The following is a 115,343-nucleotide window of genomic DNA, read 5'->3' as shown; positions in this document are numbered from 1 at the left end:
ACGCTTAAAAGCAGAAACATCAGTACCAGGTACACCTGTACACTTATCCCTTGATAATACAGGTAAATACTTGTTTGTGCCTTCCTATCATCAACACAATTTATCTGTGTTATCGATGAATCAAGATGGTGTACCGAGTCAAGTGATCCAAGTGATTGAAGGCTTGCGTAACCCTCATTCATCTCATGTCGATGCAGATAATCAGCAACTTTGGGTGCCTTGTTTAGGGGAAGATCATATCCGCTTGTTTGATCTGAATGAGAAAGGGTATTTAACGGAAGCAACAGCTGACCAAATAACAACCGCGCCAAATTCAGGCCCTCGCCATTTGGCATTCCATCCAACGGAGAAAGTTATTTACTGTGTAAATGAACTGGATTCAACCATTGGTGTTTATCGTAAGTTCACCCGTTATCGTACAATGCAAACATTGGCAAACTACCCTGCAGGCAATGAAAGCCAACGTTGGGCTGCCGATATTCATGTGACGCCAAATGGTCGCCATTTATATGTCAGTGAGCGTTCAGAAAGCTACATTAGCCACTATATTATTTCTGATGATGGCTGCGAACTCACGTTAGAGGCGCGTTACCCAACCGAGGTACACCCAAGGGGCTTTAATATCGATGCAACTGGGCGTTTTTTAATCTCCAGCGGGCAAAAATCCGACCATATTTCAGTGTCAGAGATTGACGGGATTACTGGAAAGTTAACAGAGGTGGGGCGTTATTCTGTAGGTAAAGGCCCTATGTGGGTACTGTCTTTCATCCTTTAATCTCCGTCATACTTCGAGTTATAGCTGTGTTGGCTTCACGCGGGTACCCTAGTCACATACTTATGTATACTCCTAGGGATACCCTTGTTTGCCGCCTTGCTATAACTCAAATTATTTAGGAGATTATCTGTTTAAAAATCTGTTTAAAAATCTGTTTAAAAATCTGTTTAAAAATCTGTTTAAAAATCTGTTTAAAAATCTGTTTAAAAATCTGTTTAAAAACAAAGTATTAAGTTTATTTTATTGATTGCCCTAAGACTTTGGCCATAGTATCGATGACCTTAGTGAGTTGCTCAGGGGTGATGATATACGGTGGCATAATATAAATTAATTTGCCAAATGGGCGTACCCATACGCCATTTTCCACAAACACCTTTTGTAAAGCGGCGGTATTTACAGGCTGCTTCATTTCAATCACGCCAATAGCGCCAAGTATACGCACATCTGCAACAGCAGAGTGTGAGGCTAAGGGCAGCAGTTCGGTTTTGAGTTGTTGTTCAATATTGGCAATCGTTTGTTGCCAAGGGCTATTAAGCAACAGAGTTAGACTTGCATCGGCGACAGCACAGGCTAGGGGGTTACCCATAAAGGTCGGGCCATGCATAAAACAACCCGCTTCACCGTTGCTAATCGTTTCTGCGACGTGGCGTGTTGTGAGCGTCGCTGAAAGCGTCATATAACCGCCTGTTAATGCTTTACCTAAGCACATAATATCTGGTGATATATTGGCGTGATGACAGGCAAACAGTTTTCCTGTACGCCCAAAACCTGTAGCGATTTCATCTGCAATGAGCAAGATCCCATATTCATTACATAACTGGCGTACACCTTTCAAATACTCAGGGTGATAGATACGCATTCCCCCCGCGCCTTGTACGATCGGCTCTAAGATGATCGCTGCAATTTCACGATGATTTTTAGTTAATTCACGAATTAAAGGCTCAAGATCACTTGGCTCCCATTCATCATAAAAACCACATTGTGGGGCATCCACAAAGATATGCGGTGGTAAATAGCCTTTATACAGACCATGCATGGAGTTATCTGGGTCACAGACCGCCATCGCACCAAAGGTATCCCCATGATATCCATGGCGTAATGTTAAAATTCGTTGACGTTTTTCACCTCTAGCTTGCCAATATTGCAGCGCCATTTTAAGCGCGACTTCGACGGCAACAGATCCTGAATCGGCCAAAAATACACACTCCAGTGGATCAGGAGTCATGGCGACTAACTGCCTGCATAAATTCACTGCGGGTGGGTGGGTTATTCCGCCGAACATCACATGAGACATCTGATTTAATTGGCTTATGACTGCTTGGTTGAGTTCAGGATGGTTATAGCCATGAATCGCTGACCACCACGAGGCCATCCCGTCAATCAATTTTTTTCCATCTGCCATTTCGAGCTCAACCCCGTGTGCTGCAACGATTGGATAGGCTGGGATAGGGTGACTCATTGAGGTATAAGGGTGCCAAATGTGTTGGCTATCAAAAGCAATATCGTGACTATTCATCATTAACCCATTGTAAACTTTTTTAGATCATTTTAGTTGACATGATAACCACAATATTTAAACTGGCAACAATTTTTTCAACTGGAGTGTCTCCATGAATACATTAAAACAGTGGACAATAAAACAAGCTAATGAACTGTTTTCAATGCCTTTTTTTGAGTTGTTATTTCAGGCGCAACAAACACATCGCCAACATTTTGACCCACAGCAAGTACAAGTCAGTACCTTGTTGTCTATTAAAACAGGCGCATGTCCCGAAGATTGCAAATATTGTGCGCAGAGCGCTCGCTATAAAACAGGTTTAGAAACAGAACGTTTGATGGAAGTTCAGCAAGTGCTTGAATCAGCAAAAAAAGCTAAGCAGGCCGGGTCTACGCGTTTTTGTATGGGGGCCGCGTGGCGCAATCCAAAAGAGCGTGATATGCCTTATCTTGAAATGATGGTGAAAGAGGTGAAATCCCTAGGGATGGAAACCTGCATGACTTTAGGGATGATTGATAACTCCCAAGCCCAGCGCCTCGCTGAGGCGGGTTTAGACTATTACAATCATAACCTTGATACATCCCCTGAATATTACGGCAATATTATCACGACGAGAACATACCAAGACCGTTTGGATACTTTGGGCAATGTTCGAAATGCAGGGATAAAAGTGTGCTCAGGCGGTATTTTAGGCTTAGGTGAAAAAGTTAGCGACCGTGCCGCTTTGCTGGTGCAATTAGCCAATTTACCAAAACCACCAGAAAGCGTACCAATTAATATGCTAATGAAAGTGGAAGGCACGCCAATGGCAGACAATGAAGATGTCGATGCCTTTGATTTTATTCGTACTATTGCAGTGGCTCGTATCATGATGCCGACGTCATATGTACGTTTATCGGCAGGTCGCGAGTATATGAATGAGCAAACTCAAGCGCTCTGTTTTATGGCTGGGGCAAACTCAGTTTTCTATGGCTGTAAGTTACTCACCACACCTAATCCAGATGAAAACAAAGATTTAGCACTGTTTAGGAAACTGGATATTAACCCAGAGCGTATTGATACGGATGAAGGGGATAACCAGCAAGCTGCGAAATTGGCAGAAACATTGTTAACCGCTGATAACGCAAAGTTTTATAATGCAGCAGTATGATGAGCTGGCAAACTTTCCTACAAGATCAGATCGAACAGCGCAAACGTGCCTCGATCTGGCGTCAACGTCAATGTATTGAAAGATCTGATGGTAGAGAGCTATATCAAAATGGCGAAAAATACCTAAATTTTTCGTCTAATGACTATTTAGGGTTATCTCACCATCCTGAGATTATTGCTGCATGGCAACGTGGTGCAGATATCTATGGAATTGGGAGTGGCGGTTCAGGGCATATTACTGGGTATACCCAAGCGCATGTTGCACTTGAAAGTGAACTGGCACAGTGGTTGGGTTACTCAAAAGCACTGTTGTTTATTTCCGGTTTTGCAGCAAACCATGCGGTGATTACGGCGTTAATGACAGCAAATGACCGCATATTAGCCGATAAACTCAGCCATGCATCTATTATAGAAGCCTCAATACATTCAGGGGCTCAATTAAGACGCTTTTACCATAACAATACATCCTCTCTTGAAAATTTAATTAATAAGCCAGCTTCAGGGAAAACCCTTGTGATTAGCGAGGGGGTTTTTAGTATGGATGGGGATAGCGCCCCACTGAATACCTTGCAGGATATTGCAAAAAAACACAGTGCGTGGCTAATGGTTGATGATGCTCATGGTATTGGTGTTTGCGGCTTTCAAGGGAGAGGGAGTTGTTCGGCTTATGGCATTAAACCTGAAATTTTGGTGGTGACATTTGGTAAAGCGTTTGGTTTAAGCGGAGCTGCCGTGCTTTGTGATGACCAAACCGCGGATTTCTTGGTTCAATCAGCACGCCATTTAATTTACAGCACGTCTATGCCACCCGCGCAGGCGGTTGCATTATTAGAAGCGGTTAAACAGATTAAGTTGGCAGATAAACTGCGTGAAACTCTTCAGCAGAATATTGAATACTTAAGGAAAAATGCCAACTTTAAACAAATGAAATTTGCTGACTCAACCACAGCCATCCAACCTTTAATCATTGGTGATAATGAGACATGCCAACGTGCTGCAGCATTTTTACGCCAAAAAGGGATTTGGGTTCAAGGGATCCGCCCACCAACAGTTCCGCCAGGCAGTGCAAGGTTGAGGATCACGTTGAGTGCAGTACATCAACAAAACGATCTTGATAAATTATTGGAGGCTTTAGATGACTTCGATCATTTGTCATGACAAACAAAAAATTGCGGCGGCATTTGGCCGAGCAGCGACAAGATACGATGCTATCGCTAACTATCAGCAGACAGCAGGAGAGCAACTGCTCAATAAATTGAAATCGACCCTCGTTGCAGCGCAGGTTAACATGCCTTTACGGGTATTAGATGCGGGTTGTGGTACGGGTTTTTTTAGTCAAAAGCTGAAACATCAAGGCCATACAGTCACTGCACTGGACTTATCTTCTGGCATGTTAGATGTCGCCAAAAGTAAGAATGCAGCAGATGAATATTTGTGTGCTGATATAGAGTCGATCCCGACTCATTCAGCGCAGTTTGATGTGGTTTTTTCCAATTTATCCATTCAATGGTGTGAAAACTTACATGGTGCATTGAGTGAGCTATACAGAGTAACAAAGCGTGGTGGTGTGATTGTTTTTACGACGCTCGCAGAGCATTCGCTTAATGAATTATCCAAAGCTTGGCAGCTGCTTGATGAATATTCTCATGTGAACACCTTTTTGAGCCCACAAGCTATCACCTCGAGCTGCCAAACATGGCGCCATGAGCTGTCTTTTCAAAAAGATACGCTGTATTTCCCTGATTTAATTAGTCTATTGAATTCACTTAAAGGGATTGGAGCGACCTATTTGACCGAGGGACGCCAAACAGGGCTAATGACTCGTAAGCGCCTTCAGCAGTTAGCTTTAGCTTATCCGATGGCTCATCAAGGGCTACCGTTAACTTATCAAACCGTATTTGGAGTCATCTATCGTGACTAAAACTTATTTTGTAACAGGAACGGACACTGAAGTTGGAAAAACCGTGGCAAGTTGCGCTTTATTGCAAGCCGCTAATGCTCAAAAGTTTAACACTGTCGGTTATAAACCTGTTGCCTCAGGGAGTGAACAAACACCAGAAGGGCTGCGCAATAACGATGCTTTATTATTACAAGCGAATAGCCGAGTGAAATTGCCGTATTCATCAGTCAACCCCATTGTTTTTGAAGCCCCTACTTCACCGCATATCATCAGTGAAAAAGTGGGAGAGCCTATTGATTTTTCGGTTATTAATCAAGGGTTGTTAGAGGTTCAGAAAAAAGGGGATTGGGTGTTGGTTGAAGGGGCTGGCGGGTGGTATACCCCATTATCCACTGAAAAAACCTACGCAGATTGGGTTATTGAACAGCAACTTCCTGTTATTTTAGTGGTGGGCGTGAAATTGGGTTGCATTAATCACGCATTATTAACGTTAGAGGCGATTAATACCGCTGGTTTATCTGTGGTCGGCTGGATTGCCAATGAAATTGAACCCGCGGGTATTTATCAGGCTGAATATCTTGCAACACTCAAACGCATGATTAACTCACCTTGTTTAGGGATCTTACCTTATCAGCCCCAACTTAATGAATCCACGTTAGGTCAATATTTGGATCTTACGTTATTGTGAAATAAATAAAGGGCTTAATATTATTGTTTTAGGCCCATTTCCCCCTCTAATAAATGATCAATTGTTAAATGCTTTGTTGATCTTGTTTAACGTTCTTAACCTATTTTTTGTCAAGTTTTACCGTAGAAATAGTCTGATGATCGAACTAAAACAGATAAAATCTCTTTTTTTAAACGGATACTACGTAAAAATTTTTTCATATAACTGCCATCGTTTTGTCATTTATTCAATGTTTAACAAATTTTACTCATGACGAGAAAGCATGAGCCCTAAGGGCTTCAAGAGTTATCCACCATTTCTGTGGATAACCTTGTGTATTAACATTATAAAACAACTTCTATGCTAGGCGGCAAGCGGCTTTGCCTTTATTTGATGTGATTCTGGACTTTGAGATAATTTTATTTAAATACAATAGGTTAAATAAAATCAAGACTTCAATCTATATTTGCGATAGGGCGATAAAAACCAATAGCATAAAATATAACGTTTTCCAAAGGTCAAGCATTATTTTGGGGATAACATTTTTATAAACTCATTGGAACGTCGGATAGAGAAAATATTAAATTCAGGACTTGAAGCTGTTTTTTTATCCAGTATTATAGAAAAAGAGACACGTTATGAGGCGGTAATATGAGTAAGGATTTTAAGCTGTATTCTGATTTTCAGCCAGCGGGGGACCAACCTGAAGCAATTCGTCAATTACGCGAAGGGCTGCAAGATGGCTTAGCGCATCAAACGTTATTGGGAGTAACAGGGTCAGGGAAAACCTTTACGATAGCTAATGTTATCGCAAAAGAAAATCGCCCAACCATGTTGATGGCTCATAACAAGACCCTTGCGGCACAACTTTACAGCGAAATGAAAGCTTTCTTCCCAGATAACGCAGTAGAGTACTTTGTTTCTTACTATGATTATTACCAGCCTGAAGCCTATGTGCCTAGCTCTGATACATTTATCGAAAAAGATGCCTCTGTAAACGAACACATTGAGCAAATGCGCTTATCTGCGACTAAGGCCTTACTTGAACGTCGTGATGTCATTGTGGTGGCTTCTGTCTCAGCTATATATGGGTTAGGCGACCCTGATAGCTACTTAAAAATGATGCTGCACCTCACCGATGGCATGATCATTGACCAACGCTCTATTTTAAGGCGTTTAGCTGACCTGCAATACAGTCGTAACGACCAAGCTTTTACCCGTGGTACTTTTCGCGTTCGCGGGGAAGTGATTGATATTTTTCCTGCAGAATCTGACGAATACGCGTTACGTGTCGAGCTGTTTGATGATGAAGTTGAACGTCTATCTCTCTTTGATCCACTGACGGGGCAAATTCAACACCGTGTGCCTCGCTTTACGGTTTACCCAAAAACACATTACGTCACACCAAGAGAACGTATTTTGGAAGCGATGGAGCATATCAAAGAAGAGCTGGTGGATAGGCGAAAAGTGTTGTTAGAAAACCACAAACTGGTGGAAGAACAGCGTATTACTCAGCGTACTCAGTTTGATTTAGAAATGATGAATGAACTGGGTTACTGCTCAGGGATTGAAAACTATTCACGCTATTTATCGGGTCGTGCTCCAGGTGAACCACCTCCGACATTGTTTGATTATTTACCTGCGGATGGCCTACTGGTGGTGGATGAATCTCACGTGACCATTCCTCAAATCGGGGCGATGTACAAAGGTGACCGTTCCCGTAAAGAGACCTTAGTTGAATATGGTTTCCGTTTGCCTTCGGCATTGGATAACCGACCAATGCGTTTTGAAGAGTTTGAAGCTTTAGCACCGCAATCTATCTACGTATCTGCAACTCCTGGCAAATATGAGCTAGAAAAATCAGGCAATGAAGTTATTGAGCAAGTGGTTAGGCCGACAGGCTTACTGGATCCGATTATTGAAGTGCGCCCTGTGAGCACGCAAGTAGATGATTTGTTATCTGAAATTCGTATTCGTGTGCAGAAAAATGAGCGTGTATTAGTCACCACGTTGACCAAACGAATGGCGGAAGATTTAACAGAATATCTGGAAGAACATGGGGAGCGTGTTCGTTACCTTCACTCAGACATTGATACGGTTGAACGGGTAGAAATTATTCGTGACTTACGATTGGGTGAGTTTGATGTGCTTGTTGGTATCAACTTATTAAGGGAAGGCCTCGACATGCCAGAGGTGTCTTTAGTGGCTATTTTAGATGCAGACAAAGAAGGTTTTCTGCGTTCAGAACGTTCTTTGATCCAGACAATAGGCCGTGCAGCACGTAACTTAAACGGTAAAGCGATCCTTTACGGCGACCGAATCACCAATTCGATGGAAAAAGCGATAGCAGAAACCGAACGCCGCCGTGCAAAACAAATGGCATTCAATGAAGAACATGGCATCGTACCGCAAGGGTTAAACAAGAAAATTGGCGATATCCTGCAGATAGGTCATAAAGTTGGCGGGAAAGGCAAAGGGCGCTCAAAAGATAATGCCAAGAGTGAGACATCAATTGATATACAAGGTATGTCGACGAAAGAGTTGGAACGACGTATTTCGCAACTTGAGGCACAAATGTATAAGCACGCACAGGACTTGGAGTTTGAAGCGGCAGCGCGAGTGCGTGATGAGTTGCAAGAGATACGGTCTCAGTTTATCGCCAATTCCTAATCTTCTTTATCTTCTTCATACTTCGCGTTGTGGGGGTGTTGGCTGCGCTCAATCACTCGGGTCACATACTTATGTATGCTCCCCGAGATGCTCTCACTTGCCGCCTACCCACAACGCAAATTATTTTGAAGATAAATTTTCATTTTATTTCATTATGTAGGGGGGTAGGGGAGTAGGGGCAATCACTCGGGTCACATACTTAAGTATGCTCCTTGGGATACTTTCATTTGCCACCTAGCCACAACGCGAATTTTCTACATACTTCACGTTGTGGGGGTGTTGGCTGCGCTCAATCACTCGGGTCACATACTTATGTATGCTCCTTGGGATACTTTCACTTGCCACCTAGCCACAACGCAAATTATTTTGAAGATAAATTTTTATTTTATTTCATTATGTTGGGGAGTAGGGGCAATCACTCGGGTCACGTACTTATGTATGCTCCCCGAGATGCATTCACTTGCAAAAATTGGCTTGAGTAGCATTCCACCTCTGGGAGCCAAAGGTGGGATAAATTAGGAAATTACAATAGCGGGACGGTTTCTTCGATGGCTTGTAGGAGCAGCTTTCTATCGTGGCGATAAGGGATATCATCCGCTTCGAGGACGCGCTGGATAATCTTACGGTCACTGCTAATATCACTGGTTTGTGTGCGTGGCCCAAGGATCAACGCATCAATCTTTTTGCAGCCAATATAGTTTTCCATCATCTGCAATTTCTCAGGTAAAGTCAGATTAGCGGCTGAAGAGCCCACTTCCTTACCTAAATTACCAATATAAATCATTGGGGATTTGCATTCACGCAAGGCAGTGGCAATCTCGTCCAGTAGTAATAATGGCATTAAACTGGTGAAGAAACTACCAGGACCAATGATAATCAAATCCGCTTGGTGAATAGCTTCTAACGCTTCACGTGTGGCCTTAACGCGAGGGTATAGGCGTAACTCTTTCGGAATTTCGCGCAGGGCATCCACATTGACCTCGCCATAGACCTCATTACCCATCTCATCAATCGCCATCAAATCAACAGGGGATTCTGACATTGGAATGAGTTGCGCATCCACTTTGAGCATATTGCGAATTAAATTAATGGCCTCGAGTGGCCTAACACTCAGGTGATCTAATGATTTTAGCATTAGGTTACCTAAGTTGTGGCCAGAGAGTTCTCCATTACCGCCGAAACGGTATTCAAACATTGCTGAAGCAATTGATGGTTCAGTGATTAACTGATTCAAACAGTTCCGCATATCGCCCCAAGCAATCCCGCCTTCGGAACGACGAATTCGACCTGTAGACCCGCCATTATCTGTGGTGGTCACAATTCCAGTTAGGCGAGGGCCTAAAGAGGAAAGGGAAGACATTACGCGACCTAGCCCATGCCCGCCGCCAAGGGCAACAACATGTTTCAGGCTCGCCAGACTACTATTTGGCATAGTGTTCCTATATCAATCAGTCAATATTCGGCAAATAAACAGTCACTACTTAGTGCTTTTTATCTGTGGTTTGCTGTGTTTACAGAGCCGAACGTATCAAAAATGAAATCTAAAATAAATTGGGCGTTAATCTATCATAAAACATCATTGTTCGCTGAGTTACTGTGATAAAAAACAATAAAAGGCAATATTCCAGATTTACCTTAACCTCTTAGCAAAAAAACACCTGAATGTTTCCATTTTGAATATTTACCTATATAGTGTAAATAATTCTCATTTTCATTGTTTGTGTTATGGCTCAATATGTCTGATTCTGAGTTGCAACGCTTGTTTGCACGCCATTCTTCCTCATTATGTCGCTACCTCAACATGTACCTTAAAGACCATAGTTTGAGTATGGATATTGTGCAGGAAAGTTTTGTACGGATGGCTGAACTGATGAAGCACTCAACGATTCAAGATTTTGACGCTTATCTTTATCGGATTGCGAAAAACCTGATGATTGATCACTTTAGGGAACAAAAAGCACGTCCTTCAATGGTTATCAGTGATGAGCAATGGCAAGAAATACCTGCACAAGTAAAAAGCCTTGAAGCAACAGCAATAAGAGAGCAGCAACTTAGCCAGATACAAGCCATTATTCAAACATTGCCCAAGAGAACACAGGCTATTTTTCGTTTGCACCGAGAAGAGGGATTGACTCAAACCGAAGTGGCTCAATTGTTGAATATTTCGCTCAGTACTGTTGAAAAGCATTTAGCCAATGCATTGGCTGTTCTGATTCATCAATGGAAGGATTAATCATGAAATCAACAACATCTCCATCTGAAATCGAAAACACAGCGGCGATGTGGGTCGTCAAGACCACTCAAAGAGAGCTGGATGCACAAGAAAATAGCGAGTTTCAGCATTGGGTGAATGCATCGAAAGAGCATGCCAATGCCTATTATCGTGCAAGGCAAATTTGGGCGTTAACTTCCTATAATCAACAGCCTAGAAAAACAGAGAAACCAATTAAAGCCACAAAAAGTTTTGTGAAAGTTTCCGTCGCAGCCAGTATTTTAGTGTGTGGTTTGGTGACTTTGATTTGGTGGGGTGAAAATCAAGAACAGATTGATTACCAAGCCAGAATTGGTGAAGTTCAACATATCATATTGCCCGATGGCAGCCAAGTCGACCTCGATAGTGGTGCACAATTACAGCTAGCTTTTGACGGGCAATATCGACAAGTCAATTTGCTCCAAGGACGCGCCTATTTCTCTGTTGCACCTATCACTGGTAGTGAACTGCGTCCTTTCCAAGTTAAGGCGAGAAATGGTGTAACTCAAGCGCTGGGAACAGAGTTTGCCATTGATAATGAAGGGGATAATGTTGGTGTAAGTGTCTATCAGCACAGCGTTAAAATATCGCTATTATCAGGACAAGAATTGACGGTAAAAGCAGGCAGCTTTACGCAATACCAGCAGCAAATTTTACCCACAATACCACTTGCCAAACAAGCGTCAGAAGGATGGCGTGAAGGCCAGATTATTTTTCAACAGCAAACGCTTTCTGAGATTACCGCTGAAATTAATCGTTACCATAAAAAGCGAATTATTATTTTAGCTAGCGACAGTAAGGAAAAACTAAGCGGCGTATTGCAAATTAACACACTAGAAAGTGGACTTAAGTACCTTGTGTCATCAAAAGGACTCACGATTTATGAAGTACCATTTTTCACATTAATCTACTGATAGATAAAGAAATTATTATTTTTCACAAGTATTTAAATTATTTTTACGGGTTTCTTTCATTTCTACGTCTTAATCTAAGTGATTATGATTTTTATTACCATTATCATTTTAGGGATGGGAAATGACTCAAAAAAAGCACCAATATAAAACAGCCACACTCTGTGTTTACCTTGTATTAGGAGCACTACCTGCATATTCATTATTTAACATTGCTCATGCCAGTCAATCAATAACTGCAACCCAACAGAAAATTTCATTTTCGATTGGAGCAGGATCGCTTGAGAACGTATTGTTGCAATTTGCCCAACAGGCAAAAGTTGAAATCATTATTAATAGCCAAGAAATGAACGGCTTAAAAAGCCAAGGCATCAAAGGGCAGTTAACCTTGCAAGAAGGATTGCAGCAACTTGTTGGCGAAAATCCAGTTCAGGTCCAAATACACAATAATCGTATTTCTATTCATCGGGTAATTAATTCCTCCACAAGTGAAAACGTCATTAAGTTAGATAATATTACGGTGACAGCAAGCCAAATACAGCAAGGAGATTGGGTCTACAGTAGTCCCTCATCGGTGAGTGTGATTAGTAAAAAACAAATTGAAGACAGGCCACCGAAGCATATTGCTGACGTACTAGAGCTTACCACAGGCGTGTATTCCAGTGTCAGCCAGCAAGACCCGTCGCTATCAGTGAATATTCGTGGGATCCAAGATTATGGGCGTGTGAACATGAATATTGATGGAATGCGGCAAAACTTCCAAAAAAGCGGCCATGGGCAGCGTAACGGCTCAATGTATATTGATTCTGAGTTGCTATCTGGCGTTGAAATTCAAAAAGGAAACAATAGTGGTATGGGGAGTGGGGGAACGCTTGGCGGAGTTGCCACATTTAATACGGTAAATGCATCTGATTTTTTATCGAAAGATAAGACATTTGGTGGAAAATTACATGCCAGTACAGGGACGAATAATACTCATTTTATCGGTAGTAGCGCATTTGCCTTGGGAAATGAAAAGGGGGATTTACTGTTTGCTGCCAGTGAACGCCGCTTAGGTGACTATAAACCAGGGACGCACGGGAGTATTGGCGACATTCGCATCAACAATGATGCAGGGCATTATGACGAATTAGTGCGTGGTTTAAAACATACCCGAATTAACGATAGCAATTACCAGATGACCTCATATTTGGCGAAAGCAGGTTGGAATCTCAGTGAGTCACAACGTTTACAATTCAATTATTTAGAAACCAAAGTGGCGACACCTAATGCAGGTACATTAACTAATTTGGCGCAAACGTGGCCATATAAACTTGGATGGAAAAGCAGTGGGTTTAGTGATGTGACAACCCAGAACTATTCCCTTGATTATACGCAGTTTAGTGGCAGTCCATGGAGTACAGAATTTAAAGGGAAAGTGTATTTTGTTGATACGAAAGATGACACTGAAACTTATTCAACGAGCCAAATTTTTAATAATGGCTATCAGATGGATACTCGGGTTAAAACATTCGGGGTGCAACTCGAAAATCATTCAGAGATTGAATTTAATCATAATAATTTATTAAAAGCGCATTATGGTTTTGAAACTTTCCAAGATAAAGCTAGCAGCACCTCAACACGAGAAGCCGCATCAGGCGTAACACCAGATGGAAAACGTACGTTGAGCTCATTGTTTACTAATTTAACTTACGAATATGACGATTGGTTAACATTGGAAGGGGGAATGCGTTACGACTACTATACCCTCAAAGGGCAAACCAGCATGCGTTATGCCATCTTCCCTTATACAAAGGAAAATCCATGCACAGGTAGACGGTTACGTGATTGCCCAAGCACGCTGTATACAGAACATTGGAATGTTGATAAATCGGAAGGTGCGTTTTCACCTAATGCTCGTCTGGCTATTCGCCCAGGTGTCGAGTGGATGGAGTTCTTTACCAGTTATGGTCGTTCTTGGCGTCCACCTGCGATTACCGAAACACTCACCACTGGCAGCGCTCACAGTTCTTCAACACAGTTTCCTAACCCGTTTTTAAAAGCAGAACGCTCAAATGCGTGGGAAATCGGGGTGAATCTGAATTACCCCCAACTGATGCTTGAAGAGGATCGATTATTGGCTAAAGTGGCTTATTTTGACACGCGGGTTGATAACTATATCAACCTTGCGATTAACCGAACTAAGCCGGGATTGGTTAATCCAAGTATGGGGAATGCTGCGTACAGCAATAACTTAAATACGACACGTTTTAGAGGGTTTGAATACCAACTCAACTATGATGCAGGGTTTGTTTATGCAGATTTAACCTTCACCCATATGATTGGTAAAAACACATTCTGTGCTAACCGTGCGTGGTTAGGTGGCGTCTTGAAATTCCCAGAAGGTATTGGCCCTGGTAATTGGTATGCAGAGCCCGATGAGCAAGCAGACAATTATGTTAACTGCGATAGCGGCTCCATCTTTGGTAGTGCAGCAAATCTGCCAGGTGATAGAGGTTCATTCACACTCGGTGGACGTGCTTTTGATAGAAAACTGGATGGCGGAATGGTTATCCGTTTCACACCAGGTTTCCAAGACTATTCTGCACAAACCAATTACCCTTATTTAGCGGACTGGCCGAAATATACCCTCGTCGATTTATACGCAAGTTATTCAATTACGGATAATTTAATTATTCGCGGTAACGTGGAGAACTTAACCAATCGGGCCTATGTGGTGAGCTACGGGGAAAGCTTAGCGAATACATTAGGTCGTGGAAGGACGATATCTGGCGGGGTTGAGTTCCGTTTCTAAATACGTTCAATTACTTGGGGCAAATGCTTTCGTTTTTGATTGGGATAATGCTTAGCAAAGTATTGAGTGAAAAACACGAAGCGATTGGTAACGATATTTATAACGGAAACAATGAGATGGGGAGCTTGCTCCCCATTTTAGATCTACATCAAGAAATGTTTAATTAAATAATAAGAGATGTTAATCATTTAAAGTGAAATTGTATCTTTGGCTAGGCTCTTTTTAAGAAAATTGTCTATGATAATAAGAACTTCGGAGATTATCGCTAATGTTCCGTAAGTCGTTGTATATTATATTATATATCGAATTCAGGTTCGCTTTTTCATATTCTATACGCTAGAATCCTTACAGAAATTAAGTGAACAGAGTGGTTTGTTTTCGTTATTAAATTAGCGGCTTTGTTCCAAATAAAACTCCTAGCCTTTGCGTCTAAGTTTGTTTTCACAAATATGATGCTCTGGCCGTGGCCTTAGAGTCACCAGGGTGCAAGATAGAAATGTCTGCATCTCCCGTATTTGGAAAGGTGTGATTATGCAGCAACTCGTCGATCAATTTGACCGAAAATTTTACTATCTTCGGCTTTCTATAACAGATGTTTGCAACTTTCGTTGCACATACTGCCTGCCTAATGGTTATCAACCAAGTGGCCGCCATGAATTCCTCACTCTGGATGAAATTCGCCGTGTCAGCAGCGCATTCGCTGAATTAGGCACAGAAAAAGTGCGTATTACAGGCGGTGAACCTACCATGCGCAAAGATTTTAGTGAAATTATTGCCACCATTCATGAAAATGCAGCGATTAAAAAAATCGCAGTTACCACCAATGGTTATCGCATGGCGAGAGACGTTCAATCGTGGAAAGATGCAGGCCTGAATGCAATTAATGTCAGTGTGGATAGCTTAGACCCACGCCAGTTTGCGGCAATCACTGGGCAAGACAAATTCTTCCAAGTGATGAAAGGGATTGATGCTGCCTTTGAGGCTGGCTTTGAAAAAGTGAAAGTCAACGCTGTGTTGATGAAAAATATCAACGACATTGGTCTGAAGTCATTCTTAAATTGGATTAAGCACCGCCCAATTCAACTGCGTTTTATTGAGTTAATGGAAACAGGGGATGGCAGTGATATTTTCCAACGTTTTCATGTTTCTGGCGAAACGATTCGCGACCGTTTAATTGAAGAAGGTTGGTATCGCCTTCCTCGTTCTCGCAATGACGGCCCTGCTCAGGTCTTTAGTCACCCAGATTACCAGGGTGAAATAGGCCTTATCATGCCGTATGAAAAAGACTTTTGTCAAAGCTGCAATCGCCTTCGTGTATCTTCTTTAGGTAATCTCCATTTGTGCCTGTTTGGTGAAAATGGCATTCCTCTACGTGATTTGTTAGGGGATGATAACCAAAATGAAGCGCTAAAAGCGCGGATACAGCGTGGTTTGCATCACAAACGCGAAACGCATTTTCTACATATGGGTGATAGCGGTATTACCCCTAATTTGTCCGTTATTGGCGGTTAATTCTTTTAAGATTTTCAGGAGAAACTATGTCCCAACTGACTCACCTCAATGCGTCGGGCGAGGCGCATATGGTTGATGTTTCAGCTAAAGCTGAAACTGTCCGTGAAGCTCGTGCAGAAGCTTATGTCACCATGAACCCCGAAACCTTAGCCATGATTGTTGATGGCAGTCACCATAAAGGGGATGTGTTTGCAACGGCACGTATTGCGGGCATCCAAGCCGCTAAAAATACATGGCAGTTAATTCCATTATGTCACCCTCTGTTGTTAACTAAAGTGGAGGTTGTTCTTGAAGCAGAACAAGCACATAGCCGTGTTCGCATCGAAACATGCTGCCGTCTAACGGGTAAAACTGGTGTGGAGATGGAAGCACTGACTGCAGCCTCGGTGGCGGCATTGACCATTTACGATATGTGCAAAGCGGTACAAAAAGACATGGTCATCGGCCCTGTTCGTTTGTTAGAAAAAACAGGCGGTAAATCTGGACATTTTAAGGTGGAATGATGATTACAGTATTATTTTTTGCACAAGTTCGCGAATTAGTGGGAACAGATAGACTTGAAATAACGGAAAAATATCAAACAGTTGAGTCTCTACGTCTTGCTTTGTCGCAAAAAGGTGATCGCTGGGCTTTGGCGTTAGAAAGCGGAAAATTACTGGCAGCAGTTAATCAATCATTTGTTTCCCTCGAACATTCACTGGTGGAAGGGGATGAAGTCGCCTTTTTCCCACCAGTAACAGGGGGATAATGATGGAAAATACCCATATTGCCGTCCAAACACACAACTTCAGTGTTGGTGAACAATATCAATGGCTTGCAGAGTGTGATAGCGATGGAGCCGTCGTGACTTTTACAGGTAAAGTTCGTAATCATAACCTTGGTGATACTGTTGCGGCCTTAACGCTTGAGCATTATCCAGGTATGACAGAAAAAGCCTTAGCAAACATTGTAGTAGAAGCAAGAGAACGTTGGCCTTTGCAGCGTGTGAGTGTGATTCATCGCATTGGTACTTTGCAGCTAGGTGAGGAAATTGTGTTTGTTGGGGTGACAAGTGCGCATCGCAACGCAGCATTTCAAGCCGCTGAGTTTATTATGGATTACTTAAAAACCAAAGCACCATTTTGGAAAAAAGAGACGTTGCCAGATAACGAACGCTGGGTTGAAGCGAAAGAAAGTGACGAAACGTCCGCAAGCCGCTGGTAATCGCACTTTTTCCTCCGAAAAATACGAATTTGCCGAATGGTAATGTCATAATAATGTGTTAGACTTTGGTTAATTTTCTCCGATTGCAGTATTTTTACTGTGTCGATTTTTATTTTAGCAAAAGGGTAACCATCATGGGTCAGTTTGATCAACGTAATGATTCTCTTGTCCAGAGGGCCGAAACTGGCGTTCAGGCATTTATGTCGCAAGTCTATGGTTGGATGACCGTCGGTTTGCTGTTGACAGCATTTGTAGCTTGGTATTCAGTCAGCAGTGGCTTGTATTACACCATTGCGACTAACAAAATTTTATTCTTCGGAATGATCATTGCTGAACTAGGTTTAGTGATGGGTATTTCCTTCTTACTGCAAAGAATTAGCGGAATGATGGCGACGGGCATGTTTATGCTCTATTCATTGTTAACGGGCTTAACTATTTCTGTCATTCTTGCCGCGTATACTGGTGAATCTGTCGCAGGTACCTTTGTTATCACTGCGGTCATGTTTGGTGCATTAAGCTTCTATGGCTACACCACTAAGCGTAGCTTAACAGGAATGGGTAACTTCCTGTTTATGGCGCTGATTGGTATCGTTGTGGCTTCCTTAGTTAACATCTGGCTACAAAGCTCAATGATGTACTGGGTGATCACTTACGGTGGTGTGTTACTGTTTGCTGCGTTAACGGCTTATGACACTCAAAAGCTGAAAGAAATGGGTGCTCAAATTAATGAAGATGACAGAGAAACAATGCGTAAATACTCCATTATGGGGGCGCTGTCTCTGTACTTAGACTTCATCAACTTGTTCCTAATGTTACTGCGTATCTTCGGTGACCGTCGCTAACAGCGAGTGAAACATTCATCACTAGAATGTTTTAGTGAATAAAATTCAAAACCCTTGTTACTTCGGTAGCAAGGGTTTTTTCATAGTAATCGTACTAAAAAATATAATTTTCTTATTATTTGAATGCCAAGCCTGAGTTTAATTAGGCAGCCAAATCGACAGATATTCATCATGGCATTAGGCAATTTTCTTTCTAAAGAGATAATACGCCGCAGAACTGGTGATAATAGCAATAATCAGCAATGGCCATAAACTTTGGAAAACCACTGAAAAATCTGCGTCTTTAAGGTAGATTTGTTTAGTGATTTCAGTGAAATGACGAATTGGGTTAACCCAAGTGATATCTTGTAGCCAAACGGGCATGTTCTCGACTGGGGATATATAACCAGAAAGCAGTACGGCAGGCATCATAAAGACAAACACCCCAATGAAGGCTTGTTGCTGCGTTGAGCACAGCGCTGAAATTAACAAGCCAAAACCCACTAGCGATAGACCATAAAATATCATAGTGGCGTAGAACAGCAGCAGTGAACCTGCAAATGGAATCTGATAACAAAAAATCCCGATAACTAACACAAGGCTTGCTTGGGCTGTCGCCACAATTAATGCAGGCACAGCCTTACCAATAAAAATCTGCCATGTTGTTAATGGGGAAACCAGGAGTTGATCTAGCGTCCCTTGCTCCCGTTCTCGCGCAATGGAAAGGGAGGTCACAATCAGCACGCCAATCGTGGTAATCAGCGCCACCAAAGAGGGCACAATAAACCACTTATAATCTAAGTTTGGGTTGTACCAATTACGAATAACCAACTCACTATTATTGGGTTTGATTTGGTTTTGTGTTAACTCTTGTTGATATTGCATCACAATCTGTTCGACATAATTTGCCGCAATTTGTGAACTGTTTGAGTTGCGACCATCAAGTAACAGCAGCATATTAGCAGGAGTATGTGAGGCGATATCTGCGCTAAAGTTTTGGCTAAAACGAACGGCTAACAGTGCTTTACGGTTATCGAGTGTGTCGCGAACTTCATGTTCACTTTTGACGAGCAACACGTGGGAAAATGCACTGGCTTTGGCTAACCGCTGGGTAAGTTCAACAGAATGTTTGCCGCCATCTTGGTCAAAAATTGCAATGGTGGTATTTGTGACTTCTAGTGTTGCCGCAAGTGGGAACAAAATCATTTGGAAAATCACAGGTAAAATCAAAATAATTCGAGTTTGAGGCTCTTGTAATAATGATTGTAACTCTTTCATAACTAAGGTGTATAAGCGATAAAGCATAGTGCACCTCAATCCAGTCGACGGCGAGTTTTCAGCGCCGTTAGGCCAATAAATAAGATTGCTGATGCAACCAATAATAAGAAATCGGTCAGTAACACCCAGTAAATATCCCCTGTAAGGAACAACGTTTGCAAGCTGCTGACAAAGTAACGTGCGGGGATAAAATAAGTTACCCACTGAATGATGGCTGGCATGCTATCAATCTCAAAAATAAATCCAGACAGCATAATTGCAGGTAAAAATGCGGCATTTAATGCTACCATTGCTGCATTAAATTGGTTGCGGGTAATGGTGGATATTAATAGCCCCATGCCAAGGGCCGTAGCAAGATATAGGCTCGTGATAACAAACAGCACCAATAATGACCCGCGGTATGGTACGCCCAGAACAAAGGTTGTAACGAGCATGCAAAGTACCATTACAAAAGAGCCAAGAACTTGGTAAGGTAATAATTTTGAGAGTAATAATTCAGTGCGAGTGATTTGGGTTGAAAGTAAGGCTTCCATTGTGCCGCGTTCCCACTCCCTGGCAATAACCAGTGATGTTAAAATTGCGCCAACCACAGTGATAATAATGCTAATTGCTCCTGGAATAATAAAATGTTGGCTTATTGCTGCCTCATTAAACCAGTAACGCATATTGAGCTCGATTAATGGCGAAACTGTGTTTGCCCGGTTTTCACTTTGTTGCTGCTGCCATATTTGCCAGACACCTTTGGTGTAGGCTTGAACAAAGTTTGCGGTGTTTGGTTCGCTCCCATCGGTAATAATTTGTATCGCTGCATGTCCTTCAGGTTGCAGCAATTGTGCTGAAAAATTCACTGAGATCACGATAATTCCACGAATTTCACCTGCTTGCATTTTGTCGATTAACGCTTTTCGGTTATCACTGATAGTGGCGTCAACAAAAGGAGAGCCCGTAAAGGTATCAACGAGCTCTCGTGCAGGCTGGCTTTGTTGCTCCATTAAAATGCCAAGACGCAATTTACTTGAGTCTAAGTTAATGCCGTAACCAAAAATAAATAGCAGCATCAATGGGATAAGTACTGCAATTAGAGCACTACTGGGGTCGCGTACTATTTGCTTGGTTTCTTTCCAGCACAAGGCTTTTAGCCGACGCCATGAAAAAGAAGAGGCGGCATGATTCATTTAGCCTCCTGTTGTTTGTCGTAATTCATTATAAGTTCGATAAATGCATCTTCCATGGAGGGGTCTGGGTTATCACGAGTAGCAACTTGTTGTTTTAGCTCGTCAGGTGTGCCAGCTGCGATAATTTTACCATGGTAAACAAGCCCTATTCGGTCGCAATATTCTGCTTCATCCATAAAATGTGTGGTGACCATCACGGTCACGCCTTTATCCACCATCCCATTGATATGTAGCCAAAATTCACGACGAGTTAATGGGTCGACGCCTGAAGTGGGTTCATCCAAAAATAAAATATCGGGCTCATGCATGAGTGAGCAGGCAAGGGCAAGGCGCTGTTTATAACCCAAAGGAAGGGAGTCTGTAATTTGATTGATAATTGGCTTGAAGCTAAAGGCATCCACCATTTCTTGGATCTTAGCCGACTGTTTTTTATGATGTAATCCATAAACTCCCGAAAAAAACTTTAGGTTTTGCCCCACTTTTAGATTCCCATAGAGGGAAAATTTCTGTGCCATATAACCAAGGTGCTGCCTGGCTTTATTTGAGCTAGTTTTTAAATCCATACCCAGCACTAAAGCATGTCCCTCAGTGGGCTTCATCAGGGCGCACATCATTTTAAAGGTTGTCGATTTTCCTGCGCCATTGGGGCCTAACAGCCCAAAAATTTCACCGCGTTTGACTTGAAAATTGACGAGATCTGTCGCTGCAAAATCCCCAAATTTTTTGGTGAGATTACGCGCTTCAATCACCGTTTCCTGAGGGTTTGGTGGAATTTGTGGCACAATGGCGGCTAACTCTGAACGGTGAGAAGGGCCGCCGCCAAGAAGGTCAATGAACGCATCTTCAAATCGAGGTTGTGCGGTAATTAGCTTGTTTTCTTGCATATTGAGCGCACTTAACAGACTTTCTTGAGATGCGCCAGGCTTTAGAATCAAGCGAACATAGCGGCCTTGGATAACGCCATCTGTCGTTTCAGGAAGCACTAATGCATTTTGTAATACAGTGCGCTTTTGTGCAGCTGGAACCTCAAGTAAATAGGAGCGCCCCGCCATTTTTTGTGTTAATAACTCAGGTTTGCCAGAATAGAGTAATTGCCCTTTATTAAGAAGCAGTACCTCTTTACATTGTTGGGCTTCATCAAGATATGAAGTGCTCCATAATATTAACATTCCATCATCGGCAAGGGTGTGAACCATCTGCCAAAGTTCACGCCTTGCAATAGGGTCAACGCCAACGCCTGGCTCATCCAATAATAACACTTTGGGCTTACCAAGCAGTGTACAGGCTAAACCTAGCTTTTGTTTCATTCCACCTGAAAGTTTGCCTGCAAGGCGTTGCGTAAAAGGAGCAAGGTTAGTGAATGACAGCAACTGTTGATAGGTTTTTTCGCGCTCTTCGCCAATAACACTGCGCAAATCTGCGTATAAGTCCAAATTCTCTTGAACCGTTAAATCCTCATACAAACCAAACTTTTGAGGCATATAGCCGAGGTTTGCACGCACTGCAATACTGTCTTGAATAGGGTCTAACCCCATCACACGAATATGCCCAGCATCAGGTTTGAGTAGCCCTGCGAGCATACGCATTAATGTCGTTTTTCCTGCGCCATCAGGACCAACTAACCCTGTGACAGACCCACCGTTGATATCCATTGTGAGACTTTCAACTGCAGGAGAATCTAAGCCGTTAAAGCTTTTTTCGACGCCTTTAAGACTGATGCTGTAATCATCACTCATGACTATTTTTTACTTCTTGTTATTTGCAAAGTAAATGGTGACAGGCATGCCTTGGCGTAAAGCATCATCTGCATCATCAACAATAATACGTAAACGATAAACCAAATCGGTTCTTAAATCAGGTGTTTGTACACTTTTAGGCGTAAATTCAGCCGTTGGAGAAACAAAGCCAATTGTGCCATGGTATGGTTGATTAGGGCGGCTATCTGTATAGAGGGTAACTTGCGATCCAGGAACAGCGTTGCCAAGGTGTGGTTCACTGATATAAGCGCGTACCCAAACTGGGTGAGTGAGGGTAACACTAAAAATACTGTTTCCTGCACCAACATTAGTGCCTGGTTCAATGGCGCGGGTTAAAATAGTGCCATTGGATGGGGCAATTAGCACGGTGTCTTGTAAATCTAGCTCAGCCTGAGCAACAGCAGCTTCTGCTTGTAACCATTCCCCTCTAGCCGCCGCAATTTCTTCTTGGCGGAAGCCACTTTGGTATTGATTCAATTTGTCTTGGGCGGCTTGAAGAGCTGCAAAAGCTTGATTGCGGTTATTTTTTGCATTATCGAGATCATTGGCAGAAATGACACGAGAAGCTGCTAGGCCTTGTTGGCGTTTATAAAAGTTATCTGCATATTGCCAAGCCGCTTGCCGTTGAGCAACTTCAGCTTCAACTTGGGCAATTTCTTGGGTGCGGTAGCCACTTTCTTTTAGCATTAATTGGGCTTTGGCGCTTTCTCGCACACCTTTAGCTTTATTTAAAGCATTAATGTAAGGCGCATCATCTAATTGACCAAGTTTATCACCGATCGCAATGCGCGCGCCCTCATCAACAGTTAAGGACACGAGCTTGCCAGGTACTCTGAAACTTAAGTTAACCGTTCGTACATCAACATTGCCATATAACGTTAATGTTTTATCTTGTTGAGATTGATAGTAATAATAACCAGAAACTGCAGCACCGATTAATATAACAATAATAAAAACAAAAATAGAACGGCTTTTATTGTTCATCGTTCACCCTAGTTAATCGACAAGAAATGATTCCACTTTAATCAATTAATCATATCACTTTTCAATTTGTTTGCGATGACGTAATCCCGCTAATAATATATTTGTGTGTTCAATAAGAACTTGATTAATAATTTTAAATTCATTTTCATTGATATGTTTCCACCCCGTTTGGCGTAATAAGGTTTCACGAGCGATACGAAATGACAACGTTTCACCTAAAATGGCGTGGGTATGAATAAGTGTTGTGAGGTGATTGGGGTCAGCCCCGATATAAACAGCAATTAAGCGGTTTAAACGAGAATGGATAGGGCCTAAAGCTTGCTCATGAATAATGGTATAAGCTTCGGTGGGGTTAAGTTGTTCTCGCGCTAAAATACGAGAAAAACTTAAGTTTTTCTTTTCAAGCTGAAAGTAATTATACGTTACCACTGTTTTTTGTAACAAATCGAGTGCTTCTTGGGGCGTTTTTTCATTAGCGGATTGATTTAAAAAGCGATCAATGGCAAGAAATACATCATGGAAACTGTCTTTAATATTTTTTGCAATCATCTTCGCGACAGCTAAATAAAGCCCTTCTTTAGAGCCAAAATAGTAGGAAATTGCGGCGATATTTTGCCCTGATGCTTGCGCAATCTTGCGGGTGGTTGCCCCATCAAGCCCTTGTTCTCCATAAACATCCGCAGCTGTAAGTAGTAGTTGTAACTTTGCGTTTTCTCCCCGCAAGGTTGGTGACGAATTTATATTCATAAATATTCCTTTAAATCAGAATTAAATCATACTTTATAAGCTCTAAGTGGCTCTTTATGTTTAAAAGGGGTCATAAACGACAACTCATAGTGTTGTATAAGTATATATACTATATAGAGGGAATTTTATATTAATTTATTACCCAAACTAAATTAATATATTTATCACCATCAAATAATGTTAGAATTTTGCAATGTCGCACGGCAGTTTGCGCTTTTTTCTTCTGACTCACTTCCCCCAGAACTGCCACAATCAATTTGAAGCGGTGAAGCTCGGAGTAATTTAATTTGACAACTTTTTCAGACCTCGCGTTAAACGAGGAAATTTTGCTTGCCATTAATGAGTTAGGCTATGAAAGTCCAACGCCTATTCAACAACAAGCTATCCCCGCAGTGCTTGCAGGAAACGACCTTCTTGCGAGTGCACAAACTGGAACAGGTAAAACAGCAGGCTTTACACTGCCTATTTTACAAAAGCTGGTTTCTAACCCTCGCGGTAATAATCGTCGACCAATCCGTGCACTCATTTTGACGCCAACGAGGGAGCTTGCGGCTCAAGTTGCTGAAAATGTAAAAGAATATAGCCGTCACTTGCGTATTCGTTCATTTGTTGTTTTTGGTGGTGTGAGTATCAATCCGCAGATGATGAAATTGCGTGGTGGGGTAGATATTTTAATTGCTACGCCAGGCCGTTTATTGGATTTAGAGCACCAAAATGCGGTTGATCTTTCTCAGGTCGAAATGTTTGTATTGGATGAAGCTGACCGCATGTTGGATATGGGCTTTATTCACGATATTCGCCGTGTTATCAATAAATTACCGAAAAAACGCCAAAATTTATTGTTTTCAGCAACCTTTTCGGATGACATTAAACAGCTAGCAAACAAGTTACTGAATAATCCCGTAACTATTGAAGTTGCCCCTCGAAATTCAGCATCTGAGCAAATAACGCAATACGTTCATTTAGTGGATAAAAAGCGTAAAGCTGAGTTACTGTCATTTATGATTGGTCGTGATGACTGGCAGCAAGTTCTTGTTTTTACAAGAACAAAACACGGAGCAAACCGTTTAGCTGAACATTTGAATAAAGATGGTATTAAAGCGGCGGCTATCCATGGTAATAAGAGCCAAGGTGCACGAACACGCGCTTTAGCGGACTTTAAATCAGGGGATATCCGTGTTTTAGTGGCAACTGATATTGCTGCTCGCGGCCTCGATATTGAGCAGCTGCCTTATGTGGTGAACTTTGAATTACCAAATGTTGCCGAAGACTATGTGCACCGTATCGGCCGTACTGGCCGCGCAGATGCAACTGGTATGGCGGTATCATTAGTGTGTATTGATGAGGCTAAACTGCTTAAAGATATTGAAAAACTGCTGAAAAAATCGATCCCATTGATGGCGATTGACGGTTATGAACCCGATCCATCTATTAAAGCAGAGCCGATTCAAAAAACACCACAGCGCAATGAACGCCGCTCTGGTGATAGAAACCATGGCAACAATACTAAGTCTCCACGTCGTAGTCATTCACCAGCTGCGAAAGCCGGTGGTAACAGAGGTTCAGCATCTACATCACCGTGGAAAAGTGCCCAGAAAAAAGTGAGTCAAGGGCGTAAGGATAGCTAGTTACATCAAAAAATGATGTGGCTATTAGTAACATAATGAGTGCACTAAATTTTAAGGGAGTAAGGCTTGGCTTTATTCCCTTAAAATTCACCTTTTATTTTATTGTTTAAACCAATCATTTGATTGATGCCAATCTTCCCAGCTTAATATTAATTTCAGCACGATACTATCTCAGTGATCATCAAATTGAGATGTACAGCATAAGATAACAATATTTTCACAAAATCCCTTTCAAATTTTAATAAAACAAATTAATTTCATCAGTGAATTATCAAAACGGGCATAAACGGGTTTATGCGGGTAAATACGGGCTTTTGTATTTTTCTTTGTATTTGCCCGTATTTGACCGATATGCAAACTATTAAGCGATACAGCATCGCTAAGTTAGGGGGAATTTGTGTTTTCTGAGAGAAAAATCACAGAAAATGGCTTTTTCCCCTGATCCTAACGTTATGAGAAAAACGGCTCAGTAATCATGAATTGATACGGCTATACTCATCACCATATTGAAAGGGGACAAATATGCTACAACTCGAAAGACATAATGCTATTGTTGCCCTCATTCAAGAACATGGTGCAATGCGTGTTAATGATTTGGCCGAGCGTCTACAGGTATCTCGGGAGACGGTGCGGCGAGATTTAACAGACCTTGAACATCAAGGAATGGTGAATCGAAGCCATGGTGGGGCGTTGTTATCAAATAAGCTAAAAACGTCGTTGATACCCTATTATGCACCTCAAGAAATGCCACCTTCAGTAAAACAAGGCGCATTTCGAGTTCGAACGGCGTTAAATATAGAAAATAAAACACGCATGGCGAAAGTTGCGTTGGATTTTATTCAACCACAGCAAATTATTTTATTAGATGGTAGCAGCAGCAGTTGGTTCTTAGCTAGGCAACTTCCTGAGTTTGAATTAACAGTTGTAACGCCTTCTGTTGCGATTATTCAAACGCTGATGCCGCGGACATCGACGCGTGTCGTCGGGTTAGGTGGGGAATTTTCTGTTGCAGAAGAAGCTTTTTTTGGTGAAACGACAATCAAACAAATTAATGAACAGAATGTCGATACACTATTTTTTTCCTGTCAAGGAATTGATAGAGACAGAGGCATTTATGCGGATAGTGAAGCTCATGCAGCACTCCTTAGGCAAATGTTTTTAATATCGCGTCGAATTATTTTATTAGTTGACCAAAGTAAGTTTGGAAAGATAGGAACAGCTCGAGTTTGTGGATTTGGTGATATTGATCTATTAATTACTGAAAAATTTGATGACCCATTATTCCAAAAAGAAATGACGTGGCATAACGTTAAAGTTATTACGATTAATTAAACTTATAATTAAATAATAAAACTCTGAATTTATATATGTCAGAGGCAGCATTGTATTAAATAAAATATTTATTAGGATGAAAAGATGAAATACTTAATTTCACCGTCTTTAATGTGTATCGATATGATGAAAGTATCTGAGCAATTATCATTTTTAAATGATAATGCGGATATGCTGCATGTGGATATAATGGATGGGCATTATGTCAAGAACTTGGCATTGTCAGTTGATTTTATTCGACAAATCAAACCTTATACACAGCTACCCATTGATGTTCACCTCATGGTAGAACACCCAATGGATTTTATTGATGATTTAATTTCTGTTGGAACTGACAGTATTTCTTTGCATGCGGAAATTATAAGTTCATATGCATTTAGAGTGATTAGTCATATTCGTAATAAGGGCAAAAAAGTTGGGATTGTTTTAAATCCTGCGACAAGTATTGAGGTATTAAATCCTTATATTCATTTAATTGATAAAGTAACTGTGATGACGGTTGATCCAGGTTATGCAGGGCAAGCGTTTATTCCCGAAATGGTAGAAAAAATCTATGCTTTGAATCAGAAAAAAGCAGAAGGGAATTATTCATTCTTAATTGAGGTTGATGGTTCTTGTAATAAAAATACGTATAAAGCCTTATTAAAAGCAGGTGGGCAGGTTTTAATTATGGGAAGTAGTGGGTTATTTAAAAAAGGTATTCCGCTATCTGAAACGTGGCAAACGATGCAAGAAGATATTCTCACCTCACTGAATTATGCTTAGTTTTAAGGATTAATTATGGCAGGAAAAGTATGTGTATTTGGCTCGTTTAACTTTGATATGGTTGCCAGAGTATCTCGTTTCCCATTTCCAGGTGAATCACTTGTCGCAAACAGCAGTATGACAAGTGCAGGAGGAAAAGGAGCAAACCAAGCAACGGCGGCTTTAAAATCAGGTGCAAATGTCCATTATATCGGAAAAATAGGTGAGGACGCTTTTGGGCAATATGCACGTAGGCATCTAAAGTCAGTTGGTTTTAATGCCGTTACCTTATTGGTAACGAATGAAATTTCAACTGGAAATTCACTCGTTTATGTCGCTGAACGTGATGGTGATGCTGAAAATATGATAGCCGTTGACCCCGGCGCAAATATGACAGTGACAGACGATGAAATCACACAATGTGAGCCAACAATTTCTTGTGCTGATGTTGTATTAGTGCAATTAGAAAATAATTTACAAGCTATTGAGCGCGTGATTGCTATTGGCAAGGCGAATAATGCTTTTGTCATTTTAAACCCAGCGCCTTGGCAGCCAGTGACGAGTGAGATGTTACAACAGGTTGATTTAATTACACCTAATTCAACAGAGGCATGGCTAATTACAGGGTGCAAAGTGGAAGACTATGAAAGTGCGAGCCAAGCTGCTGACTTAATCCACGCTAAAGGATGTAAAAACGTCATTATCACAATGGGTTCGCTTGGCGCATTGTTATCTGATGATGAAGGGAAAATGATTATTCCGTGTTTCCCTTCACAACCTATTGATACGACTGGTGCTGGAGATGCATTTAATGGTGCGTTAGCGGCGAGATTAGCAATGGGAGATTCAATCCGTTTTGCGACCCGTTTTGCATCTGCCTATGCGGCTGTGAGTGTTGAAAAGCTAGGTGCTGGCACGTTACCTGATTTATCTGAAGTAGAAGAAAGGTTACTCGCTCAGTCTATTTAATCAATTAAATTTAATAATAAAGGCATTAGGAAAATTTAGTTACATAGTTATCAAAATAATAGAAAGCACCATCCCTACATATAAGGTAAATATAATGAAAGCTATTAATAAATTATTGCTTTGTACTATTGTTGTCTCTGCATTTTCAACAGGTTTAGCTAATGCTGAAGATAAAATAAAAATTGGTTTTGCGAATAGAACATTAAATGGCGCATTTTTTAATGGGCTTGATCAATACATGCAAAAGCATGCTAAAGAAAAAGGTTATGAAATAATCACGACAGATGCACGCGGGGATTTAAATAAGCAAATCTCAGATGTAGAGGATATGTTATCTCAAGGAATTAATTATTTAGTTTTAAATCCACAAGATCCAGAAGCAGGTATTCGCATTACGAATATGGCAAAAAATAAAGGTATTCCAACCATTATTTTAGACAGTGATATTCCACTAAGTGCTCCTGTCATAACACGTGTTCAGGCTGATAACGGAAAAAACAATGTCTTAATGGGAGAGTATGCAGTTGATTTATTTGGTAAAAATCCAATGAACTGTGTCTTTATCAGTGGGAATCAAGGTAATTTAGTCGGTGAAGCTCGTCGAGCAAACTTTGTTCGTGGTGTGATGGAAGCGCAACTTAGAAAATATAACCAAACAAATCTAACGGTGTTAAGCCAAGGTTGGGGAAATTGGGACCAGCAAGGTGGTCTTAAAGCGATGGAAGATTTGCTCGTTGCACAGGGAGATAAAATTAACTGCGTTTATACCGAATCTGATGAAATGGTCTTAGGTGCAGTTTTATCTTTGAAAGCCGCAAACAAATTAGATAACGTGAAAATTTTCTCGAATGATGGATATAAAAAAGCACTTGAAGCGATTTCACGTGGTGAATTGCAAGCAACATCTTCAAATAACCCAGATACACTAACATCTGCTGTTATCGATGTTATTGCTAAGCATAAAGCAGGCCAAACAGAATTCCCTGATTATTCTTACATCACGCCAGTTGTCATTAATAAAGATAATGTTAAGAAATATTATGATGAAAAAGCACTGTATTAATTAAGTGCGTGAGGTGCGGTAATAGAATACCGCACCTCTAAAAATCTATCATAGTTAATAAAGCAAAAGGTATTTATGATGGAAGAATATGCAATTGTGACAAAGGGTGTGAAAAAAAGTTTTGGTGGGGTTCATGCCTTAAAAGATATTAACCTTAAAGTTAAGCGGGGTGATATACATGCAATTGTAGGTGAGAATGGAGCCGGAAAATCAACATTAATGAAAATTCTATCTGGCATATATACAAAAGATAGTGGGCAAGTTTTTATTAATGGTGAAGAAGTGAACTTCACGACACCAAAGCAAAGCAGACAACATAAAATTGGTATTATTTACCAAGAACTTGCTATTTCACCTGAGCTAACTGTCGCCGAAAATATTTTTCTGGGGGATCTTGGTTTTGGGAAAGCGACTATAAACCGAAAATTATTAAATAAACGTGCTAGTCATGTTTTAAAAAATTTAGGTTTTGATATTGATCCCACCGTTAAGGCTAAAACACTGAGTGTTGCATATCAACAAATGGTTGAAATAGCGAAGTCATTGGCTCGAGATGTTAATATTTTAATCTTAGATGAGCCTTCAGCTGTATTATCTGAGCGTGAAATTAATATTTTATTTAGCCAATTGAAATTTTTAAAGGCACAAGGTGTCACTATTTTATATATTTCCCATCGGTTAGAAGAAATATTTAGAATTGGGGATGCAATTACGGTTATTAAAGATGGGGAAACGACGAAAGAACTGGATCCTAAAACGTGTACAGAGGACGATATTATTACAGGTATGGTGGGGCGAAGTTTTGAAAATCTATACCCAGTTAAAAATACGCCAAGTAATGAGATTGCTTTGCAGGTTGAAAATTTATCCACTAAAAGCTTACTTAATAATATTAATCTTTATGTTAAAAAAGGTGAAATTGTAGGCCTAGCTGGGCTCGTCGGTTCAGGACGCACGGAAATTGCAAGATGCTTATTTGGCATCGATAAAATAATGTCGGGTAGAATTATTAAAGATAATAAAGAAATTATTATTCACCACCCAAGTGATGCAATGAGCAAAGGTATTGGATTAGTTCCAGAAGATAGAAAAATTCAAGGCGCAATTTTATCTAGACCTATTCGTGAAAACATTAGTTTGACAAAGTTACGCTCTATTTGCCAATTAAAAGGTGTTATTCGGGTTAGTAAAGAACGGGCATTAGCGAGCATCTTTAAAGATAAGTTAAAAATTAAATTTAACAATATGGATGACCCAATTTCGAGTTTAAGTGGTGGGAACCAACAAAAAGTCGTTATTGCCAAATGGCTAAATACAAACTGTGATGTATTAATCTTAGATGAACCCACTCGAGGTGTTGATGTTGGCGCTAAAGTTGAAATTTATCACTTAATTAATGAATTAGCGCAAAAAGATTTTTCAGTAATTGTTATTTCATCGGAAATGATTGAAGTCATTTCGCTTTCTCATCGTGTTTACGTTATGAGTGAAGGGCGAATTACCGCTGAGTTACAAGAAAATGAACTATCAGAAGAAAATATCATGCGTCACGCTATTGTCAAACATGAAAAAACAGCTGCAATGGCAAATTAACTCATTTTTAAATGTAGCGCTGTAATCTAAGTTACAGATAAAAATAAAAAGGATACACCATGGAAACACTAGAAAACTCAAATTTGAGTGTGGAAAATAAATCGAACAATCAACCATCTTTATTAAGAAAAATAGCAAAGTTGATCGGCGAGAATTCAACACTACTTGTTTTTATTATCATGCTTGTTGTTGCGGGTTTTTTATCAGATCGGTTTTATAGTGCCGATAATATTACTAACGTATTAAGGCAAAGCGTTCCTCTCGGGCTAGCTACACTAGGTATGCTATTTGTTATTTTAACAGGGGGAATAGATCTATCCGTTGGTGCAATTATGGCCTTAGTTTCTGTGGTTGTTGCATTAATGATCCCTGATATTGGTCTATGGCCCGCATTAGCCGTTGGTATTATTATGGCAACCATTATTGGTGCTTTTGCAGGTATTTTAGTGACCTGGTTTAATATCGCACCATTTATTGCCACATTAGCAATGATGACAATTGCTCGGGGCTTAGGGTTGATAATATCAAAAGGACAGCCTGTATTTATTGATGACCCTGCATTAATCGAATTTGGTACTGGTTATTTATTTGGGATTCCTTTACCTGTTTACGTATTTGGTATCTTTATTTTACTAGCTCAATTTTTATATAAGCATACGGTATTTGGTCGTTTAGTGGTTTCAATTGGTTCAAATGAAACGGCAACACGCTTTGCAGGTATTCGAGTTAATTATTACAAGTTAGCTGTTTATGCACTAAGTGGGTTAGCCTGTGGGATTGCAGGAATTTTAGCCACAACAAGGACAGGTGTTGGTTCTCCAGTATTAGCGGTTGGTTTTGAATTAGATGTTATTGCAGCGGTAGTTGTGGGTGGTGCAAGTTTAGCGGGTGGTCGAGGCACTGTTATTAACACGATTATTGGCGTTTTAATTTTAAGTATTATTTCTAATTTGATGAACCTGATGAATATCTCTGGTTATAACCAACAAGTGGTTAAGGGCATCATTATTATTATTGCTGTGATGCTGGAAAGTATTAAATCAAAAGTAAAATTGTAAGAACAATAGGTAGTGAGCTAATAAATAGAGCTTATTTCCTGTAAAAAAAACAAGCAAATAATTATCCATTATGGAGAGTGCGATTATGAGTAGTGATATTTTTTCTTTAAAGGGGAAAGTTGCCATTGTCACTGGTGGTAAGCAAGGTATTGGAAAAGTTGTTGCACAATATTTAGCGAATGCAGGTGCAGATATTGCTATTTTTGATCTTGCTGATGCCAGTGATATCGCTGAGCAATTAGAAAAAAATTATCATATCAAAGCAAAAGCCTACCGCTGCAATGTGGTAGACCCTGAAAATGTGAAGGCGTGCATTGAGTCCGTTGGAATTGATTTTGGTACCTTAGATTTATTATTTAATAATGCAGGGATTTGCTTGCATAAACCGGCAGTTGATTGCGCCCCTGACGAGTGGCGTAAAATTGTTGATGTGAATTTAAATGGTGTTTTCTTTGTTGCTCAAGCATTTGCTCGTTATCTGATTAAAAATGATAAACCAGGTAGTATTGTGAACACAGCATCGATGTCTGGGACTATCGTGAATATTCCACAAGAGCAAGCGTCCTATAATGCATCAAAAGCGGCTGTCGTGCATTTAACCAAATCTTTAGCAGTTGAATGGAGCCAGCTTGGTATTCGCGTTAATTCAATTAGCCCTGGCTATATTCGAACTGAAATGACGGCGACGGTAAGACAAGATTGGCAGGATGAATGGGTTAAAATGATCCCATTTAAACGAATGGGGACACCTGAAGAGCTTGCTGGTGCTGTCATTTATTTATTATCTGACGCTGCAAGTTATACCTCTGGTGCTGATTTAATAATCGATGGTTGTTTTACTATCGTTTAATTGTTCATATTTTGAATGAAAAACACCTCAGTAAGTTATACTTATTGAGGTGTTTTTTTGTCATTGCAAAGCATGCTCATTTTTATACTTATTTAGCCAAGAAAATGTATTATAGTCAGCTCAAATTCGTGCCTTTATTTTCCATGTGAACATATTGAGCTATCCCATGGCCAATATGGCCTGTAAAAATTGATTTTTACCTTTGTTGTTTTTGTGAGCCATTTATGCGTGTTTTATTAGCTCCTATGGAAGGAGTTTTAGACCCCCTTGTTCGCTCTTTATTAACTGCGGTCAATGATTATGACCTTTGCATCAGTGAATTTGTGCGAGTTGTTGATACGTTATTACCAGCAAAAACATTTTATCGTTTATGCCCTGAACTCAAATATCAAAGTCGAACATTATCGGGAACCCTTGTGCGCGTTCAAATACTTGGCCAGCACCCACAATGGTTAGCTGAAAATGCTTATCGAGCCATTGAATTAGGGTCATGGGGGGTTGATTTAAATTGTGGTTGTCCTTCAAAAACAGTTAATGGTCACGGTGGTGGTGCAACGTTATTAAAGCAGCCAGATTTAATTTATCAGGCAGCAAAAGCGATGCGTGAAGCTGTACCAAAAGAACTCCCAGTGTCAGTTAAAGTGCGTTTAGGTTGGGATAGTATTTCATTCGCTCATGAAATTGCGGATGCTGTTCAACAAGCTGGGGCAACAGAACTAACGATTCATGGACGTACAAAAGAAGATGGTTATAAAGCCGAGCGTATTAACTGGCAAGCTATTGGTGAAATTCGCCATCGATTATCAATTCCAGTAATAGCGAATGGTGAAATCTGGGATTATGACAGTGCTCAGCGTTGTCTTGAAGTAACAGGCTGCGATGCTGTTATGATTGGCCGAGGTGCACTTAATACCCCAAACCTTAGCCGTGTCATTAAATATAATGAAATTAAGATGCCTTGGGAGCAGGTTGAATCTCTACTACTGAAATACACGGAACTCGAAAAGTTAGGTGATACAGGTCATTACCATGCTGCTCGGATTAAACAATGGTTGGGTTATTTACGCAAAGAATACCAAGAAGCCGATGAATTATTTTCACAGGTTAGGGCGTTGAAAAATGCAGAACAAATTGCAGCGGTAATTATGCGAGTTGTTAACCATTAATTGTAAACAATCCTGTTTAGTTACTATTTTTATTTGCGAATTTCGCTTATAAGGTCTTTACTTAAACTATATGGTAGGTATATCTAATACCTATGATTGCATGCTTTTTTAGCTACTGTTAAATAAAACCTAGTCTTGGGAGGCTTTAAATGGGCGTGATTGCGTGGATTATTTTTGGTTTGATAGCTGGTGTTTTAGCTAAGTGGTTGATGCCTGGCACTTATCATATGGGGTTCATTATGACGACGGTGCTAGGGATTGTTGGGGCAGTCGTTGGTGGTTATATCAGCACGTTTTTTGGCAAAGGTAAGGTTGATGGTTTTAACTTTGGTAGCTTTGTCGTTGCGGTGATTGGTGCCATTGTTGTGCTATTTTTAGCAGGGATATTTGCAAAATAGTCCTTATAGACCAAAAAACTTTCTTAAATAAGCCACTTAAGTATGAGTGGCTTATTTATTATATAAGCTAAAAAATCAAGGTTCTATTGGTAAGCCATTATCTTGGCCCCATTCTGCCCATGAGCCGTCATATAGACGTATATTATCGTTACCTAATAGTGTTAACGCCATAAGAACGACAGCGGCTGTCATTCCTGAGCCACAAGTAGTTATTGATGGAGCTTGAATGTCTACGCCTTGCTCTGCAAAGATAGCTTTTAGGTCTTCAGGGGATTTAAACTCGCCATTCGCAACTAACAAGTCCCATGGAACATTTTTACTTCCTGGAATGTGCCCCATGCGTAAACCTGGGCGAGGTTCTGGTGCCTGTGCTAAGAAGCGGGGGGCTGCTCGAGCATCAATAATTTGTATTTGACCTTCGTTAACAACATCAAGAACTTGCTGTTGGTTTAACGCGTTTGTATCTTTACGGGATGCTTTAAATTGCTTGCGTGTAGGGGGTGTCACTTCACCCGATTGTGTTGCAAAGCCTTCAGCTTTCCAAGCTTCGATTCCTCCAGCAAGGATTTTTACGTTTTTGCATCCCATTGTTGTAAATGTCCACCAAGCGCGTGGTGATGAAAATAAATTATTCTGTGAATAAATAATAACTTGAGTGTCATTATCAATTCCCATTGAACCAACTGCTTGGCTAAAGACTTCTGAACTTGGCAGCATATGCGGTAGGTCGCAAGTTTTATCGGCGATTTCATCTTGGTGGAAAAATTGCGCGTTTGGAATATGCTCTTCTAAATAGTGCTGTCGGCAATCATAAGGGGCAGTTGGTGGTGGAGATGAAGCATCAAGTACAATGATATTGCCATCAGATAGGTGTGTATTAAGCCATTGAGGGGTTACAAAATAATCGTTGTACATAAGTTATCTCCGTCCTGGGTTGATAAACCACTTTATACTATTGAACTTGGTTTGGTGCAGGCAGTAATGATGGTGATTGTGGTTGCCCCTGTTCTATCGGGGTTGTGGAGCGAGTGTAGATATTCATCCCTGCAAGGACGATGCCGCCTACGGAACCAAAAGCGCATAATGCGCAAAGTGCGATAACAACCTTTTTCATTTTTTATAGCCTGCGTAGAAATAAGAACCCAAAGTATAACTGGATGAGTGTTGCAAACAAGTTAAAAGCGATTTTTTCTGCCTCTGAGTTGGTGTTTTGCAAAAGGCTTCCCAATTTTTATGTATAATGGGTTTTAATACAGTAGTTTTGCGAAGCGGTTGGCAAAAGTTATTTTTCGTGTTTCCCTGCCGTTGTGGTTTTCGTTACCTTACATCTCACATTTGGTCATCAACGTAATTTATGTCCCTATCAAACAAAATTAAAGAGCAAATAACCCAGTGGTATAAAGGGTTGTCATCACAAATTGATGGGTTTGTTTCCCGAGCGCCGCAGCGCCAAATGATAGCGGAAGTCGCTAAAAACTTAGCGGATGACGGTGGACGTCATTTAGTTATCGAAGCGCCCACTGGGGTAGGAAAAACGCTTTCTTATTTAATTCCAGGTATTGCAGTGGGTAGGGAAGAAGGGAAAACGCTCGTTGTTAGTACAGCGAATGTGGCATTGCAGGATCAAATTTTTAGTAAAGATTTGCCGTTACTGAGCAAAATTATCCCAGATTTAAAATTTACGGGTGCATTTGGGCGTGCACGTTATGTTTGCCCGAGAAATTTAGAGGCTATTTGTGCCGCAGAAGGCGAACAAATTGATTTAATGTTACTGGTGGAAGATAAAACGGAGATAGCCAATAGCGAAGAGCGGGCAATTTGTCAGCAATTACGTAATGACTTCAATTCCTTTATATGGGACGGTTTACGGGATCACCACAAACGGGCTTTTCCAGACAGCTTGTGGCGTAAAGTTAGCACGGACAAAATGAATTGCTTAGGTCGTAATTGCCAGTTCTATCAACGATGCCCATTTTTTATTGCAAGGCGTGAAATTGAAGATGCTGATGTCGTCGTGGCTAATCATGCTCTAGTGATGGCGGCGATGGAAAGCGAATCGGTGTTACCTGATCCTAAAAAATTACTATTAGTTTTGGATGAGGGGCACCATGTACCCGATGTAGCACGTGATGCTTTAGAGGTTGAAGGTGAAATCACATTAGTGCAATTGAATGCGCAAGTGGATAATTTTATGAGTCATGTGGGGCAATATTTAGCGCAGTTTCGGCCAGTGAAGCCCCCTAAATTGGCCAACCCAGACAAGTTACAACAGCATGCTGAAAAGCTGCGTGAGGCATTTCGTGATTTTTCTTTATTAGCAAATGCAGTATTGCCTGAAACCTCAAAAGAAAGTGAGTATCTTTTCCCGCTAGGTGTATTGCCTGAGGCAATGCAACAGTGTTGCCAAGACCTTTTTAAACAAACAGATGCATTAAAAGGTTTAGCGGAATCAATATTGAATGATTTGACGGAGCAAACTGCAAAACAAGACATCGTACGTTTACACCGTTCTATATTAACAACGAGTAGAGCGATGGGCTATTTTGAGAATATGGCAAAACTTTGGCGATTAGCCGCGCTTGAACAAAGTTCAGGCGCGCCAGTTTCGAAATGGTTAAGTCGCCGCTATGAAAAGAATCAGTCGCGTATTTTTATGCATTGCGCGGGCATTCGAGTGAGTGAACAACTACAACATCTATTGTGGCGTAATGTGCCTCATATTGTCATTACATCAGCAACACTTCGCTCCTTAAATAGTTATTCAAGGTTTATGGAATTAACGGGGTTATCGGAAAAAAATGATGACCATTTTGTGACGTTGTCTTCGCCTTTTAATCATGTTGAGCAAGGGAAAATTATTATTCCTCAAATGGAATATGAGCCCACAATAACCACTGAATCGCAACATCTTTCTGAAATGGCAGCATTTTTTCGTGAGCAATTCACCCAAGGTAAGCACCGTGGTGTTTTGGTGTTATTTAGTAGCCAAAGGGCAATGGAAGGGTTTCTTGAACATGTAAAAGACTTGCGCTTGCAATTGTTAGTTCAAGGAGATCAGCCACGTTATCGTTTGGTTGAAACTCACTGTGAAAGAATTAGCAAGGGGCAAGCAAGTGCGTTGGTTGGTTTACAGTCCTTCGCAGAAGGGCTTGATTTAAAAGGTGAGTATTTAACACAGGTGCATATTCATAAAATTGCATTTCCGCCTGTGACCAATCCAGTTATCGTGACTGAAGGGGATTGGTTAAAATCGTTAAAACGCTATCCGTTTGAGGTGCAAAGCTTGCCAAGTGCTTCATTTAATTTAATTCAGCAAGCAGGGCGTTTAATCCGTAGTCATGAATGTTACGGTGAAATTATTATCTATGATAAACGCTTACTGACAAAAAATTATGGTAAACGTTTATTAAATGCTTTACCTGTTTTCCCAATAGAACAACCTGAAATGCCTAAGGTAATAAATAAAAAGTAGAAAGCATTAAATATGTATTAGGTTATAAACAGTAAAAGGCCACAATTAAGTGGCCTTCAGGTCAATTATAATTGACTCTATGGTATGACATTACTCAATATTTGCTTCTAAAAACCAAAGGAATTTATCCATATCACGAGATGCAGCGGTAAACATATCTGCAGTATCTTCATCCTCGACTTCATCAATAGCTTTACGAATATCATTTGCGACAACAGCATAACGGTCTGCGAGCGCTTTTAAATGGTCTTGTACGCTGTGGATATTAATTGGGTAAGCTTCTAATGAAGTAAAGCGGTTAACTTCTTGTGTTGTCCCAATCGCGACTCCTCCTAATTGGACAGCACGCTCTGCAAACTCGTCTAAATGTTCAACTAAAGTGGTTCTAAAACCATCTAACATTTCATGGACAGCAATGAAATTGCGACCACGCATATTCCAGTGAGCTTGTTTTGTCATTAAAGAGAGATCCGTAAAGTGAACAACCATAACATTTAAAATGCCAATGGTTTCTAATTTTACGCTATCTTCCAAGTCGTTACGTGTATATAAAAGTTCAGTTGAAGATGTTTTAAATAATTTAGCTGTGCTCATGGTTCATCCTCTTTTTAAATATTGAAACTGGTTGATAACCTCATCTGTTAATAAATATAAAGTAATCGGTTTAATTTGTCATAGTGTAATAAACGATTAATTTAATAGGCCGATTCGATATGGTTTATTCTACTTGATTTTATTGTGGCTGCTAGGGATTTATTATTTTTTGCAATAAGTGCGATAGGTCAAGGTTATATTAATTTAAAACAATTTTAATAAATAAATATGACAAGAAAATGAAATGTTAATGGCAAGATAACAGGTTAATAAACCGAATGAATAAGTTTATTAACCTAATTAATGCTTCAAAAAACAAGATATTATTTGTTTTTTATGAGACTTCTTCAATTTTTGATTTCGGTGAGGCTGTGGATGTTGACCCGATAGAGGCACAAACAATACACAGCAGAGCCAGCCATTGGGTTAATGTCAGGTGCTCTTGCAAGAAAACAATACCGAGGAATGCGCCCATGCATGGCTCTAGGCTCATTAATGTGCCAAACGTTTTTGCTGGTAGGCGTGTTAAGGCAATCATTTCAAGGGTATAAGGAAATGCTGTCGATAAGATGGCAACGGCTAAAGCGAGGGGTAAAATTGCTGGGTCAAACATCACCTCAAAGCCTGTCTGCATAAGTCCGATAGGGAAGAAAATCAGAGCAGATATAAAGGAACCAACTGCCACGGTTGCTGCGCCGTAACCAGCACCTGCACGTTGGCCAAATATAATGTAAATTCCCCAACATACGCCAGCCCCTAGCGCATAAATAGCGCCGAGTGGGTCGATGGAATTAATGTTATCACCGATAGGTAGCAAAAAGAGTAACCCAGCAATAACCAGCCCAATCCACAAAAAATCGATAGGTCTGCGAGAAGAAAACATCGCAACCGCTAATGGGCCTGTAAATTCCAGTGCGACAGCAATCCCAAGAGGGATGCGCTCAAGTGATAGATAAAATAGGTAATTCATTGTTCCGAGAGATAGCCCATACGTTAACAATGGAACCAATGAGCTTCTTCTAAACTTCAAGCGCCAAGGTTTAAAAATAACAAACAAGATGATGGTGGCCATCAATAAGCGTAAGCCTGTTACACCTGGAGCGCCGATAAGAGGAAATAGTGTTTTAGCTAAAGAAGCGCCACTTTGAATTGAGGTCATTGCTAGCAATAATAACCCTATTGGTAATAGTGGAAATGCGCTCTTTTTGGTATCGGCAGACATAAATAATAAAACCTCAGAAAAACGTCACTAAGTCAGTAAACACGCGATAACAGTGATTCGTGTTAAATAAAAATTAAAATATTACAATGAAAAATAATTTCACAGGATTATCGCATAAAATAAGACTGCTTTATATTTGTTTATTACCTTATAGCACTCGCTGATGGGGGATAAAATGTGATATAGGGAAATCGATATTGGTTTAGTGAAATAGCAATGGTATAAAAAGAGATTAATAGGGTTTTATTATGGCAAATAATCTGGGTTGAGCTTCTTTAACGCTCCCGTATAATCCTTTTTTTACCAAAAAGTCATAATAAAATGAAAAACGAGGACGTAATGGGAACAATTAAAAGTATTGCAGTATATTGTGGTTCTAGCATGGGTAAACATGAAATCTACCAGCAAAAAGCCATTGAGTTTGCTAAAGAGATGGTCAAGCGTGATATTGCATTAGTATATGGTGGTGCCAGTGTCGGTATCATGGGGACAATCGCAGATACTGTTTTATCGTTAGGTGGAAAGGCAATAGGTGTTATACCGTCATTGCTCGAAGAGCGTGAAATTTCACATAAGAACCTGACTGAACTGTATAAAGTTGAAACAATGCATCAGCGAAAAAATAAAATGATTGAGCTGGCGGATGCTTTTGTTGCTTTACCAGGTGGATATGGCACGTTAGAAGAATATGCGGAAGTGTTTACATGGAGTCAAATTGGCCTGCATACCAAGCCTTGTGCGTTGTTTAATATCAATAATTATTGGCAGCCATTAATTGATATGACAAATAAAATGGCGGATGAAGGTTTTTTACACGAAAAGTATCGTCATATGGCGATTGTCAACGATTCACCAGCAGCGTTAATTGATAGTTTTGAATCTTATATTGCACCACCAGTAAAAACATACGATTAAACTGCGTAAAAATAATGGGAAAATGATGATAAGAGAAGCTACACGTGATGATTTAAATGCTGTTTTATCCCTCTATCAAACCTTGTTTACGGAAATGGCCTTACTTGACTCTGAGCGTATGAAGCCTGCAGAACAATCACAAGAATTTATTGAAAATGCTATTGTTGATGATAAGTTTCATCTATTAGTCGCGGAATTTGAAGGCGAAGTTAAAGGGTTTTGTATTGCCGAGCACCAATCTGCGGCTCCCTATAATTGTATGGTTCCACGGGATTTTGCCTACGTTTTTGATTTGATTGTTTCCCCAGATTCTCGTGGTGAGAAAACAGGGCATCAATTACTTGATGGTATGAAAAATTGGGCGAAAAACAAGCAGTTTAGCCACTTGGAGCTATCGGTGTTAGCACAAAACCATAATGCGATTCGTTTTTATGAGCGTGAAGGTCTATCTGAAATTACTCGCACCATGGGCATTAAGTTATAATTTACCTCATGTCGGCCGAATACGGCCGATATATCCTATTTTACATATAAATTAGCAATCTATTACTAAGATAATTATATTTCTAATATATTGTTTTATATTAACTTTATTTTTTTTGATATTTTTAAAAAGCCTAATTTAGATTACTTTTATTTTTACATTAAAACTGAAGTGATTAGGAATTATATGGAATATCCTTTTAAAATAAAGCGAGTTTCACCCGCATTAGGCGCTCTCATCAGTGGTATCGATTTATCTCAACATATTGATGATAAACAGTTTACAGCGCTGAACTATGCGTTGCAGGCATATCATGTCCTTTTTTTTAGAAACCAACCTATACAACCTGAACAGCAAAAACAATTAGCTGAGCGGTTTGGTTTATTACACACACATCCCATTTACCCTCATACGCCTGAATGCAAAGAAATAATGGTACTTGATACGGATGAACAGAACCCACCCGATAACGACAATTGGCACACTGATGTTACATTTATTGAAACACCGCCAATGGGGGCGGTATTAGCGGCAAAGCATATTCCAGAATTAGGGGGTGACACATTATGGGCCAGTGGTGTGGTGGCTTATAGTGCATTATCTGCTCGGTGGAAACATATGCTAGTGGGTCTTCAGGCAGTACATGATTTTACAAAGTCATTCCCAGAGTATCGTTTTAGCCATTCAGAAGAAATTCATTCGAGATGGTTGAAAGCCAAAGAAAATAGCCCACCCGTATCACACCCTGTCGTTAGAACCCACCCAATTTCAGGGCGAAAAGCGTTGTTTGTTAATGAAGGCTTTACTACCCGTATCATTGGGTTAACGCCAAAAGAGAGCGAAATAACATTAGGTTTTTTGTTCCAACATATTAATAAACCAGAGTTTCAGGTGCGTTGGCAATGGCAAAAAGATGATATGGTGATTTGGGATAATCAAATCACTCAGCACTATGCGACAGCAGATTATTTGCCCGAAAGGCGTATTATGCACAGGGCAACAATCATTGGCGGCGTACCTTATTAGAATGATTGCAGAATGACAATTATCAAAAACAGAACAAGATCTAAGCGCTCGATTATGGCATAATGCGCCGCTATTTATATCCGTCGTATTACATATCATAGAAATCGCTGTTTTCTTTACTGTTTAAAGCAGTGTTGTTGGCTTTTTCTATGATGCGCATTCTTTAAGACAGGTAACTCTACACCGTTTAATTTAAGGCATAGCAGTGTTAACAACCAACAATATCACTATGCAGTTTGGCAGCAAGCCACTGTTTGAAAACATTTCAGTTAAATTTGGTACAGGCAACCGTTACGGTTTGATCGGCGCAAATGGTGCGGGTAAATCGACGTTTATGAAGATCTTAGGTGGCGATTTAACCCCAACAGCGGGTAACGTCAGTACAACAGATCCGAATGAACGTATTGGTAAGCTTCGCCAAGACCAGTTTGCATTCGAAGAATATACGGTTCTGGATACGGTCATTATGGGCCATACTGAACTGTGGAATGTGAAACAAGAGCGTGATCGTATTTACGCACTACCTGAAATGAGCGAAGAAGATGGCTACCGTGTTGCTGACTTGGAAGTCGCATATGGTGAAATGGATGGCTACAGTGCGGAAGCTCGTGCGGGTGAATTATTATTAGGTGTAGGCATTCCTGTTGAGCAACATTATGGCCCAATGAGTGAAGTTGCACCAGGCTGGAAACTACGTGTATTGCTGGCACAAGCCTTGTTTTCTAACCCAGATATTTTGTTACTCGATGAGCCTACGAACAACTTGGATATTGATACTATCCGTTGGTTAGAGCAAATCCTGAATGATCGTAACTGTACTATGATCATTATTTCCCATGATAGGCACTTCCTCAACACAGTTTGTACGCACATGGCAGATTTAGACTATGGTGAGTTGCGTTTATTCACGGGTAACTATGATGAATATATGATTGCAGCGACACAAGCGCGTGAGCGCTTACTGTCTGATAATGCGAAGAAAAAAGCGCAAATTGCTGAACTGCAATCTTTCGTTAGCCGCTTTAGCGCTAACGCATCTAAATCAAAGCAAGCGACATCACGTGCACGTCAAATTGATAAAATTCAATTGGATGAGGTTAAAGCGTCTAGTCGTCAAAACCCATTTATTCGTTTTGAACAAGAGAAAAAACTGTTCCGTAATGCCCTTGAATTAGAGGCAGTAGCGAATGGTTACGATCAAGGCCCACTCTTCAAAAACGTTAATTTACTGCTTGAAGTGGGTGAGAAAATGGCGGTTATCGGAGCCAATGGTATTGGTAAAACCACTTTCTTAAAAACCTTAATGGGTGAGCACCCAGCAACAAGTGGGATGGTTAAATGGTCAGAAAATAGTCGTATTGGTTATTATGCACAAGACCACGCCGAAGATTTCGAAACTGATCTAAATGTTTTTGACTGGATGAGCCAGTGGAAAAACGAAGGTGATGATGAGCAAGCGGTGCGTAGTATCTTAGGCCGTTTATTATTTTCACAAGATGATATTAAGAAAAAAGTGAAAGTGTTATCGGGTGGTGAGCAAGGCCGTATGCTATTTGGTAAGTTGATGATGCAACAACCAAACATTTTGATTATGGATGAACCAACCAACCATTTAGATATGGAATCTATCGAGTCATTGAACTTAGCACTGGAGATGTACCAAGGAACGTTGGTGTTTGTTTCCCATGACCGCGAGTTTGTCAGCTCATTAGCAAGTCGTATTTTAGAAATCAAAGAAGATAAAGTGATTGATTTCAAAGGTACTTATGATGAGTACCTGACAAGCCAGGGCGTTGTTCTTTAAATAAGCTTTTCTCTAACATAAAGCCCCAGTAACGTGTATGTTACTGGGGCTTTTGTATTTAAAACAGAATTAGCTTTAACTTAGTTCTTTTTCACAAACTCAGATTTCAGCTTCATTTGGCCAAAACCATCAATTTTACAATCGATATTGTGGTCACCTTCGACTAAGCGAATGCCCTTCACACGGGTACCGATTTTGAGCATGTTAGAACTGCCTTTAACTTTCAGGTCTTTGATTACGGTGACTGTGTCGCCATCCGCTAACAGATTGCCGTTGGCATCTTTAACAATCAGTTCATCAATCTCTGCCACGGGTTCTGCGTCATTCCATTCGTGCGCACATTCAGGGCAAACATACATATCATTATCAGTATAGGTGTATTCAGACTGACATTTCGGGCAAGGAGGGAATTGCATATTCATACTCTCAGTAGCATTATAAAATAATAAAACGTGGTGATATTTATACGTACAGGTACCACAAAAGAGGGATAGTATAAGCTCAAAGGGCCATTAATTTGTTTTTTCGGAATAATCTTAATTTTGTGCTTGGAAAGAGATTAATTAGGCGAAAATATTTTCGCCTAATTAAATAACTAGCTAGTTTGAGTTGCAGACTTCACAGTGCGGGTCTTTGCTCAGTTTAAATTGGCGAAAATCCATCGCCATCGCATCAAACAATAAGACTTTGCCTGAATTCACTTTGCCATAGTTAGCGAGGAGTTTAATGGTTTCCATTGCCTCTAATGTGCCTATAGTCCCAACTAGCGGAGACATCACCCCTGCCTCGACACAGGTTAAGCTATTTTCCCCAAACAAACGGCTTAAACAGCGGTAACAGGGGGTATTATCTTCATAAGTAAAAACAGACAGTTGGCCTTCCATACGAATGGCTGCGCCAGAGACTAACGGTGTTTTCTGCGCTAAACATAAACGGTTAAGTTGTTCACGAATAGCGACGTTATCGGTGCAATCTAAAATCACATCATGGCGAGTGATTAATTCACTAAGCTGCGCATCTTCAAGTTTGGCATTAACCGTATCAATATGGATATGTGGATTAATTGCACAAAGTTGCCACTTTGCAGAATCGACTTTGGGTTCGCCAATTGTGGTATCACGGTGCAAAATTTGTCGCTGTAAGTTAGAAAGCGATACGGTATCAAAATCAACTAATGTTAAATAACCAACACCCGCCGCAGCAAGGTATTGCGTTGCCGCGCAACCTAGCCCACCTAAGCCAATGACCAGTACTTTGCCCGCTTTGAGCTTTTCTTGCCCGTCAAAATCAAAACCGCGAAGAATTATCTGACGGTTATAACGCAGCATTTCGTTATCGCTAAGTTCTTGCACGGTAATTATTCGCTTTTCAATAAGTAGTTAAACATTTCAACATCAACGGTTTCACCTGCTTCTACTCGACCACGTTCTCTTTCTAGCACGATAAAGCAGTTGGCTAAGCTAAAGGAACTAAATACGTGTGAGCCTTGATGGCCTGTTGTGGCAACTTGAAGTTGCCCTTGCTCATTGGTACTTAAAATACCGCGTTGGAAATCCAGACGACCAGGCGTTTTTTTCAAAGGTGTGGTGACGGGTACTTTGAAACGTAGTGGGGCTTGCCATTGGCTATTTCCTGCTAAGCGTGCAATCAATGGCTGAACAAGTTGATAGAAGGTGAGTGCAGCAGAAACGGGGTTTCCTGGTAAGCCACAGAACCAAGAATGACTCAGTTTACCAAAGGCAAAAGGTTTTCCTGGTTTGATGGCTAATTTCCAAAAACCAATCGTGCCCAATTCATCAAGGATTTGTTTAGTATAATCGGCTTCACCAACAGAAACGCCGCCACTGCTGATCACTAAATCCGCTTGTTGATCTGCTTCAATAAAGGTTTGTTTTAGTTTTTCAGGGGAGTCAGGGATCACGCCTAAATCTAAGACTTCACAATTGAGCTTTTCTAACATCAAGCGAACAGTAAAGCGGTTGGTATCATAGATTTGCCCATCATGAAGTGGTTGACCCACAGCTTGTAGCTCATCCCCCGTTGAGAACACAGCCACTTTTAAGCGACGATAAACTGTCACATCCGCAATACCAAGTGAGGCAATCAACGGTAATTGGGCGGTTGTAAGTAGGGTTCCTGCAGGGAACACTGAACTGCCTTGGGCTATATCTTCGCCAGCTTTACGGACGTTACTGCCTTTTTTAATTGGTTGAGTAAATAGGATGCCACCATCCATTTGTTCAGTTGATTCTTGCATAACAACCGTATCTACACCTTGTGGAATAGGCGCACCAGTCATAATACGCACGCAACAGCCAGCTTTTAGTTCGCCTTCCATCGGGTTGCCTGCAAATGATTTACCCGCAACAGGCATTGGCGTTTTTCCATCCCAATCTGCAAAACGCAAACCATATCCATCCATTGCTGAATTATCAAAGGGAGGGACATTGATAGGGGAAATAAGATCAGTGGCAATAATCCGTTGCGCTGATGAAGTCAGTGGAATGATTTCTGTACCTACCACAGTTTGGGTTTCAGAAAGTAATTTTTCCAATGCAAGATCTAAAGAAATCAAATCGTTAGTATGACACTGATCCATAAATAATGGCCCTCATTATTGTGAAATGCCTTGAGGCTTAAAATGTGTTCGTAATGCACATTATGGCAGAAATCATGAGTTGGGTGAATGAATAGAAATTGATTACAGATAGCTTTTGAGCAGATATTACGGTTATAAAGAACAAATAAATGCACTAAATGATAAAACGGTTTTTGTTGTATTAATGTTAAATAGTAAAAAAGTAAACTATTCTAGGTGCAATGTTTCTAGAACGTAACGAGTGAGAATTGTGTCAATAAAGCCGATTGTAACCTCACCAAGCCGCAGTGCTGCTGCTTTTCATATTGCTTTTACAGGTTTTCTGTCGTTAATTGTGGTAATGGGAATAGGGCGATTTACGTTAACGCCTCAAGTCCCCCTAATGATTGAGGAACACCAATTAACGTTATCGAGTGCCAGTATTGTGGCTGCATGTAACTACCTTGGTTACTTGCTAGGCTCTTTTGACGCGATGCGAGCACGTTCATATGTAGAAAGGCGTATGTGGTTGGGCGTGTGGGGGGCGGTAGTGATCACGTTACTGAGTGCATTGCTTAATGGTCCGATATTACACAGTATTGCCCGTTTTGTGATTGGCTGGGCAAGTGGCATTGCGTTAGTGTTGGTCGCAGCTTGGGCCAATGAAACCTTGGCGAGACTTAACCGACCAGCTCTTAGTGTGGCGGTATTTGCGGGAACGGGAACGGGAATTTTCGTTAGCGGTATGTTAGCGGTAGCGATCCAACGATGGCATTTAACGGCGAGTGAAGCGTGGGTAATTTATGGTGTATTGGCGCTGATTTTGAGCCTGTACATCAGCCGTTATTTACCTCGCTCGGGGCAATGGCAACGGCCAGCGGGGGAAATTAAAAAATTAACCCTAACCCCTGAAATCAAACGCTTGGTTTGGTGTTATGGGCTCGCTGGGTTTGGTTATATTTTGCCAGCTACTTTTTTATCACAAATGGCCGCACAACGTTTTCCTGATAGCTTATTTGCTCAGTTTGTTTGGCCTGTTTTTGGGGCATCTGCGGTAGTCGGTATATTATTTGCGATGTTGCTGCGAAATTTATCAACAACCCGTAATCGGTTAGCGATTAGCTTATGGCTACAAGGGATGGGGATATTGCTTGCAGAAGTGATCCCGAGTATTTCAGGGCTGGTTATCTCTGCAATATTGGTCGGAACAGGGTTTATGTGTACAGTGCAATTAGCATTACAACTTGGCCGCGAGTTGGCGCCTGATCACAATCGTTTTATGGCGGGGCTGCTGACTACCTTTTACGCTATTGGGCAGTTAGTTGGGCCAACACTGTCATTTATTTCCACCGCTTTAACAGGAAAATTAGAGCCTGCGCTGTATATCGCATTTATCGCATTGGTGGTGGGGGGATTATTGGTTTACTGTCGCGGAAGCAAACCGATTTATTAATAAATATTTAGCTAATCATATTTTATAAATGATAGTGATTTGCCGTAATGGGTTTACCATAGTGAATAATGTTGTTGATGCGAATGCAAATATTTCACACATGTTGTAACGGTTGTACTGGATTATCTGCACCTGCTGTTTTAGAGTACGGCGCACACCTGCATTTTTATAAAAATAGTCACACCATTTGTGGAGGATCACATGTCATCTCTCAGTAAAGAGGCCGAATTAGTTCACGCTGCGTTGGAAGCCAGAGGGTTAGAGACCCCTTTGCGTATTCAGCCAAAATCAGGCGATGAGCGTAAGCAACTGATTGAAGGGCACATGACAGAGATCATGAAGCTGCTCAACCTTGATCTAACTGACGATAGCCTCGCTGACACGCCTCGTCGTATTGCAAAAATGTATGTTGATGAGATCTTTTCAGGATTGGATTACGCCAATTTTCCTAAAATCACATTAATTGAAAATAAAATGAAAGTGGATGAAATGGTGACGGTTCGTGATATCACGCTAACCAGTACCTGTGAACATCACTTTGTGACTATTGACGGTAAAGCGATAGTGGCTTATATCCCAAAAGATAAAGTGATTGGGTTATCGAAAATCAACCGTATAGTGCAGTTTTTCTCCCAACGTCCGCAAGTTCAAGAGCGTTTGACACAGCAAATTTTAGTGGCATTGCAAACATTACTTGGAACCACGAATGTGGCGGTTTCCATTGATGCGGTACATTACTGCGTAAAAGCGCGTGGCATCCGTGATGCAACCAGTGCTACCACCACAACATCGTTAGGTGGGTTGTTTAAGTCGAGCCAAAATACACGGCAAGAGTTTTTACGTGCGGTTCGCCATCTATAATCTATGGCAATCATTACATCATCAAGCCGTATCAAGCAGCTTGATACCGTTCGTGGCATGGCAATTCTTGGTATTTTTTTATTAAATATCTTTGGTTTTGCTTTGCCATTAGCGGCCTATCTAAACCCTTATTACACTGCCAGCACACCACCTTCTGAAGCCTTTGTTTGGATTGTATTTAATCTGTTTTTTCAAGGGAAAGTCCTCGCTATTTTTTCGATTTTATTCGGTGCCACATTAGCGCTATTGCAGCCTCGAACTTTAAGGTGGAACCATCAACGTTTGTCTATTTTAGCCTTATTTGGGGTGATTCACGGCATTGGTCTTTGGGATGGTGACATTCTACTGGCTTATGCATTAACGGGGCTGGTGGCTACGTATTTATTGAATCAATACGATGATAGGGCGTTATTGAAAATAGCGGCATCCATTTATTTCATTGGTTTACTTATTCTGCTTATTTTAGGTTGGGGAGTTGACCCTCAAGGTTTTTGGCAGACCTCAGATGAACAAATATATTTCGAATACAGTGCAAAAACAGTGGGTGGTATTGAGGGCATTATTTATCGCATGAAAGAAATCCAAGCGATGCTTCAAATGCTATTTATTCAGTATGGTTGGCAGCTTATTGCATTGATGATTATTGGAGCATTATTAATCCGAAATGGTTGGCTACGAGGGCAATTTAGTGCCATGCATTATCGCCGTATGGCGCTGTTTTTTATTGTCCCTTCGCTGCTTATTCAAGTGGTTGCGTTATATGGGCAGAGCCAGTTTGGATGGAGTTATTTTTCTACCTCAATTATTGGCTACATCATTAATGAGCTAGTCATTCCTTTTCAGGCGCTGGGTTATATTGCCTTGGTATATGGTTTTTGGGGGCACATTCAGCATGCTGTGGTTATTTCATGGTTACAAAATATTGGTCGAATGGCGTTGAGTAACTACATTTTACAAACGCTGATTTGCACCACTATTTTTTACCATCTGGGGTATTTTGCGCAATTTACCCGTTTTGAGTTATTGGCTTTTATCCCGCCTGTTTGGTTGGCAAATATTTTGTTTTCGTATTATTGGTTACGATTTTTCAATCAAGGCCCGCTTGAATGGGTATGGCGGAAGTTAACTGAGAAATTAAACCAAGTGAATGGATAAGTTAATTTAATTTGCTGACTTCATCAGGTGATACGGCTGGGTAGCCTTTGATGCCATCTGGCATTTTTATCGGAGCAGGAATGGACTCTTGCTCACCTAAAAACTTCGGTTCACGTTTTAAAATATACACATCAGCGAGAGCGCCTAAACGAGCGAACACTTCACGGACACGAACTTTGAACATCCCAGCAGGTGCTGGAACCGCATAGCACTGTGCATCAATCCCTTTATGTTTAGCGATAAAAACGGCACGCTCACAGTGGAAGCGTTGCGTGATGATCGTGAAGTTATCGGTATCAAACACTTTTTTGGTACGGACAACCGAGTCTAAAGTACGGAACCCCGCAAAATCCATCACAATCTTAGAGGCTGGAACACCCGCTTTAATTAAATCCTTACGCATATTGATGGGTTCATTGTAATTATGAGCGCCATTATCACCACTGAGTAGCAAATATTTTACTTTTCCACTGTGATAGGCTTGTGCCGCGCCATTGATTCGGTTGGTGTAATAGAGGTTAGTGGCGCCAGAGGTGTAGTATTTGGATGTGCCAAGTACCATGCCAACATCACGGGCAGGTAATTGCGCTACATCTTCATAGATATAGGGTGCAGTATCCCAGCTAATCCAGCGATCAAGTAGAATAATGGTCGTAACTGCTATCCCTGCAAGAATAAGAAGACCAATAAGCAGACGTTTCCTCATGTCCTAGCCTTGAAAATAAAAATCATAATAAGAAGGTGTTAGCCTCAGTAGACTCGCTTCTAGGCTACTTGACTTAAATTAGTGACGCAAGTCGCCCAACGTAAAGTCATGTCAATGTTGAGGACAGATTCAAAGTTGACCGCTATTAAACCTAAAAATCGATTTAAAATTAATCAGATATTGGATGAAAAATGGGTGAGTGAAGATTATTCAAACAGTGAGTTGCTTCACAGAGCGAAATTTTTTACCACAGATTGTCTGTTTGTTTTGAAATTTTAATTCTATATTTAATATAGATGATGAAATTTCATTTCTTTTGGGGTGGGAATCATCAGTCCATAAAACAAATATGAAAATCTGATACGTGAGGGAAATATGAAACTGACCACATTACTTGCCGCTGGTGCGATGTTAGTGACAGCCAGTGTTGCGGCGAAAGAGTACCAAATCAACCATACTGATCAATTAAAATCACTAAATGATGCACAAAACGAAGCCGTATGGCAGCAAGCTGAAGTGTTAACCGACTTTATTTATCCATGGGAAAAAGAAACACCACCAAAAACCGACTTCCGTGCGCTTTGGAGTGATGATGCCCTTTATTTTCGCTTTATCGCGGATGATAAAGACATTCAGCTAGGTGATAACGCCGATAAAGACCAAGCGGTGCTAGATTCTGACCGTGTTGAACTGTTTTTTGCTACCAGCCCTGAGCTTAAACCTTATTATACTGCGGAAATGGACCCAAAAGGCCGCACGTTCGATGCAAAAGCCAACTACTATCGTGAGGTTGACCCAAGTTGGAACTGGGAAACGTTGCAAACAGTGGGGGAAATGACACCGAATGGTTATGTATTAACAGGGAAAATCGATTTGGATGAATTCACGCGTCTAAACCTGTGGCAAGACAAAGACAAGCAAACGTTAATGTGTGCTATTTTGCGTGGTGAATTCAGCGCGGGTGAAGAAAAACAAGTTCGCAAATGGATTAGCTGGATTAAACCAGATTCCGTGAAACCAGATTTCCATATCCCATCAGCCTTTGGTACCTGCAAATTTGTGAAGTAACCTGATAGCCGGTCTTTCATGGCCGGCAAACACATCATTTTTCCTTGAATGAACTGTGAGAGCGATCATATTCGCTGACGAAAATATCCATTTGTTGTGATTTTGTTTGAAATTAAAGTTCATATATAGTAATTTTTTATGAAATATAATTTCAATGTGAGGACGTTTTAATGTCTCTAGCGGAAAATACACTGAGCGACTGCCTAAAAAATGAATTCAACCATGAGACATTACAGTTTTCACGGTTGGAAACGTTAGCGATGGCTACTGCGATTAACCAAGCGGATGCGACAGTTGCTGGGGCTATCCAACAAGTTCTACCGAATATTGCGCAAGCGGTTGATGCTATCGCACAGTGCATGAAACAAGGTGGACGGCTATTTTATATTGGCGCAGGTACCTCTGGTCGTCTGGCGGTATTAGACAGTGCGGAGTGCCCCCCAACCTTTGGTACCTCCCCTGAATTAGTCCAATCCATTATTGCAGGTGGCCATAATGCCATGCTAAAAGCAGTTGAAAATATTGAAGATTCAACGGATGCGGCTATTGATGAGTTAAAAAAACGCCACCTCACTGCAAAGGATGTGGTTGTCGGTATCGCGGCGAGCGGGCGAACTCCTTTTACCCTTGCAGGTATTGAGTATGCCAATGAAGTTGGGGCGCTAACTGTCGCGATCACTACGCGGGGTCATGGGCTAATCAGTGATGTGGCGAAATTAGCTATCGCTCCTGACGTTGGGCCTGAAGTGTTATCGGGCTCAACACGGATGAAAAGTGGCACTGCACAAAAAATGATTTTAGGCATGTTAAGCACATGTGTGATGGGGCGTTTAGGACGCATTCACACCAATTTAATGGTTGATGTTGTCGCAAGTAATTATAAGTTATTGCGCCGTGCAGAACGCATTGTCAGTGAAGTTTGCGGTATTGATACCGAAGCCGCAGCACAGTTATTAGAGCAAGTGGACTACCATCCGCGACGCGCAATTTTGATGTTTGAATTACAAATTAATGCACAGCAAGCAACGGAACTCGTTCAACAACATCCAAATACTACATTGGATAGCTTGTTAGAAACTCGCCGTTAATAAATGGGAAAATGCGGGTAAGTTATGGAAATAGCTTTGCCAACATTAGGGGAACGATATGGCTAATAAAATAGAACATCTGGAAGTACTCGCCAGAGAAATAGAAAAATATGCGGGCGGCTTTGAGAACGTGGCAACATTGACTCACTGTATGACTCGCATCCGTTTAGTCTTAAAAGATAATGAAAAATTTGATGCCGAAGCTTTAAAGCAAATTGAAGGGGTAAAAGGCGTTATTTTTAACGGTGAACAACAGCAAGTGATCGTTGGTATGGGAACTGCGGCAAAAGTGTTTTCTGTGATGAATAAACGTATGCAAGGCAGCGGCGCAGCAAGCATAGAAAATACAGAACCTGAAAAGAAAAAAGGTTTCTCAATTCGCCGTACCCTCAATACATTAGCCGCGATTTTCGTACCAACCATTCCTGCACTAATTGGTTGTGGTCTGATTATGGGGCTGATTAATATCGTCCGTTTAGTCGCACCTGAAGTGGTCGATCAGTTCCCTGAGCTGTTCAAGTTATTGAAGTTAATTGGTAGTGCGGTGTTTGCTTACCTATCGATTATGATTGGGGTTAATACCGCAAAAGAGTTAGGGGCATCAACATCGATTGGTGCTGTGATGGCAGGCTTGTTGTCAATGCCAGGGTTAGCGGATATCACTTTATTTGGCTCAAAATTAGTGCCAAATAGCGGCGGTATTTTTGCGGTCTTGATGGTGGTGGTGTTCTCTTCCAAATTTGAAGTGTGGTTTAGAAGCATTATCAAAGAGAGTTTAGATCTGATAGTGACGCCATTTGTGACCATTTTAGTCTCAGCGATGGTGGCAATTGCGGTATTCCAACCTGCGGGTCATTATTTAAACCAAATTTTGGCGCAAGGGGTCTCCGTTGCGTTATTAAATAGTGGTGGCGGTGCGGTCGCAACGGGGGGGATCTTAGGCGGCAGCTTCCTGTTCTTATTGTTAACAGGTTTACACCAAGGCTTAATCCCAATCCACGCAGAAATCTTACAAACTTTTGGTTTAAATTACTTATTCCCTATCTTAGCCATGGGCGGTATGGGGCAAGTGGGTTCTTGTTTCTGGGTATTCTTAAAAACCAAAAACCAACGCCTGAAAAAAACCTTAGTCGGTGCGTTACCTGTGGGGATCTTTGGTGTGGGTGAGCCGCTGTTATTCGGTGTGTCATTGCCACTAGGCAAACCTTTCATTGCGGGTTGTATTGGTGGTGCAGCGGGCGGGGCGTTAATGGCGTTTTTCCATGTGGGTATTATCATTCCATTTGGTACCGCAGGGTTATCGTTAATCCCATTAGTGGGTGATGGCCAAATCCTTGATTTCCTCATTGCTGTTGCAGGTGCATGGATTGTCGGATTCATTGCCAGTATGATAATAGGCTTCACCGATCCTGAAAAATAATTAAATAAGGAATAGCCATGTCGACACTGACGGTAAAACTGGAAAGCTTGCAGACGAGAGGTAAGGGCACTGAACAGCGGATCGCGAAATTTTTACTTGATAATCGCGAAAGCTTAATTGCCATGAATGCTGCTGAGTTAGCTCAAGCGGCAGGGGTTAGTAGCGCGTCTGTTATTCGCTTTTCACGCCAAATGGGTTACCGTGGCTATCCTGAATTTAAGGTGGATTATCTCTCCGATGAGAAGCAACACAAAGCGGAAAGCCTGTATGGTAATTTGAGCCGCAGTGATGATACGTCTCAAATTATTGCAAAAACGGGGCAAATGTTTATTTCAGCGATTGAAAAATCCCTTGAGCTATTAGAACCGTCAACGGTTGATGAGGTCGCTAAGCGTATGGTTAATGCTAAACGTATTGTGTTGTTTGGGATTGGCTCCTCAGCGATTGTGGCGAGTGATATTTTCCATAAACTGATCAGGGTAAACAAGCACACATTATTTAGCTATGACTTGCATGTTCAACTGAGCTATTCTGCAAATTTGAGTGCCGATGATTTTGCAATTGCAGTGACTGCGCGTGGAAATACACAAGAAATCAATAACATGTTGCATTCCGCTAAAGAGGCTGGCTGTTCTACTGTTGCCTTATGCCGTTTTGGGCAAGATGAAGCAACAAAACTGGCCGATTTCACCTTACCGTACTTTTATGATGAACAGCACACGCAGCTTGGAGTCATTACCCCACAAGTTTTGCAGATGGTGACGTTCGATACGCTGTTTTTTAAATACCTTACTCTCGCAGACAGTGATGCTGATACAGCACTGCAAAAAGGGCGGCGAGCCCTGATACAAGGCAAGAATTAATGATTTTAACGGAGTTAGCCATCGGTGCAGTGATCGGATTGATTATTAGCACTACAGGAGTTGGCGGTGGGGTGATTGTTTTGCCAATACTCACCTACTTTTTCGGCTTAAATGCATTAGCTGCGGTGGCAACAGCGAACTTTTTATCGATGTTGATGAAAATATCCTCCTCATATATGCACTTTCGCCTCGGCAATATCCCATTCAAAGGGGCAATGATTGTTTTAGCAATTATGTTGCCAAGTACGTTTTTAGCCAGTTTGTTGGTGACATGGCTGGGTAGTCTTGAGGGATATGAAAAACAAGTTGAGTGGGGGATTAATCTTCTCGTTGCAGCTGCAATTATTTTTTCCCTTTATTTATTTGTACAGAGAATGTTTTTCGCCGCGCCAGCAAAGATAACTGTAGTGCAGGCCTCCCAATTGAAGTCCATGGCACTTCCTGCAGTATTAGCGGGGATTGTTCTCGGGGCGACAGGGGTTGGCGGTGGCGTGGTCGTCTTGCCCATGTTGTTACGTTACATGCAATTGAATATTAAGCAGGCGATAGGCACCTCGATTTTTGTCACAACGGTATTGTCGGGGTCATCGGCACTGGCTTATGCGCAGGAAGGGTATACTGACTTAAAACTGGCGCTTATTTTATGTGTGGGCGCATTGATTGTCATGCCAGTGGCGAAATATTTGCTGGTTCACCTGTCAGAGCGCACATTTCAATACATTACCCTGTTACTGATCACCTGCAGTGCAATCATGATGACACTGAATTTATTCTCTTTTTAAACAGATAGCCCTATTATTGATATTGTGAATAATAGGGCAAGTGAGCTAATCTAAATCCCATTTCTTTAAGTGATTCAGTTCTTTTTCCATTTCTTGGTAAATAAAAACGCGCTCATCATTTAGGTCTTCATCTTGCGAGGACGAATAGTGCTGCAACGCGAAAATAAGTAATCCCGCTGCAATCACTGAAATCAATAGACTGGAAAGGTGTTTCGACAACGGTGTAGATTGCGGTGCGAGAACAAAGGCTCCACTAATGACTGCCCCTAAAATAGCCCCGCCGATATGGGCTGCGTTATCAATGCCAGACTGCAAACCATTCACTAAAGTTAAAGCAATCATCCCAATGATATTATACAGCGGGCGTTTTAATTGGTTTTTTTCTTCGATGGACAAGTTGGGGTTATTCAGGGCTTTTAAAAGATAAATAACCGAAGCGGCAGCAAGCCCCATAATGGCACCTGACGCACCAATACTCACAGTGATATAAACCATATTATCAGGTAAATATAAGCTGTTCCATGAATTCATTGATGCACGGCTGGTGGCTTCACGAATACTCTCGCTATATTGCCAATAAGCACTAAAAAAGGCTGCACCAATACCTGAAAATAGGTAGATAGCGAGGTATCTGAATTTGCCGTATGTCCGCTCACATTCAATCCCTATTACAAACAGAGCCAAGGTATTTAAGGCGAGGTGAAAGCCCCCTGAATGCAACACCATACTCATCGGGTAGCGCCACCAATCCCCCGTTAAGGAGAGTTGGTAAACATTTGCACCAAATATTAATAAGTTATTTTCTTGGGAATCAAGGGGCGCTGCATAGGTAAGCTGATAAAAATAAACGGTGATATTTATGGCGACTATCAATAAGGTGAGTGCCATGGCCCAAATGGAAAACTTCGGTTTATGGGGAGCGTGTGTCTCTAAAGGGTCAGCCATTTCAATATCCTATCTTCGCTTTGTATTGATATATTAAATAAGCTAAGCCATTAGCGCAATTTACCATTATCTGAACTCGGGTATTTTCTCTTTTTTCAGATTAATGAGGAAAATAAAAAAGGCGCAATTTTATGCGCCTTTCAATTTAATAAACAACAAATTAGAACGAGGTACGTTTATAAGTACGGTATTCTGGTTTCCAGAAATTACGTTCAATGGCTTCATCTAAAGCGCTGTCAGAGGTGACGGTTGCTACACCTTGAATCTGCGCTTCTTTGGCAACTTGTTTGGCAATAACGCGCGAAACATCTTGGATATCCGATAGCAATGGTAATAAAGCACCTTCGCCATTTTTTGCCAGTGGTGAACAGCTTGCTAATGCGCGGCTCGCTGCCATCAACATACCATCAGTCACTCGTTTTGTGCCTGACGCGATAACCCCTAGGCCTATTCCTGGGAAAATATAGGAGTTATTGCACTGGGCAATTGGGAAAACTTGGTCTTTGTAAGACACTGGGCTAAACGGGCTGCCTGTTGCAACTAATGCTTTTCCGTCTGTCCAATTGATGATGTCTTCTGGGCGAGCTTCAACGCGTGAGGTTGGGTTAGACAATGGCATCACAATTGGGCGTTCACAGTGTTTATGCATCTCTTTGATGATTTCTTCAGTGAACAAGCCAGCTTGGCCAGAAACGCCAATCAAAATAGTTGGTTTGGCATTGCGAACCACATCCAGCAGCGAAATTGAATCACTGTCCACATCCCAACTGGCTAAATTAGCGCTATCTTGCGTTAATTTAGCTTGGAAATCGAGCAGGTTAGGGAGTTTATCCGTCAATAAACCAAAGCGGTCAACCATGTAAATGCGTGAGCGAGCTTCTTCGTCGCTTAACCCTTCGGATTTCATTTGGGCAATAATTTGCTCGGCGATACCACAACCAGCTGAGCCTGCACCCAAGAACGTCACACGTTGGTCACTTAATTTACTGCCTGCGGCATTGCTGGCGGCGATGAGGCTACCTAATGCTACGGACGCAGTCCCTTGAATATCATCGTTAAAGCAGCAAAGCTCATCACGGTAACGGGTTAATAACGGCATCGCATTTTTCTGTGCGAAGTCTTCAAATTGCAATAAAACATTTGGCCAACGGCGCTTAACTGCTTGCACAAACTCATCGAGGAATTCGTTATATTCGTCACCGGTAATACGTGGATGACGCCATCCCATATACAGCGGGTCATTCAAGCGTTGTGGGTTATTCGTTCCTACATCAATAACAATTGGTAAGGTATAAGCAGGGCTGATACCGCCACATGCGGTATACAGTGACAGCTTACCAATTGGAATGCCCATGCCGCCGATACCTTGGTCACCAAGGCCTAAAATACGCTCACCATCTGTGACAACGATGACTTTTACATTTTGTTTTGTGGCATTTTGCAGCATGTCGTCAATATGTGCGCGGTTTGGATAAGAAATAAATAACCCACGGGCACGACGATAGATATCAGAGAAATGTTCGCACGCTTCACCCACAGTTGGAGTGTAGATGATTGGCATCACTTCCGTTAAGTGGGCATCAATCAAGCGATAAAATAAGGTTTCGTTGGTATCTTGAATGTTTCTTAAGTAGATGTGTTTATCGATATCTGTTTTAAAATCAATTAATTGACGATAAGCACGCTCAACTTGCTCTTCGATAGTTTCAACTTGTTCAGGCAGCAAGCCATGCAGGTTGAAGTTCGCGCGCTCTTCTTCAGTGAACGCACTGCCTTTATTCAATAAAGGGAATTCAAGTAAAATTGGGCCAGCATAGGGGATATAGAGAGGGCGTTTTGTTTCGTATTCATGTTCCATGAAATATCACTCTTCGGACGATTAATCAACAAAGTCAGGGTAGATCCTAAGCTAAACAGGAAATATGTACAGTAAATAATGATGCAAAATCGTTAAAAATTTTATAGACATAATAAAGAATTTAGTTAAGGAATGAAACTAAAGCGTACTTTTAGGTTGTGATTACGACGGGTAGATCACGGTTAGCAACATAATGGTTTTAATCCATTTTTTAAATTTAAAGGTGTAAATACAGTTTTCTTTATTATTTCTTGAATTTTTTAATTGATGTTTATCTTTTGTCTAATGAATTATTTTTTAACTAAATAGCGGTAAAACTATATTTAAAAATATCATATATTGCTGCATGTTTTTTATTGATTTATTTTTATGTTAATTTTTATCAACATAAAAGGCGGTAAATATGAGGTTTTTATTTTTTACTTTAATTTTATTACTAACAGCATGTAATGGCGGTCAAACGCTAAAGGTAAATAATAAGGATGAAAAGAATATAACATATGGGGAATCTGAATATAAAAAGGTAAAATTACTCGCCGGGTTGAATTTCAGTTATATGTATATCGCAATGAGAATGCCTGAAAATATAACTAAATATAAGCATAACAAGTTAGCTCATGTTAGGGTTATAGCGGATTTTATAAAGCTAGATAAAAAGTGTTTTGATGAAGGAATTGATTATAAAAAAGCAATTGTTTTATATCATGAATCATTAGATAAAAGGAATGTGTCTCGTACTATTTGGTTTTTTGAACATATTTTAAATGTAATAGATGAAAACGAAAGAGATATAGTATGGAAAGCCTATCTTTATACAATAAATAAAGGTGGTAGAAAGGATGAATTAGCATTAATTATGAAAATATGGTACGCGATGTTAATAGAAGCGGCTAAGCCACCATCTGAAAAACAACAAAGAAGTATTGAATGGCTTTCTATTGCAAGACAAATTTCGACAATAAATAAGATGGAGAAACACATTAATAGTATGTGGACTAATAATCTTAAAACTAAATCTATAGGATTTAGAAATGAATAGAGCAAAAAATAATTATAACATTATTATTTTATTTATTACTTTACTGCTTTTTTCATTTCAACCTTTAGGTTTGGAACCAAAAAATAAAAAACAAAGTATATTTATAGAAATTATCCATGACTATATGTATGTCACTATGGATGAATATAAAAGACCTTTATCAAAGGAAAATATGAAGAAGTTCCACTATGAATCAGCATTGGCACATATAGAGTTTTTAAAAAATTGGTTTGATGTAAATAAGGATAAAAAAACTAGAAAAGGGGATGTTAATTTCCATGAAGCTGTCATGATAAATAAAAAAGGGTTTAAGGCATCAGATTTACCTTATGATGCATGGTTCTTTGCTGATATTTACGATGTTCTTGATGATGCTGAACGAGATAAATTTTGGCAAGACATTCTTAATGCTATTTCCCACCCAGAAACAAATGCTGAGGTAAACGTATTTATTAAGCTTTGGTCAAAAATGAGGTTCGAGACAGATAGCCAATCTGTTGATAAAAAGAAGCCAAGCCAGCGGTGGTTAAATAGAATGAAAAAGATCCCCTTAGTTATTGAAATGGTAAAAACCATGGAAGCTGTTGAAGATTTATTCATTTATTCTCATCCGGAGCTTATTCAATAATTTTTAAAGTAATATTAAGGTTTAAATAGAATATGCGATTGAATATTTATTTAATATTTCCATTAATACTATTCTCGTGTGTAATTAATGCAAACAACAGACCTGGGTTTGTATGTGGGAAGTTTAATAATACAATAGTTGAGGTGCCGAGTGACTATGTGTATACCTTTGCAGAATATGAAGGGTATAGTTATTTTGCCCCAAGATTTATTGAAAATAAAAAAGGATGTGAAGCTAATTTTAGAATTCTGCCAATGAGGATGTCTTGGTCTGATTTGAAACCATCTAATGAGGTTAGTAATGATGTTAAAATTATAGAGGTTTATGTTGAACCATTAAAGGGAGACCCTGAAAAATATTTGAGTTATAGAAAACACGTGTATTTAGATATGGGCTACCTCAAAAGAAAGGGGGATTTATATTATGATGAAGAGTTGGATCTTTATTTTACTGAAGTGACTGTAAAAATACGAAGAAGTATTGGTCATAAAGAAGATATGTATTTTAATAAAAAAGGATATTATTGGAAGGAAATTAATAATGAAGTGATTTTTTTAATTGAGTGTGAATGGTTAGCAATTGATGAGAAGTATCATAAGTGTTTTCAATATTTTTTGATTCCAGAAATAGGAACTAAGGTTAAATTTTATTTTGATGCTAAAGAATTATCTAATAGCAATATAATGAGGGAAAAAATACGATTTTTTTTACTCGATCATGTTAAAAATTAGGAGATGATATGAGAAATCAAGAAATTAGAGAGGGTGATTTAGAGTTAACTCGTAGTGATGTTTCTAATGCAATTAAAATTTTATTAGTAACCAAAGAACCAAAGTTGATGTATGAATATTTGGAAAGTAAAGGAGACCGATATGCTAAATTAGCTAATAGTGTGGTTAAAGGTGATTCTCTTTCAGGTGCTTTTGCGCTTAATTATTTAGATGAAGCTATTTTAGAGTATATTGGAGTACAAGATGAGTTTATAATTGAGCGTATTCGCTATGATATGGCAATAGCCTATGCTCAAACCCTAAAAAATAGATTTGAAGATGGAAAGGATGTAATCTATGGTGATATAAATCACATAGAGGCTAAATTATTTCATAGTAGTGTATTTTCTTATTATAATCTTCCTTCTGATGCATGGACTTTAGAACCTGTATTTTTTGTGTTACCTAGAGAACAAAGAGAGAGTTATTGGCAGAGAGCTTTAAATTCTGTAGGTGATATAGAAAGTGAAACATTATTAAGTATAAATACTAAAGATATAATGTTTAGAGCATTATATGAAGGTCCAGCGCATATGCAGCCTAAAATACATAGTTGGATTAAACGGGTTATGGATATTGATAATGTAGTAGATGGTGTGGTGGTTACAACCAAGAAATCTTATCAAAATATTATATCTCATATAGAAGAAGATAATATGGATAGAATAAATACAATTATTTATAACACAGGAAACCCTTTAATTGATAAAGGAACAGAGCGTTTTTCATTTTGGGATTATCCTTCACAACATTTAGAACCATTTCAAGTACAAACAGATTGGCGTGGCCAAACGGAATTTACACATAAAAATCTATTGTCTGAATATTATTTAGAAAGACCTGACTATATATTACCAGAAACAGGCTTATTTGATTCACCATCAGTTAATTATCAGCCAAATGTTGCTCATTATGATCATATGATTGATGATTTAAGGGGAAATATGCCATCAATAAACAACAAATCAACATCTCCAATTAAGTATTCACATAATATGGTAGATAAATCGATATCGGAAAGCACTTATTCGAAAGCCGAATCGAATAGACAATTAGCACCACGTACAACAAACCTATTTGATGGATTAAAGTTTAAGGATAATGTAACACCAACAAATCATTATCTAGAACGTCCAAGTGTTGTTCTTCCGGGAACTCCAGGATTTAAAGACTTCCCTACAGATACAATAAAAAATAATTATCATTTTGAAAATATGGTTGGTCAGCTAAGCGATAATATGTCATCAATGGATTCATTCGATGGTTTTTCTAATAACCATTTTTCAGACAGAACAGCATCAAATATACCATCTCGGTTTTCTGGCTATTCATCAAATTCATTTTTTAGTTAGTTACTGAATTAAAGTTTTATCAATTTATTAAAAATATATGAAACATAAAAAATGGTTATTGCCAATAACTAGTCTGTTGACAATAACCATACATAGAGCATGAGAGAGAATTAATCCAAATAAGCTAATTCAATATTTTGGCAACCCAGTGCTTGTAATGTATTTTCGGTAACACACCAATGTTTGATAATCGCATCTTGCTTTTCAACAAATTTAGCTTGGTCGATGGCGTGAATATCTTTACCTGAGAGGTTAATCATAATTAACGCCGCTTGCAGTGGTGGCAAACTTGGGTTGAATGCGGCATTTTCTGCGTAGCGGCCTGTAAATAATGAACCATCTTTTAACTGTAACGCAATACCTGAATGGGATTGGCTATAAGGCGCATGGGATTGGTTTGCTGCCTCGATTGCAGCAGTTAATAACCTGTCGCGGCTTTGGTTTTTATAACCATGGTCGACAGGGTCTAGCAGTAAAGTGGTAATATTGAGGTCAGAAGGCCCAAACGAGTCGGGTAAATAGTGGTGTAGTACCGCAGGTGTGCGGCCGGGTAAATTCACCATAATTTTACCACCTTCGCGTAATTCATTCATAAACTGGCGGCAGTGGCCACATGGGGTGTAATTCACAGTGATCGACGTAATTTGCTTTTCGCCTTTCATCCATGAATGGGTGATCGCGCATTGCTCCGCGTGGATCACTTGCCCCATCGAAACATGGCTAAATTCCATATTGGCGCCGAAATATAAATTACCGCTAGCGCCGCAAGCAATTGCACCAACATGGAAATGGGAGATTGGCGTAACGGCATAGGCCGCTGCAAAAGGGAGTAGTGAGAATGCTAATTCTGAGTCGCTAACACCGCTTTGCGCTTTAATGTGCTGCACTTGCTCAGCCGTTAGCATTCCAGGAAAATCGGATTTATCAATGATAGGTCTAAGTACAGACTGTAGCTTCTCTGGAAGCTCGGCCCAAGCGGCCTTAAATCTTGAATGCATGAGTTACCCTCCCTATTTAATTGTTTTCATTCTATTCAATAAAGTACATATTGATATGTGATTTAAATCACTAATTTAAATGAAACATATGAAACAAATTCTTTAATTGAGAGATATATCTCATGTTTTTAGTGTTCAATGATAAGTAAGAGAACATCGTTTTCTCTTACTCATCATACTTAACGGAGTGTTTAACTAATAAGATTAGCTAAAAAGATGCAAAATGACAGGAAATATAAATGGCGCACTTAACGAGGTGATCACCCCACAGGTCATCAATGCGAGCGAACTATAAGCACCCTCAATGTAATTAACCTCAGCGCAACGTGCGGTGCCTAATGCGTGGGAAGCCGTTCCCATCGCAAGCCCACGAGACGCATGGGTGCGTACACGTAAAGCATCAAATAAACTGTGGCCAAACATGGCGCCTAAAATCCCCACAAACAACACACAAGCGGCACTAATTGCAGGGATCCCACCAATTGAATCGGCAACCGCCATCGCAATTGGCGTCGTAACAGATTTCGGTAATATTGAGGCGGCGATATCTGGCGTTGCCCCAAGCCAAAATGCAATTGCTGCGCCACTGAACATCGCGACGATGCTACCCGCAAAGCAGATACTAAACAAAGATTTCCATTGGGCACGAATTTGGTGCATTTGCTCATACAGGGGGAAAGCCAATGCCACAACGGCGGGTTGCAGTAAATCATTCAGGATTTTACTGCCCGCAAAATAATGCTCATAGGATGTATTGGTGATAACCAGTATGGCAATAAGCACCGCAATGGTAATTAATAATGGGTTTAATATCGGTAATTTAAATTTCACTGATAATTTGCGGGCAAGGTAAAACACCACAATTGTCAGCGGTAACGACCACCAAATGTGCGTTAACATTATTCATTCCCCTTAGTTTTATCATTATTAATCACCGAAGAAATTGGCTCTTCAGGAGGAAGGGGAACTTCATCAGGTTTAGCACCCACGACAGGGCGTTCTTTGTGGATATAGTTGGAACTGATAGCGACGACTATCATTACAATTAAGGTACTGACCACACAAGAAACCACAATCGGGAGCAGCTGTTGACTCAGTAAGTCATAGTAATTCATGATCCCCACACCGATAGGCACAAATAGAATGGTCATATTTTTCAATAAAATACTGCATCCAGGTTGTGCCCAATGTGCAGGGATAACTTGCAGCGCCAGCAGTGCAAATAAAATGAGCATGCCGACAATACTGCCAGGGATAGCAAAAGGAAGTAGGGTAGAGATAAGGTTTCCGATAATCAGGCAGAGGTAAAGTATTGCGAAAGCGCGCAAATACTGCCATCCCGTTATCAGTACCTGTTTAAATGACATGAGATCCGTCCTGTAGCTTGATATCTATTCATCATACAATTAACTAGAGAGTTGTGCTATAGATCACAAGAAAATATCTTAACATTCTGCGATGGGAAACTGAAACACACAGACTGCTAATGTACTCACGAAGACAAGGTTTAAGCTAATATCTTTGAGGTATACTTTATTAAATATTTATTACGTATATCACAGTTATTATTTTTTATTTTAAAAGTAGTTGAACTATAGCGTTTAGCCGATAAATTAAATAATTAAAGAGTATTTAAAATGATTGAATAATTGAATAATTGAATAATTGAATAATAAATAAGGAAATAAATGGATTATATAGATCTCAGAAGTGATACATTAACTAAAATTTCACCCAATGATTTAATTAATGTGGATTTTAGTAAGATAGGAGACGATTGCTACAATGAGGATGAATATGTTAAAGGGTTAGAATGTTTTGCCGCAACGTTATTTGGAAAAGAATCAGCATTATTTATGCCATCTGGAACAATGAGCAATCAAATAGGTCTTAGGGTACTAGCAAATCCTGGCGATGAGGTAATTACTGAAACAGGTTATCATATTTGTTATTTTGAATCTTCTCCAACATCTGCACTTAGCGGGATTGTTATTAATAATATTAAAACAAGTAGTGGAATATTAACGGTTAAAGATGTCATTGAAGCCATAAATAATAAATCAAGGTGGTCAAATTTATATGCAATTCCTAAGGTCATCTCGATAGAAAGTAGTATTGGAACCTATGGAGGATGTATATTTCCTATTGAAGAAATTAAGGCATTAAGAAAATTATGTGATGATAGAAGCATTTCATTATTCAATGGGGATTTTTAGAAAATAGAAAAATGAAAAATGAAAAATAAAATATTAGCGTCAAGGTTTTTGTCTGGTGTTTCATTTTATAGCTTTTTACCCTTCTACTCTCTTTACTTATTAAACTATAAAGAACTTACAAAAGAAGATATTGCAATTATATTATTTGTGTTCTTATTTGTAAGTAGAGGTTTTTCTTTACTTTCACACTATATTATTTTTTTGTTAGGCTATAAGATTACATTCATTATGAGCTATCTGCTAACATCATTAGCGATAGCTATGACCTACCTTTTAAGTGAAGTTAGCTCATTTATTATTTTTTCTGCAATTATAGGTGCTGGGTTCTCAATTGCGAATATATGTACTAGTCTTTTTTTGGCTGAAAACTCTTTGCATTCAAATAGAATGAGAAATTTTTCTATTTTAAATGTCATCGTTAATATATCTTCAGCGTTAGGTGGTGTTTTAGGCGAGTTTTTTTACAATAAGTCATATCCTGGTGTTATTTTATTTCCTGCTTTGATTATGTTTTTTTCAGCTATATATTCAATGGGAATAAAAGACAGTGCAATCTCTAATGAGAATAATAATACAATAAGAGTATCTGCAAGCTTTAGTGAGTGGTGTGTTTTTGTTTTGTATAGCGCTGTTTCTTTTTTCATGATAGGTGTGATACTAAGGAATCTTGCATATCACTATGAATTATACTCAAAGATTGAAATGAAATATATTTCAGTTTCATTACTTTTCGCTTTAAATGCAGGGATTATTATTACTCTACAAATGAAAGTGACAAACTTTTTAGCGAATAAAAATCTACTTATTCAAAATATTATCTATAAAATAAGTTTATTATTAACAGTAAGTATTTTGTTTTTTTTGGATTTTAATTCGGCAACCAGTTTGTATTTATTAATTGGTCTATTTTCTTTGTGTGAGTTAGTTTGGAGTCCGTATAATAATAGCCTTTCTATTATCAAATGTCCGTTTGAGAATAAAAAAATGTCATTATCCTTATGTGTTTTTTTCTGGGGTGTTGCAGAATCATGTGGCGCGTATTTTGGCCTTATAGCAGAACTATATCAATTAAATTATGTATTGCCTTTTTTTATTATAATATTACTTATTTTTTTATTTGGGGTTGAGCATTTTTTAACTAAAAGGAATAAATATGAAAACGATAGTTTTTGTTGAATGTAATATATCAGGCACAGGAGTCAGTGCGTTAAAAATTGCCAAGCGTTTAGGTTATCATACAGTATTGTTTACTAAGGAATGTGCATTTTATCGAAAGATACCCGATGATCCAACATTGTATGTTGATGATATTATTGAGTTAAACACAGACTGCATGGTGTCTGTTTTACATAAAGCAATGCAATATAACACAGTTGGAGTTGTGGCATTTGGTGACTATCGTTTAGTGACGGCGGCGGCAGTATCTCATGCCTTAGGCTTACCATCCCCAAGTATTAAAGCTTTAGTTTCATGCCGATATAAAAATATATCGCGGGAAATACTTTCTAATAAAGAAGAAAACATTAAATTTAAAGTCTGCCAGATTGGAGAAAATATAGATTTTTCAGAGTTTACGTTTCCTTTAGTTGTCAAACCTTGTGATGATAGCGGTAGTAGTCAAGTCACGATTTGTTCTAATATTGAAGAGGCTAATATTGCTGTTACAGAGCTAATTAATTTTCGAATTAATAATCGAGGTTATAAATTATCATCGTATTATTTAATTGAAGAGTTTATTCAAGGTAGTGAATACAGCGCTGAAGTATATTGGAATATTGAATTAAATCAATGGGAAGTATTAGGTATAACCGAAAAAATAACTACGCAAGGGAAATACGCTGTAGAAATAGGGCATAATTTTCCTTGTAAATTGGAATTAAAAAATAAAATAGAGGAGACAATTATTGGCTGGTTAAACCGGCTTGGATTGTCACATACAGTTGCTCATGTTGAGTTTAAACTCGATAATAATAAAATCAGGTTAATTGAAGTAAATCCAAGAGTCGCGGGAGGGATGATTGATAATCTTTGTGAAAACGTAACAGGTTTTAGTTTAGTTGAATGTTACTTATCGTTGCATGTGAAGGGGATGTCATATATACCGCAATCTGTTGTTGAAAATCGATTTGCATCAATTCGTTTTATAACACCTACAAAATTAGGAACGATTAAAACGATTTCTACAGCACTTGTGTTATCACCATCATTACTATACAAATTTGTTTCGACCCCTATTGATGCTAAAGCTCTTAAAGATAGTTATAGCCGTCTTGGTTACATTGTAGTTTATGGAACTTGCGCTGAAGAGGTTATTACTTCGGTGGAGAGCAAATTACAGCAAATAAAAATTGAGTATATTGAGTAATATTTGGGGGTAGAAAACAACCCTAATGACTTAGTGTATAAGTATTAGGGTTGTTATAGCGTTTAATTAATAGATACTAATACAGGTGTTACTTAACTTGCATACCTGGCTGTGCGCCGCTATCAGGGCTGAGCAGATAAATGTCTTTTCCACCAGGGCCTGCTGCCATGACCATACCTTCGGAAATACCAAAGCGCATTTTACGTGGAGCAAGGTTTGCGACCATCACCGTTAAACGGCCTTCTAATGCTTTCGGGTCTGGGTATGCAGAGCGAATGCCAGAGAACACTTGGCGCGTTTCACCACCAATATCTAACTGTAATTTCAGTAATTTGTCTGAACCCTCAACAAAGTCAGCCTGTTTGATTAGTGCAATTCGCAGGTCGATTTTTGCAAAATCATCAAAGGTGATCGTATCTTGAATTGGGTCATCCGCCAGTGGGCCAGTGACTTGCTGGATTGGCTTGATGCTCTCTTTTGATGCTTCAACCATTGCATCCACTTTTGTCATTTCAATGCGGTTAAATAGCGCTTTGAAAGGTGCAACACTGTGACCAAGTAATGGTGTGTTAATCGCATCCCAAGATAACTCAGTATTTAAGAACGCTTCTGCACGTTTGGTCAGACCTGGTAAAACGGGTTTCAGGTAAGTCATCAATATACGGAACAGGTTAATCCCCATTGAGCAGATATCTTGCAGCTCTTGGTCTTTGCCTTCTTGTTTAGCAACTACCCAAGGGGCTTTTTCATCAACATAGCGGTTAGCAATATCCGCTAGTGCCATGATTTCGCGGATCGCTTTGTTGTATTCGCGATTGCTATAATCTTCACCAATGACTTTTGCCGCATCAACAAACTGTTGATATAACTCAGGCTCTGCTAAGTTTGCAGATAACTTGCCATCGAAGCGTTTAGCAATAAAGCCTGCGTTACGCGAAGCTAAGTTAACCACTTTGTTTACAATATCGCTATTGACGCGCTGAACGAAATCTTCAAGGTTTAAATCAATATCATCGATACGAGAAGACAGTTTTGCCGCGTAGTAATAACGTAAGCAGTCCGCGTCTAAATGGTCTAAATATGAACGCGCAGTGATAAAAGTACCACGCGATTTTGACATTTTCGCGCCATTAACCGTGACATAACCATGGACAAATAGGTTAGTTGGTTTACGGAATTGGCTGCCTTCTAACATCGCAGGCCAGAACAGGCTGTGAAAATAGACGATATCTTTACCGATAAAGTGGTAAAGATCTGTTTTCGAGTCTTTATTCCAGAATTCATCGAAACTCAGGTCACCGCGTTTGTCGCACAGGTTTTTAAATGAACCCATGTAACCAATTGGTGCATCTAACCAGACATAGAAATATTTACCTGGCGCATCTGGGATTTCAAAGCCGAAATACGGTGCATCGCGGGTAATATCCCACTGTTGCAGACCTGATTCGAACCATTCTTGCATTTTGTTCGCGACTTGTTCTTGCAGCGCACCCGAGCGAGTCCATGCTTGCAGCATGTCGCTAAATGCAGGTAAATCAAAGAAAAAGTGTTCTGAATCACGCATTACAGGTGTTGCACCAGAGATAACAGAACGCGGGTTGATTAATTCTGTTGGGCTGTAGGTTGCGCTACACACTTCACAGTTATCACCGTATTGGTCTTCTGCTTTACATTTCGGGCAAGTACCTTTAACGAAGCGGTCTGGTAAGAACATGCCTTTTTCTGGGTCGAAAAGCTGAGAAATAGTGCGGTTTTTAATAAAACCGTTATTTTTCAGTTTCCCATAAATCAGTTCTGATAATGCTTTATTTTCTTCACTGTGTGTCGAGTGATAGTTATCATAGCTAATGGAAAAACCTGCAAAATCGTTCTGATGTTCTTGGCTCACTTCAGCAATCATGGCTTCAGGCGTGACACCTAGCTGTTGTGCTTTAAGCATGATTGGGGTTCCGTGCGCATCGTCAGCACAGATAAAATGAACCTCTTTGCCGCGCATTCGCTGATAACGGACCCAAATATCAGCCTGAATGTGCTCCAGGATATGACCAAGATGGATTGAACCGTTAGCATAGGGTAACGCACAGGTTACCAGTAATTTATTCGCGACTTGAGACATAGTAACTTTCTTACTTCCATTATTTGAAAAGGGTCTTTGATGTTAACCGATCAAAACCATCGCTGCTAGGGATATAAAAGATTAATTGGAAATTTGTTGGAAAAAGAAATTTTCGCCTCTTCTTGGCTTTTCCTGCGCTTGGCAATCACTATTTTTTATGTTCTCTGTTATGATTAACCTCAGTCAAAGTATATCCGTCTAATCTCAGGTAGCTTATCGAGTTATATAGGATATCTATAAGTTCAAAAATATAAATAAAGGAGCCGGGATGAACGATAAATCCCCCGAGCAGAACAAACCAGAACTGCTGACTGAACAAGTCTCCAAAGTTTTGGCTTCATTTACACACCCAACGCTGCAACGTAATCTGATTTCCATCAAAGCGTTACATCATTGTGCAATGTTGGACAATGTGCTGCACGTCGAATTAGTCATGCCATTTGTTTGGAAAGGGCCTTTCCAAACGCTGATTAGCGAAAAAACGGCAGAACTGAAGCAGTTAACTGGCGCTCATGCGGTTGAGTGGAAACTGCGTCACGATGTGACGACGCTAAAACGCGCTAACGATTTGCCTGGTATCAAGGGTGTGCGCAATATTCTGGCGGTGAGCTCAGGTAAAGGCGGTGTGGGTAAATCCAGTACTTCTGTCAACCTCGCGCTAGCACTGGCGCAAGAAGGGGCGAAAGTTGGTATCCTTGATGCGGACATTTATGGTCCGTCAATTCCAAATATGCTAGGCACAACACTAGAGCGCCCAACGTCTCCTGATGGCCAGCACATGGCGCCGATTATGGCGTATGGCTTAGCGACTAACTCCATCGGTTATTTAGTCACTGACGATAACGCAATGGTATGGCGTGGCCCAATGGCAAGTAAGGCGTTAATGCAAATGCTGCAAGACACCTTATGGCCTGATTTAGACTATTTAGTGATCGATATGCCACCAGGAACAGGGGATATCCAATTAACTCTGTCACAAAACATCCCTGTAACAGGCGCGGTTGTGGTGACAACGCCACAAGATATCGCATTGGTTGATGCCATGAAAGGTATCGTGATGTTTAAGAAAGTGAATGTGCCAGTGTTAGGCGTAGTAGAAAATATGAGCGCACATATTTGCAGTAACTGTGGCCATGTTGAGCCAATTTTTGGTACTGGTGGTGCAGAAAAACTGGCTGAAAAATACAACACGAAACTGTTAGGCCAAGTTCCGCTGCATATTTCTTTGCGTGAAGATCTCGATCGTGGTCAACCAACTGTTATGCGTGATCCTGAAGGTGAGTTTGCGGATATCTACCGTGAAATTGCATCGGGCATTTCAGCATTAATGTATTGGGAAGGGGATAAAATCCCAACGGAAATTTCATTCCGCGCGGTGTAGTTCACCATAATCTATTAGGGGCTATTTAGTGTTTAACATTAAATAGCCTTTTTTTATTTGTATTGCTTTCCTATCCAACCCACTTTCCCTTTTTCTGATTTATCTGTGGATTGTTTCTATATTGGGAAAGGATAGCGTAGAATAAAGTGATATTGTTGATGAATTCTTTTCCTATGGGCAAGGCCTAAAAGGTGATTATGAAATTTTTAATTTTTATTGTCGTCGTGGTGCTGATCGTTATTTATTTTTATAACCGTATCGTGGCATTACGCGAAGCCGTAGTTTCCAGCGAAACTGAAATTTCAGTTCAATTAGACAGACGCGGAAAAGTGTTTGATAGCTTACTTGCGACGGTGAAAAAATACTTAAGCCATGAAACGGAAGTGTTCAGTAAAATTACAGAGCTACGCACTCAGGCACAAAATTCAACGGGCGATAAAGCACGCGAAGCGGAAGATGCGCTATCCAAAATGGTGAGTAGTGGGGCGATTAATGTCGCAGTTGAAGCCTACCCAGAGCTGAAATCTGATGCAATCATGGCTAACTTGCAAGAGGAAATCGTTTCTTCAGAAAATAAGCTGTCTTTTGCAAAACGCGGTTATAACCGTTCATTAGAAACCTATAATGCGTATATTGCATCCATGCCAGCTGCGCTTATTGTTGGTATTATTCCGAGCTTAAAAATATCAAAAGAATACTGGCGTCTTGACGAAGAGACGATTAAGTCTGAAGAATCACGTCGCATTAATTTTGACTAATTATCGGTTTATCGTCATTTGGACAAATTATCGGGACAGCTTAGGACGTTCCGATAATTATCTGTGATAGAAAGCAGGGTATTTTATGGATTTTCGTAACGTCATACGTAAAAATAATATTCGGACTCGTTTTGTGGTGATGAGCTATATTTTTATTATGCTTATCATTGGGTTATTAGCGGATATTGCCACGCATCCAAATGAGCAGTTAGATTTGTTTGATAATGCAATGGAATTTGTGACGTTAAAAGAAATGCCAATTGCGACATTTATCGTTTTAGGTTTGACATTCCTTGGGTTGGTTTATATTCATTTTCGTGGTCATAAAATGATGTTGGCAGGGATGAATGCGAAAGAAATCAACCCAGAAAATGCCACCAGTTCAGAAGAAAAACAGCTGTTTAATATTATTGAAGAGCTGAGTTTAAGTGCAAGTTTAGGCTATATTCCTCGTTTATATATTTTAGAAAGTGATGAGCCAAATGCATTTGCCGCAGGTTGGAATGGCCGTAATGCATTGGTTGGGGTGACGCGCGGTCTGCTTCAAACGCTGAACCGCCAAGAAGTACAAGCCGTTCTGGCACATGAAGTCGGCCATATTATACATGGTGACTCGAAGCTGACTTTGTATGTGGGGATTTTAGCGAACGTGATTTTAACGATAACCAACGTATTTAGTCAGATTTTTATTCGTACCGCAGGGCGAAGCCGTAATAATGCTGCCAATAAAGCCCAAATGATTTTATTGGTGTTGAATTTTGTGTTGCCGTGGATCACACAAATTCTGTATTTTTATTTGTCCCGCACCCGTGAGTATATGGCGGATGCGGCGGCGGTTGATCTTACCTCTGATAACCAAGCCATGATCAGCGCGCTGAAAAAAATATCAGGCAAGCATGCAACCCATGAATATGATCAGAGCAGCACAGGGCAAGCTTATCGAAAAGCAGCTTATATTTTTAATAAGGGGGATTCTGTTTTTTCCACTCACCCGTCTATTGAAAACCGCATTGCCGTTTTAGAAGGGAAAAAGCAGTTTTAGCCACATAAATTAAAGGGCTAATTGGAAATCTCCCCTTTTTCATTAAATATTGGCGTTTTTTTTAGCGAACTTTGCCGAAGGACGCTGGAACAACACGCCATTACCTCCTATAATTCCGCCAACGTAACATTTTGATGTTATGTATTTTCATTTCTAAAATATTTAACCAGGTTATCATTTTATGACTGACATAGCGCATCACTGTACCATTGTAGGTATATCGGGAGCCTCTGCATCTGGCAAAAGCTTAATTGCAAGCACTCTATATCGTGAATTACGAGAAAAGGTCGGTGATCATAATATCGGTGTTATTCCAGAGGACTGTTATTATAAAGATCAAGCAGATGTACCGATGGAAGAACGACTTAAAGTGAACTATGACCATCCTAATTCAATGGATCACAGTTTGCTTTATGAACACCTCAGATCACTAAAAAGTGGTCAAGCAGTAGAAATTCCGCAATACGACTATGTCGCTCACACTCGCAAAGAAAAAACCATTACATTCAAACCTAAAAAAGTCATTATCATTGAAGGCATTTTATTGTTAACCGATAAACGCTTACGTGGTGAGATGGATTTTTCGATTTTTGTTGATACACCACTCGATATTTGCTTGATGCGTCGTATTAAACGTGATGTAAATGAACGAGGCAGAACATTAGATTCCGTGATTGACCAATACAATAAAACGGTTCGCCCAATGTTTTTACAGTTTATTGAGCCATCGAAGCAGTATGCCGATATTATTGTGCCTCGTGGCGGGAAGAACCGTGTGGCAATTGATATCTTAAAAGCGAAGATCGGGGAATTTTGCCAAGAGTAATCAAGGTAAAAACTAACATTATGAAGGGGGAAACAGCCATGCGTCTTTGTGACCGCGATATTATTCAATGGATGGATGATGGCAAATTAGTCATTAGTCCGCGCCCACCTGTTGAACGGATCAATGGTGCGACCGCAGATGTCCGTTTAGGAAATCAGTTTCGTGTTTTTCGTGGACATACCGCGGCATTTATCGATTTAAGTGGCCCAAAAGATGAAGTGAATGCTGCACTGGATCGTGTGATGAGTGATGAGATCGTGCTGAGCGAAGACGAGCCATTTTTCTTACATCCAGGGGAATTAGCACTTGCAGTGACGCTTGAGTCTGTTACGCTCCCAGATAACCTTGTGGGTTGGCTTGATGGTCGCTCATCACTGGCTCGATTAGGCTTGATGGTGCATGTTACCGCGCATCGTATTGACCCTGGCTGGAAGGGGCAAATCGTACTAGAATTTTATAATTCAGGTAAGCTACCATTAGCATTACGCCCTGGCATGGTCATTGGGGCGCTAAGCTTTGAGCCATTATCAGGCAGTGCAGATCGCCCTTATAATAGCCGCCAAGATGCAAAATATAAAAACCAACAAGGGGCTGTTGGTAGCCGTATCAGTGAAGACTGATATTCGCTAAACTTCGCGGAAATTGTGTCATTAATGGATTTTAATGGTGTAATTTTCGCCCATTTTCAGGGAAAGTGATGGTGTGAGTTCACGTTGGTGATGGTCGCAGGTAAAGTTTAAGAGAGGGAAGCATGAAACGTTTTTTAACGACACTGATTATTTTACTTGTCGTCATTGTTGCGGGTCTGACAACATTAGTGATGTTGGTAAATCCGAATGATTTTCGTCATTATATTGTCGAGCAAGTAGAGAAAAAAAGTGGTTATCAGCTTGAATTTAATGGGGATATGCGCTGGCATGTTTGGCCAACGTTGAGCATTATCACCGGTCCCGTATCTTTAACTGCACCAAATGCATCCAAGCCTGCCTTGAGCGCTGAAAATATGCGTTTAGATGTTGAACTGTGGCCTTTGATTTCCCACCGTTTATCTGTTGAACAAATTGTGATTGATGGTGCAGTGATCCGTAAAACACCAGAAAGTGAGCCTCAAGCACATAGTAGCGACCCGATTGCACCTGGTGGCTCAACCTCTCAGACTCCCACTATTGATAAGAATAACTGGTTGTTAGATATTGAAAAAATTGATATTTCTAACAGTTTAGTGATTTGGCAAACACCAAAAGATGAATTTAACCTCCGCAATATTAATCTGTCACTGAAAAATAATAATAATAAACAGGTGGCGGTAAAATTCAGCGGTAACCTAAATAAAAACCAACAAGAATTTGTGTTCGATACTCGGGCAGATATTGATTTATCAGCGATAAATCAAAAAATCAGTGGTCAATTAATACAGTTTGATTATTCACTTAGTGGTGTAGATTTACCTGAAAATGGCATTTCTGGGCAAATTACTACCGATTTTTTGTATACCAAGGGGCAACAACCTAACGCGAATTTAACTAATCTATCGATTAAAGCCAATGAAAGCCTGCTAACAGGGAATGTTAGTGTAAAATTAGGTGATATCCCACAGCTGGCTGTTGAATTAACGTCTGAAAAATTAGATTTAGATAGTTTATTGGGGACGGTAGTGACCGCTTCGGCTTCTGAGCTGGAAACCAATAATAACCGTGTTGGGGTCAAGCCTGTTATTTCAGGGGCAAATACACAGCGATATGATTTATCAGGTTTAAAATCATTCACGGCTAACGTTGACTTATCGGTAGGGAATTTAATTTACCGTGGAATGACTGTAACTGATGTGGTGATTAGTGCCCAAAATCAAACCCCGCGTTTAACGGTTTCTAAATTACAAGGGAAAGCATTTGGTGGTGAATTTTCATTACCTGTTACTCTAAATTATAGCGCAACCCCCGTTACTGTTTCAGCAAAACCTGACTTTAAAAACATCGATTCAGCACCGTTATTAAAAGCCTTCAATATGCCACAAAAACTGAGTGGTATTATCTCCCTTAATGGTGCGTTATCAGGTGTCGGCTATGATGATTATGCAGTGAAGAACCAATGGCAAGGGCCTGTTAGCTTTGAACTGAGAAATGCGAAATTACATGGGTTGAATATTCCACAACTAATTCAGCAATCAGTTTCCCGTGTGACGAATAAAATTAATGCACCTGTGAATACAGGGAATTATACAGAAGTTGAATTGTTCACAGTTAAAGGCTATTTAAACAAAGGCAATATGAGCATTTCATCAATGAATGCGCAGTCTTCTTTAGTGAATATTAATGGGCAAGGCCGTGTAAATATTCCAAATGAAACGATTGATGTGAATTTGGGCGTGAATATTTTTGGGGGATGGGCGGGGGATTCTCGTCTTGTTCAGCAATTGCAAGGAATGACTATTCCGCTGCGTATTTATGGTAATTGGCATAGCTTGCAATATCAGTTGGATGTGGAAAAACTGTTGCGTAATGAGCTACGTACGCAAGCGAAACAAGCTATTGGTAACTTCTTGAAAAAAGAAGAAAATAAAGGGCTAAATGAATTATTGAATGCGTTGTAGAAGAAAAATGCCGTTATATAATTATATTACGGCATTTTTTTCGATGATATCTAGAAAATTGAACAATTATTTTTTAATCAACGTTGATTTTTGATATCAATTCTTTTAATTTGTCTTTCATTTGCTTGCTGATTTCTTTCCATCTTTTCATATTTAGCATACTTTTGAAAAACATTATTTGTCTTATTACTTGAAATTACTTCCTGTTCCATTTTCTCGACTTGTGTCGTTAGGTTGTTGAGCTGAGGTTCTTTCTTCGGATTATGTGTATAAGAGCTTATAGAAAATGCGTTATTTTTATATTCAATGATTTTTTCTTTTAGGTGCTCTAAATTTTTCTGCATAGTCATAGATTCATTATTATCAGGCCTTCTACTTGCATTACTGTCGTTAGCTTTATCTAAAAAAATTTTTGCATCTTTAATTACGCTACCTATTAGCTTTGACAGTGCTTTTAAATCTTTAGTTACAACTGTTTTTGTGGTGATTTTGCTATTATTTTCTATTTTGGGTAACTTACTTGATAAGTTTTTAATTGTATCAATGGCTTGTGTCATATTAGATTGGTTTTTATGACTGTTGATCTTATTATTATTATTATTTACTTGCTGATATGACACTCTATTTGAGTTTACGTGCATTGCTATATTCCTCTTGTGATTTATTCGTGTTTTACTATATTAATTATGTATGAAAAAATGTGTTTTTCTTTAATAAAACGACACTCTATTTATCATTAATGAGCAAAGTATTTTTAGATTTTTTTTGCAGAAAGGTTGTTTTTCTATATTCTATATAGAATGTATAGATTTACTTATTGATATTTAAACAAAAAATACCGACTCAAAGAGCCGGTATTTATCATTAGTTCAGAGCTAAAGGTTAGTCATCTTCATATTCATAACCATCCCCTTCACGGGCGGGGGGAGTGATTAAGACTTTATTGACGCGGTGACTATTCACTTCCAATGGTTGGAAAATGCAGCCATTAATGGTGACTTGTTCCCCCACTTCTGGAACACGTTGTAAATGCTCCATTAAAAGACCTGCAATGGTTTCGTATTCACGTTTGTCGTCTAACTCCATTGGTACAAACATGATCAAGTCTTCCAGTGGCATAAAGCCATTGGCAATCCATGTACCATCATCAAGCTTCTGAATATCATGACGTGAATCATTCTCTTCATCGCCAACAGGCAGGTTACCTGCGATGGTTTCCATCACGTCGGTCAATGTCACGATACCTTCAATTGAACCAAACTCATCGACAACAAAAGCAAAGTGGGTATGCGCTTTACGGAACTGTTCGAGGGCTTTGAGCAGTGATAGACCTTCTGGGAAAATCAGCGGTTGAGTGATTAACGCACGTAAATCCAATGGCTTACCATTTAGTTGTTGTTTCACTAAATCCATCACATGTACAACACCGACAGGCTCATCACTAATCGTCTCATCAATCACTACAAGGCGCGAGTGTGGGTTTTTCTCCATTAATTGCAACAAGTCGCTAGAAGACTTATTGATATCAAGATAGTCCACATCGTGGCGTGAGGTCATGATACTTTCAACGTTACGCTGCGCCATCCCTAACACTCGAGCAATCATTAAACGCTCTTGTGGGTCGAAGACTGATTTATTATCTGCGATAAGATCTGAGGTATGAGGGTCTAATTCACCGCGTTCTGAATTACCACTTAAAATACGTAACACGGCTTCTGCTGTACGTTCACGCAGTGGGCGCGTCCCCGTTAGGAACTTACGGCGGTTAAACTGAGCAAATTGGTTTAGTACTTCAATCATAATGGAGAAGCCGATAGCGGCGTACAGATAGCCTTTTGGAATTGCGTAGCCAAAACCTTCAGCCACAAGACTGAAACCAATCATCAACAAGAAGCTTAAACACAGTATGACAATAGTAGGGTGGTTGTTCACAAAGCTGGTCAGTGGTTTACTTGCCCAGATCATCAGCAGCATAGCAATCGTGACCGCTGCAATCATTACGCCGATATGGTCAACCATACCCACTGCAGTGATCACAGAGTCAAGAGAGAACACAGCATCAAGAACAATAATTTGTGCAACAACAGCCCAGAAATTCGATGTTTTTCTTTGGGTGTTTGCGTGTTCGTCTTTACCTTCTAGTCGCTCGTTTAGTTCCATTGTTGCTTTAAACAACAGGAATAGCCCCCCGATTAACATAATTAAGTCCCGAGCACTAAATGGGTGCTCGAACAGCGTGATTATCGGTTTCGTGAGGGTAATGAGCCATGACAGGCTGAATAGAAGCACAACACGCATAACTAAGGCTAATAAAAGTCCAGTTACACGGGCTCTATCACGCAGCTTTGGCGGGAGCTTATCTGCCAGAATGGCGATGAAGACGAGGTTATCAATACCAAGAACGATTTCTAGAACGATTAGGGTAGCGAGGCCCGCCCAAATCGAAGGATCTGCGATCCATTCCATACAGTTTGTTTTACCTTCTGATATGACGGCTTATACCGACGGGAGAATAATGCGGTTTGTTGAAAGAAATATCAATAAAAATTCACTTTATCCTCGAAATCCTTCAAGTTGCAGCGGTGTTGACTACGCTACGCTCGCCGAGTCACATCGTTTATCTATGCTCCCCGTCTATCTTCGCTTGTCGCCTACCTGCAACTCGGATTATTTGGGGTATGGTTGGACAATTCTTGACAAAAATGGCGTTGTGTACGTCATCGATTGCATCAATAACTACCATGCTGCACGATCCTAGGTTAATATGTGATCCCGTTAACAGAATGTCAGCACATTGAGGCTGACTTGGTCCTAATCAGACAGGAGTTGTTCATGTCAAAGCAGCAGATTGGTGTTGTCGGAATGGCTGTCATGGGGCGTAACCTTGCGCTCAATATTGAAAGCCGCGGTTACTCAGTGTCTATCTTTAACCGTTCTAAAGATAAAACAGACGAAGTAATTGCCGAAAATCCAGGGAAAAACCTCGTTCCCAACTATACAATTGAAGAGTTTGTTGACTCTCTGGAAAAACCACGCCGCATCTTACTGATGGTTAAAGCGGGTGAAGCAACGGACAAAACAATTGCCTCGCTGACTCCTCATCTGGATAAGGGTGATATCCTTATCGACGGTGGTAACACGTTATTTACGGACACAATCCGTCGTAACCGTGAATTATCTGCACAAGGTTTTAACTTCATCGGTACCGGTGTTTCTGGTGGTGAAGAAGGTGCATTAAAAGGCCCTTCAATTATGCCTGGTGGCCAAAAAGAAGCTTACGAATTGGTTGCACCGATCCTAAAAGAAATCGCAGCAAAAGCGGAAGGCGAACCTTGCGTGGCTTATATGGGACCAGACGGGGCAGGTCATTACGTTAAAATGGTCCATAATGGTATCGAATACGGTGATATGCAATTAATCGCTGAAGCTTATTCATTGTTAAAAGGTTCATTGAATCTGAGCAATGAAGAGCTGGCAGGCACCTTTGCAGAGTGGAATAAAGGTGAATTGAGCAGCTACCTGATTGAAATTACAGCAGATATCTTCAAGAAAAAAGATGAAGAAGGTAAGTACCTTGTTGACGTGATTTTAGATGAAGCGGCAAACAAAGGCACCGGTAAATGGACGAGCCAAAGTGCGCTGGATTTAGGCATCCCTCTGACATTAATCACGGAGTCTGTTTTTGCTCGTTATATTTCTTTCTTAAAAGACCAACGTGTTGCAGCGTCTAAAGTCTTAACTGGCCCAGTCTTAAAACCGGTTGAAGGGGATAAGAGCGCGTTTGTTGAGAAAGTACGTCGCGCGCTGTACTTAGGTAAAATCGTCTCTTATGCGCAAGGTTTCCAACAGCTAAAAGCGGCATCAGACGAGTACAATTGGGACCTGAACTACGGGGAGATTGCAAAAATCTTCCGTGCAGGCTGTATCATTCGTGCACAATTCCTGCAAAAAATCACGGATGCTTACAACCAAGATGCAAAAATTGCCAACTTACTGTTAGCGCCATATTTCAAACAAATCGCGGACGAATACCAACAAGCTCTGCGTGACGTTGTGTGCTACGGCGTGCAAAATGGTATCCCAACACCAACCTTCTCTGCGGCGATTTCCTATTACGATAGCTACCGCTCAGCGGTATTGCCTGCAAACTTAATCCAAGCGCAGCGTGACTACTTTGGTGCTCACACCTATAAACGTACGGATAAAGACGGTGTTTTCCATACTGAGTGGATGGAATAATTCCAATATCATCCTTTACCGATGATACAAAAGGCGCTAACTTTAGCGCCTCAGACTGCTGACAAACCGATTAGGTTTGGCTGCAGGTTGAATAGATTTTGAAAATAGACGAGGAAAATCAAAGAATTGATTTTCGGCTGATAACACAAAGTAGGAAAAACCACGCTTTTCTCCTGCTTTGTTAACAACCTAAGGCGCTAACTTTAGCGCCTTTTTTGCCTTTCACAAGTCGTCAAATTGCCTAAAGAAATGATAAGGTTATTTATTTTTACGTTTCTTTTTTGATAGCTAGATGAATAGGTTCTGCTACATTATTCATCAATTGTTGAATGACATAACTTTTATTACGGTATCTGAGCATAGTTTTATGCGTAACTTTCTTATTTTATTACTTTTATTAGTATTGCTTGGCCCATTGGGTATTGATTTATACCTGCCGACTATCCCTGATATTGCGAAGGATTTAGGTAGCAGTGAATCCGTGATTCAATCGACCATTGCACTATTTATTTTAGTCCTAGGCTTAGGGCAATTGATTTCTGGGCCACTGGTCGACCGATACGGGCGAAAGCCTATCGCGATAGTTGGTATGGTGCTCTACATTATTGGGGCAGGTGTTGCCATTTCAGCCACGACGCCAACGGTGTTTATTGCCTCGCGTTTACTGCAAGGGGTTGCAGTCTGTTGTACTTCTGTGGTGGCATTTAGCTGTGTTCGTGACCGCATGAATGGCACTGAAGCGGCTCGCGCATTTGGTTTTCTTAATGGCACATTGAATATTGTGCCTGCACTCGCGCCGCTATTAGGCGGTTTGCTGGCAGAAGCATGGGGTTGGCGTGCACCGTTTTGGTTCCTTGCGTTATATGCTGTCATCATATTGGTATTAATCGCGGTATTTTTACCTGAGACACGACCGACAAATTTGCCTAAAGTGAAAATTATTCCTTTGGAAACCTATTGCCGTATTTTAGGTCATCGCCAATTTATCATTTTCGCTCTCGTCAATGCAGGTACGATGGGGATGGCATTAACCTATGTTTCCCTTGCACCAACGGTGTTGATGGGGGAGGCTCAGTTAAGCCCGTTAGCGTTTTCCATTGTGTTTGGGATTAACGGTTTTTGGATTATGTTTGCCAGTTATATTGCTAACCATTTTATTCATAAAATCGGGCGTCCTGCCTGCTTGTTGGTTGGTAGCTCAATGATGGCGATCGGTTGTTTCGGGTTGATATTAGGTTTTGTTGTGTTGCCAGAAGCTATTCAAAGTCATTGGGTTGTCTATATGTTGCCTGTGGCTTGTGCGTGTACAGGCCTTGCCTTTATGATGGGAACTGCTACCAGTTATGCTCTTGAGCCTTTTGGTAATGAAGCGGGGACGGCATCTGCGTTGGTAGGGTTTGTACAAATGGCAGGCGGTGCAGCACTGGGTCTTTTGGCTATAGCATTACCAATCGTGCCAAAGTTATCGTTAGCGATTGTGATGTTAGTCGGCTGTATTTTTGGTTTAGTGGCAAGAAAGGCCAGTTTAAAATTAAATTTGAGTCCCCCCACGAGTGATTAATAAGATTTAAGACTCTATTGATTATATTTTCATAGAGTCTTAAATCGACTTAATGATTAAATGACATAGCCATTAACTGTGGTAGCAAGCTTATTTGGTTTAATATCAATATGCTGTGTATGAACAAGTTTGTTATGCACATAAATATTGGCTTTTATTGGATTAAGCGCTCTTTCAATATTTATATGAAATTTGTTCATGACGTCTTTTGATTTTCTAACGTCGCTTAATTGGTATTTGTGTATTTTACCATTTTGTAAAATGACTTCTATGTAGGGAGCATAAGCCCCAATTTGCGTATCAGGCTGATAAACCATCCCGTATGACCCATAAATAGGAATGCAGCTTTGTTTCTCAATTTTACCTTCAGGGTCATAAAACCCAGTTAAGTTCACGATGGGAACACCTTGTTTATATGGTTTTTTAGTTATTATATGGGAAGCTGATTTTACCCACTTATGGCCATCTGAAATATAGGTGCTTGTTTCATTATTGCTTATCAATTCTATATCATCATTGACATGTATTTTGCTTTGCCAAAGTGCTAATGAACTGATTTTTATAACAGCACCATTATTTTCTTGACTGGCAGCTGGAATATAAAGGTTAGGGCTATGATAGCCATTTCCGCTATTGATATGAATATATTTATGTTTGTTTATCAATTTATTAAATTTTTCGATAGTGAATGTTTCACCATTATGTACTTGGTAATTAAAGAAATAAAAGGCGGAAAGGTCTAAGGGAACATCCTCCATTTTTTGAGTAATAGGGTTCCATTTTTGATATCCTGTTTTGGATTTAGCAGAGAAAACATAACTATTTTCAAGCCGTTTTTGGATAGCTGCCAGTGAATTTGGTGTGTACATGGTGTATGCGTTATATCTATCATCATAAGGGCTTCCTCCTGACATCGCATCGGTGTTGAATTTGCCTTCTTTTGTCAGATTGGGAATGAAAAAGTTATAATCAGCATCCCATAACCATGAAGAGTTTTTTTTGTCTGCTGGGGCATGTGTTCCCCCCTCAGTTCCCCCATAATAGTCGCCTAACCCAAAATTATGTCCTAGCTCATGACTGAGTTCGTTACCTCTTGAATTATACAGTGTAACTTTCCCTGCACCTCCTGACCAGCCATGCACTTGCTCACCATTTTCATATACCCCTATAGAATTATGTACAGTGACTTGGAAAGATGGAATAAACGAAAATTCTGCGGCAGTGCTATTAATACCATAGTTGGCTAAATTAATACCGTCAGAGATGAGGTCTTTTCCTATTTGATGGCGCATATTTCCACTGTGCCCACCACCATTTCCTGTCGCTTTTTCGGTGAAAACATCGCCATTAGGCATGACGACCTCAGTTAAGTGAACAGACTCATACTGAGCAACAATCAGCGTTTCTACAGGGATAGTTTGAAAATATTGGCGATGTAACTCTGGGTGAGATTGGAAATCAAATTCATTTCTTGGTGGTGTTAGCATACCGATATCAATTGTATTAATTAAAATTTTATTGGGAGCACCAATGGGAATATTGGATAAAACCCCTTTAGTATCTGAGGTATTAAAAACAAACTGAATACCTGGTTTTATGTGCTCTTGTGAAATACTCGCGGACCATGTGTTCTTCGTATAACTTAAGTTTGCAACGGCCTCAGGTGAAGCTTGTTCCGTAATCGGGAGCCATTTTTTGTTCGGATCATAGACAAAGGTAATATTTTCCCCTTTGGTTAATTTGTACTGTTTATTACCATAGAGAATATAGCTATCAAGAGTTGCTTTCGAGTTAAACGTCATTTTTTTTTTATAAAAATGGTTGTTGGCTCTCAAAGTGAAAAATCTTGCCCAGTTTCCATCACTTGTTTCAATTTTTATTGAGTTATTTTCTTTAATTAACTTGCTTAAGTATCCATTTTCTTTTGCTATTTTAGATATTTCATCATTTTTATTGATGGTCAGGTCGTACCGCATAGGAACACTAAGAGCGGGTGTAAGCACAGAGTTTTTTTGTTTTATAAATAATTCTGACTTTTTAGGTTTTAAGGAATAATACTTGGAAATTAAAGCATCACTTTTAGTTACCAAATGGCCATTTTCATCACAAATTAGTTTAATACTATTACCCTTATTTAATGTTATAGAATTTTTGCTATAGTATATTTTTATGTCTCTATTCATTCTGTTTTTGACTTTAATGTGCATATTTGCCAATTTTTTATTACTGGCTAATATCAAGGGAGTTATATTTGATTCATTATTAAATTCTAACTGTATATAATTTTTATTATTAAATTTTTTTTCTAGCGGGTTAAACATATTCACAAATTGAGCTGTTTCATTTTTAATCTTTAAATTTAAATTCCATGGGCCAGAAAAGTCTTTAGGTCGTATATTGGTCTTTTGAATAGCATCATTGGCGAGTTGGGGAAGCTCGGAAGGTGGGTGCATTTCCTGAGTGACTAACAGATTTTTGTCCTTATCATAAATACTGAATGTCATTTTTGAATCATAGTCCAAGTACATTTGGGGTTTGAACATGAGTAATGTTTTTCGTCCCGAAACTAGCCTTGGTTGGGTATCACCTTCAATTCGGTTAATTGCGGGGAACAGTGAGCTTTGAGCTAAATAAACAGTGCCTTTTAAGTCTCCTGTTGTATCACTTAACTCTTGGTTAGTTGTGGCATCAAAATATTTATTTTTATTATAAATATTCATATCAGGAATATCTTCATAGATGGCCTGAGGTGATGAGGACTCATTAGATAATGTCTCATTCATTGTGATAGAGGAATACCTGATCTCATTAAGTTGGTGATGTTGAGTTTTAAAATCATTAAAATATTCAATGGAATAATTTTCTATTATGTTAGGTAAGTTAGTGAGGTTTTTAATCAACGATAAGGGGGAATAATCCATTAACATAATTTTCCTTTTTGTTCTCTTTACTAGTTTCATTATTTTAATTTAATTCATTTTCTTTTAAATTATAAGATTTGAAATTAGAAGTTTTTCTTAAAAATCAATGTGATTATGTTTATAATTAAATTATTAATTTTCAATTAAATGAAAATTAAATTATTCTATTTTTGATTAAAGTGATATTATTAAAGTTATTGGCTAAGACAGTACTATAGTGATTGATATGAGAAACCCATTATTAAATCAGCCTAGAGTGGCTAAAGGTGATGTATTTTGAGCGCGAATACATCACCATAGAAAGCGTTCTATGGTAATCATAAACAAATAAAATAGGTTTATTACCATGAATAAGAAACATTGGTCAAAATACCAATTACTTCACGAAGTTGTGCAAAATCCCAATATTCATATCAAAGGAAAACACAGTTATTACAGTGATTGCTACGATAATGGCTTTGAAGACTCCGTTGTGCGTTATTTACAAGGGGATGCGCAAAGTCGAGATTGGCAACTGGCATGGGATGTGGACCAACTGTATATCGGCGATTATGTCTGCATTGGCAGTGAAGCGGTGATTTTGATGGGGGGAAATCATACTCATCGAATGGACTGGTTTTGCTTGTATCCTTTTCTTGAATATATTGAGGAAGCTTATATCGGGAAAGGGGATACCATCATTGGTGACGGTGTGTGGATTGGCATGCGGGCGTTTATTATGCCTGGCGTCAAAATCGGTGAGGGTGCCGTCATTGCAACTAACAGTGTGGTGGTTAAGGATGTTGAACCTTATTGTATTGTGGGGGGAAACCCTGCGAAGCCTGTTAAATACCGGTTTTCACCTGAAGTGATTGCCGAGCTATTGGCGCTGAAAATCTATGATTGGCCAGAAGCAAAATTCACCGCATTAAAGCGTGTGATTTGTGGTTCTGATTTTCAGGTGCTAAAACAAGCCAGTATCGAATACGACCAACAACGTTATTCGTAATTGTTATAAGGGGGTTCTGCGGAATCCCCTTTTTACTATTAGACAGTTAGCTTTCTTCCGTGCGAATAAATTCAACCAATGTAGGCTGTGCAATGCGTTGGTAATCTTGAGTATTTAAAATAATTGATCGCTCTAACGTCCCTGCATTGAATGCCAGTTCATCAAAACGTGCAAACAATAACGGATCGGCAATAAGCCGTAAATTGGGGTGAAAGCTAAATGGGGGGATCGCACCAAATACACACTGAGTCAGCTCATCCACTTCTTTTGGGCTTGCCAGTGATGCACGAGTTCCACCAATGGCGATGGCTATTTTGCTTAAATCGGCTTGCTTGTCCGCAGGTAAAATGGCTAGAACATGTTGCTTCACCCCATTTCCTTTTACATGACAGACTAAACCCTTAGCACCTTGCCCTAATTGCGTTCCACGAATTTTTGCCACTTCCTCGGATTTCCCCGCGGTGGAGTGTTCCATCACACGGTATTTGGCATGATTGTCATCTAATAGCTGAGTTAATTGCCTAAAAATTACGTTCTCTGACACCGTTTTTTCCCTTTAAAACCCGATCAATATCAGGGAATGATAACAAGTTCATAGGGAGATACAACCGCAAAACGTAAGAGCCAATAACGGGGTAAATTTGGGAAATAGTATAAATTGCATATCAGATGCGGTTTTTACCTGTTTTGTCCATCCGTTCACGGATTTTATTATGGTATGTCCTGAAGTATTTTTATTATCTAATAAATTCAATTAATTATAAATCACGATTACATGTTAGTAATGAGAATGTTTATTGTTAAGAGTTGAGCTTGATCATTTACGCTCTGTTTTATTCTCGGTAATATAATTTTTTATATAACGAAAATAGATAACATGAAACGTAAAATCCACTTATATGTCATCACGTCATTGATCGCAGGGATCGCGCCATCCATCGTTGCTGCTCAAGTTTCCGAACAAATCAGCAAACCGAAACAAGATAAAATGCTCGTCACGGCAGCACCGACAGATGTCACCGCTGAAGCCCAAGCTGGCGCAGGTTTCTTTACTTCTCAAATTGACCTTGGGCCATTAGGCGATGTGGAATGGATTGATACCCCTTATTCCACCACCACAATCAGTCGTGAAATGATAGATAACCAGCAAGCGAAAAGTGTCAGCGAGCTTCTGAAATACGCCCCAAGCGCACAGATGCAAGCACGCGGTGGGATGGATGTCGGCCGTCCTCAAAGCCGTGGTATGCAAGGTAGTGTTGTTGCCAATAGCCGTTTGGATGGACTCTATATGGTGTCGACAACGGCATTCCCTGTGGAAATGCTCGACCGCTTAGATGTCATTAACAGTTTAACAGGAGCACTGTATGGCCCAGCGAGCCCAGCAGGGCAGTTTAACTTCACCGCCAAACGCCCTGAAGATATTCAACGTTTATCATTAGGTTACCAAAGCCGTAATGCTTACAGCGGGCACGTTGACCTTGGAGGGTATTTCGATACCGATAAACGCTTTGGTTACCGTTTGAATTTAATGGATGAAGAAGGGACGGGTAACTTAAAAGATAGCACCTTACGCCGCAAGCTGGCATCGGTTGCTTTTGATTGGAATATTCAACCAGGCACACAATTGCAACTGAACGCCAGTCACTACAATTTTGTGCAAAAAGGCTATGTTGGCAGTTTTAGTTATGGTCCTGACATTAAATTACCCAAAGCACCAAACCCACAAGATAAAAACTTAGCTCTGCATACTGCGGGAAATGATTTAACCACCGATACCGTTAGTACACGTTTAATTCATGATTTCAATGAAGACTGGAAATTGACAGCGGGTGTTGGCTTCCAACAAGCGGACAGGGCGATGCGCACAGTTTCAAGTCAAATTGTTGATAACCAAGGTGGGATAAAACGCTCATTGTCAGACTCCCCCGCATCAGGGCGTTTTCGCGTCCTGAGTAACTCAGCGGTACTTAATGGCCATGTGGACACGGGCTCAATTGGCCATGATTTATCATTCGCCACTAACGGCTATGTTTGGTCAATTTACAGTGCAAAAGATGGCAGCATTAAACGAGATTTAGGCTCAACCAATATGTTCAACCCTTCACCGATGGAAGAGCCATCTGATGGACGAATTCATACGGGGGGCTCTCGTTATAAAGCTAGCGAAAACCGCCAACAAAGTATCACGGTAGGTGACACCATTACCTTTGACTCGCAGTGGGCAGTGATGTTTTATTTGAGCCAAAGTTGGATTGAAAGCCAAAGCTTTGACAAACAACATCATAAAACTAGCCAAACTAATGATAACGGGCTAAGTCCACAGGCGGCGGTGATGTATAAAATTACCCCGCAAGTGATGACTTACGTGAGCTATGCGGATTCTCTGGAAGAGGGGGATACCGCGCCATTGAATCAAAACATTAAAAATGAAGGGCAAACGCTTGATGCCTATCGCAGTAAGCAATATGAAATTGGGATTAAAGCGGATGTGGCTGATTTAAACCTCGGTGCGGCACTGTTTCAGTTAGAGCGCCCATTTGCTTATGTCGATAATAATGATGTATTTCGCAAACAAGGGGAACAAGTCAACAGGGGGCTTGAACTCACGGCTACAGGCCATGTTTGGCAAGGGTTGAATGTTTATAGTGGTATTACTTTCTTAGACCCGAAATTGAAAGACACGAAAAAAATCGAAGCGCGTGATAAACGTGTTGTGGGGGTGCCTAAAGTTCAAGCGAATATGTTAGTGGAATATGCTCTGCCATCTATGCCTGAATTGGTGTATAGCGCCAATGTGCATTACACCGGTAAACGTGCCGCTAATGACACCAATACCAGTTGGGCGGGAAGTTACACGACGTTGGATCTTGGCACTCGCTACAGCACAAAAATCAATCAAACCCCAACAACGGTTCGTTTATCGGTGAATAACGTCACTGACGAGCGTTACTGGGCATCCATTTTCCCATCAGGGATCAATGGTGAAGGCCGTGGTGGGAGTGCCTTCTTAGGTGCAGGCCGTGAAGTTCGTGCAACGGTTACGTTTGATTTCTAATGATAAAAGTTTAGGAGCTCGCCGTTTTATATCAAGGTAAAGCGGCGTGATAAATATGAGAAAAACTATTTTCCTGCAATCGGTCATTTTACTGTTTGGGCTGCTAATGGGCAGTGCAATACAGGCGAAGACAGATAACCCGCAATTACGCATCGCAACACCTTGGCCTGCACAAAATACCATTATTATGATGCTCGGTTATGGCGAGCAAATTGTCGGCACTTCGGTGATTGCGAAAAAAATTCCGTTGTTTCGCCAAATGCTGCCAAATATTGATGATGTCCCAGTGATCAGTATTAGCAACCAACTGAGCCCAGAACAGATCATTTCATTACGTACGGAATTACTGTTTGTCGCCAAAGGAATGGAGGTTCCACAGCGTGATTTATTAGAAAATGCAGGGGTAAAAGTGGTTGAATACCCCGCTAATTCTTTAAAATCGTTACAAGAAAGGGTACAAGCAACCGCAAAAGAGCTGGGCCCAGATGCACAAAGTAAAGCGATTGAATACCAACGTTATTTCGACCGTAATGTGGCATTGGTTAATGCACGGCTGGCGGGCTTAACGGAAGCGGAAAAACGCACGGTTTACCACAGTATGGGGAGCACATTGTTTACCTCGGGGCGACCATCGTTAAATCAAGATTGGATGGATTTAGCTGGGGCAAAAAATGTGGCAGAAACATGGTTTGCAGATAAAAAAAATAACTCAGGTGAGGTATTACTGGAAACCATCATCGCAGCGAATCCAGATGTGATTGTGGCGATGAATAAGGAAGATGCCAAGATCATCAAATCATCTTCCCAATGGCAAGAGATGGACGCGGTTAAAAACCAGCAAGTGTATGTGAACCCAAAAGGCATGTTTTGGTGGTGTCGTGAAACGTCTGAAGAAGCGTTGCAGTTTTTATGGTTAGCTAAAACACTGTACCCAGAGCGTTTTGCGGATATCAATATGCAGCAAGAAACGGCGGATTTTTACCTGAAATTCTTTGGCATTTCACTGAGTGAGGTGCAAATCGATAATATTTTGCACCCATAAAATAACTCTGCCTGCTAAACAGGCAGTTTATCAACTACTGATGACGCTCTTTTAAGCGTTTGATAATCGTGCTTAAATCGAGGTCTTGGTCTTGCAGTAACACCATTAAATGGTACATCAAATCCGCAGCTTCATTTGTCAATTCAGCACGGTCATTAACAGTTGCGGCCAGTGCGGTTTCAACGCCTTCCTCACCCACTTTTTGTGCGATACGTTTTGTGCCGCTGGCATACAGGCGGGCGGTATAAGAGCTCTCTGGCGATGCCGTTTTACGCTCTTTTAATAGCGTTTCCAACTCAAACAAAAAGCCCCAGTCACTTTGTGCGGGTGCAAAACAGCTTTGTGTGCCGTTATGACATGTTGGGCCATCTGGCAGGGCGAGGGCTAATAAGGTGTCGCTATCGCAATCAGGGTAAATATCTAATAAATTCAAAAAATTATTGGAAGTTTCCCCTTTTGTCCACAAACGCTGTTTGGTTCTTGAATAAAAGGTCACTTTGCGGCTCTCTAAGGTGACTTGCAGTGCTTCAGGGTTCATGTACCCCAGCATCAACACATCCCCTGAAACCGCGTGTTGTACGATAACTGGCATCAGATTATCGACTTTTTGCCATGCTAGTTGGCTACATTGTTCTGTGGTTAACATACTCTAATTTGAACTCCATTTTCGGCTAGGTATTGTTTTAATTCACCGATATTAATAATTTGTTTGTGAAAGACGGAAGCGGCTAAGGCACCATCAACACCAGCATCAGCAAAGGCATCAAGGAAGTGAGCTTTTTCACCTGCGCCCCCTGAAGCAATTAACGGCACTTGGCAAACCTCACGCACTTTTTTCAGTTGTACCAAATCATACCCTTGGCGTACACCATCTTGGTTCATCATATTTAAGACGATTTCGCCCGCGCCGCGTTGCTGGGCTTCTTTGACCCAATCCAAGGTTTTCCAGCGGGTTTGTGTGGTACGTTTTTCATCCCCTGTAAATTGGTAAACTTGATATTCATTAGTACTGTCATCAAACCAAGTATCAATGCCCACCACGATACACTGAACACCAAAGCGGTCGGCTAAACGGGTGATTAACGTTGGGTCAGACAGTGCGGGGGAATTAATCGAAATTTTGTCTGCGCCAAAAGATAAAATCTGCGCTGCATCTTCCACACTCTTAATACCGCCTGCCACACAGAACGGAATATCAATCACTTCTGCAACTTTAGCAACCCAGCTTTTATCGACAACGCGGCCATCAGATGATGCAGTAATATCATAAAAAACCAGCTCATCGGCACCTTCTTGTGCATAGCGCTGCGCTAATGGCACGATGTCGCCGATAATTTCGTGGTTACGAAATTGCACACCTTTAACGACTTGCCCGTCGCGAACATCCAAACACGGAATTATGCGTTTTGCCAACATTCGATTGCCTCCGCAACGGTAAATTTACCTTCGAGTAATGCTCTGCCCACAATAACCCCAGCAGCACCAGATGCTGGAATAGCCGCGATATCCGCTAAATTGCCAATGCCACCAGAGGCTTGAAAGGCAATATCAGGGAATTTCTGGCTGATTTCTTGGTACAGATTGACGTTTGAGCCAGCCAGCGTGCCATCTTTTGAAATATCGGTACAAAGGACGTGTTTTAAGCCATAAGGTCGATAAATTTCAATAGCTTGCTCTAAGGTTAAATTAGAGTTTTCTTGCCAGCCGCTAATGGCGATTTCTTTCACACCTTCGGCATTAATCCGCACATCTAACGCCAACACAATTGCTTCACCGCCGTAGGTTTCAAACCAGGTTTTCACCAGTTCAGGCTTGGTGACAGCCGTTGAACCAATCACCACGCGAGTTGCACCCGCATCTAATAACGCTTTGACATCGTCTTCGGTACGAATACCACCGCCTACTTGTACTGGGACACTCACACCCGCTAACAGTTTTTTCAGTAGCGGAATTTGACGTTTTTGTGGGTCTTTTGCCCCCGTTAAATCCACAAGATGTAGGAGCTTCGCGCCTTCTTTTTCATATTGTTGTAAACGCGGGAGTGGGTCAGTGCCGTAATCCGTTTGCTTGGCGTAATCCCCCTGATGTAAGCGCACCACGGTGCCATCAATTAAATCTAATGCAGGAATGATCATGGTTCTTACATCTCCAAAAAGTTTTGAATCAAGCGAGCGCCAGCGGCACCTGAACGTTCAGGGTGAAATTGCACACCGAAAAAGTTGTCGCGATTTACTGCACTGCTAAATGGGTTGCCATATTGGGTTTGCGCGATGGTATTTTCTGAAATTGGCATCGAATAGCTGTGCACAAAATAGAAATAAGCATCATCAGCAATCCCTTTGAATAACGGGTTCCCCGCGAGGGCTTTCACTTGGTTCCAGCCGCTGTGGGGAACGGGTAAGCCATTGGCATCCATTTTGCGCACAGGACTATCAATCAGACCAAGTAACGGAATTTCCGTTTGACCTTCTTCGCTGATGCTGCCGAGTAATTGCATGCCCAAACAAATCCCTAAAACAGGTTGAGTTAATGCTCTGATTAAGGGCACTAATTCACGCTCTACGAGTTTTTCCATCGCTGCGCTTGCAGTACCTACACCGGGTAAAAACACCTTATCGGCTTGTAAGATAGTGTTGGTATCACGGCTAACCACAGGGCGGTAACCTAGGCGTTGCACCGCATAGGTTACCGACGCTAAATTTGCACAGCCAGTATCTAGGATGACAACGTTCATCAAAGAACCCCTTTTGAGCTTGGTAAAGTATCCCCTTCAACACGGATAGCTTGGCGCAATGTACGACCAAACACTTTAAATAAGCTTTCAGCTTTGTGGTGATCGTTTTTCCCTTTAGTTTTCAAGTGCAACGTACAACCCATAGCGTAAGATAACGAACTAAAGAAGTGCTCAATCATTTCGGTGCTTAAATCCCCCACGCGCTGGTATTTAAATTCGGCTTTATATTCAAGGTGAGGGCGCCCTGAAATATCTAGCGCACAGCGTGCTTGGCACTCATCCATCGGTAGTACAAAGCCAAAGCGTGCGATGCCGCGTTTGTCACCCAGCGCCACTTTCAATGCCTCGCCTAAAGCAAGGCCCGTGTCTTCGACGGTGTGGTGGTCATCGATAAATAAATCCCCTTTGACTTCAACATTTAAGCGGAAACCACCGTGGGTTGCGATTTGGTCTAGCATGTGGTCAAAGAAGCCAACACCAGTGTTAATTTTGCTGCCACCTTCTTGGTCTAACCAAACCTCCACCAGAATATTAGTTTCTTTGGTGACGCGCTCAACACGTGCATGGCGGTCGCGTTTGGTTAATTGGGCAGTGATGGTTTCCCAATCGAGGTCGGTCGCACTATAGCGTAACCCTTTGATCCCCATGTTTTTAGCTAGTTGAAGATCAGTTTCACGGTCGCCGATGACATAGCTATTGTCGCTGTCGAGCACATTGCTGTCTAAATAACGCTCAACTAATTGAAGTTTAGGTTTGCGACAAGCGCAGTTATCTTCGGGTTTGTGCGGGCAAATCAGGACTTCATCAAATTTTACACCTTGAGATTCAAAAACTTGCATCATCAAGTTGTGTGGTGGCTCAAAGTCTGCGGTTGGGAAGCTATCGGTACCTAAGCCATCTTGGTTGGTTATCATCACTAAACGGTAATTGGCTTTTTGCAGAGCAAGTAAACTTGGAATGACGGCCTTTTCAAAGGCAAGTTTACTTAAGCTATCCACTTGGAAATCAGTCGGTGGCTCGGTAATTAATGTTCCATCACGGTCGATAAATAAAATTTTCTGGCTCATGAGTCATTCCTAATTAGCAAAGTGCTTCAATAGCTTCAATAACACGGACATTTTCAATTTCTGTCCCGATAGTAATACGCAGGCAATTTTCCAGTCCTGGCTGCTTGCTTTGGTCACGTAAGATAATGCCTTGATCCCACAGGGCTTTAAACACTTTATTGCCGTCAGTAAAGCGCACCAAAATATAATTGGTTTCGCTTGGATAGACTTTCTCGACAACTGATAAATCACGCAGAGCTTCAGACAGGGCAATACGGTTTTCCGTTACGGTTGCTACACGGCTTTTCATGGTAGCGATGCCTTGTGCATCAAGGGCTTGTGCTGCAATCATCGCAACTGGGGTTGATAACGGATAAGGGGCGATAACTTTTAATAATATCTCAATCACTTCAGCTGATGCTAACGTGAAACCACAGCGCAATCCTGCTAATGCAAAGGCTTTTGATAACGTTCTTAAAATAACCAAATTAGGGTATTTTGCTAACCAGCTTGCGACGCTGTACTGCGGACAAAACTCAATATAGGCTTCATCAACCACTACCAGCGCACGGCCTGCCGCCATCTCTAACACTTCCTGCAAATCTTTATTATCGATGATATTGCCGGTTGGATTATTTGGGCTACAAATATAAATAAGTTTAGTATTTGTGAGATTTTCGCGAATAGAAGCCACATTTAATGACCAATCTGGCAGAGCCATAATTCTTTTCTGCTCGACGCCAAAGGTTTCTGCACTGACGCTGTACATGCCGTATGTCGGAGGACAGAACATCACAGCATCTTTGCCGGGTTCGCAAAATGCGCGGATCAGCAATTCAATGGATTCATCCGCACCACGGCACACTAAAACTTGCTCAGGGGTAATGCCTGCGTAGGCCGCATAGTTATTGATTACAGCCACAGGTTGGCATTCAGGGTAACGGTTTAGGTTGCGCTCACTAAATTGGTAATCTGGTGCGATAGGATATTCGTTAGCGTTGAGCCAAACGTCCCCATTTCCCCCTAAACGGCGCGCAGACATATACGGGGTCATGGTTTTGACATTTTCACGCGCAAGGCTGGCAGCATTAAATTTTTGGCTCATGACTTACTCCTGATTTTGTTTTTTTAGTTCTGTGACACGTAAAGTCACCGCATTTTTGTGGGCAGTCAGTTGTTCCGCCTGCGCTAACGTTTCAATGGTGTTGGCTAAGCCTAATAAACCCTGTTTAGACAGTTTTTGCACGGTCATGCGCTTCATAAAATCTGCAAGGCCGAGGCTTGAATAGGTTGTTGTGTAACCATAGGTCGGTAAAACGTGGTTGGTGCCTGAAGCGTAATCCCCAGCAGACTCTGGTGACCAATCACCAACAAAAACAGACCCTGCACTGGTGATGTTCGCCACTAAATCATCGGCATCACGAGTTTGTAAAATCAAGTGTTCTGGCCCGTAACGGTTACTGATTTCCACACATTGTTTGATAGAGTCAGCAATAATGACGCGGCTGGCGTTCAGGGCTTCTCGCGCAATCGCAGCACGTGAAAGCTGGGCGAGCTGTTTTTCTGTTTCCGCTATCACGCGCTGGGCGAAGTTTTCATCATCGGTTAATAAAATGACTTGAGAATCTGGGCCATGCTCCGCTTGGGATAACAAATCAGAGGCGGTAAACGCTGGGTTCGCTTGGCTATCAGCAATCACTAACACTTCAGATGGGCCCGCTGGCATATCAATCGCTGCACCTTCGTGGCTTTGGCTGACTTGGCGTTTTGCTTCAGTCACATAAGCATTGCCTGGGCCAAAAATTTTATCGACTGCAGGGATGCTCTGTGTCCCAAAGGCCATCGCAGCAATCGCTTGCGCACCACCGACTTGGAAAATCTCTGTAATGCCACACAGTTTTGCCGCATACAGAATTTCATCGGCAATAGGGGGTGGGGAACATAAAATAATTTTGCGGCAACCCGCGATATTAGCGGGTGTGCCTAACATCATAACCGTTGATAATAACGGCGCTGAGCCACCTGGAATATACAAACCAACTGCATCAATCGGGCGTGTGACTTGCTGGCAAACAACACCCGCTTGGGTTTCTACCGTTATGGGGGTGGGGATCTGCGCTTCGTGAAAACGGCGAATATTACTAATGGCCGTTTTCATTGCTGTTTTAATCTCATCACCGAGGCGTGCTTCAGCTTCATCAACTGCATTTGGTGCAACACGTACGGTATCAATTTCGGTTTTATCAAAACGGCGGCTTAAGGCTTGGAGGGCGTTATCGCCCTCTCGACGAACTTGATTGATAATCTCACTGACTGCGGTGCTAATGCTACCAGAGGCAGCAATAGCAGGGCGCATCAGTAATGCACTTTGTTGTTGTTCGTTGCAATCTGCCCAGCGAATTGGCTGGTTGAATCCCATTTCCATGATGACTTACTCCATCATTTTTTCGATTGGCAGAACAAGAATTGAACTTGCACCTAATGCTTTTAGTTTTTCCATGGTTTCCCAGAATAAGGTTTCTGAGCTGACCATGTGCATAGCAACGCGGCTGTGGTCACCTGCTAGCGGCAGAATAGTTGGACGCTCAGCCCCTGGCAGTAGCGCGATGATATCATCCAGCGTTTCACTTGGTGCGTGCAGCATGATGTATTTAGATTCGCGAGCTTGGATAACGCCTTGAATACGGGTCATCATACGGTCAATAAGTTGTTGTTTGTCCGCAGACATTTCGCCATCACGTTGAATTAAACACGCTTTAGAGCGATAAATCACTTCCACTTCTTTCAGGCCATTGGCTTCTAAGGTTGCACCCGTAGAAACGAGGTCACAGATGGCATCGGCTAAGCCAGCACGAGGAGCAACTTCGACAGAACCGTTCAGTAAGCAAGATTTAAACTGAATGCCTTTTTGGTCGAAATAGCGTTTTAGCAAGTGTGGGTAAGAGGTGGCAACGCGTGAGCCATTTAAGCATTCTGCCCCTGTATAGTTAAAATCTAATGGTGCAGCTAAAGAGAGGCGGCACCCACCGAAATCCAAGCGGCGCAATGTTTTGTACTGAGGGTCTTCCCCTTGTGCGCGGCGATTTAATAACTCTTCTTCAAGGACGTTTTCACCGATAATGCCTAAGTCCACTACACCGTCCATAACCAGCCCTGGAATATCGTCATCACGCACACGAAGTAAATCAATAGGCATATTTTCTGCATAAGCAATCAAACGTTGTTGTTGTAAATTGATTTTGATCCCGCAGCGAGCCAATAACTCTCTTGATTCTTCGCTTAAACGACCTGACTTTTGAATAGCAATACGTAAACGTGATTTATCCAACATAACCTTACCCCATATTCCTTTAGTAACTTTTTGTTTTAATATAAAAAAACCCTCGGAAGATTATCTTCCGAGGGTTCTCTCATTTGCATTTCAGCCACCGGAAGATTCGTTGATCGTCTTCCAGCACACATCGCCCGAAAGACTAATCAGGATGATGGTGATGATGATGGTTGCGTGAAATACGATTCATGATGTCTTCCGTTCTCTTATTTAACTGAATGACTAAACATTCACTGTGCTAACTAAATACTCATTGGTATCCAACCTATCCGATTTCCCCCTATGAATGCAACCTTTTTTTAAAAAATAACCAATAATAATTCGTTGGGCAGGTTTTATAGTGATTAATCCCCCCGAAAATCCATTCGGAAGTTTTATGGTTTTCAGCTAATCTAAGAAAAAACTCAGTGCCTTAGCAGATTTGGAGTCGAAGCATGAAAAAAGTCACAATTATTGGATTGGGTTGGCTGGGGTTACCATTAGCACAGGCTTTACTTTCCAAAGGTATCCAAGTGGTGGGAACCAAAACAACGCCAGATGGTATTGAGGCCGCTCGAAGTGTGGGGATTGAGTGTTACTCATTAAAACTGACGCCTGGGCTAGAATGTGACGCTGATGATTTAACGCAATTGATGGAAGGTAGTGATGCGCTAGCCATTTTGTTGCCACCCTCTAAAGTGAATGTGGAACATTATGTGTCAGCGATTGAAACGCTGGTAAATAGTGCGATTACCTTTAAGGTGCCCAAAGTGATTTTTACCTCTTCGACGGCGGTGTATGGTGAGCAAAATGGTGAAATGACGGAAGATTCTCCGTTAGAAGGTGTAACGGCTTCCGCACAGGCGTTGATTGATACCGAAAACTGGTTACATCAATTGCCAAATATCTCGGTGGATATACTGCGTTTAGCGGGGTTAGTGGGGGAAAAACGTCATGCAGGGCGTTTTTTAGCCGGCAAAACAGGGGTTAAAGGTGCCATGCAGCCTGTGAATATGGTGCATCAAGATGATGTTATTGAAGCGATTCTTGCATTACTTAACCAATCAGAGGGCGGACATCTTTATAATTTGTGCGCACCTATTCACCCAACGCGACGAGCGTTTTATACCCAAGCGGCGAAATCATTGGGGCTCGTTCCTCCTGAATTTATTGACTCAGTGAATGAAGCGGAAGGAAAGTGGATTAACGGCAATCGAATTTGCCAAGAAATCGGGTTCGAATACCAATATCCAAACCCGAATAGCATGTTGATGACTATTTAATTGGGATCATCACAATTTTTTGGAACGCAGGGCGTGTGGTGAGCTGTTGGTACCAGCGCTCTAAGTTTTTAAACTCAGGGCGTTCGGTGACAATTTCGTGCCATGGGTAAAATAATGGCGCAATGGCAATATCGGCAATACCGAATTTATCACCGCTAAAATACGCCTGATGGGCTAAGGCATCATCAGCAATTTGCAGTAATTTGTTGATATTGGCATAAATGATTTTTGCTTGTTCTGGGTCTCTATCGGCTTCTGGGACACGGACGATTTTGTTCATCATCTGTTTAATGTGATCAAACAAATTCGCGTTGCTCCAATCCATCCATTTATCGGCTGCTGCTCTTTCTTGTACATCCTTAGCCAGTAATAAGTGAGAGTGATCAAACTTTTCCGTAAGGTAACGTAAAATTGCATTTGATTCCCACAGAGCAAAGTCATCATCCTGTAGAGTTGGGATTGTGCTGTTTGGATTCATTTTTTTGTATTCAGGTGTATCAAGCCCACCAAATGGGCCACCCGCATCTTTTTGATTATAAGCCACATTTAATTCTTCTAAGCACCAAAGTACTTTTTTGACATTGGAAGAATTGGCACGTCCCCAGACAGTTAACATTGCAGTCTCCTAATTGATTTTTGTCATTAGCCATATCATTAACCATAGTTAAGATAGATTAAATTCGCTTTCAGGCAAATCTTTATTTTCTATAGGTGGTCTTAGTGGAAATAAAGCCTTATATTATGATGAGTTAGCAATTTTTATCACGGCGAAGGGTTCATCGTTTAGTGATGGTGAGTAAGAAGATAGTCATTTTAAATATTTAGCATTAAGTGAAGGAATAACCGATGAGTAAAAAAATGTTGTCCCTAAAAACCCGCCGCGCTGGTATTGGGTTGAGTCTTTTGATGGCCGTTAGCACCAGTGGTTATGCGGCCGAGACACCGGTTGCTCCTCAAATCGATGCCAAAGCATATGTCTTGATGGACTACAACAGCGGGAAGATTTTAGCATCAGGCAACCCTGATGAGCGTTTAGACCCAGCCAGTTTAACCAAGATCATGACAAGTTATGTGGTGGGGCAGGCAGTGAAGGCGGGGAAAATAACCACGCAAGATATGGTAACAGTCGGGGAGGATGCATGGGCGACAGGGAATCCTGTCCTGAAAGGCTCTTCGTTGATGTTTTTGAAGCCAAAAGACCGTGTTTCGGTATTGGATTTGAACAAAGGGATTGTTATTCAATCAGGTAATGATGCCAGTATTGCTCTTGCGGACTACGTTGCAGGGAGCCAAGATTCGTTTGTGAGTTTGATGAACCAATATGTTCAACAAATTGGTTTGAAGAACACACATTTTAAAACCGTCCATGGGCTCGATTCTGAAGGGCAATTTAGTACGGCTCGCGACATGGCGTTATTAACACAAGCGATGATCCGCGATGTGCCTGATGAATATGCGCTGCATAAAGAAAAAGAATTTACCTTCAACAAAATTCGCCAGCCTAACCGTAACCGTTTGTTATGGAATCAAAATTTAAAAGTGGATGGCGTGAAAACGGGGCACACGAGCGGTGCTGGCCATAATTTAGTGGCGTCAGCAACAGAAGGGGATATGCGTTTGATTTCGGTTGTGCTTGGCGCGCCAAGTGACCGTGTACGTTTTACCGAAAGTGAAAAGTTACTGACTTGGGGTTTCCGTTTTTTCGAAACAGTCACACCAATTAAAGCAGATGCGACATTGAAAAAGCAGCGTGTCTGGTTTGGAGATAGCTCTGAAGTGGCATTAGGCGTGGCGGATGATGTGTCTGTGACTATCCCTAAAGGTCAGTTGAAAAATCTGAAAGTCGATATTCAGATGACCAATGATTCGTTAGAAGCACCATTAGCGAAAAATCAAGCCGTTGGGACGATTAACTTTATTCTTAATGATGAAGTGATTGAGCAGCACCCACTTGTGGCAAAATCAGCGGTTGAAGAAGCGGGATTCTTTGGGCGTATTTGGGATTATATTATGAAAACCATTAGTGGCTGGTGGAGTGCAATTTTTGGTTAATTAATCCGCCATGTTTGAATTACGAAAACGCCTGCAATTGCAGGCGTGAGGTTGTTGACAAAGCAGGATAAAAGCGTGGTTTTTCCTGCTTTGTGTTATCAGCCGAAAATCAATAAATTGATTTTCCTAATTTATTTTCAAAACCTATCCAACCTGCCGTCAAACCTTATCGGTTTGTCTGCAGTCTGACGCCTGCAACTGCAGGCGTTTTTTATCAGTTAGTGAATAAATTATTCACAGTGCGCGAGTTTAATTGCTAAACCGCCTTGGGAGGTTTCGCGATATTTAGCGTTAATGTCTTTACCAGTTTCATACATCGTCTCAATGACTTTATCGAGACAAACACGTGGATCACTGACGCGGCGTAATGCCATACGTGCGGCGTTAACGGCTTTAACAGAGGCAATTGCGTTACGTTCAATACAAGGCACTTGAACTTGGCCGCCAACAGGGTCGCAAGTAAGGCCGAGGTTATGCTCCATCGCAATCTCCGCGGCGATGCACACTTGCTCAGGGCTACCGCCCATTAATTCAGCAAGCCCAGCGGCCGCCATTGAACAGGCAACGCCCACTTCACCTTGACAACCGACTTCCGCCCCTGAAATGGAGGCATTCATTTTGTATAATGCACCAATCACACCAGAAACTAGGAAATAGCGGGTATAGGAGTTCTCATTCACAGGGCGAATGAATTTATCGTAATAGGCGAGTACCGCAGGAACGATACCACAAGCCCCATTTGTTGGTGCTGTCACTACACGTCCACCCGCAGCGTTCTCTTCATTGACCGCAAGGGCGTACATATTGATCCAATCAATAACTGCCATTGGATCCATGTTGGTGCTATCCGTGGTGACGAGTTGGCGGCGTAACGCGGCTGCACGACGCGGAACACGCAGTGGACCAGGTAATAGGCCTTCCGTAGTGACCCCACGTTCAATGCCTGCTTTCATCACATCCCAAACGGAGGAAAGATATTGTTGGATTTCATCTTTGCTGCGTAATGCTAATTCATTTTGCATGACGAGCGCAGAAAGTGATAACCCCGTTTCTTTGCAATGCTTTTGTAAATCAGCTGCATATTTAAAAGGATAAGGGACTTGAACGGCATTTTCGTCGATTTTACCGAAATGTTCTTCATCAACAATAAATCCGCCGCCAATCGAGTAATAATTTTTGGTATACAGAACGTTATCACCCGCAAATGCGGTGATTGTCATGCCATTTTCATGGAGTGGTAAATTTGTGCTGTGAAAATTCATGCCACCATCGACAGGGAAATCGACTTCATGTTGCCCTTGAGCAAGTAAAAGTTTACCTGTTTGTTCGACGTTGCGCATAAATGCAGGAATAGCGTCAATATCAATGGTATCGGGTAAGTTACCCGCAAGACCCATGATGATAGCCATATCGGTAGCATGGCCTTTACCTGTCAGGGACAGCGAGCCGTAAACGTCAACGGCTATGCGCGTTGTGTTAGCCAGTAAATTTTGCGCGATAAGGTCATCAACGAATTGTTTGCCCGCTTTCATTGGGCCGACGGTGTGAGAACTTGAAGGGCCGATACCGATTTTGAAGATATCAAATACACTAATCATATTCAGTGCTTCCTTTTGTAGAAAGTCATTGAAATCAGGTAGCTATCATTATTAATAGCTACCTGGGGCTTCAATTAGAAGAATAACTTATATGTCGCCGCAGAGATAGCGACCAGACCCATAATTACGATAAATACATTGCTGATTTTGCCTGAGTATTTACGCATTGCAGGGACTTTACTGATGGCATACATTGGCATCAAGAACAGTAAGATAGCAATAACAGGGCCACCAAGACTTTCGATGATATCCAGAACACCTGGGTTTAATGTCGCAACAATCCAAGTGGTCACTAACATAAAGATAGCGGTGCCGCGGTTTAATTTGCGAATATCGACAGTTTTGCCTTTTGCACGGTATGCACGTTCAACTAAACCATTGAAACCTTCACGAGCACCTAAATAGTGGCCTAAGAATGATTTGATAATAGCAATAAATGCGATGATTGCTGCTGCATATTTGATGAATGGCTGATCAAAATAGCCAGACAGATAGTCAAGGATACTGATATTTTGTGCTTTTGCTTGCGCAAGGTCAGCTGAAGATAACGTAAACACACAGCTAATCACAAAGAACATGACTGTCAGAACCATCAGGATGTGTGCTGATGCTAAAATACGTGAACATTTTTGTTCTGCTTCATCGCCGTATTCTTCACGTTTTGCGACAGAGAATGCAGAGATAATTGGTGAGTGGTTAAAGGCGAATACCATGACGGGGATGGTTAACCAAATGGTGATCCAAATGCTTTGACCTCCAGTATTTTTGGTAGCTTCTGCGATGCCTTCGAAGGTTAAGGTATTCAGTACATCACCAGACCAGTGCGGGATCATATATAAAGAGAATGCAACCAGCACTGCAATGAATGGGAACACCAGCATACTCATGACTTTAACGATGTATTTTTCACCGAAAGCAACGATAGCCATAACGCCCCCGACCAGAATTAAGGCCAGTAACCAACGTGGTGGTGCACCAACACCTAATAATTCGGTTAAGAATTTATTGACGTTATTGGTGATAGAAACACCATAAACGAGCAGAATAGGATAAATAGCAAAGAAATACAGCAGAGTGATCCAGTTACCCGCGGTACGTCCAAAGTGTTCTTCAACAACTTCAGTGATATCGCCATCTTTTTTAGAACCAGAAAGAACGAAACGTGTTAAGCCACGATGAGCAAAAAATGTCATTGGGAAGGCTAGAACAAGCATCAATAGAACAGGAAGTAATCCGCTCATACCCGCATTAATAGGCAAAAACAGAACTCCAGCACCGATAGCTGTACCATATAAACCCAGCATCCATACTGTGTCAGTTTTACGCCAAGCTTTACTGCTCCCTGTTTGCGAGGCTGTTTTGTCGATGGAACCAACTTTAGTTGCATCCATAATAGTCTCCAAAAATAAAAGTCAAAAAATTCATTTTAAGTAACAGCCAAAGGCGTTACTGGGTTTTAATCTTTTGGTACGAATAATCTCTTAATAAAAAGGGCTTTCTTTTACGTAACAATCTGATTGGAAATAAAACTAAAATTTGGACTAAATTCATTTTCAATCAGTTTTGTAATTTTATCAGTTATTTTTAAATCTGGTTTTTGAGGGTGTGAATTTATATTTTACCAGAACAAAATGCCGTGATCATTATCTCAAAAGAGAAATATCCCCTGAGATTGCGTAGAAACATCAGATTTTATAAAATTGTTAATGAAATTTAACTTAAGATTATTTATTGTCATGTTTTTCCTGTTTGGAAAATTCAATTCATTAAAATAAACAAGGGTAGAATAATATTCTGTGAGAAAAATATTATTATATTAATGAATATTTTTGTGTTGTTTGATTTGTAATCTATATTAATCTAATTATTGAGCTGTACTGTGATACTGCTACATAGGATGTATGGATGAGTTTGTTTAACTTATTGATAATCAACTGTTAATTTTAAATTTCAATAATGATTTAGTGAGTGATTAATTAGGCCATTTCGCCCTGATTTTAGGGGCACATATTAATTAATTTTTGTTTTTTTAGATAGTATTTAGTGTACTTTTTTTGCGTCGAAAAAATAATTAAAAAAGGTAACAAAATATTTGTTACAGAGTTGTTTATTAATTAATTTGATAATTTAAAATTAATTTTATATAACGATAAAAAAATAAAGAGAAAGTTTGATTTGGCGCAATTTTTTAAAAGTGGAAAAGTACTGATGTTTATTGCCACCAGTACTTAAAAAGAAATGATTAAGGTTGGAACCAACCTTTGCGAATGAATGAACCAAAGATGAGATGATAGAGTTGGGTGATTGGTGCTTGGATTTTACTAATGCCAAGTGACCACAAAATTTGAGCTAAACCACAGGCAACGATAGCAAGGATAAATGCGCCTGCCATATCTAAAGGCCAGTGAACACCAAGGTAAATTCGTGACCAAGCAATCACAATGGCAGGGATCATCATCACAAGGCCAACCCAAGTCCGTAGCCAGAATAAGAAAGCAAATGCAAAGGTAAATACGATAGTGCCGTGGTTACTTGGGAATGATGGTGTTGCGTCGTGATCAGAAAAATTAGTGCCGATCCCCATCACAAATGGGCGGTCATGGGGGGCAAAATAGCCAATTAGCCATGAAATAGTAAGCCCTAACACAATGGCAATCGCCGCTTTACAGGCAAAAGCGCGTTGGCGAGTCATGTTTGGCTGGGCACCCCAAAACCAACAAGCAACTGTAAATATTGGGAAAATAAGAACTAAGCGCTTAGCAATTACATTCGCCATCGCAATCGTTCCGCTTGCAGTTTCAGGTGCGGCATTGATCAAGTTAAACAGATCAAGATTGAGTTGTTCCAGCACAGTTTCGTACCTCAGACAGAGAGTGGGTCAGTAAGACAAAGAAAAACAGAGCTTAAAGTCTCAAGCTTCACAGGTAAAGTCCCTTTGTCTTATTATTGATACTATTACGCGACAAATTTACGTGTGGTTTAAGAATTACTCAATAATTATTTCACTCATCTAAAGTTCGATTTGGCGAAAGAAGGGAAAACAAATGTGGTGGCAAAAACAGATACAGCTGAATGCGCGGGAAAGAGGATTTCATTTAGTCACTGAGGAGATTTTAAGGCAAGTTCCTGAGCTCAGTTCGCTTCGTATTGGGATGATGAATATATTCATTCAACATACCTCTGCCTCATTAACGATTAATGAAAATGCGGATTATACCGTGCGAGAAGACTTTGAGAGCTTCTTCAATAAGGCAGTTCCTGAAAATGAACCTTATTATAAGCATGACTATGAGGGCAGTGATGATATGCCAGCGCACCTGAAAAGTAGCTTACTGGGTGCGAGTTTAACAATCCCAGTGACAAACGGTCGTTTAAATATGGGGACGTGGCAAGGGATTTATTTATGTGAACATCGAAATTTTGGCACAAAGCGCAAAGTAATCATTACATTGCAAGGTGAGGTCGATGGCTAGAAATAGGCAATAAAAAACCCGATAGCATTAAAACAGAGAGTTGGCTATCGGGCTCCTCAATATGGGGACATCAAAGAAAAGCAGTGGCATAAATTAAGACTCCATCTAAAAAGGAAAGTTCTCTTGTTGATGAAAAAAAATGCAATTTAGGGTGGGATTTGACTTAAATAGCACAAAAAGAACAAGCAAAGCATATTTCAGCCTAAGTAGTGAGATGTTTTGCTTGTTAATAATCTAAAATAAGATGAGGTAACTATTTGTAAAGATTTAAATTTTCTTTTGCGTAAGCTTCAAAATCAGTGCAACCACCGATGTGCTTCTCATCAATGAAAATTTGTGGGACAGTTTCCACAGGTTTACCAACAGTTTTAGACAAATCTTCTTTTGAAATACCTTCTGCTTGGATATCGACATAGCGGTAGTCAAAATCTTCACGTTCGTTTTTCAGTTTTTCTGCCAGTTCTTTCGCACGAACACAGTATGGGCAGCCAGGGCGACCAAAAATAACAGTATACATAGTATCTCCTTTTTATCTCAAACTCAGATTCGAGTCACAATGCTCAATACTATGCCTATATAAATTATGAAATAAAAGTCGAATTTTCCTTTTATAGCTATAGGTATGTCATATAATTCGTGAAGTAAAATGCCAAATCACAGTGAAATGGGGGTTGAATGAACAATAAACCACAATCAAAGAGAACCATGCGTTCATTGGCAGACATGCCAAAACCTATCTTAGTCTTAGAAGGTGTTGGGATAATCCTCTTGATTTTAATCTTACTCACGCTGAATGATTATATTGTTTTGCCTGAGCCACTTATGCACCAAGGGGCGATAGTGACCATTATTATGGTTGCGATTGGGTGTTTGGTCCCTGCAATGATTAATATTGTGTGGCGAGCTATTCATGGGTTAACTTTTTTAGGTATAGATAATAAGCAGTCAGAAAACCCGAGGAATAAAAAAAATAATATTCAAAATGATAAACAGGATGAAAAGCCCGAATAGCCGTGGTTTTGCTGGCATTTTTCTTGGTGATGTGTGAAAATTACCCGCTTTGCGCTGGGGATATCATTCTCTAGCAAACTGTTTTTGCATTATTATTTTTGAGTTGAAGAAGGTTACTGCCCATGGATTCTATTCGTTACCCTGACATTGCACAATTATGTGAATGGTTAGAACAACTCAAAACGTCTTATTTCGAGTGCGACTCTTGTGCTGCGCTGCATTTACCTCATATGCAAAATATTGAGGGAATTTTTGATGCAAAACTCGATATCGTCAATAATGTGTTGGTATTGTCCGCATTAGCGGAGCTAAAACCCACCGCGATAATTACATTAGTTGCTAATATTAGCCAAATTAACGCGAGTTCATTGACGGCAAAAGTTTTTCTCGAAATAAATGATGAAAACCTGCCAAAGTTAGTGGTTAGCCAGTCATTTTCATTAGAGGCTGGGATGACCTATCGCCAATTCTGCCATTTCCTTCAGCAAGCAGAAGACCAAATTTCAGCGATTGTCTTTGAGATCTTTAGTAATAATTTACTGTATGCAGCTCAAGATGAGTTTAGTGAAGAAGAGGATAATGGCGAGGATGAATCCGAACTTACCCCAGATGATAAACCCGCTATTATTATTCATTAAGTTTTAATTATGCATTGTGAAAAATATATTGCGGGTGAATGCCGTTCTTGCCAATGGTTAGAATTCTCACCTGAGCAACAAATCACCCAAAAGCAGCAGCAACTTTCCGCGTTATTGCCGACAATCGACCCTGCTATTTTTGCCCCACCCGTGACAGGGCCTCAAACAGGTTTTCGTAATAAAGCCAAAATGGTGGTGAGTGGAAGTGTAGAAAGGCCGATTTTTGGTATTATTGGGAAAGATGGCGCAGGTGTCGACTTAACTGGCTGCCCATTATATCCCACTGCATTTTCTGAAGTTTTCAGCGTACTCACACCGTTTATTGCAAAGGCAGGGCTCACACCTTATAACATTGAACGCAGGCGTGGTGAGCTTAAGCACGTGTTGCTAACACAAAGTTGGCACACAGGGCAGTTTATGCTGCGTTTTGTGCTACGCTCAGAGAAAAAACTGGAACAGCTCAAGAATGCTTTACCTTGGTTGCAAGCGCAATTACCACAACTTGGGGTGATCACAGCAAATATTCAGCCAGTGCATATGGCAATACTTGAAGGCGATGAGGAGATTTTCTTAACGGAGCAACACACGCTGCGTGAAGAGTTTAACCAAGTGCCTTTATTTATTCGCCCACAAAGTTTTTTCCAAACGAATCCTGTTGTCGCAGCTAAATTATACCAAACAGCAAGGGCGTGGGTTAACGCATTAGATATTCATAGTATGTGGGATCTGTTTTGTGGTGTAGGTGGCTTTGGATTGCACTGCGCTGAAAAAGATACGCGTTTAACAGGCATTGAAATCAGCGCCCCTGCCATTGCTAGCGCACAACAATCAGCAGATGAAATTGGATTAAAAAATGTTGAGTTTAAAGCCCTTGATTCAACGCATTTTGCCACCGCACATCAAGATATCCCTCAGCTTATTTTAGTTAATCCGCCACGAAGAGGAATTGGTAAGGCATTATGTGATTACCTTTCTCATATGCAGCCCAAATATATCCTTTATTCAAGCTGCAATGCACAGACTATGGCGCAAGATTTACAATTGCTGTCGGGTTATCAAGTGTGTAGGGTGCAGCTGTTTGATTTATTTCCACACACGGCTCATTTTGAAGTACTGACATTGCTAAAGCGAAAGAATAATTAAAAACGAATTTATGAAAAAAAAGCTTGGTGTTTAGCCAAGCTTTTTCTTTAACGTATTGAATTAAGTATTAATTTCGGTGTTCGAAAGCAAGTGCTTTGCGTTCGATTAAACGCATTAGAATGGTTAAGATAGCATTAACCACTAAATAAATAATCCCAGCCGCAACAAACGCCATCACATCCCATGTCTGACCAAATACTTGGCTACTGTAACCCATGATGTCTAACATGGTGATCGTACTGGCCAGAGAGGTACTTTTAAACACTAACACCACTTCATTGGAATAAGAGGATAAAGAGCGTTTAAAGGCGTAAGGCAAGATAATGCGCATAGTTTGCACTTTACTCATCCCCAATGCTTGGCATGACTGCCATTGCCCTGATGGAATCGCTTTTACGGCACCGTGGAACAGTAAAGTTGAATAAGCGGCACTGTTTAACGCTAATGCAATCATTGCACAGAACCAAGGTGTTGAAATTAGCTCCCAAAATAGAGGATAGTTTTGCAAAGACTTAAACTGGCTCGGGCCATTATAGATTAGGAAAAACTGCACTAATAATGGCGTTCCTGTAAAGATGGTGATATACACCTTCACAATTTGCGAAATGACTTTGGTTTTCAGGGATAAAATTAACGTAAATAATCCCGCTAACAGAAAAGCCACAAGTAACGCACTGAACGTCAGCGATAAACTGGTTGGTAGCCCTGGTAGAATTTTTAGGATCATGTCAATCATTTGGATTCACCTCGTTCAAAGCGCGTAGTTCGCAATTCAATACGCTTTAATACCTGTTGGCTAATCAATGTAATGACAAGGTAAATCAGACCGACGATAACGTACCAAGTAAAAGGTTCGCCAGTACGGTTAACAATAGTTTTTGTCTGTAACATCAAATCGTTCACGCTGATTAAAGACACTAACGCGGTATCTTTTAGCAGAACTAACCATTGGTTCCCTAACCCTGGCAGGGCATGGCGCCACATTTGCGGCATAATAAAACGAAAGAAAATCGTGCGTTTTTTGAGGCCGAGTGCAAAACCTGCTTCCCACTGGCCATAAGGCACTGCTTTGAGTGCGCCTCTTAACGTTTGTGAAGCATAAGAGGCATACAATAGGGCAAGGGCAATGACACCACAAACGAACGGCGTGTAGTCAAATTCGCCGCTATCAGCAAAGAAGATGCTAGGATCAATTTGCACTGTTGTTTGCCAAAAACCGAGGTTAATATCAAACCCATCCCCGAGTAGGTTGATAAGCTGTAATGTCCCAAAATAGACGAATAGGACGACCAGCAGTTCAGGTAACCCACGGATTAGCGTCACCCAGCACGTGCCTAAAAAGGCAATTGGCTTAAAGCGGACAGACTCCCATGCGGTAAATAGCATGGCAAGAATTAAACCCAAGATTAGGGCAGAAACAGCAAGGCCGACGGTGATACCGGCGGCACTTGTTAAAAATAGAAGGTTGTTCATTAATTATATCGATTACTGTTGAAACCATTTTTTGTGGATAGCATCATAAGTGCCGTCAGCTTTAACTTCTGCTAAGGCTTTATTCATTTTATCCAACAACTCTTTATTTCCTTTACGCACTGCGATACCTAAACCGATACCGAAGTATTGTGGATCGGTAACTTTCTCACCTACAGCGGCTAAGTTTTCGTTGCCTTTGGTTTTTAACCATTCGTCAGCAACGGCAGTGTCACCGAATACAGCATCAATACGGCCATTTTGCAGGTCTAAAACCGCAGATTGGTAGTTATCATAAGGCACAGTGGTCATGCCTTTATGTTGTTCCATGATATATTTTTGGTGTGTGGTTCCGTTTTGGACGCCGATTCTTTTGTCTTTCAGCTGGTCAACGGAGCTAATTTTTTCTTTCACTGCAATAAATTCTGCAGAGTTAGGGTAATAAGTTTCGGTGAAGTCTACTTGTTGTTGACGCTCAGGGGTAATGTCGATACCTGCCATTAATGCTTCAAAACGACGAAATTTCAGGCTGGGAATTAAGCTATCGAAAGATTGGTGAGTAAATGTACAGGTCGCATTCATTTTTTCACACATCGCATTAGCTAAATCAACGTCAAAACCGACGATTTGATTGTTTTTATCAAACATTTCAAACGGCGCGTAAGTTGCTTCAGTTGCAAAACGAATGGTTTCTTTTTCCGCAGCAGTTGCCGATAGGGCTACAGCGCCCAGCAGCGCAGCTAATATAATTTTTTTCATTGCTTAATCCTATATCTATTAATGTGACAGATAATTTGCAAAGGCGTCAGTTTGAGGTGCTGAGAAACGACTAGCATCTCCCTGTTCTACGATATGGCCGTTTTCCATATACACCACACGGCTAGCGGTTTTGCGAGCAATCTCCACTTCGTGAGTGACGATCACTTGCGTAATACCTGTCGCAGACAATTCACGAATAATATCGACAACTTGAGCCGTAATTTCTGGGTCAAGCGCTGCGGTTGGTTCATCAAATAATAGAACCTTAGGTTCCATCATGAGTGCCCGTGCAATCGCCACACGTTGTTGTTGACCACCTGATAAATGCAGTGGATAACGGTCTGCAAATTGAGATAAACGTAAACGGTCTAAAAGCTTAGCGGCTTTTGCATGTGCTTCTTGCTTCGATAATTTTAATACACGGCATGGGGCTTCAATTAAGTTGTCCATCACACTAAGATGCGGCCATAAATTATATTGTTGGAATACCATGCCAACATTTTGGCGTAAGTCACGAATAGACTTTGCATCTGGTGTCGATGAAAAATCAAATTGCTGCCCAGCAATATTCAAATGACCTGAACGTGGCATCTCTAATAAATTGAGAACACGTAATAGCGAACTTTTACCTGCACCACTTGGCCCGAGTAATACCATAGTCTCACCAGCAGAGCACTCTAGATTGATATCAAAGAGTGCCTGATGGGAACCATAGAAACAGTTGATGTTTTTTAATTGAATGCTCATGCTTACCAATAATATCCTTTTTAACTACCAGCGATATTAATCCTGTAAGCATATTTATGCAATAATTTCTGCATAAAAAATTGGTTTTTACACTGAAATTAGTCAGATTTTTCGGTTGGATGATCTGTTTGCTGTTGTTTGGCGAGTTGTTTATCTCGTTCAAACGCGAGGTCGCTAATGCGTTTTGCCATTCCTTTAAAGATAAAAAGATGGGCTGGCATCATAGCAAACCAATAAAGTAGACCGCAAAAACCCGCAGGGTGCCACCAAGCGCGCACATCTATAGAGCGTCGGCTGCCGCTATCGTGGATAGTAAAGGTTAAACGCCCCAGCCCAGGGGCTTTCATACCAAACAGTAAACTGAGTTGTTTGTTCGGCTCAAGGTTAATCACTCGCCAGCCATCAACTTCATCGCCAAGTTGCAAGTATTCTCTGTCGGGGCGACCATATTTGACTTTATTCAACATCATGTCATCCATGATGGCACGGGTTTTCCATAGGCCATTGGCGTAGAAATAACCATCTTTGCCCCCAATTTGTTGTATGGTATGCCATAGCGATTCTGAGCTCGCTGTTGTGCCAAGGGTTGAACCCGCTTGTTTGGGATAATAGCCATAGCCTGGGCGCCAGCGTTTTCTTACTTCAGGGTCATAACCCCAATCAGCATTGTCTATCGCATCTGCTTCCTCAGCTAATGTGGTTCTTACTGCATCATCAAAGGAAATTAGCGTTTGTGGAATAAGTTCTCGTAGTGCTTTATCGTTAGCGGGAAGGTCGTGTTGTAGTCCTTGAATCAGCTCTTTTGCAATAGTCGGTGGCACCGAGGTAATCAAGCTAATAAAATGCACCGAAATCATGCTAATAGGAATAGGAATCGGGATCAGCAAGCGGCGTTTACCACTAACTTTGATAAATCGTTTGAATAGTTCTTGATAGCTAATAAACTCAGGACCGCCTGCATCAAATATGCGGTTTTCATTTGTTGGTGTTTTGGCGAGCTGAGTTAAGTAATATAGGATATTCGACAATGCAATAGGCGATGATTTAGAGCGTACCCAGCGCGGAGGCGTTAGAATCGCTAAGTTGTACACCATATCCCGCATAATTTCGAAGGCTGCAGAACCAGACCCAACAATAATTGAAGAGCGAATCTCAGTAACAGGAATATTGCTTTCACGCAGGATGTCCCCCGTTAAGCGCCTGGCTATCAGGTGCGGGGAATAGGTGTGGCCATGTTGTAATGCGCTGAGATAAATAACGTGTTTAACATCTGAACCTTCGAGAGCTTGTTGAACATTACGCGCAGCGCTACGCTCACGCTCAATAAGATTAGCTTGGTCAGCCATGCTGTGCACAAGGAAATAGACAATATCGATTTCCTTCATGACATCTTTTAAAGTCTCAGGATCATGTAAGTCAACAAAGATACAGCGAGTATCTTGCCAGCCTTGAGAAAGCATCCAATCAACACGACGTGCAGCCGCAGTAACGTCATAACCTTGTTCAATCAGTTGGGGGATAAGATTCTGCCCAATATAGCCGCTAGCGCCCAACACTAAAACACGTTGTTTTTCTGTCATGTTAATTTCCTGTTTCACGCAAATTAACGGCTATTGTGACTGAAATTTTACCTATGTAAAGAAGGCCATAAGAATTGGCGTAATAAGACTCAGTACGAAGCCATGAACAATCGCGGCAGGCACAATCGAAACACCGCCACTGCGTTGCAAAACAGGAAGGGTGAAGTCCATGGATGTTGAGCCACAAATGCCCAATGCCGTTGAACGGTAGCGATTGATAATGATAGGGATCAACATGATCGCGGCTAGCTCGCGGGCTAGGTCATTAAAAAAGGCGGCGCTCCCCATCACAGGGCCATAGGCATCAGTTAACACGATCCCTGTGAGTGAATACCAACCAAAGCCGGATGCGAGAGCTAGCCCCATTTTAACGGGTAAGCCCAGTAATAATGCCGCCAGCGCTCCTCCCGCTAATGCACTGATTCCCATCACAAAGGCAATGGTTGTCCCGCGGCGATTAATTAAAATTTGTTTAATGCTCATTCCGCTGTTGCGTAATTGAATGCCGACTAATAATAGCAGGAGCATTAGAGCAATTTGGCTACCCTTATCCGCATAATGCAGAAAATCAAAACCTGTTAAGCCCACTATAAAGCCTAAAAGCAGGACGCCACACAATTGTAGAGATTCAAGCACCATTTTAATGCGTGACGGCGGTTTTTCTTGCTTATGTTGTGGAATTTTCCACGGATCTAACTTATCGAGTAATAACAGTGAGATAATATTAAGTGAAAAAATACAAGCAAAGAAGGTAATGGCGTAAATGAGAATAGAAAAGAGGTGTTCACTTAAGTTTTCAAGCAGTGCGAGGGTGATCCCCATTAAAAATAAAATCACATACACCATTGAATTTAATGATTGATGCACACGGTGAAGAATTTGTTTGTTTTTAATAGGAATAAGATAACCGAGAGTTAACGGTAGAAGAATAATTAAGAGTCCTGAATACATCGCCGCATCCTTAGTGGTTATCCCATCAATATAATCAATGAGTTATATTTGTTTTTTTATTTTCGTTATGTGAAATTTAACTCGCCGTGCTAATGCATTTTTTTTCGATAAAATTTTATTATTGGTGACTGAGTGAAAAATAGGTCAAAAATACTAAAAAAGAAAGTTTTACTATTTTATAACACTGCTATTGCTAGCTCAACTCAGTTGGCAATTTTGTCACAAAGATTTTTTATTTTGCAGACATACTTATAGTAAAACCATGGGTTAATCGATAAGCTCTAAATGTGCGTTTTGTCAGCACAATTATTGATAATCTGAATGCAAATTGACGAGTTCAGAGTATATTAAAGAAAATATGACAAGGAGTGAGATATGTATCTGGAACGTGTTGAGATATACGGATTTAGAGGGATCAACCGCCTTTCCTTAGAACTCAATAACAGTACTGTTTTGATCGGGGAAAACTCATGG

106 protein-coding genes, 1 riboswitch and 1 other annotated feature (2 of these 108 running past the window's edge) are annotated in these 115,343 nt (G+C 40.7%); of the genes, 62 read left to right on the top strand and 44 right to left on the bottom strand.

Annotated features, from left to right (window positions below; genetic code table 11):
- Window positions 1–775 carry the 3' portion of a 6-phosphogluconolactonase gene (gene pgl, locus AABS66_RS09755; protein WP_206085328.1) on the top strand. The gene continues 212 nt to the left of window position 1, outside the view, so the window shows 775 of its 987 coding nt (coding positions 213–987); its start codon lies beyond the left edge, outside the window; the stop codon is at window positions 773–775.
- Window positions 776–1,010: 235 nt separating this feature from the next.
- Here the strand turns inward: pgl and bioA are convergent, their stop codons facing one another.
- A complete protein-coding gene (bioA, locus tag AABS66_RS09750) occupies window positions 1,011–2,291 on the bottom strand; it encodes an adenosylmethionine--8-amino-7-oxononanoate transaminase (RefSeq protein ID WP_206085329.1) in 1,281 nt (426 codons plus the stop codon).
- 94 nt (window positions 2,292–2,385) lie between these two features.
- Here bioA and bioB point away from each other — a divergent pair, with 94 nt between their 5' ends.
- The 5 genes from bioB to uvrB all read left to right on the top strand — a co-directional run bounded on the left by bioB (window position 2,386) and on the right by uvrB (window position 8,659).
- Window positions 2,386–3,423 carry a biotin synthase BioB gene (gene bioB, locus AABS66_RS09745; protein WP_206085330.1) on the top strand — a complete coding sequence of 346 codons (1,038 nt, stop codon included), beginning with the start codon at window positions 2,386–2,388 and terminating at the stop codon, window positions 3,421–3,423.
- Complete coding sequence (gene bioF, locus AABS66_RS09740) at window positions 3,423–4,580, top strand: 8-amino-7-oxononanoate synthase (RefSeq protein WP_272680660.1); 1,158 nt, start codon at window positions 3,423–3,425, stop codon at window positions 4,578–4,580. The genes bioB and bioF overlap by 1 nt, the downstream gene beginning before the upstream one ends.
- Window positions 4,558–5,343 (top strand): malonyl-ACP O-methyltransferase BioC, encoded by a 786-nt coding sequence (gene bioC / locus AABS66_RS09735; protein ID WP_206085332.1) that lies wholly within the window; start codon window positions 4,558–4,560, stop codon window positions 5,341–5,343. The genes bioF and bioC overlap by 23 nt, the downstream gene beginning before the upstream one ends.
- Window positions 5,336–6,010, top strand: a complete 675-nt coding sequence (bioD, locus tag AABS66_RS09730) for a dethiobiotin synthase (protein WP_206085333.1) — start codon at window positions 5,336–5,338, stop codon at window positions 6,008–6,010. Before bioC ends, bioD begins: the two co-directional genes overlap by 8 nt.
- Window positions 6,011–6,640: 630 nt before the next feature.
- Window positions 6,641–8,659, top strand: a complete 2,019-nt coding sequence (gene uvrB, locus AABS66_RS09725) for an excinuclease ABC subunit UvrB (protein ID WP_206085334.1) — start codon at window positions 6,641–6,643, stop codon at window positions 8,657–8,659.
- A 523-nt stretch (window positions 8,660–9,182) separates the two neighbouring features.
- Here the strand turns inward: uvrB and AABS66_RS09720 are convergent.
- Window positions 9,183–10,091, bottom strand: coding sequence for a gluconeogenesis factor YvcK family protein (locus tag AABS66_RS09720; protein ID WP_206085335.1), 909 nt, complete (start codon window positions 10,089–10,091; stop codon window positions 9,183–9,185).
- A gap of 303 nt (window positions 10,092–10,394) precedes the next feature.
- On the opposite strand from AABS66_RS09720, the gene AABS66_RS09715 reads away from it, so the two are divergent.
- The 8 genes from AABS66_RS09715 (at window position 10,395) to AABS66_RS09680 (ending at window position 18,172) form a co-directional block, all read left to right on the top strand.
- On the top strand, window positions 10,395–10,892 hold the full coding sequence (locus AABS66_RS09715) for an RNA polymerase sigma factor (protein WP_206085336.1): 498 nt from the start codon (window positions 10,395–10,397) through the stop codon (window positions 10,890–10,892).
- Between the two features lie 2 nt (window positions 10,893–10,894).
- On the top strand, window positions 10,895–11,824 hold the full coding sequence (locus AABS66_RS09710) for a FecR family protein (protein WP_430224870.1): 930 nt from the start codon (window positions 10,895–10,897) through the stop codon (window positions 11,822–11,824).
- A 121-nt stretch (window positions 11,825–11,945) separates the two neighbouring features.
- On the top strand, window positions 11,946–14,615 hold the full coding sequence (locus AABS66_RS09705) for a TonB-dependent hemoglobin/transferrin/lactoferrin family receptor (RefSeq protein ID WP_430224869.1): 2,670 nt from the start codon (window positions 11,946–11,948) through the stop codon (window positions 14,613–14,615).
- A gap of 401 nt (window positions 14,616–15,016) precedes the next feature.
- A riboswitch (molybdenum cofactor riboswitch) is annotated at window positions 15,017–15,157 on the top strand.
- Window positions 15,147–16,127 (top strand): GTP 3',8-cyclase MoaA, encoded by a 981-nt coding sequence (gene moaA, locus AABS66_RS09700; protein WP_206085340.1) that lies wholly within the window; start codon window positions 15,147–15,149, stop codon window positions 16,125–16,127. It overlaps the preceding riboswitch by 11 nt.
- 26 nt (window positions 16,128–16,153) lie before the next feature.
- The gene (gene moaC, locus AABS66_RS09695) at window positions 16,154–16,630 is read left to right on the top strand and encodes a cyclic pyranopterin monophosphate synthase MoaC (RefSeq protein WP_206085341.1); all 477 of its coding nucleotides are present in this window, start codon (window positions 16,154–16,156) and stop codon (window positions 16,628–16,630) included.
- Complete coding sequence (gene moaD / locus AABS66_RS09690; RefSeq protein WP_206085342.1) at window positions 16,630–16,875, top strand: molybdopterin synthase sulfur carrier subunit; 246 nt, start codon at window positions 16,630–16,632, stop codon at window positions 16,873–16,875. The genes moaC and moaD overlap by 1 nt, the downstream gene beginning before the upstream one ends.
- Before the next feature lie 2 nt (window positions 16,876–16,877).
- Window positions 16,878–17,330 (top strand): molybdopterin synthase catalytic subunit MoaE, encoded by a 453-nt coding sequence (gene moaE, locus AABS66_RS09685; protein ID WP_206085343.1) that lies wholly within the window; start codon window positions 16,878–16,880, stop codon window positions 17,328–17,330.
- 134 nt (window positions 17,331–17,464) lie between these two features.
- Window positions 17,465–18,172 carry a Bax inhibitor-1/YccA family protein gene (locus AABS66_RS09680; RefSeq protein ID WP_206085344.1) on the top strand — a complete coding sequence of 236 codons (708 nt, stop codon included), beginning with the start codon at window positions 17,465–17,467 and terminating at the stop codon, window positions 18,170–18,172.
- A gap of 177 nt (window positions 18,173–18,349) precedes the next feature.
- Here the strand turns inward: AABS66_RS09680 and AABS66_RS09675 are convergent, their stop codons facing one another.
- Genes AABS66_RS09675 through cecR form a run of 5 tightly spaced genes read right to left on the bottom strand, consistent with a single transcriptional unit; the run spans window position 18,350 to window position 24,092 of the window.
- Window positions 18,350–19,456, bottom strand: a complete 1,107-nt coding sequence (locus tag AABS66_RS09675) for an ABC transporter permease (protein ID WP_272538824.1) — start codon at window positions 19,454–19,456, stop codon at window positions 18,350–18,352.
- Between the two features lie 8 nt (window positions 19,457–19,464).
- Complete coding sequence (locus AABS66_RS09670) at window positions 19,465–20,604, bottom strand: ABC transporter permease (protein ID WP_430224868.1); 1,140 nt, start codon at window positions 20,602–20,604, stop codon at window positions 19,465–19,467.
- The gene (locus tag AABS66_RS09665; protein WP_430224867.1) at window positions 20,601–22,340 is read right to left on the bottom strand and encodes an ATP-binding cassette domain-containing protein; all 1,740 of its coding nucleotides are present in this window, start codon (window positions 22,338–22,340) and stop codon (window positions 20,601–20,603) included. The genes AABS66_RS09670 and AABS66_RS09665 overlap by 4 nt, the downstream gene beginning before the upstream one ends.
- 9 nt (window positions 22,341–22,349) lie before the next feature.
- Complete coding sequence (hlyD, locus tag AABS66_RS09660) at window positions 22,350–23,345, bottom strand: secretion protein HlyD (RefSeq protein WP_206085348.1); 996 nt, start codon at window positions 23,343–23,345, stop codon at window positions 22,350–22,352.
- Between the two features lie 54 nt (window positions 23,346–23,399).
- Window positions 23,400–24,092, bottom strand: coding sequence for a transcriptional regulator CecR (gene cecR / locus AABS66_RS09655; RefSeq protein ID WP_430224866.1), 693 nt, complete (start codon window positions 24,090–24,092; stop codon window positions 23,400–23,402).
- Window positions 24,093–24,379: 287 nt separating this feature from the next.
- On the opposite strand from cecR, the gene rhlE reads away from it, so the two are divergent.
- The 10 genes from rhlE to AABS66_RS09605 all read left to right on the top strand — a co-directional run bounded on the left by rhlE (window position 24,380) and on the right by AABS66_RS09605 (window position 34,893).
- Window positions 24,380–25,720 (top strand): ATP-dependent RNA helicase RhlE, encoded by a 1,341-nt coding sequence (gene rhlE, locus AABS66_RS09650; RefSeq protein WP_206085350.1) that lies wholly within the window; start codon window positions 24,380–24,382, stop codon window positions 25,718–25,720.
- A gap of 522 nt (window positions 25,721–26,242) precedes the next feature.
- Complete coding sequence (locus AABS66_RS09645) at window positions 26,243–27,052, top strand: DeoR/GlpR family DNA-binding transcription regulator (RefSeq protein ID WP_206085351.1); 810 nt, start codon at window positions 26,243–26,245, stop codon at window positions 27,050–27,052.
- Between the two features lie 84 nt (window positions 27,053–27,136).
- Window positions 27,137–27,817, top strand: a complete 681-nt coding sequence (gene alsE / locus AABS66_RS09640; protein WP_206085352.1) for a D-allulose 6-phosphate 3-epimerase — start codon at window positions 27,137–27,139, stop codon at window positions 27,815–27,817.
- 15 nt (window positions 27,818–27,832) lie between these two features.
- Window positions 27,833–28,765 (top strand): ribokinase, encoded by a 933-nt coding sequence (locus tag AABS66_RS09635; protein ID WP_206085353.1) that lies wholly within the window; start codon window positions 27,833–27,835, stop codon window positions 28,763–28,765.
- Window positions 28,766–28,859: 94 nt separating this feature from the next.
- Complete coding sequence (locus AABS66_RS09630; RefSeq protein ID WP_206085354.1) at window positions 28,860–29,828, top strand: substrate-binding domain-containing protein; 969 nt, start codon at window positions 28,860–28,862, stop codon at window positions 29,826–29,828.
- A gap of 78 nt (window positions 29,829–29,906) precedes the next feature.
- Complete coding sequence (locus AABS66_RS09625) at window positions 29,907–31,421, top strand: sugar ABC transporter ATP-binding protein (protein WP_206085355.1); 1,515 nt, start codon at window positions 29,907–29,909, stop codon at window positions 31,419–31,421.
- A 179-nt stretch (window positions 31,422–31,600) separates the two neighbouring features.
- The gene (locus AABS66_RS09620; RefSeq protein WP_375084316.1) at window positions 31,601–32,479 is read left to right on the top strand and encodes an ABC transporter permease; all 879 of its coding nucleotides are present in this window, start codon (window positions 31,601–31,603) and stop codon (window positions 32,477–32,479) included.
- Window positions 32,480–32,564: 85 nt separating this feature from the next.
- Window positions 32,565–33,329 (top strand): SDR family oxidoreductase, encoded by a 765-nt coding sequence (locus tag AABS66_RS09615; protein ID WP_206085357.1) that lies wholly within the window; start codon window positions 32,565–32,567, stop codon window positions 33,327–33,329.
- A gap of 224 nt (window positions 33,330–33,553) precedes the next feature.
- Window positions 33,554–34,495, top strand: a complete 942-nt coding sequence (gene dusC / locus AABS66_RS09610) for a tRNA dihydrouridine(16) synthase DusC (protein WP_206085358.1) — start codon at window positions 33,554–33,556, stop codon at window positions 34,493–34,495.
- 149 nt (window positions 34,496–34,644) lie between these two features.
- Window positions 34,645–34,893, top strand: a complete 249-nt coding sequence (locus tag AABS66_RS09605) for a GlsB/YeaQ/YmgE family stress response membrane protein (RefSeq protein ID WP_004256598.1) — start codon at window positions 34,645–34,647, stop codon at window positions 34,891–34,893.
- Window positions 34,894–34,968: 75 nt separating this feature from the next.
- On the opposite strand, the gene sseA is transcribed toward AABS66_RS09605, so the two are convergent.
- Window positions 34,969–35,808 (bottom strand): 3-mercaptopyruvate sulfurtransferase, encoded by an 840-nt coding sequence (gene sseA / locus AABS66_RS09600; protein WP_206085359.1) that lies wholly within the window; start codon window positions 35,806–35,808, stop codon window positions 34,969–34,971.
- Between the two features lie 37 nt (window positions 35,809–35,845).
- Window positions 35,846–36,007: a hypothetical protein gene (locus AABS66_RS09595; protein WP_206085360.1), complete on the bottom strand. Its 162-nt coding sequence runs from the start codon at window positions 36,005–36,007 to the stop codon at window positions 35,846–35,848.
- Window positions 36,008–36,247: 240 nt separating this feature from the next.
- On the opposite strand from AABS66_RS09595, the gene dinG reads away from it, so the two are divergent.
- A complete protein-coding gene (gene dinG, locus AABS66_RS09590) occupies window positions 36,248–38,365 on the top strand; it encodes an ATP-dependent DNA helicase DinG (RefSeq protein ID WP_272538816.1) in 2,118 nt (705 codons plus the stop codon).
- A gap of 90 nt (window positions 38,366–38,455) precedes the next feature.
- On the opposite strand, the gene dps is transcribed toward dinG, so the two are convergent.
- Window positions 38,456–38,959: a DNA starvation/stationary phase protection protein Dps gene (gene dps, locus AABS66_RS09585; protein WP_206085362.1), complete on the bottom strand. Its 504-nt coding sequence runs from the start codon at window positions 38,957–38,959 to the stop codon at window positions 38,456–38,458.
- 334 nt (window positions 38,960–39,293) lie between these two features.
- Window positions 39,294–40,181 carry a threonine/homoserine exporter RhtA gene (rhtA, locus tag AABS66_RS09580; RefSeq protein WP_430224865.1) on the bottom strand — a complete coding sequence of 296 codons (888 nt, stop codon included), beginning with the start codon at window positions 40,179–40,181 and terminating at the stop codon, window positions 39,294–39,296.
- A gap of 339 nt (window positions 40,182–40,520) precedes the next feature.
- On the opposite strand from rhtA, the gene AABS66_RS09575 reads away from it, so the two are divergent.
- The 4 genes from AABS66_RS09575 (at window position 40,521) to AABS66_RS09560 (ending at window position 44,410) form a co-directional block, all read left to right on the top strand.
- Window positions 40,521–41,096 carry a TIGR00730 family Rossman fold protein gene (locus AABS66_RS09575; protein ID WP_206085364.1) on the top strand — a complete coding sequence of 192 codons (576 nt, stop codon included), beginning with the start codon at window positions 40,521–40,523 and terminating at the stop codon, window positions 41,094–41,096.
- A 25-nt stretch (window positions 41,097–41,121) separates the two neighbouring features.
- Window positions 41,122–41,580: a GNAT family N-acetyltransferase gene (locus AABS66_RS09570; protein WP_206085365.1), complete on the top strand. Its 459-nt coding sequence runs from the start codon at window positions 41,122–41,124 to the stop codon at window positions 41,578–41,580.
- Between the two features lie 186 nt (window positions 41,581–41,766).
- Complete coding sequence (gene tauD / locus AABS66_RS09565) at window positions 41,767–42,606, top strand: taurine dioxygenase (RefSeq protein WP_430224864.1); 840 nt, start codon at window positions 41,767–41,769, stop codon at window positions 42,604–42,606.
- A gap of 205 nt (window positions 42,607–42,811) precedes the next feature.
- Complete coding sequence (locus AABS66_RS09560; RefSeq protein WP_206085367.1) at window positions 42,812–44,410, top strand: ABC-F family ATPase; 1,599 nt, start codon at window positions 42,812–42,814, stop codon at window positions 44,408–44,410.
- An 80-nt stretch (window positions 44,411–44,490) separates the two neighbouring features.
- Here AABS66_RS09560 and AABS66_RS09555 read toward each other — a convergent pair whose 3' ends face one another.
- The 3 genes from AABS66_RS09555 to moeA all read right to left on the bottom strand — a co-directional run bounded on the left by AABS66_RS09555 (window position 44,491) and on the right by moeA (window position 47,009).
- Window positions 44,491–44,826 (bottom strand): zinc ribbon domain-containing protein YjdM, encoded by a 336-nt coding sequence (locus AABS66_RS09555; RefSeq protein WP_206085368.1) that lies wholly within the window; start codon window positions 44,824–44,826, stop codon window positions 44,491–44,493.
- Window positions 44,827–45,009: 183 nt separating this feature from the next.
- Window positions 45,010–45,762 (bottom strand): molybdopterin-synthase adenylyltransferase MoeB, encoded by a 753-nt coding sequence (gene moeB / locus AABS66_RS09550; protein WP_272538814.1) that lies wholly within the window; start codon window positions 45,760–45,762, stop codon window positions 45,010–45,012.
- A gap of 5 nt (window positions 45,763–45,767) precedes the next feature.
- Complete coding sequence (gene moeA / locus AABS66_RS09545; protein ID WP_430224863.1) at window positions 45,768–47,009, bottom strand: molybdopterin molybdotransferase MoeA; 1,242 nt, start codon at window positions 47,007–47,009, stop codon at window positions 45,768–45,770.
- Window positions 47,010–47,259: 250 nt separating this feature from the next.
- Between moeA and AABS66_RS09540 the strand changes: the two genes are divergently transcribed.
- From AABS66_RS09540 to yeiB, 3 genes are all read left to right on the top strand, one after another.
- Window positions 47,260–48,441: a YbfB/YjiJ family MFS transporter gene (locus AABS66_RS09540; RefSeq protein ID WP_272516337.1), complete on the top strand. Its 1,182-nt coding sequence runs from the start codon at window positions 47,260–47,262 to the stop codon at window positions 48,439–48,441.
- A 201-nt stretch (window positions 48,442–48,642) separates the two neighbouring features.
- Entirely contained in the window at window positions 48,643–49,302 is a 660-nt protein-coding gene (gene folE, locus AABS66_RS09535) for a GTP cyclohydrolase I FolE (protein ID WP_206085371.1), read from the top strand.
- Window positions 49,303–49,305: 3 nt separating this feature from the next.
- Window positions 49,306–50,457, top strand: coding sequence for a DUF418 domain-containing protein YeiB (yeiB, locus tag AABS66_RS09530; protein WP_430224862.1), 1,152 nt, complete (start codon window positions 49,306–49,308; stop codon window positions 50,455–50,457).
- Window position 50,458: 1 nt separating this feature from the next.
- Here yeiB and sanA read toward each other — a convergent pair whose 3' ends face one another.
- A complete protein-coding gene (gene sanA / locus AABS66_RS09525; protein WP_206085373.1) occupies window positions 50,459–51,163 on the bottom strand; it encodes an outer membrane permeability protein SanA in 705 nt (234 codons plus the stop codon).
- Between the two features lie 375 nt (window positions 51,164–51,538).
- Between sanA and AABS66_RS09520 the strand changes: the two genes are divergently transcribed.
- From AABS66_RS09520 to AABS66_RS09500, 5 genes are all read left to right on the top strand, one after another.
- Window positions 51,539–52,231 carry a carbohydrate-binding family 9-like protein gene (locus AABS66_RS09520; RefSeq protein WP_206085374.1) on the top strand — a complete coding sequence of 231 codons (693 nt, stop codon included), beginning with the start codon at window positions 51,539–51,541 and terminating at the stop codon, window positions 52,229–52,231.
- Window positions 52,232–52,401: 170 nt separating this feature from the next.
- The gene (gene murQ / locus AABS66_RS09515; protein ID WP_206085375.1) at window positions 52,402–53,319 is read left to right on the top strand and encodes an N-acetylmuramic acid 6-phosphate etherase; all 918 of its coding nucleotides are present in this window, start codon (window positions 52,402–52,404) and stop codon (window positions 53,317–53,319) included.
- 58 nt (window positions 53,320–53,377) lie between these two features.
- Window positions 53,378–54,739, top strand: a complete 1,362-nt coding sequence (locus AABS66_RS09510) for a PTS transporter subunit EIIC (protein ID WP_206085376.1) — start codon at window positions 53,378–53,380, stop codon at window positions 54,737–54,739.
- Between the two features lie 17 nt (window positions 54,740–54,756).
- Window positions 54,757–55,602: a MurR/RpiR family transcriptional regulator gene (locus AABS66_RS09505; protein ID WP_430224861.1), complete on the top strand. Its 846-nt coding sequence runs from the start codon at window positions 54,757–54,759 to the stop codon at window positions 55,600–55,602.
- Window positions 55,602–56,384: a sulfite exporter TauE/SafE family protein gene (locus tag AABS66_RS09500; protein ID WP_430224860.1), complete on the top strand. Its 783-nt coding sequence runs from the start codon at window positions 55,602–55,604 to the stop codon at window positions 56,382–56,384. The genes AABS66_RS09505 and AABS66_RS09500 overlap by 1 nt, the downstream gene beginning before the upstream one ends.
- 45 nt (window positions 56,385–56,429) lie before the next feature.
- Here AABS66_RS09500 and AABS66_RS09495 read toward each other — a convergent pair whose 3' ends face one another.
- Window positions 56,430–57,329, bottom strand: coding sequence for a rhomboid family intramembrane serine protease (locus AABS66_RS09495; protein ID WP_430224859.1), 900 nt, complete (start codon window positions 57,327–57,329; stop codon window positions 56,430–56,432).
- Between the two features lie 160 nt (window positions 57,330–57,489).
- Entirely contained in the window at window positions 57,490–59,187 is a 1,698-nt protein-coding gene (locus AABS66_RS09490; RefSeq protein ID WP_430224858.1) for an NAD-dependent malic enzyme, read from the bottom strand.
- A gap of 403 nt (window positions 59,188–59,590) precedes the next feature.
- Between AABS66_RS09490 and AABS66_RS09485 the strand changes: the two genes are divergently transcribed.
- Genes AABS66_RS09485 through AABS66_RS09470 form a run of 4 tightly spaced genes read left to right on the top strand, consistent with a single transcriptional unit; the run spans window position 59,591 to window position 62,976 of the window.
- Window positions 59,591–60,226, top strand: a complete 636-nt coding sequence (locus AABS66_RS09485) for a hypothetical protein (RefSeq protein WP_430224857.1) — start codon at window positions 59,591–59,593, stop codon at window positions 60,224–60,226.
- Window positions 60,219–60,854, top strand: coding sequence for a hypothetical protein (locus AABS66_RS09480; RefSeq protein WP_430224856.1), 636 nt, complete (start codon window positions 60,219–60,221; stop codon window positions 60,852–60,854). The genes AABS66_RS09485 and AABS66_RS09480 overlap by 8 nt, the downstream gene beginning before the upstream one ends.
- A gap of 32 nt (window positions 60,855–60,886) precedes the next feature.
- Window positions 60,887–61,585: a hypothetical protein gene (locus AABS66_RS09475; protein WP_430224855.1), complete on the top strand. Its 699-nt coding sequence runs from the start codon at window positions 60,887–60,889 to the stop codon at window positions 61,583–61,585.
- Between the two features lie 8 nt (window positions 61,586–61,593).
- A complete protein-coding gene (locus tag AABS66_RS09470) occupies window positions 61,594–62,976 on the top strand; it encodes a serine protease (RefSeq protein ID WP_430224854.1) in 1,383 nt (460 codons plus the stop codon).
- Between the two features lie 110 nt (window positions 62,977–63,086).
- Here AABS66_RS09470 and cdd read toward each other — a convergent pair whose 3' ends face one another.
- The 3 genes from cdd to AABS66_RS09455 form a co-directional block, all read right to left on the bottom strand.
- Complete coding sequence (gene cdd / locus AABS66_RS09465) at window positions 63,087–63,974, bottom strand: cytidine deaminase (RefSeq protein ID WP_272538806.1); 888 nt, start codon at window positions 63,972–63,974, stop codon at window positions 63,087–63,089.
- A gap of 204 nt (window positions 63,975–64,178) precedes the next feature.
- Complete coding sequence (locus AABS66_RS09460; RefSeq protein ID WP_206085389.1) at window positions 64,179–64,874, bottom strand: CidB/LrgB family autolysis modulator; 696 nt, start codon at window positions 64,872–64,874, stop codon at window positions 64,179–64,181.
- The gene (locus tag AABS66_RS09455) at window positions 64,874–65,341 is read right to left on the bottom strand and encodes a CidA/LrgA family protein (protein WP_272538805.1); all 468 of its coding nucleotides are present in this window, start codon (window positions 65,339–65,341) and stop codon (window positions 64,874–64,876) included. Before AABS66_RS09455 ends, AABS66_RS09460 begins: the two co-directional genes overlap by 1 nt.
- Before the next feature lie 321 nt (window positions 65,342–65,662).
- Here AABS66_RS09455 and AABS66_RS09450 point away from each other — a divergent pair, with 321 nt between their 5' ends.
- From AABS66_RS09450 to AABS66_RS09440, 3 genes are read left to right on the top strand one after another with little or no spacing between them, the layout of a single operon-like run.
- Entirely contained in the window at window positions 65,663–66,190 is a 528-nt protein-coding gene (locus AABS66_RS09450; RefSeq protein ID WP_430224853.1) for a threonine aldolase family protein, read from the top strand.
- 18 nt (window positions 66,191–66,208) lie between these two features.
- On the top strand, window positions 66,209–67,366 hold the full coding sequence (locus AABS66_RS09445; RefSeq protein WP_430224852.1) for an MFS transporter: 1,158 nt from the start codon (window positions 66,209–66,211) through the stop codon (window positions 67,364–67,366).
- The gene (locus AABS66_RS09440; protein WP_430224851.1) at window positions 67,344–68,555 is read left to right on the top strand and encodes an ATP-grasp domain-containing protein; all 1,212 of its coding nucleotides are present in this window, start codon (window positions 67,344–67,346) and stop codon (window positions 68,553–68,555) included. Before AABS66_RS09445 ends, AABS66_RS09440 begins: the two co-directional genes overlap by 23 nt.
- A gap of 88 nt (window positions 68,556–68,643) precedes the next feature.
- Here AABS66_RS09440 and metG read toward each other — a convergent pair whose 3' ends face one another.
- Window positions 68,644–70,671 (bottom strand): methionine--tRNA ligase, encoded by a 2,028-nt coding sequence (gene metG / locus AABS66_RS09435; protein ID WP_272538800.1) that lies wholly within the window; start codon window positions 70,669–70,671, stop codon window positions 68,644–68,646.
- A 268-nt stretch (window positions 70,672–70,939) separates the two neighbouring features.
- Between metG and apbC the strand changes: the two genes are divergently transcribed.
- The 6 genes from apbC (at window position 70,940) to asmA (ending at window position 77,268) form a co-directional block, all read left to right on the top strand.
- Window positions 70,940–72,052, top strand: coding sequence for an iron-sulfur cluster carrier protein ApbC (gene apbC / locus AABS66_RS09430; protein ID WP_206085392.1), 1,113 nt, complete (start codon window positions 70,940–70,942; stop codon window positions 72,050–72,052).
- Window positions 72,053–72,249: 197 nt separating this feature from the next.
- A complete protein-coding gene (locus AABS66_RS09425; RefSeq protein WP_206085393.1) occupies window positions 72,250–72,810 on the top strand; it encodes a LemA family protein in 561 nt (186 codons plus the stop codon).
- 85 nt (window positions 72,811–72,895) lie between these two features.
- Window positions 72,896–73,852 carry a zinc metalloprotease HtpX gene (gene htpX, locus AABS66_RS09420; RefSeq protein WP_272538799.1) on the top strand — a complete coding sequence of 319 codons (957 nt, stop codon included), beginning with the start codon at window positions 72,896–72,898 and terminating at the stop codon, window positions 73,850–73,852.
- A gap of 181 nt (window positions 73,853–74,033) precedes the next feature.
- Entirely contained in the window at window positions 74,034–74,678 is a 645-nt protein-coding gene (udk, locus tag AABS66_RS09415) for a uridine kinase (protein WP_206085395.1), read from the top strand.
- A 38-nt stretch (window positions 74,679–74,716) separates the two neighbouring features.
- Complete coding sequence (gene dcd / locus AABS66_RS09410) at window positions 74,717–75,298, top strand: dCTP deaminase (RefSeq protein ID WP_206085396.1); 582 nt, start codon at window positions 74,717–74,719, stop codon at window positions 75,296–75,298.
- A gap of 131 nt (window positions 75,299–75,429) precedes the next feature.
- Window positions 75,430–77,268 carry an outer membrane assembly protein AsmA gene (gene asmA, locus AABS66_RS09405; protein WP_430224850.1) on the top strand — a complete coding sequence of 613 codons (1,839 nt, stop codon included), beginning with the start codon at window positions 75,430–75,432 and terminating at the stop codon, window positions 77,266–77,268.
- 77 nt (window positions 77,269–77,345) lie between these two features.
- Here asmA and AABS66_RS09400 read toward each other — a convergent pair whose 3' ends face one another.
- Together AABS66_RS09400 and AABS66_RS09395 are read right to left on the bottom strand one after the other, a co-directional pair.
- The gene (locus AABS66_RS09400; RefSeq protein ID WP_430224849.1) at window positions 77,346–77,909 is read right to left on the bottom strand and encodes a hypothetical protein; all 564 of its coding nucleotides are present in this window, start codon (window positions 77,907–77,909) and stop codon (window positions 77,346–77,348) included.
- 241 nt (window positions 77,910–78,150) lie between these two features.
- Window positions 78,151–79,734, bottom strand: coding sequence for a TerC family protein (locus AABS66_RS09395; protein WP_206085399.1), 1,584 nt, complete (start codon window positions 79,732–79,734; stop codon window positions 78,151–78,153).
- Between the two features lie 366 nt (window positions 79,735–80,100).
- On the opposite strand from AABS66_RS09395, the gene gndA reads away from it, so the two are divergent.
- Window positions 80,101–81,507, top strand: a complete 1,407-nt coding sequence (gene gndA / locus AABS66_RS09390; RefSeq protein ID WP_206085400.1) for an NADP-dependent phosphogluconate dehydrogenase — start codon at window positions 80,101–80,103, stop codon at window positions 81,505–81,507.
- A 367-nt stretch (window positions 81,508–81,874) separates the two neighbouring features.
- Window positions 81,875–83,068, top strand: a complete 1,194-nt coding sequence (locus tag AABS66_RS09385) for a multidrug effflux MFS transporter (RefSeq protein WP_430224848.1) — start codon at window positions 81,875–81,877, stop codon at window positions 83,066–83,068.
- A gap of 56 nt (window positions 83,069–83,124) precedes the next feature.
- On the opposite strand, the gene AABS66_RS09380 is transcribed toward AABS66_RS09385, so the two are convergent.
- Window positions 83,125–85,995 carry a M66 family metalloprotease gene (locus AABS66_RS09380; RefSeq protein ID WP_430224847.1) on the bottom strand — a complete coding sequence of 957 codons (2,871 nt, stop codon included), beginning with the start codon at window positions 85,993–85,995 and terminating at the stop codon, window positions 83,125–83,127.
- Window positions 85,996–86,335: 340 nt separating this feature from the next.
- Here AABS66_RS09380 and AABS66_RS09375 point away from each other — a divergent pair, with 340 nt between their 5' ends.
- A complete protein-coding gene (locus tag AABS66_RS09375) occupies window positions 86,336–86,977 on the top strand; it encodes a CatB-related O-acetyltransferase (RefSeq protein WP_272680644.1) in 642 nt (213 codons plus the stop codon).
- A 46-nt stretch (window positions 86,978–87,023) separates the two neighbouring features.
- On the opposite strand, the gene AABS66_RS09370 is transcribed toward AABS66_RS09375, so the two are convergent.
- Complete coding sequence (locus tag AABS66_RS09370) at window positions 87,024–87,521, bottom strand: YbaK/prolyl-tRNA synthetase associated domain-containing protein (RefSeq protein WP_206085404.1); 498 nt, start codon at window positions 87,519–87,521, stop codon at window positions 87,024–87,026.
- Window positions 87,522–87,854: 333 nt separating this feature from the next.
- Here AABS66_RS09370 and AABS66_RS09365 point away from each other — a divergent pair, with 333 nt between their 5' ends.
- Window positions 87,855–90,032 (top strand): TonB-dependent receptor, encoded by a 2,178-nt coding sequence (locus tag AABS66_RS09365; RefSeq protein ID WP_430224846.1) that lies wholly within the window; start codon window positions 87,855–87,857, stop codon window positions 90,030–90,032.
- 55 nt (window positions 90,033–90,087) lie between these two features.
- A complete protein-coding gene (locus AABS66_RS09360) occupies window positions 90,088–91,074 on the top strand; it encodes an ABC transporter substrate-binding protein (RefSeq protein WP_430224845.1) in 987 nt (328 codons plus the stop codon).
- 34 nt (window positions 91,075–91,108) lie between these two features.
- Here AABS66_RS09360 and hisIE read toward each other — a convergent pair whose 3' ends face one another.
- Genes hisIE through hisG form a run of 8 tightly spaced genes read right to left on the bottom strand, consistent with a single transcriptional unit; the run spans window position 91,109 to window position 98,185 of the window.
- Window positions 91,109–91,720: a bifunctional phosphoribosyl-AMP cyclohydrolase/phosphoribosyl-ATP diphosphatase HisIE gene (hisIE, locus tag AABS66_RS09355; RefSeq protein WP_206085407.1), complete on the bottom strand. Its 612-nt coding sequence runs from the start codon at window positions 91,718–91,720 to the stop codon at window positions 91,109–91,111.
- A complete protein-coding gene (hisF, locus tag AABS66_RS09350; RefSeq protein ID WP_206085408.1) occupies window positions 91,714–92,490 on the bottom strand; it encodes an imidazole glycerol phosphate synthase subunit HisF in 777 nt (258 codons plus the stop codon). Before hisF ends, hisIE begins: the two co-directional genes overlap by 7 nt.
- Window positions 92,472–93,209 carry a 1-(5-phosphoribosyl)-5-[(5-phosphoribosylamino)methylideneamino]imidazole-4-carboxamide isomerase gene (gene hisA, locus AABS66_RS09345; RefSeq protein ID WP_206085409.1) on the bottom strand — a complete coding sequence of 246 codons (738 nt, stop codon included), beginning with the start codon at window positions 93,207–93,209 and terminating at the stop codon, window positions 92,472–92,474. Before hisA ends, hisF begins: the two co-directional genes overlap by 19 nt.
- Before the next feature lie 5 nt (window positions 93,210–93,214).
- Complete coding sequence (hisH, locus tag AABS66_RS09340; RefSeq protein ID WP_272573462.1) at window positions 93,215–93,808, bottom strand: imidazole glycerol phosphate synthase subunit HisH; 594 nt, start codon at window positions 93,806–93,808, stop codon at window positions 93,215–93,217.
- Window positions 93,808–94,875, bottom strand: coding sequence for a bifunctional histidinol-phosphatase/imidazoleglycerol-phosphate dehydratase HisB (gene hisB / locus AABS66_RS09335; RefSeq protein WP_206085411.1), 1,068 nt, complete (start codon window positions 94,873–94,875; stop codon window positions 93,808–93,810). The genes hisH and hisB overlap by 1 nt, the downstream gene beginning before the upstream one ends.
- 13 nt (window positions 94,876–94,888) lie before the next feature.
- Window positions 94,889–95,959: a histidinol-phosphate transaminase gene (hisC, locus tag AABS66_RS09330; protein WP_272538790.1), complete on the bottom strand. Its 1,071-nt coding sequence runs from the start codon at window positions 95,957–95,959 to the stop codon at window positions 94,889–94,891.
- 3 nt (window positions 95,960–95,962) lie between these two features.
- Entirely contained in the window at window positions 95,963–97,279 is a 1,317-nt protein-coding gene (gene hisD, locus AABS66_RS09325; protein WP_272573463.1) for a histidinol dehydrogenase, read from the bottom strand.
- Window positions 97,280–97,285: 6 nt separating this feature from the next.
- Window positions 97,286–98,185, bottom strand: coding sequence for an ATP phosphoribosyltransferase (gene hisG / locus AABS66_RS09320; RefSeq protein ID WP_206085414.1), 900 nt, complete (start codon window positions 98,183–98,185; stop codon window positions 97,286–97,288).
- 40 nt (window positions 98,186–98,225) lie between these two features.
- Window positions 98,226–98,352: a sequence feature (His leader region), on the bottom strand.
- A 267-nt stretch (window positions 98,353–98,619) separates the two neighbouring features.
- Between hisG and AABS66_RS09315 the strand changes: the two genes are divergently transcribed.
- Window positions 98,620–99,447 (top strand): SDR family oxidoreductase, encoded by an 828-nt coding sequence (locus AABS66_RS09315; protein WP_430224844.1) that lies wholly within the window; start codon window positions 98,620–98,622, stop codon window positions 99,445–99,447.
- Here the strand turns inward: AABS66_RS09315 and AABS66_RS09310 are convergent.
- Window positions 99,440–100,063, bottom strand: coding sequence for a glutathione S-transferase family protein (locus AABS66_RS09310; protein ID WP_430224843.1), 624 nt, complete (start codon window positions 100,061–100,063; stop codon window positions 99,440–99,442). The two genes, AABS66_RS09315 and AABS66_RS09310, sit on opposite strands and share 8 nt — an antisense overlap.
- 230 nt (window positions 100,064–100,293) lie before the next feature.
- Here AABS66_RS09310 and AABS66_RS09305 point away from each other — a divergent pair, with 230 nt between their 5' ends.
- A complete protein-coding gene (locus AABS66_RS09305) occupies window positions 100,294–101,499 on the top strand; it encodes a serine hydrolase (protein WP_206085417.1) in 1,206 nt (401 codons plus the stop codon).
- A gap of 230 nt (window positions 101,500–101,729) precedes the next feature.
- On the opposite strand, the gene AABS66_RS09300 is transcribed toward AABS66_RS09305, so the two are convergent.
- The 3 genes from AABS66_RS09300 to ybjG form a co-directional block, all read right to left on the bottom strand.
- The gene (locus tag AABS66_RS09300; protein WP_206085418.1) at window positions 101,730–103,097 is read right to left on the bottom strand and encodes an L-serine ammonia-lyase; all 1,368 of its coding nucleotides are present in this window, start codon (window positions 103,095–103,097) and stop codon (window positions 101,730–101,732) included.
- A 74-nt stretch (window positions 103,098–103,171) separates the two neighbouring features.
- Window positions 103,172–104,488: a serine/threonine transporter gene (locus AABS66_RS09295; RefSeq protein WP_206085419.1), complete on the bottom strand. Its 1,317-nt coding sequence runs from the start codon at window positions 104,486–104,488 to the stop codon at window positions 103,172–103,174.
- Between the two features lie 851 nt (window positions 104,489–105,339).
- Window positions 105,340–105,948 carry an undecaprenyl-diphosphate phosphatase gene (gene ybjG / locus AABS66_RS09290; RefSeq protein WP_206085420.1) on the bottom strand — a complete coding sequence of 203 codons (609 nt, stop codon included), beginning with the start codon at window positions 105,946–105,948 and terminating at the stop codon, window positions 105,340–105,342.
- Window positions 105,949–106,141: 193 nt separating this feature from the next.
- Here ybjG and AABS66_RS09285 point away from each other — a divergent pair, with 193 nt between their 5' ends.
- Window positions 106,142–106,570, top strand: a complete 429-nt coding sequence (locus tag AABS66_RS09285) for a secondary thiamine-phosphate synthase enzyme YjbQ (RefSeq protein WP_206085421.1) — start codon at window positions 106,142–106,144, stop codon at window positions 106,568–106,570.
- 253 nt (window positions 106,571–106,823) lie between these two features.
- On the opposite strand, the gene AABS66_RS09280 is transcribed toward AABS66_RS09285, so the two are convergent.
- Window positions 106,824–107,087 carry a GrxA family glutaredoxin gene (locus AABS66_RS09280; RefSeq protein ID WP_047756603.1) on the bottom strand — a complete coding sequence of 88 codons (264 nt, stop codon included), beginning with the start codon at window positions 107,085–107,087 and terminating at the stop codon, window positions 106,824–106,826.
- Between the two features lie 158 nt (window positions 107,088–107,245).
- Here AABS66_RS09280 and AABS66_RS09275 point away from each other — a divergent pair, with 158 nt between their 5' ends.
- The 3 genes from AABS66_RS09275 (at window position 107,246) to rlmC (ending at window position 109,362) form a co-directional block, all read left to right on the top strand.
- On the top strand, window positions 107,246–107,581 hold the full coding sequence (locus AABS66_RS09275) for a YbjC family protein (RefSeq protein WP_206085422.1): 336 nt from the start codon (window positions 107,246–107,248) through the stop codon (window positions 107,579–107,581).
- Window positions 107,582–107,703: 122 nt separating this feature from the next.
- Window positions 107,704–108,219, top strand: a complete 516-nt coding sequence (locus AABS66_RS09270) for a YbjN domain-containing protein (protein ID WP_430224842.1) — start codon at window positions 107,704–107,706, stop codon at window positions 108,217–108,219.
- 9 nt (window positions 108,220–108,228) lie between these two features.
- Window positions 108,229–109,362, top strand: coding sequence for a 23S rRNA (uracil(747)-C(5))-methyltransferase RlmC (gene rlmC / locus AABS66_RS09265; RefSeq protein ID WP_206085424.1), 1,134 nt, complete (start codon window positions 108,229–108,231; stop codon window positions 109,360–109,362).
- A gap of 67 nt (window positions 109,363–109,429) precedes the next feature.
- Here rlmC and artM read toward each other — a convergent pair whose 3' ends face one another.
- The 6 genes from artM to AABS66_RS09235 all read right to left on the bottom strand — a co-directional run bounded on the left by artM (window position 109,430) and on the right by AABS66_RS09235 (window position 114,869).
- A complete protein-coding gene (gene artM / locus AABS66_RS09260) occupies window positions 109,430–110,098 on the bottom strand; it encodes an arginine ABC transporter permease ArtM (RefSeq protein WP_206085425.1) in 669 nt (222 codons plus the stop codon).
- Window positions 110,095–110,835, bottom strand: a complete 741-nt coding sequence (artQ, locus tag AABS66_RS09255) for an arginine ABC transporter permease ArtQ (RefSeq protein WP_047756239.1) — start codon at window positions 110,833–110,835, stop codon at window positions 110,095–110,097. The genes artM and artQ overlap by 4 nt, the downstream gene beginning before the upstream one ends.
- Before the next feature lie 12 nt (window positions 110,836–110,847).
- A complete protein-coding gene (gene artJ / locus AABS66_RS09250) occupies window positions 110,848–111,591 on the bottom strand; it encodes an arginine ABC transporter substrate-binding protein (protein WP_206085426.1) in 744 nt (247 codons plus the stop codon).
- Window positions 111,592–111,609: 18 nt separating this feature from the next.
- Entirely contained in the window at window positions 111,610–112,338 is a 729-nt protein-coding gene (gene artP / locus AABS66_RS09245; protein ID WP_206085427.1) for an arginine ABC transporter ATP-binding protein ArtP, read from the bottom strand.
- Between the two features lie 98 nt (window positions 112,339–112,436).
- Entirely contained in the window at window positions 112,437–113,918 is a 1,482-nt protein-coding gene (locus AABS66_RS09240; RefSeq protein ID WP_206085428.1) for a DUF2867 domain-containing protein, read from the bottom strand.
- Between the two features lie 51 nt (window positions 113,919–113,969).
- Entirely contained in the window at window positions 113,970–114,869 is a 900-nt protein-coding gene (locus AABS66_RS09235) for a lysine exporter LysO family protein (RefSeq protein WP_206085429.1), read from the bottom strand.
- Between the two features lie 375 nt (window positions 114,870–115,244).
- Between AABS66_RS09235 and AABS66_RS09230 the strand changes: the two genes are divergently transcribed.
- Window positions 115,245–115,343, top strand: the start of a protein-coding gene (locus AABS66_RS09230; protein WP_206085430.1) for an ATP-dependent nuclease. The gene runs 1,566 nt beyond the window's last position; the window shows 99 of its 1,665 coding nt (coding positions 1–99); its start codon is at window positions 115,245–115,247; the stop codon falls past the right edge of the window.

This window comes from Providencia sp. SP181, assembly GCF_050446505.1.
GTDB lineage: Bacteria > Pseudomonadota > Gammaproteobacteria > Enterobacterales > Enterobacteriaceae > Providencia > Providencia vermicola.
This window is presented reverse-complemented; position numbering and strand designations above follow the sequence as displayed.

Excerpts from the sequence above, each read along its gene's own strand:
- AABS66_RS09235 (WP_206085429.1), bottom strand. The coding sequence starts at position 114,869 with ATGTATTCAGGACTCTTAATTATTCTTCTACCGTTAACTCTCGGTTAT.
- hisF (WP_206085408.1), bottom strand. The coding sequence starts at position 92,490 with ATGTTGGCAAAACGCATAATTCCGTGTTTGGATGTTCGCGACGGGCAA.
- moeA (WP_430224863.1), bottom strand. The coding sequence starts at position 47,009 with ATGGATCAGTGTCATACTAACGATTTGATTTCTTTAGATCTTGCATTG.
- metG (WP_272538800.1), bottom strand. The coding sequence starts at position 70,671 with ATGTCTCAAGTCGCGAATAAATTACTGGTAACCTGTGCGTTACCCTAT.
- AABS66_RS09510 (WP_206085376.1), top strand. The coding sequence starts at position 53,378 with ATGGCTAATAAAATAGAACATCTGGAAGTACTCGCCAGAGAAATAGAA.
- AABS66_RS09305 (WP_206085417.1), top strand. The coding sequence starts at position 100,294 with ATGAGTAAAAAAATGTTGTCCCTAAAAACCCGCCGCGCTGGTATTGGG.
- AABS66_RS09705 (WP_430224869.1), top strand. The coding sequence starts at position 11,946 with ATGACTCAAAAAAAGCACCAATATAAAACAGCCACACTCTGTGTTTAC.
- AABS66_RS09555 (WP_206085368.1), bottom strand. The coding sequence starts at position 44,826 with ATGCAATTCCCTCCTTGCCCGAAATGTCAGTCTGAATACACCTATACT.
- AABS66_RS09365 (WP_430224846.1), top strand. The coding sequence starts at position 87,855 with ATGAAACGTAAAATCCACTTATATGTCATCACGTCATTGATCGCAGGG.
- sanA (WP_206085373.1), bottom strand. The coding sequence starts at position 51,163 with ATGAGGAAACGTCTGCTTATTGGTCTTCTTATTCTTGCAGGGATAGCA.
- hisIE (WP_206085407.1), bottom strand. The coding sequence starts at position 91,720 with ATGTTAACCACAGAACAATGTAGCCAACTAGCATGGCAAAAAGTCGAT.
- AABS66_RS09625 (WP_206085355.1), top strand. The coding sequence starts at position 29,907 with ATGGAAGAATATGCAATTGTGACAAAGGGTGTGAAAAAAAGTTTTGGT.
- AABS66_RS09665 (WP_430224867.1), bottom strand. The coding sequence starts at position 22,340 with ATGAGTGATGATTACAGCATCAGTCTTAAAGGCGTCGAAAAAAGCTTT.
- AABS66_RS09360 (WP_430224845.1), top strand. The coding sequence starts at position 90,088 with ATGAGAAAAACTATTTTCCTGCAATCGGTCATTTTACTGTTTGGGCTG.
- AABS66_RS09240 (WP_206085428.1), bottom strand. The coding sequence starts at position 113,918 with ATGACAGAAAAACAACGTGTTTTAGTGTTGGGCGCTAGCGGCTATATT.
- murQ (WP_206085375.1), top strand. The coding sequence starts at position 52,402 with ATGTCTCTAGCGGAAAATACACTGAGCGACTGCCTAAAAAATGAATTC.
- artJ (WP_206085426.1), bottom strand. The coding sequence starts at position 111,591 with ATGAAAAAAATTATATTAGCTGCGCTGCTGGGCGCTGTAGCCCTATCG.
- AABS66_RS09680 (WP_206085344.1), top strand. The coding sequence starts at position 17,465 with ATGGGTCAGTTTGATCAACGTAATGATTCTCTTGTCCAGAGGGCCGAA.
- hisC (WP_272538790.1), bottom strand. The coding sequence starts at position 95,959 with ATGAGCCAAAAATTTAATGCTGCCAGCCTTGCGCGTGAAAATGTCAAA.
- AABS66_RS09300 (WP_206085418.1), bottom strand. The coding sequence starts at position 103,097 with ATGATTAGTGTATTTGATATCTTCAAAATCGGTATCGGCCCTTCAAGT.
- AABS66_RS09715 (WP_206085336.1), top strand. The coding sequence starts at position 10,395 with ATGTCTGATTCTGAGTTGCAACGCTTGTTTGCACGCCATTCTTCCTCA.
- AABS66_RS09615 (WP_206085357.1), top strand. The coding sequence starts at position 32,565 with ATGAGTAGTGATATTTTTTCTTTAAAGGGGAAAGTTGCCATTGTCACT.
- AABS66_RS09270 (WP_430224842.1), top strand. The coding sequence starts at position 107,704 with ATGGATTCTATTCGTTACCCTGACATTGCACAATTATGTGAATGGTTA.
- AABS66_RS09500 (WP_430224860.1), top strand. The coding sequence starts at position 55,602 with ATGATTTTAACGGAGTTAGCCATCGGTGCAGTGATCGGATTGATTATT.
- moaA (WP_206085340.1), top strand. The coding sequence starts at position 15,147 with ATGCAGCAACTCGTCGATCAATTTGACCGAAAATTTTACTATCTTCGG.
- moaD (WP_206085342.1), top strand. The coding sequence starts at position 16,630 with ATGATTACAGTATTATTTTTTGCACAAGTTCGCGAATTAGTGGGAACA.
- AABS66_RS09460 (WP_206085389.1), bottom strand. The coding sequence starts at position 64,874 with ATGTTAACGCACATTTGGTGGTCGTTACCGCTGACAATTGTGGTGTTT.
- AABS66_RS09455 (WP_272538805.1), bottom strand. The coding sequence starts at position 65,341 with ATGTCATTTAAACAGGTACTGATAACGGGATGGCAGTATTTGCGCGCT.
- AABS66_RS09595 (WP_206085360.1), bottom strand. The coding sequence starts at position 36,007 with ATGAAAAAGGTTGTTATCGCACTTTGCGCATTATGCGCTTTTGGTTCC.
- AABS66_RS09620 (WP_375084316.1), top strand. The coding sequence starts at position 31,601 with ATGCTTGTTGTTGCGGGTTTTTTATCAGATCGGTTTTATAGTGCCGAT.
- bioF (WP_272680660.1), top strand. The coding sequence starts at position 3,423 with ATGAGCTGGCAAACTTTCCTACAAGATCAGATCGAACAGCGCAAACGT.
- AABS66_RS09310 (WP_430224843.1), bottom strand. The coding sequence starts at position 100,063 with ATGTTAACTGTCTGGGGACGTGCCAATTCTTCCAATGTCAAAAAAGTA.
- bioA (WP_206085329.1), bottom strand. The coding sequence starts at position 2,291 with ATGAATAGTCACGATATTGCTTTTGATAGCCAACACATTTGGCACCCT.
- AABS66_RS09630 (WP_206085354.1), top strand. The coding sequence starts at position 28,860 with ATGAAAGCTATTAATAAATTATTGCTTTGTACTATTGTTGTCTCTGCA.
- AABS66_RS09635 (WP_206085353.1), top strand. The coding sequence starts at position 27,833 with ATGGCAGGAAAAGTATGTGTATTTGGCTCGTTTAACTTTGATATGGTT.
- hisH (WP_272573462.1), bottom strand. The coding sequence starts at position 93,808 with ATGAACGTTGTCATCCTAGATACTGGCTGTGCAAATTTAGCGTCGGTA.
- folE (WP_206085371.1), top strand. The coding sequence starts at position 48,643 with ATGTCATCTCTCAGTAAAGAGGCCGAATTAGTTCACGCTGCGTTGGAA.
- moaE (WP_206085343.1), top strand. The coding sequence starts at position 16,878 with ATGGAAAATACCCATATTGCCGTCCAAACACACAACTTCAGTGTTGGT.
- AABS66_RS09720 (WP_206085335.1), bottom strand. The coding sequence starts at position 10,091 with ATGCCAAATAGTAGTCTGGCGAGCCTGAAACATGTTGTTGCCCTTGGC.
- AABS66_RS09475 (WP_430224855.1), top strand. The coding sequence starts at position 60,887 with ATGCGATTGAATATTTATTTAATATTTCCATTAATACTATTCTCGTGT.
- artQ (WP_047756239.1), bottom strand. The coding sequence starts at position 110,835 with ATGAACAACCTTCTATTTTTAACAAGTGCCGCCGGTATCACCGTCGGC.
- bioB (WP_206085330.1), top strand. The coding sequence starts at position 2,386 with ATGAATACATTAAAACAGTGGACAATAAAACAAGCTAATGAACTGTTT.
- AABS66_RS09605 (WP_004256598.1), top strand. The coding sequence starts at position 34,645 with ATGGGCGTGATTGCGTGGATTATTTTTGGTTTGATAGCTGGTGTTTTA.
- AABS66_RS09485 (WP_430224857.1), top strand. The coding sequence starts at position 59,591 with ATGAGGTTTTTATTTTTTACTTTAATTTTATTACTAACAGCATGTAAT.
- AABS66_RS09445 (WP_430224852.1), top strand. The coding sequence starts at position 66,209 with ATGAAAAATAAAATATTAGCGTCAAGGTTTTTGTCTGGTGTTTCATTT.
- rlmC (WP_206085424.1), top strand. The coding sequence starts at position 108,229 with ATGCATTGTGAAAAATATATTGCGGGTGAATGCCGTTCTTGCCAATGG.
- AABS66_RS09425 (WP_206085393.1), top strand. The coding sequence starts at position 72,250 with ATGAAATTTTTAATTTTTATTGTCGTCGTGGTGCTGATCGTTATTTAT.
- AABS66_RS09570 (WP_206085365.1), top strand. The coding sequence starts at position 41,122 with ATGATAAGAGAAGCTACACGTGATGATTTAAATGCTGTTTTATCCCTC.
- AABS66_RS09280 (WP_047756603.1), bottom strand. The coding sequence starts at position 107,087 with ATGTATACTGTTATTTTTGGTCGCCCTGGCTGCCCATACTGTGTTCGT.
- htpX (WP_272538799.1), top strand. The coding sequence starts at position 72,896 with ATGGATTTTCGTAACGTCATACGTAAAAATAATATTCGGACTCGTTTT.
- dusC (WP_206085358.1), top strand. The coding sequence starts at position 33,554 with ATGCGTGTTTTATTAGCTCCTATGGAAGGAGTTTTAGACCCCCTTGTT.
- AABS66_RS09395 (WP_206085399.1), bottom strand. The coding sequence starts at position 79,734 with ATGGAATGGATCGCAGATCCTTCGATTTGGGCGGGCCTCGCTACCCTA.
- asmA (WP_430224850.1), top strand. The coding sequence starts at position 75,430 with ATGAAACGTTTTTTAACGACACTGATTATTTTACTTGTCGTCATTGTT.
- AABS66_RS09440 (WP_430224851.1), top strand. The coding sequence starts at position 67,344 with ATGAAAACGATAGTTTTTGTTGAATGTAATATATCAGGCACAGGAGTC.
- cdd (WP_272538806.1), bottom strand. The coding sequence starts at position 63,974 with ATGCATTCAAGATTTAAGGCCGCTTGGGCCGAGCTTCCAGAGAAGCTA.
- artP (WP_206085427.1), bottom strand. The coding sequence starts at position 112,338 with ATGAGCATTCAATTAAAAAACATCAACTGTTTCTATGGTTCCCATCAG.
- AABS66_RS09275 (WP_206085422.1), top strand. The coding sequence starts at position 107,246 with ATGAACAATAAACCACAATCAAAGAGAACCATGCGTTCATTGGCAGAC.
- artM (WP_206085425.1), bottom strand. The coding sequence starts at position 110,098 with ATGATTGACATGATCCTAAAAATTCTACCAGGGCTACCAACCAGTTTA.
- AABS66_RS09400 (WP_430224849.1), bottom strand. The coding sequence starts at position 77,909 with ATGCACGTAAACTCAAATAGAGTGTCATATCAGCAAGTAAATAATAAT.
- sseA (WP_206085359.1), bottom strand. The coding sequence starts at position 35,808 with ATGTACAACGATTATTTTGTAACCCCTCAATGGCTTAATACACACCTA.
- AABS66_RS09375 (WP_272680644.1), top strand. The coding sequence starts at position 86,336 with ATGAATAAGAAACATTGGTCAAAATACCAATTACTTCACGAAGTTGTG.
- AABS66_RS09385 (WP_430224848.1), top strand. The coding sequence starts at position 81,875 with ATGCGTAACTTTCTTATTTTATTACTTTTATTAGTATTGCTTGGCCCA.
- cecR (WP_430224866.1), bottom strand. The coding sequence starts at position 24,092 with ATGAATATAAATTCGTCACCAACCTTGCGGGGAGAAAACGCAAAGTTA.
- gndA (WP_206085400.1), top strand. The coding sequence starts at position 80,101 with ATGTCAAAGCAGCAGATTGGTGTTGTCGGAATGGCTGTCATGGGGCGT.
- AABS66_RS09315 (WP_430224844.1), top strand. The coding sequence starts at position 98,620 with ATGAAAAAAGTCACAATTATTGGATTGGGTTGGCTGGGGTTACCATTA.
- AABS66_RS09645 (WP_206085351.1), top strand. The coding sequence starts at position 26,243 with ATGCTACAACTCGAAAGACATAATGCTATTGTTGCCCTCATTCAAGAA.
- hisD (WP_272573463.1), bottom strand. The coding sequence starts at position 97,279 with ATGGAAATGGGATTCAACCAGCCAATTCGCTGGGCAGATTGCAACGAA.
- AABS66_RS09295 (WP_206085419.1), bottom strand. The coding sequence starts at position 104,488 with ATGGATGCAACTAAAGTTGGTTCCATCGACAAAACAGCCTCGCAAACA.
- alsE (WP_206085352.1), top strand. The coding sequence starts at position 27,137 with ATGAAATACTTAATTTCACCGTCTTTAATGTGTATCGATATGATGAAA.
- uvrB (WP_206085334.1), top strand. The coding sequence starts at position 6,641 with ATGAGTAAGGATTTTAAGCTGTATTCTGATTTTCAGCCAGCGGGGGAC.
- apbC (WP_206085392.1), top strand. The coding sequence starts at position 70,940 with ATGAACGATAAATCCCCCGAGCAGAACAAACCAGAACTGCTGACTGAA.
- dcd (WP_206085396.1), top strand. The coding sequence starts at position 74,717 with ATGCGTCTTTGTGACCGCGATATTATTCAATGGATGGATGATGGCAAA.
- AABS66_RS09490 (WP_430224858.1), bottom strand. The coding sequence starts at position 59,187 with ATGGAACATGAATACGAAACAAAACGCCCTCTCTATATCCCCTATGCT.
- AABS66_RS09450 (WP_430224853.1), top strand. The coding sequence starts at position 65,663 with ATGGATTATATAGATCTCAGAAGTGATACATTAACTAAAATTTCACCC.
- tauD (WP_430224864.1), top strand. The coding sequence starts at position 41,767 with ATGGAATATCCTTTTAAAATAAAGCGAGTTTCACCCGCATTAGGCGCT.
- AABS66_RS09495 (WP_430224859.1), bottom strand. The coding sequence starts at position 57,329 with ATGGCTGACCCTTTAGAGACACACGCTCCCCATAAACCGAAGTTTTCC.
- AABS66_RS09710 (WP_430224870.1), top strand. The coding sequence starts at position 10,895 with ATGAAATCAACAACATCTCCATCTGAAATCGAAAACACAGCGGCGATG.
- hisG (WP_206085414.1), bottom strand. The coding sequence starts at position 98,185 with ATGTTGGATAAATCACGTTTACGTATTGCTATTCAAAAGTCAGGTCGT.
- AABS66_RS09670 (WP_430224868.1), bottom strand. The coding sequence starts at position 20,604 with ATGAATCATGCCGCCTCTTCTTTTTCATGGCGTCGGCTAAAAGCCTTG.
- AABS66_RS09675 (WP_272538824.1), bottom strand. The coding sequence starts at position 19,456 with ATGCTTTATCGCTTATACACCTTAGTTATGAAAGAGTTACAATCATTA.
- yeiB (WP_430224862.1), top strand. The coding sequence starts at position 49,306 with ATGGCAATCATTACATCATCAAGCCGTATCAAGCAGCTTGATACCGTT.
- AABS66_RS09520 (WP_206085374.1), top strand. The coding sequence starts at position 51,539 with ATGAAACTGACCACATTACTTGCCGCTGGTGCGATGTTAGTGACAGCC.
- AABS66_RS09505 (WP_430224861.1), top strand. The coding sequence starts at position 54,757 with ATGTCGACACTGACGGTAAAACTGGAAAGCTTGCAGACGAGAGGTAAG.
- dinG (WP_272538816.1), top strand. The coding sequence starts at position 36,248 with ATGTCCCTATCAAACAAAATTAAAGAGCAAATAACCCAGTGGTATAAA.
- hisA (WP_206085409.1), bottom strand. The coding sequence starts at position 93,209 with ATGATCATTCCTGCATTAGATTTAATTGATGGCACCGTGGTGCGCTTA.
- moaC (WP_206085341.1), top strand. The coding sequence starts at position 16,154 with ATGTCCCAACTGACTCACCTCAATGCGTCGGGCGAGGCGCATATGGTT.
- dps (WP_206085362.1), bottom strand. The coding sequence starts at position 38,959 with ATGAGCACAGCTAAATTATTTAAAACATCTTCAACTGAACTTTTATAT.
- udk (WP_206085395.1), top strand. The coding sequence starts at position 74,034 with ATGACTGACATAGCGCATCACTGTACCATTGTAGGTATATCGGGAGCC.
- hlyD (WP_206085348.1), bottom strand. The coding sequence starts at position 23,345 with ATGAACAATAAAAGCCGTTCTATTTTTGTTTTTATTATTGTTATATTA.
- rhtA (WP_430224865.1), bottom strand. The coding sequence starts at position 40,181 with ATGTCTGCCGATACCAAAAAGAGCGCATTTCCACTATTACCAATAGGG.
- AABS66_RS09480 (WP_430224856.1), top strand. The coding sequence starts at position 60,219 with ATGAATAGAGCAAAAAATAATTATAACATTATTATTTTATTTATTACT.
- AABS66_RS09470 (WP_430224854.1), top strand. The coding sequence starts at position 61,594 with ATGAGAAATCAAGAAATTAGAGAGGGTGATTTAGAGTTAACTCGTAGT.
- hisB (WP_206085411.1), bottom strand. The coding sequence starts at position 94,875 with ATGAGCCAGAAAATTTTATTTATCGACCGTGATGGAACATTAATTACC.
- AABS66_RS09380 (WP_430224847.1), bottom strand. The coding sequence starts at position 85,995 with ATGTTAATGGATTATTCCCCCTTATCGTTGATTAAAAACCTCACTAAC.
- bioC (WP_206085332.1), top strand. The coding sequence starts at position 4,558 with ATGACTTCGATCATTTGTCATGACAAACAAAAAATTGCGGCGGCATTT.
- AABS66_RS09575 (WP_206085364.1), top strand. The coding sequence starts at position 40,521 with ATGGGAACAATTAAAAGTATTGCAGTATATTGTGGTTCTAGCATGGGT.
- AABS66_RS09285 (WP_206085421.1), top strand. The coding sequence starts at position 106,142 with ATGTGGTGGCAAAAACAGATACAGCTGAATGCGCGGGAAAGAGGATTT.